The following is a 108,676-nucleotide window of genomic DNA, read 5'->3' as shown; positions in this document are numbered from 1 at the left end:
CAAGCTCACCCACGGGCTTGATGTCCCTCAGGGCTGTCGGTCTTCCGCCTGCCACCGCAACCGCTGGTATAGCAGATGAGGCAAGATGAGAGTTACAAGGGGGGACGATGACTGCTCCGCTCGCCGCGATCGTCTATGCCTCGGGCTTCCCCATCGACGAGCTGATGGCGGAGGTTGCCGACTCCCTGAAGCGTGAGGCCGTCCGGCTCGGCGGCGTCGTCCAACACAACACGGGCGACTGCCCGGACGGTTGCGCCAGCATGGCGCTCGAGGACCTCGCCTCCGGCCGCCTCTTCCCGATCAGCGAGGATCGTGGCGCGGGCTCGGCCGGCTGCCGGCTCGATCCGGCCGGACTTGCCGCAGCCGGCGCCGCCGTCGCACAGGCGCTGACCGGGTCCATCGACCTCGTGATCGTCAACAAGTTTGGCAAGCAGGAAGTGCTCGGCCACGGCCTGCGCGCCGAGATCGCCGCCAGTGTCCTCGCCGGCCTGCCGCTGCTGACCGCCGTGCGCGCCGACATGCTCGTCGCCTGGTCGCACTTCGCCGGCGAAGATTGGCAGCGCCTGCCACCCGAAGCCGTCGCCATCACCGATTGGGCGATGGCGGCGTTGCGCCTGCCGGCCTGATGCTCGAGATGTCGCTCTTCGGTGGCCGGCATCGTCGCGCGCCTGCGCGGCGGTGATGCCGGCCGCGCCCGCAACCTTCGGCCTCCTGCTCGCCGGCGGGCTGGCGCGCCGCATGGGTGGCGGCGACAAGCCGCTGCGCACCATCGCCGGACGCAGCATCCTCGCCCATGTGATCGAACGGCTGGCGCCGCAATGCGACGGGCTGCTGCTCAACGCCAATGGCGATCCGGCCCGCTTCGCCGCATACCACTTGCCGGTGGTCGCCGACGACGTGCCGGGTTTCGCCGGGCCGCTCGCCGGCATCCTCGCCGGACTCGACTGGCTCGCCGCGAACCGTCCGGGCGCGGACTGGCTCGTCAGCGTCGCCGCCGACACGCCCTTCATTCCCAGCAATCTGGTGATGCGGCTGCATGCAGCGCGCGTGGCGGGGAATGTTCCGCTCGCCTGCGCTGCCTCGGATGGCCGGACCCATCCGGTGATCGGGCTCTGGCCGACCTCGCTGCGCGATGATCTGCGCCATGCGCTCACGGTCGAGGATGAGCGCAAGGTCGGCCACTGGGCCGCTCGCCATGGCGTCGTCGCGGTCGAATGGCCGGCGGCGCCGGTCGATCCCTTCTTCAATGCCAACCAGCCGGGCGATCTCGCCGAGGCGGAGCGGCTCCACGCACTGCTCGGTCCTGATAGAGGGCGGGCGCGCGGGTGATCCTGCGCCTCAAGCCTCCAGCAGGGCTTTCAGGCGGGCGAGATCGGCCGCCACCCATTCGGCATCGCGGGCGAAATCGTCATCGCTCATCTCCGGGCGCCGGAACAGTGTGAACACCACCTCGCTGCCGCTGCCATTGGCGAGCGCGCGCATCGGATTGTGCATCGGTGTGCCGCTGTCGGGGATGACGGCGTGGTCAAGCACGCCATAGCGATTGGGCTCGCTGAACAGCACCCGCATCGGCCCCATCGGCGTCCTGGCGCGATAGGTCATACCCTCGACATGGCCGAACTCGTCGCCGAGGCCCTCCGCCCATTTCGGGAAGTTCATGGGGTCGGCGAGGAAGCCGTAGACATCCTCGATCGGCCGGTCGATCGCGATGCTGATATGGCGCGTCGGCAGGACGGGCATGATCGCCTCTCCTTGATTGCGGGAATAAGAACATAACATGAACAAATTCATCTGTCATCGCGCATCGGTGATGGGCCGTGTGCGAGCTCGCCGCGGATCGATCAAGAATCCGCCGGCTTCGCCAGCCCTCTATTCCAGCGGCGACGGATCAGGAGATTCGAGATGGAGCAGAGCATCGGCTTGGGCCTGGCGATTTTCGTGCAGCACGGGCGTGAGCAGGAGGCCGCGGATTTCTACAGCGAGGCCTTCGAGGCGCGGCAGCTGAAGACACATAGGATCGACGGTGAACTCGCCGGGGTCGAGATGCTCATCGGCGGAACCCGTGTTTCCGTCGCCGGTGCAAATCTGCTCCGGGAGGAAGAGCCGCCCTATGGCGGCCCGTTCTTCCCCAAGGCGGCCGGAGCGGTGAGCATGACGATCCTGCTGACAGTCTCCGATATCGAGGTCTGTTTCGCGCAGGCGATCGTGGCGGGCGCCGCGCTGCGCGACCGCGTCAAGACCGATACCGAAGGGCGGCGGGTCGCCTCGCTGTTCGATCCGTTCGGCCACATCTGGATGCTGACCGAGCGGGAGATGGACACGGACAAAGTGCCGCCCGACCAGCTGGCTGCGCACAGGCCCAGTGCTCCGGCGATCCGGGCCTAGCCGACTGGCCTTATTCGATCACGATCCGCGGCGCTGCGCGGGCGGGTCCGGCAAGGCCGGCCTTCACTTGCCGCGCCAGGGCAACATAGGCCTTGGCATGGGCGCTATCGGGGTCGCTCGCGACGATCGGGCGTCCGCCATCGGAGGTCTCGCGGATCGGCATGGCGAGCGGGATCTCGCCAAGGAATGGCACATGGAGACGCTCGGCCTCGTGCCTTGCGCCGCCATGGGCGAAGATGTCCGAGCGGTGACCGCATTCAGGGCAGATGAAATAGCTCATGTTCTCGACGATGCCGAGGATTGGCACCTCGACCTTCTTGAACATGGCGACGCCGCGGCGGGCATCGAGCAGAGCAAGGTCCTGTGGCGTCGAGACGATCACCGCTCCGGCGAGCGGGGTCTGCTGCGCCATGGTGAGCTGGGCGTCGCCGGTGCCGGGCGGCATGTCGACGACGAGCACGTCGAGCTCGCCCCAGGCGACCTCGCGCAGCATCTGGGTGATCGCCGAGATCACCATGGGTCCACGCCAGATCATCGGCGTCTCCTCGTCGATCAGGAAGCCGATCGACATGATCTTGAGGCCGTAGGCCTCCATCGGCGCGAGCGTGCGGCCGGAGATCAGCCGCGGTTTGCCGGTGATGCCGAAGATTTTCGGCACGGACGGGCCGTAGATGTCGGCGTCGAGCACACCGACCTTGAGGCCGAGGCTGGCCAGGCCCACGGCGAGATTGGCTGTGGTGGTCGACTTGCCGACGCCGCCCTTGCCGCTCGCCACCGCGATGATCTGCTTGACGCCGGGGATGCCGGCCGCTTTCGGCACCGGCCCACCGGGGCCGGGCTGGCCATGCGCCTGCTGGCGCGCTTCAGCCGCTTGCGAGGGCGCGCGCCCGGGCGCCTTGTCGGCGGTGAGGCCGACAAGCACCTGCGTCACGCCGGGAATGCCGCTGACCGCGCTTTCCGCCGCCTTGCGCACCGGCTCCATCGCACTGGCTTCGGTCGCGTCGATGCCGATCGCGAAGATCACCTTGCCGCCGTCGATCAGGATATTGCCGATGCGGCCGGACGCCGCCAGCGATTGCCCGCTCGCCGGCAGCTTCACCAATTCAAGGGCGCGCAGGATGTCGTTTTGCGAGAGGGGCACGATCGCGGGTTCCTGTATGAGCGCGCGGCGTTAGGCCGCGGACTTGCGGATATGGAATGTCAGAAGCCGGCCCTCAGTGCCGCTGTGCTCTAGCGAAGCGCTGCTTTCCCTGACGAGATTGGGAATGTCGATGGCGGCCATCGGATCGGTGCACGCGACGATGAGGAGCGTGCCCGGCGCCGCGCCGAGCAGCGCCTTGCGCACGCGCAGGGCCGGATGCGGGCATTTGAGGCCGCGCAGGTCGAGCGGGATCGAAGTCATGTCGCGTGTCATATGATGGCTTTTCGCCGCCCGGCAACAGCCCGCTCCCCCGCAGAGCGCGATCCCCGCCGCGCATGACGCGGCGTGCCCGGCCGGCTTGACCGCCCGAGCCGATTTGCAGGATGACAACCGGGCGCATGTCGCGCCCGGTTTGTCTTTCGCAGGATGTCATTGTCGATGCGCGTGATCGGACTGGCGGGCTGGAGCGGGGCCGGCAAGACGACTCTCCTGACCAAGCTGATCCCGGAGTTCAGCCGCCGCGGTGTCAGGGTCTCGACGATCAAGCACGCCCATCACGCCTTCGATCTCGACACGCCCGGCAAGGATTCCTGGGCGCATCGGCAGGCCGGCGCCTCCGAGGTGCTGATCTCCTCCGCCCAGCGCTGGGCGCTGCTGCACGAGCTGCGCGGCGAGGCCGAGGCGACACTGCCGGAGCTGCTGGCGCGGCTGTCGCCGGTCGATCTCGTCATCGTCGAGGGTTTCAAGCGCGATCCGCATGCCAAGCTCGAGGTCTACCGCGCCGCCAACGCCAAGCCGCCGCTGCACCCGGATGACCCCAGCATCGTCGCGATCGCCAGCGACACCGCTTTCTTGCAGGCCGGCCGGCCGGTGATCGGGCTCGATGACATCCCCACCATCGCCGATTGTCTCTTCGCCAACGCGCAGCCTCTCGATGCCGTGCTGTCGCAGGCGAAAGGGAGGCTCTGACGATGGCGCAGCTCAGCGCGGATGCCGATGGAACCGTCCTGACGATCGAGCAGGCGGCCGTGCGCGCCGCGGAGCAGGTCACGGCGGTCGCCGGCACGCAGACCGTCCCGCTCGCCGCCGCGGACGGGCGCGTGCTGGCGCAGGATGTCGTCGCGCCGGTCGCCCTGCCGCCCTTCGCCAACGCCGCTGTCGATGGCTATGCGGTCCGTTTCGCCGATCTGGCGGCTACCGGGCAGAGCCGGTTGCCGCTCTCGGGCCGGGTCGCGGCCGGTGCCGATGCGGCCGGCGTCGCGGCTGCGGGGAGGGCTGTGCGCGTCTTCACCGGCGCGCCGATGCCGGCCGGCGCCGACACCGTCTTCATGCAGGAGGACGTCGCGCTTCAGGGCGGCGCCGTCATCCTGCCGGCCGGGTTGAAGCGCGGCGCCAATGTGCGGCTGGCCGGCGAGGATCTGCCGCGCGGCGGCCTTGCGCTCACTGCCGGCCGGCGCCTGCAGCCGCAGGACCTGGCGTTGCTCGCCGCGCTCGGCCTGAGCGAGGTGACGGTGCGCCGCCGCGTCCGCGTCGCGATCTTCTCGACCGGCGATGAGCTCAGCGAGCCTGGGACCGCCCTGCCGTCGGCCGGCATCTATGACGCCAATCGCAGCCTGCTGCGGGCGCTGGCGAGTCGGGCGGGGGCGGAGGTCGTCGACCTCGGCATTCTCGCTGACGAGCCGGAGAGTCTGGCCACGCGGCTGCGCGAGGCGGCGGCGGTTTGCGACCTGATCCTGACCTCGGGCGGCGTCTCGGGCGGCGAGGAGGATCACGTCAAGGCGGCAGTCGAGCGCACCGGCGAGCTCGCCTTCTGGCGCGTCGCGATCAAGCCCGGCCGCCCGGTGGCGATGGGACGCGTCGCCGGCACGCCGTTCATCGGCCTGCCCGGCAATCCCGTCGCGGTCTTCGTCACCTTCGCCTTCGTCGCCCGCACCGTGATCGCGCTGCTGTCGGGCGCCAGGCCGGCGCGGCCACACGGGCTGCCGGTCCGGCTCGGCTTTTCCTACAAGAAGCGGGCCGGGCGGCGCGAATACGTCCGTGTCTCGCTCGAGCCCGGCCCGGACGGCATCGCTACGGCGCGAAAGCACCCGCGCGAGGGCGCAGGCGCGCTGATCTCGCTGGCCGAGACCGACGGGCTGGTCGAGCTCGCCGACGAGCTGACCAGCATCGCCGAGGGCACGATCGCGCCCTTCTTCGCCTATGAGATGCTGACGGGCTGATTCTCAGTCGCGCCGGAAGATCACCGTCGCCAGCCAGCCGAACAGCAGCGCCACGGCCGCCGTCGCCAGGCCGTAGAGGAACGGCCGGTCATGCGCGGCCGAGGCCATGCTTTGCTCGGCGCCGGTCTTGACCACCTCGAAATTGGTGGTCTGGCGCGCCAGCACCGAGCCGCCGGCATAGAGCAGCACCTCGACCTCGTAAGGGCCGGTCGGGGCTATCGCCGGAATCTTGATCTGGGAGCTGAACAGGGCCGGCGACAGGAAGGTGACGCCGCGCTCGTCGAGCGTATAGAGCTGCTTGCCTTCGAGCGTGCGGATCAGCGCATCGCGGAACCGGCCGATGTCGAGCTCGAAATCGAAACCTGCCTGCGTACGCTGCGCATTGGCGAGTCCGATGCGGTCGCGCCGCGCTGCCTCCTCCGACAAGATCTCCTTGATCGGGCGATTGGTCGCGACCGACAGATAGATCGAGCGGTCCGGGAAGCGGCGCTGGTTGCGGTTGATCCAGAGCGGGCCGACGCGCTCCTTCTCGCGCACGATCAGCATGCGCTGCGGTCCGCGCACGGTGACGACGATGTCGTAGGGGTCGGCGCGGGCGACGGAGCGGCCGTCGCGCTCGACCAGGCCGAACACCGCGAGCTGGTCGCCAGTGAAATTGGAGGCGATCGCGATCCGATGGGTCGATAGCGCCGCGATCAGCGTCTCGGCCCTGGCCGGAACGCCGGCGAGAGCCGCCAGGCAGCCCGCAGCGAGGATGAATGCCGCGCGTCTCATCGCTGCGCTCCTTCCGGCACGACCACCGAATAGGGCTCGCTCGGCGGCAGGAAGAGCTCGACCGCGAAGCGCAGGCCGACGGAGAGGATCAGCAGCGCCAGTAGCAGCCGGAACGACGAGACGTTGAGGTTGCGGGCCGCCCGCCCGCCGAATTGTGCGCCGATGACGCCGCCGACCAGCAGCAGCATGGCGAGGATGATGTCGACCGACTGGTTGGTGACGGCGTGCAGCACGGTCGCGCCGGACATCGTGACGAGGATCTGGAACAGCGAGGTGCCGACCACCACCGCCGGCGGGATCCGGAAGAAGTAGATCAGCGCCGGCACGAGCATGAAGCCGCCGCCGACGCCGAGCACGGCGCCGATGAAGCCGATGATCACGGCGAGCGTCGCGATCGGGATCACGCTGGCATAGAGCTGCGAGCGCGGGAAGCGCATGCGCAGCGGCAGGCCCATCCAGGGCGGATGCGAGCCGGCTTCGCGCAGGCGGCGAGCCGGCTTGCCCCTGCGGTCACGTAGTGCGGCCCGCACCGCGTCGAACAGCATCAATCCGCCGATGCAGGTGAAGAGCGTGACATAGGCGATGGTAATGACCAGCTCGAGCTGGCCGAGGCGGCGCATCGAGTTGAAGAACAGCACACCGAGGATGGTCCCGACGATGCCGCCCGTGACCAGTATGCCGCCGAGCTTGAAGTCGAGCGCGTTGCGTCGCCAATAGGTGAGCACGCCGGTCATCGACGAGCCGGCGACCTGCGCGGCCACGGTCGCGACCGCGACGGCGGGGGGAATGTCGAGGAAGATCAGCAACGGCGTCAGCAGGAAGCCGCCGCCGACACCGAACAGGCCAGAGATGAAGCCGACCGCGCCGCTCAGCCCGAGCACCAGGAAAATGCTGATCGGCAGTTCCGCGATCGGGAGATAGATCTGCACGCTTCCAAAACCTCGCCGGCCGTCGATGCCGTCCCATCTCGGGCATGATCCGCCAAAGTGGATATCACTTTTGCGACGAGAACATGCCCAACCTGCTGAGTTGGCACGAATTCTCTGTGTTCCGCCGGAGCTGGCCGAACGAAAAGCACGCCGTCGCGGAAAGGCTACGACGGAAACCTTTTCAATTTGTGCAGCTTTGAAGGGGTCTCGAGTGCAGGCTGTCGCCTGCGCTCGCGTCGGCCTCAGCCGCGGCCCGGCTTGGCCGGCTTCTTGGCGGCGACCGGCGCCTCGTCCCAGCCCTTGGCCGGCGGCGTGACTTCGTTGGCGCTGGCTTCGAGGGGCTTCGGCTTCCACGTCTCGGCGGCGGCCTTGGCCGCGGCGAGATCGCTCCCCGACAGCCGGCCCGCCACCTCGTCGCGCTTGCGGCCGGCATCCTCGTCGCCTTGGGCGGCGGCGATCGCGAACCAGCGATAGGACTGGCCGAGATCGGCCGGCGCGCCGAGGCCGCGGCCGAGCAAGATGGCGAGGTTGTACTGGCTGTCGCGCACGCCGTGCTCGGCGGCGCGGCGGAACCAGTCCGTCGCGGTCGCATAGTCCGGCTTGCCGCCGGCACCATCGGCGTAGAGCACTGCGAGATTGTGCATCGCCTTGGCGTTGCCGCGCTCGGCCGCGCGCCCGTACCAGACCTTGGCCAGCGCCGGGTCGCGATTGGTGCCGATGCCCTTCTCGAACATGTTGCCGAGCCGGAACTGCGCCGGCCCGAGACCGGCGACGGCGGCGCGCTCGAACAGGCGCAGCGCCAGCTTCGGATCGCGGTTGCCCGGCCCGTCGGCCGCCTGGGCGGCGAGCTGGTAGACGGCGCGGGCATCGCCCGCGAGTGCCGCCTTGCGCAGGCCGGCGGTACCAATGGTGCCCGGCAGGTCGCCGATCCCGGTGACGGTCTCGGTCGCTTCGGCCGGGCTCTGCAGCGGCAGCGCTGCCACCATGGAGGGCACTGCTGCAGGCGCTGGCGTCGGCTCGGCGTTCGCGGCCTGGGCCGGCGCGGGCACGGCCGCCTGCGCCGGCGTCGTGCCGAGCGGCAGCGGCTGCAGCGCCGAGCTCTGGTCCTTCGCTGGCGGCGACGCCGGCTCGGCAGGGCTGGCCTGCGGCGACGGCTTGGCTTCGGGAGCGGCCGTGGCAGCGGGATTGGCGGGCTCGGTCCGGCTGCTGCTCTCGTTCACCGCCGGCTTCCTGGCGCCCTGCTGGCCGCCGGAGAAGACCTGCGCCGCGCCGATCGCCAGCACCAGCGCCGCGAGGCCGAGCAGCAATGGCCGGCGACGCTTCTCCAGGATTTCCTTGAGGCGTCCGCCTGAGGCGGGCTTGGCGGCCTTGCCCGCTTTCGCCGGGTCCGCAGCGGTCGGATTGGCGGCGGCGGCCTCGCTGGCGGCCTTGGCCGAGCGGCGCGCCGCTGCGATCAGGCTCTGGCGGACAGTCTGGGGGTCGTTGCCCTGCGGGGCTGGCGCATCCGGGCGCGGTCGGCCGGAGCCCGGCTCCAGCGGCAGGTCGAGCCCGCCGGCGGGCGGCAGACGCTGCTCGGCGGCGAAGCGCCCGGCCATCGGGATGGCGGGAGCGCTCGCCTTGATCTCGTCGGCCGGCGCGCGGACGCGTGGCGTTGGCGCAGTGCCGCGCCGCTCGCCCCCGATCTCGGCTTCGAGATCGCCGAGGCGGCCAATGATGGTCTCCAGTGTCCGATGGACCGCGCCGATCGCATCCTGGGTCTCGCGCCCGGTCGAGACATGGCTCTCGCGCAGGCCGCTCATCAGGTCGCTGAGCTCGGACAGGCTCGCGCCGCGCGACACGGGCATTTCGGCCATGGCTGCGCGCGCCGCGCGTTCTGCTGCGGCGGTGGTGTCCTCGCGCATGCCCTGGAGGTGGACGACGAGATCCTCCAACGTCCGCTCGAGGCCGTTTTCGGCCGAGCGCGTCGCCGCCTGTTGGTCGAGCCGTTGCGTCAGGCCGGCGATCTGGCGTTCGAGCGCGTCGAAGGATTCGGAGCCGGCTCCAGGCCGGCCGGCCTCGTCGATCTTGGCGGCGAGACCGCGCAGCATGTCCTCGACCGGGCGCATGTCGACCCGGGCGAGCGGCGCTCCGCCCTCGTCGACCATCTGGGCGAGCCTGCTGGAGGCAGCGAGCTGCTCGACGCGATCGGTCAGCGCCTCGATCCGGTCTTCAAGCTGGCTCGGCGGCCGTTCGGCCAGGTGTTCGAGCTTGTTCACCAGCGCTTCGATGCGCTCGGCGAGCTCGTTGGAGGCCGGGCGGCCGCTGGCGTCGAGCTCGCCGAGGCGCGCAACCAGCTGCTCAACCTGCCCGTCGATGACGGACGCGTTCATCGCCGGCAGCGAGTCGATCTTGTGAGCGAGCGATTCGACCTGGCGCGACAGGGCTTGCAGCGGGCCGCTCTCGCCGTGGCGCTCGCGCGAGCGGTCGGCGAGCAGGCTCTCGCGCACGTCCTCGATCGCCAGCGCCAGGCTACGCAGGTCGCGGGTGTCGTCGCGCAGGCGTCCGACATCGGAGGTCAGGGCGCTGAGCTGCAGCGAAAGGTCGTCGAATCGCCGGCCGTCCGTGGCCGAGACAATCTCGCGCAGCTCGGCCAGCTCGTTCAGGATCGGGGCGATGGCCTGACGGTCGCCGCCGCGTGCGACGAGCGCATCAATCTTGGCGGCGAGATGAGCGACCTCCAGCTCGAAGCGGTTGTAGCTTTCCTGCGAGCGCGCCTCCGACAGACGGCCGATCTCGGCTTCGATCCGCGCCAGCGGCTTCAGGACGGGATCGAGACGTTCGCGCCCATCGAGGCGGTCGAGCCTGGCTCCAATCTCGCCGATCGCGCGTTCGAGCGGCTTGATGGCGGCGCGCGGCTCCTCGGCGCGCAGCGCCGGCTGGATCGGGGCGATACGGTCGCTCAGCTGACGCAGATCGTCGCGCAAGGCGGCGAGCGTCGGTGCGGCAGCGGGGCGCTCGAAAGCCGGGGCGCGCGTATCGCCATCGAGGGTGCGCTGGCGCGAGCGGATGTCGGACACCGCGGCAGCAAGGCCGTCGCGGCTGAGCACGACAGGGCGCGTGGTCTGCGGCTGGGGCGGCGGCGGCGCTGCCAGCCGGCGGCTCGCTTCCTCGGAGCGGCGCTCGATGTCGCTGAGTCGCGTGCCCATCGCCTTGATCGCGTCGGCGATCACGGCGGTGGCGCGCTCCTGGCGCTCAACCGTGCTGCGCTCGCCCTGCGACAGGCGGCTCTCGGTGCGCTCCATCCATTGCGCGATCGAATCGAGCGCGCTTGCGGTCCGCGCATTGCTGTCGCGCGTCAGGCGCTCGGCCATGGCGGCCTGGGTGATGAACGCGTCCATGCGTTCGCGCGTGAGCTCGGGCTTGGCCGCCGCAGCCTGCGGCGGTGGGGAGGTCTGCATTCCGCCCTGTGACAGGCGGGCGAGGCGATCCGAGAGCGCGACGATGTCCTGCTCCTCGGCGTCGCGCGCGACGGCTTCGGGTTCCCCAGCCTCTTCGCGAATCTTGCTGTCGAGCCATTCGCCGAGCGTCATCCCGGCGCGACGCGCGGCGGCCTTTGCCGCATCGCGCGTGCGCGGATCGACGCCCTTGACGCTCCAGGGCAGGCTGGTCGCCATGTCACGCTCGCCTCGAGGGGCAATCTCGATCAAGGAGCGCTCGCTGCCCCCTTACGCGGCGGCGCCCTTGCAATCTCGGCATTCATGAACATCGGGTTGATGCGAACGATGCCGGAGATCGCGGAACCGACTTTTCGCCGTCACGGTAAACAGAGCGTTAAGATCCTGCCGTCGGACGTTAATTTTCTGGAAACTCTGAGCATCGAGGCTTGCCCGAGCCGGGTATAACGGTAACTTACCCCTGTCCGGCGCTGAATGACGTGACGTAAGGGCGACGTCGCGCGTACATTGCCGGCAACGCAGGGGCGCCTGCCGATGGACTGGTCGCCCCGCTCCGCAACCGCAAGGATCAGATATGCCGCGCCAAGGCTCAGCTCTGGCGGCCACACCGAGTCACGACGGCCGCTCCGCCTCCCCGCCTACGACGAATGAAACCGAAGCCGGTGGCTTCACCATCAGCGATCTCGCCCGTGAATTCGGCGTGACCCTGCGCACGCTCCGTTTTTACGAATCGCGCGGCCTGCTCGCTCCCGCCCGCTCCGGCCTGACCCGGATCTATTCCGGCCGCGACCGCGCCCGCCTCGCTCTGATCCTTAAGGGCAAGCAACTCGGCTTCACCCTGGTCGAAATCCGCGCCATGCTCGCCAATGAGGAAGGCAAGGAGCTCAAGGGCAAAGAACCGTCCGCCTCGGTCGGCGGCCTGCAGCTCAGCCGCGGCCAGATCGCCGAGCAGCTTGAATTGCTGCGCAGCCAGCGCGCCGAGATCGAGGCCGCCATCGTCGAGCTCGAAGCGACCCTCGCGCGTCTCGACCCCTGACACCCGGCAGCATAGGCCCCCGCCCGACATGATCGTGATGCCCCGAGCCGGAACCGGTTCGGGGCATTTTTCGTTTGCAAGCGCAGCGCCGCTCGCGCCAATCTTGCGGAAAGTGCTGTCCGAACGAAAAAGTCGATGCGGCCCCTTGGCAAGCTGCGACCAGATAGTTTATATATGAACTATCTCGAAGCGCCGCTGTCATATCGAGCCGGCAAGCTTCGTCATCAAGGCTGCACGAAACGCCAGGGAGGATGCGATGCCGGTCTACAAGGCGCCTGTCGAGGACACGCTGTTCCTGCTCAACGACGTTTTCCAGTTCGAGCGCTACAACAACCTCCCGGGCTTCGCCGAGGCGACACCGGATCTGATCGAGGCTGTGCTCGGCGAGGGCGCCAAGCTCTGCGAGGAAGTTCTCCAGCCGATCAACCATTCCGGTGACCAGGAAGGCTGCAAGCGCAATGCCGATGGCTCGGTGACGACGCCGAAGGGTTTCAAGCAGGCTTATGAGGCTTATGCCGCGGGCGGCTGGATCGGTCTCGCCATGGATCCCGAATATGGCGGCCAGGGCCTGCCCTATACGCTCGGCGCCATCATGAACGAGTTCTCCTCCTCGGCGAACATGGCCTTCTCGATGTATCCCGGCCTGACCATGGGCGCGATGGCGGCGCTCTATGTCCATGGTACGGACGAACAAAAGCGCACCTATCTGCCGAAGATGGCCGAGGGCACCTGGTCGGGCACGATGAACCTGACCGAACCGCATTGCGGCACCGATCTTGGCCTGATCAAGACCAAGGCCGTGCCGAACGGCGACGGCTCCTACGCGATCACCGGCACCAAGATCTTCATCTCGGCCGGCGAGCAGGACATCACCGAGAACATCATCCACCTCGTGCTCGCCCGCATCGAGGGCGCGCCGCAGGGCGTCAAGGGCATCTCGCTCTTCGTCGTGCCGCGCAACGAGATCGGCGCCGACGGCTCGGTCGGCGCGAACAACAAGGTGTCCTGCGGCTCGATCGAGCACAAGATGGGCATTCACGGCAATTCGACCTGCGTCATGAACTATGACGGTGCGAAGGGCTGGCTGGTCGGGGCCGAGAACAAGGGCCTCAACGCCATGTTCGTGATGATGAACGAGGCGCGCCTCGGCGTCGCGATCCAGGGCCTGGCCCAGTCCGAGGTCGCCTATCAGAACGCCGTCGCCTACGCCAAGGACCGTCTGCAGGGCCGGGCCCTGACCGGCGCCAAGAACCCCGACAAGCCGGCCGATCCGCTCTTCGTCCATCCGGACGTGCGCCGCACGCTGATGTCGATCAAGGCCTTCAACGAAGCGGCCCGCGCCTTCGTCATCTGGAACGCGATCAAGTCTGACGTTGCCCATCGCTCCGGCGATGAGGCCGAGCGCAAAGCCGCCGACGACCAGCTCGGCCTGATGACGCCGGTGCTCAAGGGCGTGCTCACTGATGTCGGCTTCGACAATGCGGTGAAGGCCCAGCAGATGTATGGCGGCCATGGTTACATCGCCGAATGGGGCATGGAGCAGTTCGTTCGCGATGCCCGCATCGCCATGATCTACGAGGGCGCCAACGGCGTGCAGGCGATGGACCTGGTCGGCCGCAAGCTTGGCCGCGATGGGGGCCGCGCCATCATGGCCTTCTTCAACGAGGTCGGCGCTTTCGTGAAGGAGAACGAGGGCGACGAGGCGCTGAAGCCGCTCCTGGTCTCGCTCGCCGCTTCGCTCGGCCATCTCCAGCAGGCGACGATGTGGTTCATGCAGAACGCGCTCGCCAAGCCGGACAATGCCGGCGCCGGCGCGCATGACTACATGCACCTGCTCGGCTTGGTCTCGCTCGGTTATATGTGGGCGAAGATGGCCAAGGTCGCGCAGGAGAAGCTCAAGGCCGGCGCCAATGGCCAGGCCCAGCGCATGAACGCCAAGCTCGTCACCGCTCGCTTCTTCATGGAGCGCTCGCTGCCTGAGACCGCCGCGCATCTGGCGCGGATCACCTCGGGCTCGGACGCCATCATGGCGCTGAGCGCCGAGCAGTTCTGAACACGCATAGCACGCACGTCATGCTCAGGCTTGACCCGAGCATCTCTTGATGAGTTCGCTGGATGACGAGATGGTCGGGTCAAGCCCGACCATGACGTCCGGCAGGAAAACGAGCCGCATTCGCGGCCAGCCCGGAGGCCTTCACCCATGGCAGACGCCTTCATCTACGATCACGTCCGGACGCCGCGCGGCAAGGGCAAGGCGGACGGTTCGCTCCACGAAGTCACCGCGATCGAACTCGGCACGCAGACCCTGCGCGCCATCAAGGAGCGCAACAATCTCGATCCCAAGCTGGTCGAGGACGTCGTCTATGGCTGCGTCGACCCGGTCGGCGAGGCTGGCGCCGACATCGCCCGCACGGTCGCGCTGAAAGCCGGCTACGGCAAGGAGGTGCCGGGCGTGCAGATCAACCGCTTCTGCGCCTCGGGCTTGGACGCGGTGAACCTCGCCGCGGCGCAGGTGATGTCCGGCCAGAAGGAGATGACGATCGGCGGCGGCGTCGAGAGCATGTCCCGCATCGGCATGGGCGCCTCGGGCTTCGGCATCGCCGTCGATCCATCCGTCGCCATCGACACCTATTTCATGCCGCAGGGCGTCTCGGCCGATCTGATCGCGACGAAATATGGTTTCTCGCGCGACGATGTCGACGCCTATGCCGTGCGCTCGCACAAGCGCGCCGCCAAGGCCTGGGAAGAGGGCCGCTTCAAGAACTCGGTGATCCCGGTCACCGACGTCAACGGGCTGATCATCCTCGACCGTGACGAGACCATCCGGCCGAACACCGACATGCAGGCGCTTGCTTCGCTCAAGGCTTCCTTCGTCCAGATGGGCGAGATGGGCGGTTTCGATGCGGTCGCGACCGCGGCGCACCCGGATGTCGAGTTCGTCAACCATGTCCACCATGCCGGCAACTCCTCCGGCATCGTCGATGGCGCCGCCGCCGTGCTGGTCGGTTCGAAGAAGGCCGGCAAGGCCGCGGGCCTGAAGCCCCGCGCCCGCATCAAGGCTTTCGCCACGACCGGCTCCGACCTCGCCCTGATGCTGACCGGCCCGGTCGACGTCACCGAGCTCGTACTGAAGAAGGCCGGGATGACGCCGAAGGACATCGACCTGTTCGAGCTGAACGAGGCCTTCTCCTCGGTCGTGCTGCGCTACCAGCAGGCCTTCGACATCGACGACGCCGTGCTCAACGTCAATGGCGGCGCCATCGCCATGGGCCACCCGCTCGGCGCCACCGGCGCGATGATTTTGGGCACCGTGCTCGACGAGCTGGAGCGGACGAACAAGCAGACCGCGCTGGTCACGCTCTGCGTCGCCGTCGGCATGGGCGTCGCCACCATCATCGAACGGGTCTAGCACCGCCGTCATTCCGGGGCGGGCCGAAGGCCCGAGCCCGGAACCCATGACCACTGGCCGATGCGGAAGAGGCGCAACGGCTACCGCCGCAAATCACCATGACATGTCGTGTTCATGGGTTCCGGGCTCCTCGCTTCGCTCGGCCCCGGAATGACGAGGGAGGATTTCAGATGAACCTCACCAATTTCCGCTTCGAGACCGACGCCGACGGCATCGCCACCCTGACCTGGGACATGCCCGAGCGCTCGATGAACGTCATCACCCCGCAGGTGATGGAAGAGCTCGACAAGATCGTCGACAAGGTCGCCTCGGATGAGGCGATCAAGGGCTGCGTCATCGTCTCCGGCAAGGAAGCCTTCTCCGGCGGCGCCGACCTCACCATGCTGCAGGGCCTGCGCGACCTCTATGTCAAGCTCGCCAAGGAGCAGGGCGAGCAGATCGCGATGCAGCGCTTCTTCGACGAGAGCCGCAAGCTTTCGCTGCTCTATCGTAAGCTCGAGACCTGCGGGAAGCCGTTCGCGGCGGCGATCCATGGCGTCTGCCTCGGCGGCGCCTTCGAGCTCGCGCTCTCCTGCCAGCTCCGCGTCGTCTCCGACGATGCCTCGACCCGCGTCGGCCTGCCCGAGATCAAGGTCGGGCTGTTCCCCGGCGCCGGCGGCACCCAGCGCGTCTCGCGCCTGATGCAGACCGGCGACGCGCTGCAGATGATGTTCAAGGGCGACCAGATCAAGGCGCTGCCGGCCCGCAATATGGGCCTCGTCCATGCGGTCCTGCCGCGTGACCAGATCGTCGCCGCGGCCAAGGAATGGCTGAAGGCCAACCCGCAGGCGAAGCAGCCCTGGGAAGACCCCAAGTTCAAGCTGCCCTCGAACAAGGTGCATTCGCCGGCCGGCATGCAGATCTGGCCGCCGGCCAACGCGATCTATCGCCGCGAGACCAACGACAATTATCCGGCCGCCCGCGCCATCCTGAGCGCGGTCTATGAAGGCCTGCAGCTGCCGATGGACCTCGCCCTCAAGGTCGAGAGCCGCTATTTCGCAAAAATCCTGCGGACGAAGGAGGCGGCCTCGATGATCCGCTCGCTCTTCGTCTCGATGCAGGAGCTTAACAAGGGCGCCCGCCGCCCGGCCGATGTCCCGGCCTCGAAGCTGAAGAAGGTCGGCGTCGTCGGCGCCGGCTTCATGGGCGCCGGCATCGCCTATGTCACCGCCAATGCGGGTATCGAGGTGGTACTAGTCGACAGGGATGTTGAGGCGGCCGAGAAGGGCAAGGCCTATTCGCACAAGCTGGTCACCGACCAGATCACCAAGGGCAGAGCCAAGACCGCCGATCGCGACGCGCTGCTCGGCCGCATCAAGGCCAGCGCCGACTATGCCGACCTCAAGGGCTGCGACCTGATCGTCGAGGCGGTCTTCGAGGACCCCAAGGTCAAGGCCGAGGTCATCGCCAAGGTCGAGGCCGTGGTAGGCCCCAAGACCATCTTCGGCTCCAACACCTCGACGCTGCCGATCACCGGCCTCGCCGAGCACAGCGAGCGCCCGAAGAATTTCATCGGCATCCACTTCTTCTCGCCGGTCGAGAAGATGCTGCTGGTCGAGATCATCATGGCCAAGAAGACCGGCAAGAAGGCGCTCGCCATGGCGCTCGACTTCGTCCGCGCCATCAAGAAGACGCCGATCGTGGTCAACGATACCCGTGGCTTCTACGCCAATCGCTGCGTCGGCAACTACATCCGCGAGGGTCACCTCATGCTGATGGAAGGCGTGCCGCCGGCGATGATCGAGGCCGCCGGCAAGCAGGCCGGCATGCCGGTCGGCCCGCTCTCGCTCAATGACGAGGTCGCGGTCGATCTCGCCTACAAGGTGCTGAAGGCGACCAAGGCGCAGCTGGGCGAGGGCTCGGTCGACCCGGCGCAGGAGAAGCTGCTCAACGAGATGGTCGAGAAGCATGGCCGCCTCGGCCGCAAGAACAAGAAGGGCTTCTACGACTATCCGGAAGCCGGCCCGAAGCGGCTCTGGCCCGGTCTCGCCGATCTCGTCTCCATCCATATCCACCCCGAAAAGGTGGATATGGATGAGCTGAAGCACCGCCTGCTGGTCACGCAGGCGCTCGAAGCGGCCAAGACCTATGAGGAAGGCGTCGTCACCGATCCGCGCGAGGCCGATGTCGGCTCGATCATCGGCTTCGGCTTCGCGCCCTACTCGGGCGGAACGCTGAGCTATATCGACAATATGGGCGCGGCCGCCTTCGTGAAGCTCTGCGAGGGGCTGGCCAAGAAGCATGGCGAGCGCTTCAAGCCGAACCGGCTGCTGAAGCGCATGGCCAAGACCGGCGACACCTTCTATGGCGCTGCCGAGAAGAAGGCCGCGGCCTGATCAGGCGAAGAGCCGCTCCTCAGGAGCGGCTCCAGCCAGTCGGCGAAGACCTTGTGGCGGCGCGACAAGTGCTGCCGGGGCGGATTGCCGGGGCGGATAGAGCAGGGCGACCGGCATCGGCTCCGCCCTGTGCTCCGGCATCACTTCGACCAGCTCGCCGGTCGCCAGATGCATGGTGGCAACCTGATGGATGTGGAGCGCATCCATCAGGATCGCTACGCTGTATTGGCGATGACGCTCCAACTGGGGAGCGCATGACAAGACTGCGATGCCCGTTCGACCGATCCTGAGCTTTCCCGATCCGCGCCTGCGGCTACCTGCTCCACCGGTCACGCGGTTCGATGCCGATCTGCGCGCGCTCGCGGAAGACCTGCTCGACACGATGCGGGCAGCACCCGGTATCGGCATCACCGCGCCGCATGTCGGCGTGCTCTCGCGGCTCGTCGTGCTGGAGCTGACGCCCGGCGACGTCCGCATCTATGCCAATCCCAAGCTCGACCAGGTCTCCCGCGAGACCGTCCGCCATACCGAGGGCAGCGTCTCGATGCCGGGCGTCAACGACGAACTGGAGCGCCATGCCCATGTCCGCGTGCGCTATCAGGATCTGGAAGGCAAGGAGCAAAGCGAGGATGCCGACGGCCTGCTCGCCATCTGCCACCAGCACGAGATCGACCAGCTCGACGGCATCTTCTGGATCGACCGCCTGTCGCGGCTGAAGCGCGACAGGCTGGTGGCGCGCTACAACAAGCTGCGGCGGGGGTGAGCGACCTGTCGGCGCGTTAGGTCAACCGTAGGCTCGCTGCAGAATCGCCAAAAGCTCTCGACCTGTGGTCTTGTCCAACTGGATTGTCTGACTCAGCTTCCCGGGGATTTCTCGGTCAGCCGAGCCAAAGGTGTCGATTTGGACAATAGGGCCGTCTGGCCCACCACCAAAGACTTTGACACGAGCGTGCACCTTGCTGGGGTGCACGCTGCCATCGCTCGGCCCGATCTCAAACTTTTCGATACGTGCCATGACGAGCGCTGTCAGTTCGCCACAGCCCGGATCGTCCGGCGCAGCTTGCCGATAAGCTCCTCGACCTGGGCCTCCGTGATGATAAGCGGTGGCGAGAAGGCGATCGTGTCGGCGGCGGTGCGGATCATCAGCCCTTCCTCGTGGAAGGCGCGCTCGATCACCTCGTAGCCGCGCTTGCCGACGCCCTCGGCCCGCGGCGCGAGATCGACGGCGCCGACCAGGCCGAGCGTGCGGATGTCGACCACGTTCGGCTCGCCCTTCAGGCTCATCACCGCATCGGCCCACGCCCCCTCCATCGCCCGGGCGCGCTCGAACAGGCCCTCCTCGCGATAGATGTCGAGCGCCGCGAGGCAAGCCGCTGCCGCCAGCGGATGGCCGGAATAGGTGTAGCCGTGGAACAGCTCGATGACGTTGTCGGGGCCTTTCATGAAGGCATCGTAGATGTGCTTGCGCACGATCACGCCGCCCATCGGCACCGTGCCGGAGGTGACGCCTTTGGCGAAGGTGATCATGTCGGGGATCACGCCATAGCGCTCGGCGGCGAAGGCGAAGCCGAGACGGCCGAAGCCGGTGATGACCTCGTCGAAGATCAGAAGAATGCCGTGCTTGTCGCAGAGCTCGCGCAGCCGCTTGAGATAGCCTTTCGGCGGCGGCAGCGCGCCGGTCGAGCCCGCCATCGGCTCGACGATCACCGCAGCGATGGTCGAGGCGTCGTGCAGGGCGACGATGCGCTCGAGATCATCGGCGAAATGCGCGCCATACTCCGGCTCGCCCTTGCTGAAGGCCTGCTTCTCGCGGTCATAGGTGTGGGAGATGTGGTCGGTGCCGGTCAAAAGCCCGCCGAAGAACTTGCGGTTGTTGACCATGCCGCCCACCGAGATGCCGCCGAAGCCGACGCCGTGATAGCCGCGCTCGCGGCCGATCAGCCGGGTCTTCGAGCCCTTGCCCGAGACGTTCCAGTAGGCGAGGGCGATCTTGAGGGCCGAGTCGGCCGCTTCCGAGCCCGAGCCGGCGAAGAAGACATGGTCGAGATCGCCCGGCGCCAGCGCCGCGATGCGGGCGGCGGCGGCGAAGACCTTGGGATGGCCGTATTGGAAGGACGGGGCGTAGTCGAGCTCGCGCGCCTGCGCCTGGATCGCCTCAATGATCGGCTCGCGGGCATGGCCGGCATTGCAGCACCAGAGCCCGGCGGTGCCGTCCATCACCGGCTTGCCCTCGGGGGTGTAGTAGAACATGCCTTCTGCCCGGGCGACCATGCGCGGATTCTGCTTGAACGACCGGTTCGCCGTGAACGGCATCCAGTAGGCTTCGAGATCGTTCGGGGCGCTGATGGCGCGCGGCGCAGAGGTCATGGTCCGGTCCCATTTAGTTTTTTAAAGCTTCCTCAACCTAGCAGCGCGGTCGGGGCTGTAAATCCGCATCGGCTCGGGGCATGCCTGCGTCCGGTGAGCGGCGGCCCACCGCCTGGAGCAGGTGACGTAACGTCGTTTCTGGCGTAGTCTCAACAAGGGGGTAACACTGGACTACGCCCCAATGACTGAAGGCGTTGCCGGTCGGGACGGAAGCGGCACGATCGCGCCGGAGGAGATCCGCGCGCAGCTCGACCGCGTCCTCGCATCTGACATCTTTCGCAGCGCGCCACAGCTGACCGCCTTCCTGAGCTATGTCGTTGAGCAGGCGCTGGCCGGTCGCTCCGGCGAGCTGAAGGGCTACACCATCGCGGTCGAGGCGTTCGGCCGCCCCGCCGAGTTCGACCCGCAATCGGACCCGATCGTGCGCGTCGAGGCAGGGCGCCTGCGCAAGGCGCTCCATCTCTACTTCGCGGCCGAGGGCGTTCGCGATCCCGTGCGGATCACGATTCCTGTCGGCGCTTATGTGCCGAGCTTCACGCGGTCCGACTTTCCCGGGCCTGACGCGGCGTCGCCAGCTGCAGAGCCGGCGACACCGCTTCCACCGGCGGCAGGGCGCCCGCGGTTTTGGGCCTATACGGTCTTGCTCCTCGCGCTGCCTGCCTTGATCGCCTTCGCCGTCTGGCGCCTTGCCGGTCCCAGGCCGGAACCGGGCGTAGGGACGCCGAGCGCTGGGATGCACGCGCCGCGGCCCGCCGCGACACCCGCTGCGCCCGACCAGCTCGCTTCAGCCCAGCCCGCCGAACCGGTCGCGGCGCCTGCGAGCCTGCCCGTGATCGCCGTGGTGATCGCCGGCGACATCGTCGATCCCGCGGTCGAGGACGCGGCGCGGCTGTTCATGCGCCATCTCGTCGACACCATGGCCCGTTTTGACGACCTGCTCGTCGTCAAGACCCCCGGCATGGCGCTGAGGCCGGAGGAAGGGGCCGACTATGTCCTGACGCTCAATACCGCAAGGGCCGGCGACAAGGTCGAGGGCTTCGCCCGGCTCAGCGCCGCCAAGGAAGGGCGCGTCGTCTGGACGACATCCGGCGAGCGGAGTCTCGCGGCCGTGAGCGACGGCATCGAACTGCGCAAGCTGGCGCAGCGGGTCGCGATCCGGCTCGCCCAGCCCTACGGCATCCTGCACGCCGACTTCCGGCTGGCGACGCTGCCGCCCGGGGTCACCTGCATCTATCAAGCGCTCAATTTCCGTCGGCACATGAAGGAGGACGAGCATCTCGCCGCGCGCAATTGCCTCGACTCGCTGGTCGCGCGCGATTCCGACTTCCACCCGGCCTGGTCGCACCTGGCGCTGCTCACGGCGGATGAGTACGCCTCGGGCCTGAATCCGCGCCCGGGTTCGGCGCTCGACCGGGCCCTCGCAGCAGCGGTCAATGCCGTGAGGCTGGCGCCTGCGAGCGCGCGAGCGCACCAGGCGCTGATGGAGGCGCAATTCCTGCGTGGCATGACGGAGGAGGCGCTCAAATCCGGCCGGGAGGCGCTGACGCGCAATCCCTACGATCCCGACATCATGGCTGATCTCGGGGCGCGCTACGTCCAGCTCGGCCGGGCGTCGGAAGGGTTGCCCTTACTCGAGCGCGCCGCTGCGCTGAGCAATGGCCGCCCGTCCTGGTACGACGTCTTTCTTTACTTTGCGGCCTATCTGAGCGGCGCGACCAAGCTTGCCGACAATCAGGCTGCCTTGCTCAAGGGGGAAGAAACGCCGCTTGCCCTCGTTGCTCGCGCAGTGGCGAGCGCCGCCGCCGGAGATCGCCTCGAGCTCGAGGAAACCCAGCGGCTGCTCGGCCAGGCCGAGCCGCTCTTCGCCCTTGATGGGCGCCTTTATCTGACCCGCAAGGGCTTCTCCCCGGTGGTCGTCGACCGCATTCTGGCCGCGATCGGCGAGGCCGGGCTGCAGCCACGCTAGGCCGAAGCCGGTCGTCCTTGGGGACGCGTTCGCGCGCGGTCTTTCGATAGCGCTCGCAGTCGCTGAATCAGGCCGCTATTCTGCGGTGGTCGCAGCTGATTCGTAGCGTCGCGTTCCCTTTCACCTCTTGCGCGATTTCAGCCCTTGGCTCGCATCCGCCTCAGCGCTCTCTCTCCGGCCGCCAGCGGCGTCGCCGGCTTTTCGCTGGGCGCCGCCGCTATCTTGCTCCTGCCTGGAAACCTCGCCAATGCGCTCGGCCTGCTGAGCGCCGGGCTCGGCCTCGCCGGGGCGGCGGCTTTGGCGCGCCGGAACGGCGTGCGCGAGCGCGAGCAGCTGCTCGCCGCGATCGGCGAGGTCAAGGTCCGGCTCGCGACCAATGCCATCCGCGTCGACTCGATGGCCAAGCGCCTCGACCAAATGCCGATGGGCGAAGCCGATGCCGCCCCGGCCAAGGCGATGCTCCACGAGCTCACCGCCGAGGTTGGCCTGCTTGGCGATCTCCTGCAGCAGGTCGCGACGACCTTGGGCGAGCATGACGACCAGCTCAGCCGGATCGAGGGCCGGCTCGCCAATCCACCACCGCAGCAGCCTGCGCGGATCGCCGCACTGGTCCCCGAGCGCGTTGAGCCACGTGCTCCGGAGCCTCTGATTGCGACACGGCACGACCCGGCCGAGGCGGCGCAACGCCGCGCCGCCGAGGAGCGCGCCGCCCTGATCAGCGAAGCTTTGGCGAAGGGCCAGGTCGAGGTCCATCTTCAGCCGATCGTCAGCCTGCCGCAGCGCCGCACGCGCGGCTATGAAGCGCTCGTCAGGCTGAGGCTCGACGAGAAGACGCTGCTGCTCCCCTCCGAATTCCTGACCACGGTCGAGGAGCGGGGCTTCGGCCCGACACTCGATGCGCTCGTGCTCACACGTGCGCTCGCCATCGCCCGCCATCTCGGCAGCAAGCCGGGCGAACTCTTCGTCTCCTGCAATTTCAGCGCGGCGACCTGGGGCTCGTCGCGCGCACTGGCGGCGCTGTCGCGCATCCTGGAGAAATATCACGATCACGTCGGCAATCTCGTCATCGAGGTGCCGCAGCGCGTCTTCCGGGCGCTGGAGCCGTCGAGCCTCGGCCTGCTCGGCGCCATGTCGGCCAATGGCGTGCGCTTCGCACTCGACCATGTCGCCGACCTGCGCTTCGATCCGGTGTCGCTGCATGATCGCGGCGTGCGCTTCGTCAAGGTCTCGGCGGCGCTGCTGCTGGCCGAGGCGCGTGGCGGCAAGCTCGCCGACATCGCGGCGGGCGATATCGCCGTCCAGCTCGCCCGCGGCTCGATCCAGCTCGTCGCCGAGGAGGTCGAGGACGATCCGATGGTCGCCGACATGCTCGATCTCGGCATCGGCTTCGGCCAGGGCATCGTCTTCTCGCCGCCGCGACCTGTGAGGCCCGAAGTCTTCGCCGAGCCGCAGCCGGAGGCCGCTCCTGCTCCGAAGCCCGCTGCCGCCATGGCGCCGCCTGTCTCCGCCGAGGTGGTCGAGCACCCCGCCATGGCGTCGCCGCCTGAGGTCAAGCGCGTTCCCTTCCGCGACATCCTGCGCCGCGCCACCGCCTGATCTTTTTGTCAGGACCGAAGTGCTGGCCTGCGCCGGCGAAGCCGCGTAGACAGGCGGCGCTTGTCCGACAGGAGTTCGCCCGTGCCGTTCTCGCCCCGCCTGCTGTCCGGCGTTTCCGCCGTCATCGACCAGTACGAGCTGTGCCTCTGCGACATCTGGGGCGTAGTCCATAACGGCGTTGCGCCCTTCGCCGCGGCCTGCGATGCCCTGGCCAAGATGCGCGCCGGCGGCGTCACTGTCGTGCTGGTCTCGAATGCGCCGCGTCCACGCTCGGAGATCGCGGTTCAGCTCGGCAAGCTCGGCGTGCCCGGCGACGCCTTTGATGCCATCGTCACCTCCGGCGACGTCGCCCGCGACCTGATCGCCCACCGAGCCGGCGAGCCGCTCTATCATCTCGGCCCGCCGCGCGACCTGCCGCTGATGGCCGGGCTCGATGCGCCGCGCGTCGGCCCGGCCGAGGCTCATTACGTTCTCTGCACCGGCCTGTTCGACGACGAGACCGAGACGGCCGAGAGCTATGCCGAACAGCTTGCTGATTTTGCCCGGCGGAAGCTGACATTGATCTGTGCGAATCCAGACCTCGTCGTCGATCGCGGCGGGCGCATCGTGCCCTGCGCCGGCTCGCTCGCCGTCGCCTATGAGCAGCTCGGCGGCGAGGTGATCTATGCCGGCAAGCCGCATGCACCGATCTACGACCTCGCCATTCGTCTGGGGCAGGAGCTACGCGGCGAGACCGTCGAGAAGGCGCGCATCCTGGCGATCGGCGACGCGATCCGCACCGATATCGCCGGCGCGGCGCAATACGGCCTGGCTTCGCTGATGTGCGTCGCCGGCATCCATGCCGAGGAGATGGCGGGCTTGTCGGACGAGGCGCTGCAGGGCTGGTTCGCCCGGCAGAGTCATCGGCCGAACTATGCCATGCCGCATCTGGCCTGGTAGGGTGTGCGCCGTCTTTCCGGGCCGGCGCGAAGCGTTGAGCCCGGAATCCATGAACACAGTTGGCTTTCGCGAAGGCGCGTCGATGCGTGCGCCTCCTTGATCACGTCCCGGTGGTCATGGATTCCGGGCTCAGGCCTGCGGCCTGCCCCGGAAAGACGGTGAAGGAGAGATGGAGATCGGCGCGCGGCTGAAAGCTCACGCCGCGCAGGCGGCTTCGATCTTCGATTTCAGCGTCTGCGCGTTGAACGGCTTGACGATGTAGTTGTTCACGCCGGCCTTCTTGGCGGCGATGACGTTCTCGGTCTTCGATTCCGCCGTCACCATGATGAAGGGTGTCTCGGCGATGGCGTCCTCGTTGCGCACCTGGCGCAGCAGCTCGTAGCCGGTCATCGGCTCCATGTTCCAGTCGGAGATCACCAGCCCGTATTTCTTGTCCCGCATCTTGGCGATCGCGGCATTGCCGTCGGAGGCGTCGTCGACATTCTCGAAGCCGAGCTGCTTCAGGAGATTACGGATGATCCGGACCATCGTCTGATAGTCGTCCACCACCAGGATCGGCATTGACGGGTCGACAGCCATTGACGGCGCTCCAAGCCAGTAGTCCGCGGCGCCCAGCGACACCGACGCGCGCCGCTCTCGCAGAGCAGCGACCTTGGGTCAATTGTGATAGCGGCTCGGCGTTTCAAAGCCGTTAATCCGGTCTCGAAGTGACCCAGCGGCATACGACCTTTGGCGGACGGGGAAACACGCCAACAGGCACCAAAGTTCAATGGTGCAACGCAGCGAACTATGGGACGCTCCCGTCTCGATTCTGAGTGCGTGCGGTCCTGCGGCCGTGCTGCAATTGCGAAGAGCGACCAATGATGACCAGCACGCTCTATCATGTTCACGCTTTCGAGGATCTGGTCGTCGGCCAGTGCGAAAGCCTGATGCGCACAGTGATGGAGCGCGACATCTCGCTCTTCGCTGACCTCTCGGGCGACGCCAATCCGATCCATCTCTGCGATCGTTATGCCGCCAACACCAAGTTCGGCCAGCGCATCGCCCATGGCATGCTGACTGCGAGCCTGGTCTCGGCTCTGCTCGGCACGCGCCTGCCCGGGCCGGGCGCGGTCTATCTCTCGCAGACGCTGAACTTCCTCGCTCCGGTGAAGATCGGCGATGTCGTCACCGCCCGCGTCGAGGTGGCCGAGCTGGTGCCGGAGCGGCGCCGGGCCCGGCTGTTCTGCGAATGCCTGGTCGACGGCAAGGCGGTGCTCGAAGGCGAGGCCTGGGTCGCGCTGCCGCGCGCAGCGCAAGGCTGAACTGCCTTGACGCTCCCGGCCGCTTGGGGCCAAACACGGCGCTGGCCGGGGCTTCCCGGCGCGACCTAGCGTTCCATGACCTCATCGTCCGAGGCCGCGCGACCTGATGCGCCGCCCGCCTTCGTCCTCGAACCCGGCAAGCCGGTGCCGGCCGATCTGCGCGGCCGGGTGCTGGCGCTCGGCAATTTCGACGGCGTTCATCGCGGCCATGCCGAGCTGGCGCGCGTCGCCGGTGAAATGGCGGCGGCGCAGGGGACCGGCGCCGCGGCACTGACCTTCGAGCCGCATCCGCGAACCGTCTTCCGCCCCGAGCAGCCGGTCTTCCGGCTGACGCCGGAGCCGATCAAGGTCGCGCTTCTCGCCGGCCTCGGGCTCACGCCCAGCTTCGTCGTGCCCTTCGATCGCGCGGTCGCCGCCATTCCGGCGGAGGCTTTCGTCGACGAGCTCCTGCTCGGCCAGCTTGGCGCCGCCGGGCTCGTCTGCGGCTATGATTTCCATTTCGGCAAGGGCCGCACCGGCTCGCCCGAGATGCTGCAGGCGCGCGCCGGCCATGCCGGCATTCCGGTCGCTGTCGTGCCGCCCTTCGCCTTCCAGGGCGAGCCAGTCTCCTCGACGCTGGTGCGCACCGCGCTCGAAGCCGGCGATGTCGGCCATGCAGAGGCGCTGCTCGGCCGGGCCTGGTTCGTCCGCGGCGAAATCGCCCATGGCGACAAGCGCGGCCGCGATCTCGGCTATCCCACCGCCAACATGCATCTCGCCCGTGATTGCCGCCTGCGCTTCGGCATCTACGCGGTCCGCATGAAGATAGATGGCGTCTGGCGCGACGGCGTCGCCAGCTTCGGCAGCCGGCCGACCTTCGACGACGGCGCGCCCAGGCTCGAGACCTTCGTCTTCGATTTCTCCGGCGATCTCTATGGCAGGACCGTCGACGTCGCCTTCGTCGCCTTCCTGCGCGGCGAGGCGAAGTTCGATACGCTCGATGCGCTGATCGTCCAGATGGATGCCGACAGCGCACGGGCGCGCGGCATCCTGGCGGCGACGCCGGCCTTCCTTCTGTGACGACGCTTTGCTAGAAGCCGCTCATGTCCGCTCTGCACTTCGTTACGCCCCTGCGAATTACCGGCCCGGCTGCCGCCCTGCGCTGATAGCGCGGGCGCTTGCGCAGGCCGGGACGACGATCGCTTCCCCGTGACATCTCCAGGATGGGCGCCGCACCGCATGCCGAGGCGCCATCCGCACCGCCGAGCCGGATCATGACCGACAAGACCGCCGAGAAGCCCGAGACCACCGACTATTCGCAGACCCTGTTCCTGCCGCAGACGGAATTCCCGATGCGCGCCGGCCTGCCGCAGCGCGAGCCCGAGCTGCTCGCCCGCTGGGCGAAAATGGACCTCTACCGCAAGCTGCGCGAGGCCGGGCAGGGCCGCGACCGCTTCGTCCTGCATGACGGCCCGCCCTATGCGAACGGCAACATCCATATCGGCCATGCGCTCAACAAGGTGCTGAAGGACCTGGTGACGCGCTCGCAGCAGATGCTCGGCTACGACTCCAACTACGTGCCGGGCTGGGACTGCCACGGCCTGCCGATCGAGTGGAAGATCGAGGAGCAGTATCGCGCCAAGGGCCTGAACAAGGACGACGTCGATGTCGTCGAGTTCCGCAAGGAATGCCGCGTCTTCGCCGAGAAATGGGTCGACATCCAGCGCACCGAGTTCAAGCGTCTCGGTGTCGAGGGCGACTGGGACGATCCCTATCTGACCATGGCCTTCGGCGCCGAGGCGCAGATCGCCCGCGAGATCATGAAGTTCGCCGAGAACGGCATGCTCTATCGCGGCTCCAAGCCGGTGATGTGGTCGGTGGTCGAGAAGACCGCGCTGGCCGAGGCCGAGGTCGAATACGAGGAGCACACCAGCGATACGATCTTCGCGGCGTTCCCGGTTCTCGGCTCCGGACCGCTCGCCGGCGCATCGGTGCTGATCTGGACGACCACGCCCTGGACGATCCCGGGCAACCGCGCGATCTCGTTCCACAACAAGATCGCCTACGGCCTCTATCGGGTGACGGCCGCGCCGGAAGGCAATTGGGCCAAGGTCGGTGCGCGCTATGTGCTGGCCAAGAACCTCGCTGAAGCGCTGTTCAAGACCGCCAAGGTCGAGGTCTATGAGCTGGAGCGCGACGTCAGCGGTGCCGATCTCGCCGGTCTCGCGACCGCTCATCCCCTGCGCGGCCAGGGCTACGAGTTCGATGTGCCGCTGCTCGACGGCGACCATGTCACCGACGATGCCGGTACCGGCTTCGTCCATACCGCGCCCGGCCATGGCCGCGAGGACTTCGACGTCTGGATGGCCAATGGCCGCATGCTGGCCGAGCGCGGCATCGAGACCCGTATTCCCTATACCGTCGATGCCGATGGCCGCTTCACCAAAGAGGCTCCGGGCTTCGAAGGCGCGCAGGTCATCACCGACAAGGGCGAGAAGGGCAACGCCAACGAGGTCGTGATCAAGGCGCTCGCCGCCAGCGGCAACCTCGTCGCGCGCGGGCGCCTCAAGCATCAATATCCGCATTCCTGGCGCTCGAAGAAGCCGGTGATCTTCCGCAATACGCCGCAATGGTTCATCGCCATGGACAAGCCCTATGGCGAGGCCGGCGCGCCCGATCCGGCGGCGCCGGCACCGACCGCCGGCGGCAATGCCGACACGCTGCGCAACCGCGCGCTGAAGGCGATCAGGGAGACCCAATGGGTTCCCGCCGCCGGCGAGAACCGCATCAACGGCATGATCGCCAACCGGCCGGACTGGGTGGTGTCGCGCCAGCGCGCCTGGGGCGTGCCGATCACCGTCTTCGTCGACAAGGAGAGCAAGGAGATCCTGGTCGACGCCAAGGTCAACGCCGCGATCGCCGAGGCCTTCGAGCAGGAGGGCGCCGATGCCTGGTTCACCGACACCGACGGTGGGCGCTTCCTCAAGCCTTATGGTTACGATCCGGCCAGGTTCGAGCGAGTCACCGACGTGCTCGACGTCTGGTTCGATTCAGGCTCGACACATGCCTTCACCCTGGAGAAGCGCGCCGATCTCAAGACCCATCGCATCGTCGATGGCGGCCGCGACAAGGTGATGTATCTCGAAGGCTCGGACCAGCATCGCGGCTGGTTCCATTCGAGCTTGCTCGAAAGCTGCGGCACCCGCGGCCGGGCCCCCTACGACGTGGTCCTGACCCACGGCTTCTGTCTCGACGAGAAGGGCGAGAAGATGTCGAAGTCGAAGGGCAACGTCACCGCCCCGCAGGACGTGATCAAGGACAGCGGCGCCGACATCCTGCGTCTCTGGGTCGCGGCGGCCGACTATTCCGACGATCTGCGCATCGGCAAGGAGATCCTCAAGACCTTCGTCGAGACCTATCGCAAGCTGCGCAACACCATGCGCTGGATGCTCGGCACGCTCGCCCACTTCGACGAGGCGATCCGCGTTTCCGATCCAGCCTCGATGCCGGAGCTGGAGCGGCTGATGCTGCACCGTCTCGCCGAGCTCGGCCCGCAGGTCGAGGAGGCCTACCGCACCTATGACTACAAGAAGGTGGTGAATCTGCTCTCGCAGTTCATGAACACCGAGCTCTCGGCCTTCTATTTCGACGTGCGCAAGGACGCGCTCTATTGCGACCCGCGTTCCAGCCATGTCCGCAAGAGCGCGCTCACCGTCGTCGACCATCTCTTCCGCTGCCTGACGACCTGGCTCGCGCCGATCCTGGTCTTCACTGCCGAGGAAGCCTGGCTCGACCGCTATCCGCAGGTGAAGGCGGACGACGGCTCCGTTCATCTTGAACTCTTCGCCAAGGCCGACGCGGCCTGGCTCGATCCCGAGCTGGCCGAGCGCTGGGCCAAGGTCCGGCGCGTGCGCCGCGTCGTCACCGGCGCGCTCGAACTGGAGCGCGCCGGAAAGCGCATCGGTTCCTCGCTGGAGGCCGCGCCCATCGTCCACATCGCCGATCCGGATCTGCGCGCGGCGCTGAGCGGGCTCGACCTCGCCGAGATCTGCATCACCTCCGGCGCGACGATCGCGGAAGGGGAGGGGCCGGCCGAGGCCTTCCGCCTGCCGGACGTGCCCGGGGTCTCGGTGGTGCCGGCGCGCGCTGCCGGCATCAAATGCGCCCGCTCGTGGAAGTATTTCGACCCGGCGACGGCCGAGCCCGGCTTCCCCGAGGTGACGCCGCGCGACGCCCAGGCGCTGCGCGAGCTCGGGCGCGCAGCATGACCCCGGCGCGCCGCCTCGGCGCCCTGATCGTCGCGCTGACCTTCGTGCTCGACCAGGCGCTGAAGCTTTGGCTGCTCTTCGGCCTGAAGCTCGCCGAAGAGGGGCCGTTCCAGCTCGCCTCCTTTCTGGAGATCGTGCTCGCCTGGAATCGCGGCATCTCCTACGGCCTGTTCCAGCAATCGACCGACATCGGCCGCTGGGCACTGGTCGTGCTCTCGATCGTCGCGGCGGTCTGGCTCTGGCGCTGGATGTGGCGCAGCGACGACAGGCTGACGGTGGTGAGTCTTGCTCTCATCATCGGCGGCGCGCTCGGCAATGGGCTCGACCGCATGGTCTACGGCGCCGTCGTCGACTTCGTGCATGTCCATGTCGGCAGCTTCAGTTGGTACATCTTCAACATCGCCGATGCGGCGATCGTCTTCGGCGTGCTCGGCCTGCTCTATGAGTCGTTGCGGCCCGGCGCCAATCGTTCCAAGACGGTCTGAAACCGGCTGGCCACAGGCGATTTGTGGCAATCTGGCAAAAGGGCTCCCCGTTTTGCCGGATATGGGTTAAAAGGCCCGCCATGCTTTTGCCGCGTCGATCGGGCATGACGCCGGCAGATGTCCGTATGGAGAGGTGAAATGGCTTATCGGATCCGCGCTTCGCACATGCTGCTCGCCGGCAGCCTGCTGCTGGCGGCGAGCCCTGCTTTCGCCCAGGAAGGCATGCTCTTCCAGAATTTGGTGAAGGGCTTCGGCCTGTTCGGCACCGACAAGGCGGACATCGAGTACAAGCAGCGCGCCCCGCTGGTGGTGCCGCCGTCTTCGAGCCTGCCCAGGCCGCAAGAGGCCGGCGCCAATCGCAGCGCCGCCTGGCCCGATGATCCGGACGTCGCCCGCCGCCGGGCCGACCGCGACAGTTCCAACATCCTGTTCCAGAACAGCGAGTCCTACCGCGCCAACACCAGGCCGTTGCTGACGCAGGACGAGCTGCGCCGCGGCCGCGTCGCCGGGACTCCCAACGGTCCGGACGGCATCGTTCCCGACCACAGCAACTACAACAACCAGATCCAGCCGATCCGCGTCGGCCGCGAGATGGCGGCTCGCCAAGCCCAGACCGATACCTCCAATCTGCAATATGGCACCGAGCCGGCCCGTCGTTATCTGCACGAGCCGCCGACCGGCTACCGCCGTCCAGCGGCGACTGCGGCGCTAGGCCCAGGCCAGACCGGTCCGCGCGAGGACAAGCAGGCGGTCGGCCAGCGCGAGTTCCTTGTCGGCAAGAAGGTCTACGAGAACCAATAGGCTGCAAGCGATCGTCCGGCGCGCGTTGGTTTTCCGCCGCGGCCGGATTATCTAGAGCAGGAGCCTTTTTCCGGCTCGGGTCCAGGCGGGCCCGGGCCGGTTCGTTTCTAGACGTCGCGATCCCTGCAGGAGCTTTCCCCGACCATGACGGTTCACGCCGCTCCCGCCACCGCAGCCAATCAGGTCGAATCCTACAAGCTCGCCAACGGGCTCCAGATCGTGGTTGCGCCCGACCACCGCGCGCCCGTCGTCACCCATATGGTCTGGTATCGCAACGGCTCCGGCGATGATCCGGCCGGCAAGTCGGGCATCGCCCATTTCCTCGAGCATCTGATGTTCAAGGGCACGGCGAAATGGCCGGCCGGCGAATTCTCGAAGATCGTCGCCAGCTATGGCGGCCAGGAGAACGCCTTCACCTCCTACGACTACACTGCCTATTTCCAGCGCGTGCCGAAGGAGCATCTGCGCGCGATGATGGACTATGAGGCCGACCGGATGACCGGCCTGGCCTTCGACGAAACCGTGGTCGCGCCCGAGCGCGACGTGGTGCTGGAGGAGCGGCGCATGCGCGTCGACGCCGACCCGGCCGCCCAGCTCGGCGAGGAGTTCTCCAGCGCGCTCTACGCCCACCATCCCTATGGCACGCCGATCATCGGCTGGGAGCACGAGATCGAGGAGCTCTCGCGCGACGACGCCTTCGCCTATTACCAGCGCTTCTACACGCCGGAGAACGCCATCCTGGTCGTTGCCGGCGATGTCGAGCCGGCCGAGGTGCTGCGCCTGGCGCAAGAGACCTATGGTATCATCCCCGGCCGCGGCGAGGCCCCGGTTCGAAAGCGCCCGGCCGAGCCGGAGCCGCGCGCCGCCCGCCGCGTCGCCCTCGCCGATCCGCGCGTGCAGCAGCCCTCGCTGCGCCGGGCCTGGCTGGCGCCGACCTATGTCTCGCCGCAGCGCGACGAAGCCTTCGCGCTCGAACTCGCGGCCGAGATCCTCGGCGGCGGCACGACCTCGCGGCTCTACCGCAAGCTCTGCGTCGAAGAGGAGCTCGCTGCCGGCGCCGGCGCCTATTTCATGGGCTCGATGGTCGATCGTTCCGCCTTCCAGCTCTCGGTCAGCCCGCGCCCGGGCGTCGAGATGGCGGCGCTCGAAGCCGGGCTTGATGTGGCGCTCGCCGCCTTCATCGCGGAGGGGCCGACCGAGCTCGAACTTGCCCGCGCCCGCACCCGCCTCGTCGCCGAGACGGTGTTTGCCCGCGACAGCCAGTCCTCGCTCGCCCGCATCTTCGGCTCGGCGCTGGCTGTCGGCGAGACCGTCGAGGACGTGCTGCTCTGGCCGCAGCGCATCGAGGCGGTGACGCGTGAGCAGGTCACCGAGGTGGTCCGACGCTATCTCAGGCCCAACCGCTCGGTCACCGGGCTGCTCGTGCCGGCCGCCGCCTGACACTGCGCTGACGTCATTACGGGTGGGCTCCGGCCTGCCGTCGAGGATTGCCGATGACCCATTCTCTCGCTCCCGCCACCGCCGCCCCCGGCCCCTCGCTCGCTGTCCAGCGCGTCACAGCTGCCTGCGGCGTCGAGGCCTGGCTGGTCGAGGAGCACAGCCTGCCGCTGCTCGCGCTCGACTTCGCCTTCGACGGCGGCGCCAATCGCGACCCGGCCGATGCCGCCGGCAGTGCCAATCTCATCTCCGGCCTGCTCGACGAGGGCGCCGGGGACCTCGACGCCGAGGCCTTCCAGGGCCGGTTGGCCGATCACGCCATCAACCTCTCCTTTGACGCCCGCCGCGACGATTTCCACGGTCAGCTCCAGACCCTGTCGCAGCATCGCGAGGTCGCCTTCGAACTGCTCGGCCTCGCCCTCAACGCGCCGCGCTTCGACGCCGACGCGGTGGCGCGGGTCAAGGCGCAGGTGATCGCGGGGCTGCAGCGTCAGGCGCAGAACCCGGACGTCATCTGCCGCAACGCGCTCTTTGCCGCAGCCTTTCCCGCTCACCCCTATGGCCGTCCGGAGCGCGGCGACGTGGCCAGCGTCGGCGGGCTTCAGGCCGAGGGCCTGAAGGCGCTGACGCGCGAACTCTTCACCCGTGGCGGCCTTAAGGTCGTTGCTGTCGGCGACATCACCGCGAGCGAGCTGGCGGCGCGGCTCGATGACCTGTTCGGCGCCTTGCCGGCCGGTGCGCCGCGCGTCGAGCCGGCTGCGCCGCTGCCGATCGCGGGGCTGGGCGCGACCCATATTGTCGATCTCGACGTGCCGCAGACAGTGCTGCGCTTCATCGGTCCCGGGCTGATGTGGCACGATCCGGATTTCATCGCTGCGACCGTGCTGAACCATATCCTCGGCGGCTCGGCCTTCACCTCGCGCCTGTTCATGGAAGTCCGCGAGAAGCGCGGCCTCGCCTATGGCGTCTCCTCCAGCCTGATGCCGCTGCGCCAGACCGGTTTCCTCGTCGGCGGCACCTCGACCCGCAACGACCGCGTCGCCGAATCGATGAGCGTGATCCGCGAGGAGATCGCCAAGCTCGTGACCGAAGGGCCGAGCGAGCACGAGGTCGAGGAGGCCAAGCGCTATCTGATCGGCTCCTATTCGCTGCGCTTCGACACCTCGCCGAAGATCGCGGGCGAACTGCTCGGCCTTGCGATCCGCGGCGAGCAGCCGGACTTCGTCGAGACCCGCAACCAGCGCTTCGCCGCGGTGACGCTGGCCGATGTCCGGCGCGTCGCCCAGCGCCTGTTCGGCGAGGGCAAGCTGCTCGTCCAGGCCGTCGGCCGGCCGGTGGGGCTGGTCTGACGCTCCCGGCCGAGGAGCTCTCATGAGCATTCGCCGTCTCGATCCCGTCCTGGTCGATCGCATCGCCGCCGGCGAGGTGATCGAGCGGCCGGCCGCGGCGGTGAAGGAGCTAGTCGAGAACGCGATCGATGCCGGTGCTGCCAGCATCGCCGTCACCATCCGGGCCGGCGGGCGCGAGTTGATCCGCGTCGTCGACGACGGCATCGGCATGAGCCCGGACGACCTTACCCTCTGCGTCGAGCGCCACGCCACCTCCAAGCTCCCCGATGGCGACCTTTTCGCCATCCGCTCGCTCGGCTTTCGCGGTGAGGCGCTGCCCTCGATCGGCTCGGTGGCGCGGCTCTCGATCACCACGCGCCAGCGCGATGCGGCGCAGGGCTGCGCCCTCGTGGTCGAGGCCGGCGCCAAGGGGGCGGTCAGGCCGGCGGCGGCAGCGCCCGGCACCCGGATCGAGGTCAGCGACCTCTTCATCTTCACCCCGGCCCGCCTGAAATTCCTGAAGAGCGACCGCGCGGAGGCGCAGGCCGTCTCCGACATGCTGCGGCGGCTCGCCATCGCCCATCCCGAGGTCCGCTTCTCGCTCGAGGGCGAGCATGCCGGCGCCTTCGACTGGCCGGCCGAGCCGATCGGTAATGACGGCCATCTGCGCCGTCTCGGCCGCGCGCTCGGGCGCGATTTCCCGGAGAACGCCCTGCCGGTCGAGACCGAGCGCGAGGGTGTCAGGCTTTCCGGCTTCGCCGGCCTGCCGACCTTTCATCGCGGCACCTCGGCCGGCGTCCACATGGCGGTCAACGGCCGGCCGGTGCGCGACAAGCTGCTGCTCTCGGCGGTGCGCGGCGCCTATGCCGACGTCGTGCCCTCCGACCGGCATCCGGTGCTCTATCTCGACGTGCTCTGCGATCCCGCTGTGGTCGATGTCAACGTCCACCCGGCCAAGAGCGAGGTTCGCTTTCGCGATCCGGCGCTGGTGCGCGGCCTCGTCGTCTCGAGCCTCAAGGCGGCTTTGGCAGGCGCCGGCCACCGCGCCACCACCACCGGCGGCGCCCGCACGCTCGACGCCTTCCGCGCTGTGTTCTCGGGCGGCGGCTTCGGCAATGGCGGGCCGGCGACGATCCAGCGCCCGAACTTCGGCAGCATCGCCGACTGGTGCATGCCCGAAGCCTCAGCCCAGCCGACGCAGGCCGGCTTCGCCGATCTCGCCATGCCTTCGGCAGATGCGCGCGCCCATCTCGCCGAGCCGCCGCAGGATGCGCTCGACCGGCCTTTAGGGGCGGCCCGCGCCCAGGTCCACGGCACCTATATCGTCGCCCAGACCCGCGACGGCATGGTGATCGTCGACCAGCACGCCGCGCATGAGCGCCTGGTCTATGAGCGCTTGAAGGCCGAGCGCGCCAAGGCCGGAATCGCCCGCCAGCCCATGCTCCTGCCCGAGGTGGTCGAGCTCGATCCCGTCGATGCCGACCGGCTGAACGCCGCGGCTGCCGATCTTGCCTCGCTCGGTCTGGTCATCGAGAGCTTCGGCCTAGGGGCCGTGCTGGTCCGCGAGGCGCCGGCCGCCATCGCCGGTGGCGATCTCCAGGGCATCGTCCGCGATGTCGCCGATGCTCTCGCCGAGCATGGCGACGCCGGCTCGCTGGAGCGCCGCCTCGACCATGTGCTGGCGACGATGGCCTGCCACAATTCGGTCCGCGCCGGCCGGCGCCTGCGGCCGGAGGAGATGGACGCGCTCCTGCGCGAGATGGAGGCGACGCCGAATTCCGGCCAGTGCAATCACGGCCGGCCGACCTATGTCGAACTGAAGCTCAGCGATATCGAGAAGCTGTTCGGGCGGAGATAAGATCAGCCAAATTCACGTTGGTTTGGATTCTCCCGTGTCAAGAAAATAGAGAGTCATACCGGCGTGGCCGGCTTGCGGAAACCATTGTGAATCTTTGACCGCCTGAATCTCGCGCCGAGCAGACGCATAGTCCACGGCGAGATTGGCTTGCGCAGCAGAAAGCCGAACCTGCATATTCGGGTGACCGAACAATCTCATGAGTTCGTACCGTTGATCGCCGGGGCGCGACTTGAGCTCCATTTCAAGGTCGTGGATTCGCCAGACCAGGCGATTGACGCGCGCTTGTTCATCACCCTCCATGGCATCGTATTGCTCGATGCAGAGCTGTTCGAAGAGGTTGACGATTTCGGCGTTCGATAGCGATTTTAAGTTCTTTCGCTGTCTCATTTCAGCACCTTGAATGTGCGCATCGCTTCATGCCCAACCCGGACATGCTCGGACCAGTCCTTTCCGCGCAGATAGTTCCGAGGCGTCTGCATGCCGAAGTCCTTGTTCGGCTGGTTGTACCAGCCGGTGATCTCATGATGCTTGTATTTCGGCACGCTGACCACATTATCGGCGCCATCGATTTGTGAGCGCGAGAACCCTTCGTGTCGACCCGCTCCCTGTTCGACGATGTGATGGTCCTCATAGCCTGGGCGCCGTTGGCCGGCATTCTGCTGGAGTTCTGAAAGCGTCTTCGGCGCATCCTGATAAGACGTGATCGAGGGGATTTGAGAGTAGTTCTCTGCAAGCTCGATCGCAGTGAGTAGAGCGCCGATCGGGCCGGCGTACCTCAGGAGCTGCTGCGCGACCCGCTTCGCTATCGCCTTACCTGCCTTGGTGGGCGACGCCTGCTCTTTCGGCGGTTGCTTGGGCGGCTCTTCTGGATCGAGTTTCGGTCCGCCATTGTCGCCGATGCCCGGCTGCCGACCCTGCGCTGACCCCTCGCCGCTCGTCCATCGGCCGCCATCAGGATTTCCGGAAGGCACACGCGGTTGATCGGGATTGAAGCCGGCCTTCTCGGCGAACGCCTGCAGGCGAGCGAAAGCCGCCATCATGCGCTCGCCGGCGATGAGGCAGGCCAGTGCGCGAGCGCTCAGCAGCGTGGGGCGGCTTGATTGGGAAGGCGATTGTTTAGGAAGCATCCGTGCGCATCTCCGCGACGGATACGGAGATTAAGCGCGAAAATCGGGCCGGGGATAAGATTGCATTCCATCCCCGCTCTAGTGGTCGTCCCGGGCGACCGCAGGGAGACCCGGGACCCATTCCGGAACCTTTATCGAGGACGCCCAGGCACGGATCCCGGACCTCCGCTTCGCTCCGTCCGGGATGACCCGTCTCACACCACCTTCAAAAACCGCACCTGCGTCTCGCCATAATCGCGCCGGTCGAGCTCGTCGAATCCGTCCGGCAGCGTGATCTGCGCGTCCGCCGCTTCCTCCAGCAGCACCAGCGCATCCGGCGCCAGCCAGCCGCCGTCGCGCGCCGAGGCGAGGGCCCGCTCGCCCAGGCCCTTGCGATAGGGCGGATCGCAGAAGACGAGGTCGAAGGGCGCCATGCCGGTGATCGGGCCGAGCTTGGTCGCGTCGCGGCGGAAGATGCGGCTATAGCCGGCGAGCCCCAGCGCCATCTGGTTCTCGCGGATCAGCCCGCGCGCCTCGGCGCCGTCATCGACCAGGAGCGCGAAGGCTGCGCCGCGCGAGAGCGCCTCGAACGCCATCGCGCCGGTGCCGGCGAAGAGGTCGAGCACGCGCGCCCCGTCGGCCGCATCGCCATGGCCATGCGCCAGCACGTTGAACAGCGATTCCCGCAGGCGATCCGAGGTCGGCCGGATCGCGCCGATTCCCGGTTTCGGGCTGGCGAGAGACCGGCCGCCGAAGCGCCCTCCGACGATGCGCATGGCTCAGGCCTCAGCCGCGGCGATCACGCCCACCGCCCGAACGCGGCGGACCTGAGCGCGGCGGGCGGCCGCCACCGGGGCGCGGCCCGCGCCCGCCGGGCCGATCGCCACCTGGCCGGTCGCCGGTCGGCTTGCCGCGGAAGGGGCGGGCAGGGCGGTCGTCGGCACCAGCGCCGGCACCGCCGCTGGGTGGGCGCTTGCCGCGCGGCGGCTTGTCGGCCCAGTCGCCGCTGCCGCGCCAGGGCGCCTCGCCGCCGCGATCGCGGCCGAAGCTCTCCTCGCGTGGCGCACGGCTCGGCCGTTCGCTGCGTGGTGCGCGCGCGGGCCTGTCCTCGCGCGGCTCGTCGCTGGGCTTGGCGCTGATGCGCTCGACCTTGACGCGCCGGCCCTTGGGATCGGCGATCGCCTTGTCGCGCACGCGCGTGACGGTGCCGGTGGCCTCGCGCGCCTGACGTTCTTCCTTCGGGTCGGCGCCGCGGCGCGGTGGTGCCTTGCGCTCGCGTTGCGGCTCGGCCTCGACATCGCGCCAGACGCCGCGGGTCCAAGGCTTGTCGCCACGCAGCGGGCGGGCCTCCTCGGCCTGCTCCTCGCGCGGCCGGCGGCGCGGGCGGTCGTCGCCGGCGGGGGCGGACCTGCCGCGCGCGGGCCTTTCGTCTGATCGGCTTTCGTCGCGCCGCGGCGAGTCGAAATCGACGCCCGCCTTGGCCATCAGCTCGGTGCCGAGCTGGTCCTTGAGCACCTTGGAACGCACCTCCTCGGCCTCGCCCTCCGGCAGGTCGCCGAGCTGGAACGGGCCGAAGGAGACGCGGATCAGCCGGTTCACCTGCAGGCCAAGATGCTCCAGCACCGTCTTGACCTCGCGGTTCTTGCCTTCGCGCAGGTCGACGGTGAGCCAGGTGTTGGCGCCCTGCTCGCGCTCGAACTGGGCAATCACCGGGCCGTACTGGACGCCGTCGATGGTGACGCCGCCCCGGAGCGTATCGAGCTGGGCCTGGTTGACCTGGCCGAAGGCGCGCACGCGATAGCGCCGCAGCCAGCCGGTCTCGGGCAGCTCCAGCATGCGCGCCAGCCCGCCATCATTGGTCAGCAGCAGCAGGCCTTCCGTGTTGATGTCGAGCCGGCCGACCGAGAGCACGCGCGGCAGGTCCTCCGGCAGCGCGTCGAACACGGTCGGGCGCCCCTCCGGATCATGGTTGGTCGTCACCAGGCCGCGCGGCTTGTGGTAGAACCAGAGCCTTGTGCGCTCGCGCGCCGGCAAGGGCTCGCCATCGACCAGCACGACATCGTTCGGGCCGACATCGAGCGCCGGGCTCTCGATCACCTTGCCGTTGACGCTGACACGGCCTTCCGCGATCAGCGCCTCGCTGTCGCGGCGCGAAGCGACGCCGGCGCGGGCCATCACCTTGGCGATGCGCTCCGGCTCCTGCGGCGCAGCCGGAGCCGAGACGGCCTCGGCGATCTCGGCGGCGTTGCGATGCGCCCGGTCGGGGCGCGTGCGCGTCGGATTGCTGCCGCGTGGAGCGTCGAAGCGCTTGCCGCCGAAGCCGCGGCCCTCGCCGCGCTCCTCGCGACGTGGCGGGCGGGCGGAACGCGGGCCTTCGCTGCTGCGCTCGCGGAACGGGCGCTCGCTGCGGCCGCGTTCCTCGCCGCGCTCGCGCGGTGGCCGGCGCTCCTCGCCGTCGCGCTGGCGGAAGGGGCGTTCGCCACCTTCGCGCGCGGGACGTGCTGCACGGCGCTCGTCGTCACCGCGTCCGCGGAAGGAGCGGTCACCATCGCGGGAAGGGCGCCCGAAGCCGCCGGGCCTGCCACCGCCAGCCCTGTCGCGGCTTGGCCGGTCGTCGTCGCGCGGTGGCCGGCTGGCGCGGCGTTCGTCACTGCCACGGTCGCGGAATGGCCGCTCGCCACCCTCGCGCGGCGGCCGCTCGCCACCCTCGCGCGGCGGCCGCTCGCCAAACGGCTTCTTCTCGAAACGGCGCGCCGGGCGCTCGCCATCGCTGCGGCGCTCGGCGCCTTCAGCCGGCGCGCGCCGGGGGCGTTCCTCGCCATCGCGCGAACGGAAGGGCGGCTTGCCGCCGCGTCCGGGCGGCCGGCCGCCGGGGCCACCGCGGCCAGGGCCGCCATCGCGTCCGCCGCCGCGGCCACCGGCTCCGCCACCCTTGCGCGGACCGCGGCTTTTCTGGTTGTTGTCGTCGCTCATGGTTGCTCCTGAAGCCGGATCATCGCGGACCGGGTTGCGAAGCGATCCGGGACGGCAGCGGCTCTTGAATCTGGTATTAGCCGGCGCTTGTAGCAGGCGTTTTCGTGCGCTGCGACGGCAAAGATGAAGGTTCGATGGGATCGATCGACGCAAAGCAGGCCGAGATGTCGCCGATGGCGCTGGCGCTCGCCGAGGCGCGCGCCGCGGCGGAGCGTGGCGAGGTACCGGTCGGGGCGGTGATCGTCCGTGGCGGCGAGATTCTGGCCAGCGCCGGCAACCGCACGCTCGAGCTCAAGGACCCGACGGCGCATGCCGAGACATTGGCGATCCGGCTGGCCTGCGAGGCGATCGGGTCGGAACGGCTGATCGATTGCGATCTGTATGTCACGCTCGAGCCCTGCCCGATGTGCGCGGCGGCGATCTCCTTCGCCCGGATCAGGCGGCTCTATTTCGCTGCCTCCGACCCGAAGGGCGGGGCGGTCGAGAACGGCGTCCGGCTCTATCGCAGCCCGAGCTGCCATCACGCACCGGAGGTCTATGGTGGCCTGAGCGAGCGCGAGGCGGCAGAATTGTTGCGCGATTTCTTCCGAGGGAAGCGCTGATGGCGGCGATGATCGGTGGCGCGAAGCCGGCCGATGCGGGAGCGATTGCTGCGCTCAACCGCGCAGCCTTCGGCGGCGAGGATGAGGTCGGCATCGTCGAGCGTCTACGCGGCGATGGCCTTGTCGCCGTCGAGTTGGTTGCGGAGCAGGGTGGCGCGATCATCGGCCACATCCTGCTCAGCTGGCTGCCGACGATAATGGACGGCCGCGCCATGAAGGCTCTGGCGCTCGCTCAGATGGCGGTGCAGCCGGGCCACCAGAAGCAGGGCATCGGCGGCGGGCTGATCGCGGCGGCGCTCGATCAGGCGCGGGCTGTGGGAGCGGAGGCCGTTATCGTGCTCGGCCATCCCGATTATTATCCGCGCTTCGGCTTCTCGGCGGCGCTGGCAGGGAACCTCGCCTCGCCCTTCTCCGGTGAGGCCTTCATGGCGCTGGAGCTGGTGCCGGGAGCGCTGGCGGGACGGCAGGGCTCGGTCAGCTACCCGGCGGCGTTCGGGCTGTAGTCGATCGATCCGTCGGCCTGGCGGCCGAGCTGCCGTGCGAATGCTTGAAGAAGCGATGCTGGCACTTTAAGAAATAGTATTCGATCTGTTCTTCAGCAATTTTCACAGTTTATGTAATGTATATTTCCTAGTATTTGATTTTAATCGCCTAGTTCGATCGACCTAATTCCGATGGAGTAGAGAAGCAGAAAGTTGATCGCTCAGGGCGTTGCTGGCATCCGTTGCCATGTTTTTGCCTCGTATCGCCCGTAGGTCGCCGCTGCACTGCTCGGCCAGACCAAGGAATGGTGGCTTGAGCATTCCATTCCCCTAAATCGGTAAATCTCCATTATGCGTAAAGTTGCGTTGGCTGCGCTGTCCGCGGCCTGTTGGACTGCGTCCCCCTCCTTCGCCGCCGATACCCATCTCGCGAAGATCTCGTTCCAGCCGCAGGTGAAGGGGCTGAGCTGCCTGAAGCCGGAAACCCTCGGCATGATCAAGGAACTCACCGCGAAGATCGGCCCGATCCAGATCACCTCGACCTGCGGCGGCCGCCACGCCCGCAACTCCCAGCACTATCGCGGCAACGCCATCGATTTCCGCCCGCTCGCCACCTCGCCGCGGAACGCCGCGGCCGCCGCCAAGACGATCGAAGCTGTCGGCGGTGTCGGCTCCTATTCGAACGGCCTCGTCCATGTCGATGTCGGTGACCGCGAGATCGCCTGGTATGGCAAGAAGCGCAGCCGCCGCCTGGCCTATGCCGGGCGTGGGCGCTGACCAGCGTCCGTCAGAGCATCGTCCGTGCGACGAGGTAGCTGCCCAGCGCCAGCAGCCCGGCGAAGAAGCAGAGCTTGAAGGTTGCCGCCGTGATGCGCTGCCGGATCGCCTGGCCGAACCACATCCCGGCCAGCGCCGGCAGCAGCGCTAGCAATGAGGCTCCGGCGACCTTCAGGTCGAGCGCGCCGGCGCCGACCAGCCCGAAGGACAGGGCGATGGTCGAGACGATGAAGGAGAGGCCAAGCGCCTGCACCAGCTCGTCCTTGTCGAAGCCCAGCGCCTGCAGATAAGGCACGGCCGGCAACACGAAGACGCCGGTCGCGGCAGTGGCAACACCGGTGACGACACCCACCAGCGGGCCGAGCCAGATCTCGGCCTTCTCGGGAACGCGCAGCTTGGCGGCCTTCAGCCCGACCAGTGCATAGAGCACCAGTGCGATGCCGAGCCAGAGCGTCGCCGAGCCGTCCTTGGCCTTTTCCAGGAGCCCGGCGCCGGCCCAGGTGCCGACACAGGTTCCGGCCAGCATCGGCCAGAGACGGATGGCGATGGCCTTCAGCTTTGGCCCCGCGAGCTGCCAGCTATTGGTGACGAGGTTGGGGATGACCAGCAGCGCCGCCGCCTGCGCCGGCGCCATCACCACGCCGAGCACGCCGACCGCGATCGTCGGCAGGCCGAGCCCGATCACGCCCTTGACGAAGCCGGCGAGCACGAAGGTCGCGGCGATGAAGCTGAAGAGCGTCGTCTGGTCCATGGTCCTGCCGGGTCGGTCGATTGCGTTGGATCGCTTGTCGCAGTCCTGACCCGCGCTGTCGCTTGTCGATACTACGGTCCTCGCGGTAGCGTCCTCGCTTGCCTCAGCGAGCACCGACGTCATCATGGCAGCCACAATGGAGGCGATGAGCCACGGCCATGAACGGACCCTATCTCGCCGAGATCGCTCATCTGATGGGCGACCCCGCCCGCGCCAACATGCTGCATGCGCTGATGGACGGCCGGGCGCTGACGGCCAAGGAGCTCGCCTTCCTCGCCGGCGTCGCGCCGCAGACTGCGAGCGGTCATCTCGCCAAGCTGATGCAGGGCGGTCTGCTCGGCGTCGCCGTGCAGGGCCGCCATCGCTATTACCGTCTGGCGGGGCCCGAGGTCGCCGCTGCGCTGGAAGGGCTGATGGTGCTCTCCGGCGGCCAGGCGAACGGGCGGAGGCTGCCCTCGCGCGTCGGCGCCGATCTCGCCCGCGCCCGCACCTGCTACGATCATTTCGCCGGCCGTCTTGGCATCGCGATCCATGACGCGCTCGTCGCCGGCGGGCATCTCACCGTCGCCGATGGCGGCTATGGCCTGACCCGCTCTGGCGTCGCGCTCTTCGCCGGGCTCGGGATCGACCCCGCTATTGCGAGCAAGGGCAAGCGGGCGGCGCTGCGGCCCTGTCTCGACTGGAGCGAGCGCCGCCCGCATCTCGCCGGCTCGCTTGCGGCGGCCATGGCCTGCCGCTGCTTCGAGACGGGCTGGGTGAAGCGGGTCAAGGATAGTCGCGCGGTGATCCTGACCGATGAAGGGCGTGCGGCGCTGGAGGCTGGCCTGCCGGGCTTCCGCTGCGACGAGCCGGAGGTACCAAGCCGTCTTTCCGGGGCGTCGCGCAGCTGCGAGCCCGGAATCCATGAACACGACGCGATTGGGTAGGTCGGAGCAGCTGCCCAATCCAACGTTGTGTTCATGGGTTCCGGGCTCAGGCCTTCGGCCTGCCCCGGAAAGATGGGGTGTTCAAGCCGCCTTCTCAAACGCCTCTGACAGCCTCCGCTTGACCTCGTCCTTCGCCGGCTCTGCGGCCTCCAGGATCGCCTGCCAGCGGAAGAAGTCGAGCCCGCCAAAACCTTCGCCGCCGGCACGGATCAGGATGTCCGGCGGCTGCCGCTCGATCATGCGCTGGACCAGGGCCCGTGTCAGGATCTGCGAGACGCCGACCATGGCTTCGAGTGGCTCGGGCACGCGGCTGTCGCTGACGGTCGCCGGCGCGCTGGTATCGACCGCGAGCACGAGGCGCCCCGGACCGAGCAGGCGGTCATAGGGCAGCGGATTGATCGCGCCGCCATCGATCAGCACGCGCCCGCCGATCGTCACCGGCCTGACCAGCCCGGGGATCGCCAGCGATGCGGCAACGGCCGGCGTCAGGGGGCCGCTGCCGAGGACGACCTCGTCATGCAGATGATAGTCGGTCGCGACGCTGAGGAACGGGATCCCGAGCTCCTCGAAGCGATCCGGCACGGCCTGCGGCCAGAACAGGTCGAGCAGCCGCTCGCCGTCGATCAGCACGGGATTGCCGAGGCCGCCGCGCCAGAGATCGGCGATCTTGCCGATGCGTGCTTCGAGCAGCCTGGCGATCACCCGGGCCCGGTCGCGGAAGCTCGCCTCGACATGGGCACGCAGGTCGCGGCCGGAGAGGCCGGCCGCATAGGCCGCGCCGACGATCGCGCCCATCGACGAGCCGGCGATCAGCGCCGGCTTCAAGCCGAGCTCATCGAGCGCCTCCAGCACCGGGATATGGCTGAGCCCGCGCGCCCCGCCCGAGCCGAGTACCAGGACGAGCTCGGGCTTCAAAGAGGCTTTGTTCGTCGCTGGCAGGGCTGAGGTCATGGCGAAAGGCGATCCGCTTCTAGGCATGTCGAAAGCGCATCCCTTTCATAGTCATCCCGGGCGACCGAAGGGAGACCCGGGATCCATTCCGGAACCTATGTTGGTGAGGCTCAGGCATGGATCCCGGATCTCCGCTTCGCTCCGTCCGGGATGACCAGCGTGTTTATGAAAGCGGTTGCACCAGGAAAGGTCTAACCGCCGCCAGCGTGTCCTGCGGATTCTCCTCGGGCAGGAAATGGCCGCTGGCGATCGCCTGCCCCTCTGCCTGCGGCGCGAAGGTCTCGTGCCAGATGTCGAGCGGGCTTGCGCCCTTGGCCGGGATGCCGGCCTCGCCCCAGAGCACCAGCACCGGGCATAGGATCTTTTTCCCCGCCCCGAGATCGGCCTTGTCATGCTCGATGTCGGTGGTCGCGCCAGCGCGGTAGTCCTCGCAGGCGGCGTGGATGCGCGACGGGTCGTTGAAGGACTCCGCATAGGCGGCCAGCGCGAGCGGGTGGAAGGCCTCGATCTTCTTGGCTCGCGTCCAGCTCGCGATGGTGTGGTCGAGCCAGCCGGCGGGGTCGGCCTGGATCAGCCTTTCCGGCACCGGTTCGGGCTGGGCCAGGAAGGTCCAGTGATAGACTTGCATGGCGCGCGCCGCGTCCATGCCTTCCCACATCGAGACGGTCGGCAGGATGTCGAGCAGGACGAGCCGCTCGACCCGGCCGGGATGGTCGAGCGCGAGGCGATAGGCGACGCGGGCGCCGCGGTCATGACCGATCACGGCGAAGCGGTTGAAGCCGAGCGCGCTCATCGCGGCGATGATGTCCTCGCCCATGCCGCGCTTGCTGTAGAGCGCCTTGCCGCCATCGCCATGCGGTGCCGCCGACCAGCCATAGCCGCGCAAATCCAGGCAGACGACGGTATGGGTCTTGGCCAGTTCGCCTGCCATCTCGTGCCATTCGGCATGGGTCTGCGGGAAGCCGTGGATCAGCACCACCGGCGGTCCCTTTCCGCCGACGCGGGCGAAGATCTTGCCGATCGGCCCGTCGATCCAGCGCGCCTCGAAGCCGGGGAAGAGGCTGTCGATATTGGTCATGGCCGCAACTCCTGTGATGCTACGGCCGCGACGAGGTCGGTCCGGCCGAAATCCTCGCCCTTGTAGAGCAGAGGCGCGTTCAAGGATTTGGCAAGAGCATAAGAGAAGCAGTCGCCGAGATTGAGCTTGGCCGGATGGCGGCCCTTGCCGAAGCGGGCGAAAGCCTCGGCTGCGAGGACGGCTTGCTCGGCGTCGAGCGGCAATAGCTCGACCCTGATCGTCTGCAATGCCGCGTCGAGTTCGCTGGCAGTCAAGCCTGTGATTCGAGCCGACAAGACCATGAAGGTCTCGACGAAGCTCGCGGTCGAGCAGAACGCCGCGGGCGCGCCGTCCAGAAGGCTGCGGAAGGCCGCCTGTTCAGGTTCGCCCGTCAGGATCGCGACGATGGCGGAGCTGTCGACAGCGAGTGTTGCCGTCACTTGGGCAGCCCGTTTTCATCATACCCGATAATTTCGTCATCGGATCGTGGATCATCGACGAGCCGGTCGCGGAACGTCGCGAGCAGTTTGTCCAGCTTTTCGCGGTCGATGCGTCCGCCGGATGGTGGCGGCAGCCGATCCAGCCGCTCTTGTGCAGCGATCTTGACCGCCTGGGTGATGGTCTCGCCTGTGCGTGCCGCCAACTCGCGGATAAGGCGGTCGGCCTCGGCATCCCTGATCAGCACTGTCATGGCACTCTCGTATATATCAATTTCAAGTCAATATATACGATGAAGGTTGTTCCGTCAGCTTTCGCGCTCGCGCTTGACCGCCTGCCAGCCGATGTCGCGGCGACAGAAGCCGCCCGGCCAGTCGATCAGGTCGACCGCTGCGTAGGCCTTGGCCTGCGCCTCGCTGACGCTTCTGCCGAGCGCCACGATATTGAGCACGCGCCCGCCATTGGCGACGATCTCGCCGTCCCTCGCCTGCGTGCCGGCATGGAAGACCAGCACATCCTTTTCGGCGGCGGCCTTGTCGATGCCCTTGATGACGCTGCCCTTCTCCGGCGTGCCGGGATAGCCCTTCGCCGCCATCACCACCGTCAGCGCGACCTCGTCGGACCAGCGCAGGTCGACGGCGTTCAACACGCCGTCGCGCGCGGCGAGCAGCGCCGGCACGAGGTCGCTCTTCAGCCGCGGCATCAGCACCTCGCATTCGGGATCGCCGAAGCGGGTGTTGTATTCGATGAGCTTCGGGCCATCCGCGGTGATCATCAAACCGGCGAAGAGCACGCCCCTGAACGGCGTGCCACGCTGGTTCATGCCCGCCAGTGTCGGCCGGATGATCTCGGCCATCACCTGCTCTTCCATCGCCTTGGTCATCACCGGCGCGGGCGAATAGGCGCCCATGCCGCCGGTGTTCGGGCCGGTGTCGCCGTCGAAGGCGCGCTTGTGATCCTGGGCAGAGGCGAGGGGCAGGGCATGCGCGCCGTCGCAGAGCGCGAAGAAGCTGGCTTCCTCGCCGATCATCCACTCCTCGATCACCACCTCGGCGCCGGCGGCACCGAGCCCGCCCGAGAACATCATCGCCAGCGCGTCATTGGCCTGCTCGATGGTCTCGGCCATGATCACGCCCTTGCCGGCGGCAAGCCCGTCGGCCTTGATCACCAGCGGCGCACCGGTCCTGGCGACATATTCCCTGGCAGCGGCCTCGTCAGTGAAGCGAGCGAAGGCCGCGGTCGGGATGCCGAACTCGGCGCAGAGTTCCTTGGTGAAGGCCTTCGAGCCTTCGAGCTGCGCTGCCGCCTTCGACGGGCCGAAGGTCTTGATGCCCGCAGCTTCGAGATCGTCGACGATCCCCTCGACCAGCGGGCCTTCCGGCCCGACCACGACGAGGCCGACGCCCATCAGCTTGCAGAAGTCGGCGACGGCGCGGTGGTCGGCGATATCCAGCACGACATTCTCGCCGCATTGGCCGGTGCCGGGATTGCCGGGCGCGATGAAGAGCTTGTCGCAGAGCGGCGAGGCCGAGATCGCCCAGGCCAGGGCGTGCTCGCGCCCGCCGGACCCGATCAGAAGAATGTTCATCGCATTTCTCCGCTTGCTCGAAGGCGCAATAGCTGCCGCAGGCTGTCGGGGCAACGCTTCTGCTTGCGTCCTCGTGCCGCTAAGTTCGCGCCATGGACAGCGAATCGCCTCAGCCCGCCGGCAATGCCCCCGAATGGTCGGTCTCCGACCTCTCCGGCGCGCTCAAGCGCACGCTGGAGGACGCCTTCGGTTTCGTGCGCGTCCGCGGCGAAATCTCCGGCTACCGCGGCCCGGTCGGCTCCGGCCATGTCTATTTCTCGCTGAAGGATGCCAACGCCAAGATCGACGCGGTGATCTGGAAGGGCGTTTTCGGCCGGCTGAAGACCAAGCCCCAGGAAGGGCTGGAGGTGATCGCCACCGGCAAGATCACCACCTTCGCCGGCAAGTCGAGCTACCAGATCATCATCGATTCGTTGGAGCCGGCCGGCATCGGCGCGCTGATGGCGCTGCTGGAGGAGCGCCGCAAGAAGCTCGCCGCCGAGGGCCTGTTCGATCCCGGCCGCAAGCAGCTTATCCCCTTCCTGCCGCGTGTCGTCGGCGTCGTGACCTCGCCGACCGGCGCGGTCATCCGCGACATCCTGCACCGACTGGAGGAGCGCTTTCCGCGCCATGTCTTGGTCTGGCCGGTCCGAGTCCAGGGTGAGACCAGCGCGGCCGAGGTCGCCAACGCCATCGCCGGCTTCAACGCTTTGCCGGAGGGCGGCCGGATTCCGCGACCGGACGTGATCATCGTCGCGCGCGGCGGCGGCTCGCTCGAAGACCTGATGGGCTTCAATGAGGAGGTGGTGGTGCGCGCCGCCGCCGCCTCGCTGATCCCGCTGGTCTCGGCCGTCGGCCACGAGACCGATGTCACCCTGATCGACCATGCCGCCGATCTGCGCAGCCCCACGCCGACCGGCGCAGCCGAAAAGGTCGTGCCGGTGCGGGCCGAATTGCTGGCGCAGGTGACCGACCTGTCGCGCCGGCTGTCGGGAGCGACCCTGCGCCTGTCAGAGCGGCGCCGGAGCGATCTGCGCGCGCTCGCCCGCGCCTTGCCGACGCCCGAAGCCTTGCTGGCGGCGCCGCGCCAGCGGCTCGATCTCGCAGCGGCCAAGCTTGGCCCGGCCCTGGCCCGCAACGCCCGCGCCTATGAGCAGCGCCTCGCCCAACTCGACCGGCGCCTGCATGCGCAATCGCCGGCGGCGCGGCTCGCGACCCATGCGGCTCGGCTCGACGGACTCGGCAAGCGCCTCGCGGCGGCGCGGGGTGCACTGCTTCGCGCCGAGCGCGACCGCATCGCCCGTGCCGGCGACCGGCTTGACGCGATCACTGCGCGCGCGGTCGCGGCCTTCAGCCGTCAGATCCAGCGCCGCCGCGACCGGCTCGACAGCGTCTGGAAGCTGGCCGCCTCGCTCGGCCCGCAGGCGGTGCTGGCGCGCGGCTATGCGCTGGTGCGCGACGAGGGCGGCAATCTGCTGCGCAGCGCCACGGCAGCGCGGCCCGGATTGGCCCTGCAGGTCACGCTCGCCGATGGCAGCTTCGGCGCCGTCGTGCCCGGTGGCGCCTCTTCGCCACAGGCGCCGCGCTCGTCCGGGCGCAAGGCCGCCGGGGGAAGCGGGCAGGGCGACCTATTCTGAGATGCCGAAAACCGGTCATTCACCACCAATTTGGATGAAGCGCGTCCCGTTCAGATAGCGTTCAGCTAGCTCTGGCTAATCGGTGCCTGATAGCGGTTGGGGGAATGATCCTTGATGCTCGCCGGTTTTCGGAGACGCCTTGCTTGTGCCTTTGCCATGCTTGCGCCTCTGGGCCTGCAAGAGCAGCAGGCAAACGCAACCGAATTCGTCTGCAGGCCGTCGACGCTCTCCCGCGATGCCGCCGCTCTCACCTCGAGCTGGAGTAAGAGCGGCGCTCCCCTGCGCATTCTCGCCATCGGCTCGTCGTCGACCGAGGGCATCGGCGCCAGCGGCAAGGACAAGACCTACCCGGCGCGGCTGAGCACGCTGCTGCGCGAAGGGCTCGCAGGCCGCGCCATCGAGATGGTCAATGCCGGCATCGGTGGTGAAACCGCGCCGCAGACCTTGTCGCGCCTGAAGGCCGCGTTGAAGGAAGGCCGCTACGATCTGGTGATCTGGCAGGTCGGCACCAACGATGCTGTGGCCGGCGGCGACCTCGGCACCTTCCGCAATCTCGTGGCGGACGGCATCGACGCGGCCAAGCAGGCCCGGACCCGGCTCGTCATCCTCGATCCGCAGTTCTATCCGGGCATCAAGGAGACGGCGCGTTATCGCGCCTATGTCGACGCCATCGCCGATGTCGCCAGGACGCAGGCCGTTCCGGTACTGTCACGCTACCAGGCGATGCTGAGCTGGTATCAGCGCGACGCGGAGGGCTTCATGGCGGCGCTTGCCGGCGACCGATTCCATATGAGCGATGCCGGCTATGGCTGCCTGGCGCAGGACATTGCGCGTTCGCTGCTGGGCGACAAGCCCGCCGTGACGCTCGCGGCCTCGGCACGCTGAACTCCGACAGGCCGCTGCTCGCCGGCCCGCTTCACTTGCCCATCAGGAAAGCCTTGACCCGCTTGATCGCATCGTCGCGTGCTGCCGGGTCGGTGCCGATCGTGACCTTGCCGGTCCCGGAGGCCGAATAGGCGACGCCTTCCTTTTCGCGCTTGTCCAGGCGGGGGTGATCGAAATCATGCACTGCGCCGGGATAGAGCACGAGCTCGACCGGCTCGCCGCGAGCGCGGGCGGATTTGGCGAGGAAGTCGCAAGGGCCGGGCGGCGTCCAGTCGTCGGCATCGCCCATCAGGATCAGGGTCGGCAGGCGCGCCTCGAAGCTGCCCGACTCCGATTGGGTGCGGCAGCCCGGATAGAACGCCACGGCGCGGGTGAAATCGGGCTGGCGGTCGGCCGGCCTGCGGTCCTTCCGGATCGCGGCAAGGAGGGTCGAGCCGCCGCCGGACCAGCCCAGCAATGCGATCGCGTCGCGGCGCACATCGGGGCGCTCCTGCAGCCAGCGGCGGGCCGCCATCGCGTCGCCGACGCGCTCGCGGCTGGCGCGAATGGTGACGTCCTTGACGCCGCATTGCGAACCGAGTCCGCGCGAGCCGTAGCTGTCGGGCATCAGCACAACCAGGCCGGTCGCGGCCAGGCGCTCGCCCCAATCGCTGTGCCGCGTCGAGAGCTTGTTCGGCTCGCGCCAGAGGCCGCCGCAACCATGGAGGGCGACGACCGCGGGGAAAGGGCCCGGCCCCGCCGGGCGGAACATCACCGCATCGAGCTGGTAGTCGTCGTGTGGGATACGGACGCGTTCGTAGCCGCCCGCGATCGCGGGCGCCGCGAGCAGGGAGAGTAGACCAATCGCCAGGGTCTTGGCGCGGGTCAGGCTGGACATCATCGCAACTGACGCTATCACAGAAAGACCATGCTGGAACAATGCGTTGATTCAGAGATGGTTGCGCCGTACTGCAACCTGTACGTTAGCTTTCCGCCGCTCGATCGCCCGCTCCGTGATGAACATCAACGAACGCCTGCCTCCCTCCGGATCGGAAGCGCTGGTCGATTACGGCCATGGCGAGTTCCGGGTCGTGCGCCCCGGCGCGTTCGTCCGCTGCGCCGTCACCGGTGCGCCGATCCGGCTCGAGGATCTGCGCTACTGGTCGGTGGAGTGGCAGGAGGCCTATGTCTCGCCCGAGGCCGTGCTACTGCGCGTGCGCCGCGCCGGGCGCGGGTGAACGGGTTTTTTCGAGGCATTCGCGCAACAGCCTATCGAGGGCCGCTTCGTCCTCGAAGACTAGCGTAACCGGCACGCACAGCAGCAGCGAGCGCTCCGCCGCCGGCCAGAGCGGCGCGAGCTTGACCATGTCCTTTTCGGTGACGGCGATGCAGCAGGCGTGTCCCTTCGCCTCGGCGATCAGCGCCGCGACCTCGTCCGACGTATAGGCGTGGTGGTCGCCAAAGGCATGCTCGCCGATGAGCCGGGCGCCGGCGGCGCGCAATGTCGCCGCGAATTTCTCAGGCCGACCGATGCCCGATACAGCCAGCACCGGCAGGCCGGCGAGCTCTGCCTTGATATCGGCTGGCGGGACCAGCCTCGCTCGCAGCAGGCTTTTGCCCGCAGCGGCTGCCGCGGCAGCGACATGCTCCCCTGCCGCGCCTTCGCCGATCAGGACGATCGCATCGATCTGCCCGAGCTGGCCGGCGAGCGGCGCACGGAGCGGTCCGGCCGGCAGACACAGGCCGTTACCGACGCCGACCGCGCCGTCGACCACCGCCAGCCGCAGATCCTTGTGCAGCGAGGGATTCTGCAGCCCGTCATCCATCAGGACGAGGCTGGCACCGGCCTCGCGCGCGAGCAAAGCGCCCGCAGGCCGTTCGCGGGCCACGATCGTCGGCAGGCGGGCGGCCAGCAGCAGTGGTTCATCGCCGACATCCCCGGGACCGTGCTGGGCCGGGTCGACACGCAAAGGGCCTGGCAGCCTGCCGCCATAGCCACGGGTCAGAGCGAAGGGCATCTCGCCCAGCGCAGCGAGCCTGGAGGCGAGCGCCAGAGTGGTCGGCGTCTTGCCGGCGCCGCCCGCGACGAAATTGCCGACGCAGATCACCGGGATGCGGGCCTGGGCGCCGGGGCGACGCATTCGCTGCAGCGTGATCGCGCCGTAGAGCGCCCCGAAGGGTTGCAGCAGCCAGGCGAGGACGGATGGCGGCGAGCGCCACCAGAAGCCCGGCGCACGCATCACTCCACGCTCTCCCGTTGGCCGATCATGGCGCGCAGCAGCAGCGGCTCGATCGCCTGGACCGTGCGGTCGAGCGCGCCGCTGAGCTCGCTGCTGGTGCGGGCCGCGGCTCGTGCGGCCTGGCGGGCTGCGGCCGGATCGCTGAGCCAGCGATGCACGGACTGGGCGAGCTCCTGCCGGTCGGCGACCTGGATGGCGCCGCCGCCGGCATCGAAGGCGGCGAAGAGATCGGCAGATTTATGCACGAGCGGGCCGTGCAGCAGGGCGCAGCCGAGCTTGGCCGGCTCGATCGGGTTATGGCCGCCGATCGGCGCGAGCGAGCCGCCGATGAAGGCGACCGGCGCCAGCCGGTAGAACAGACCGAGATCGCCGAGCGTGTCGGCGATGTAGAAGTCGATGTCGCGCTCGGGCAGGTGCCCCAGCGAGCGGCGGGCGCTGGAAACGCCATTGGCCTGCGCCAGCGCCGCGACCTCGCCGCCACGATCGGGATGGCGCGGCACGACGATGGTGAGGAGCTTGGGCAGATGCGCCCTGACCCCGAGATGGGCGGCGAGCACGTCCTCCTCCTCGCCCGGATGCGTCGAGGCGGCGACCCAGACCGGCCGGCCGGCGACAAGGCCATCGAGCAAAGCGAGCGTATTGGGATCCGCCGGCAGCGCGGGAACGTCGAATTTCAGGTTGCCGGCGATGCTGACGCGTGGCGCGCCGAGCTGGGCGAGCCGCTGCCCGTCCTCCTGCGACTGCGCCAGGCAGCGGTCGAAGCCGGAGAGCAGATAGCGCGAGGTCTTGGGGAGTTTGTACCAACGCTGGAACGACCGCTCGGACATGCGCGCATTGATCAGGACGAGCGGCACGCCGCGCTTGCCGGATTCGATCATCAGGTTCGGCCAGATCTCGGATTCGCAGATCAGGCCGAGATCGGGCTGCCAATGATCGAGGAAGCGGCGCATGTAGCGCGGCACGTCGAGCGGCAGGAACTGGTGGATCGTCCCGGCCGGCAGGCGCTGGGCCAGGAGCCGCGCCGAGGTCACGGTGCCCGAGGTCACCAGCACCGCGAGCCCGCGCCGCTGCAGGCGTTCGATCAGCGGCAGCAGCGTCACCGTCTCGCCGACGCTGGCGCCGTGCAGCCAGACCAGCGTCTTCGCCGGCCGCTCGACACTCGGATGGCCGCGCCGCTCAGCGAGGCGGCCCGGATCCTCCTTGCCGCGCCGGCGTCGCCAGAGCAGCAGGCCGGCGGCGGCCGGCTCGAGCAAAGCGGTGAGCGTCCGATAGACCTGGATGATAAAGCTGCGGCCGATCATGCGGCGTCGGCCTTGGCCATCGCCTTTGCAGCCTGGATTTCACGCAGGCCGGCGCCGGGATCGCGCGCGCCGATCAGCGCATAGGCGCGCTCATGCACGGCGTCGAGCCCGGTCTGGACGGCGAGGCGCGCCGCCTCGCAGGTGGCCTCATCCGCATCGCGCGCCACCCAGACGGGATCACCGACGACGATGGCGCCGCGGCCGAAGGGCAGGCCGATCGAGGCGCGATCCCAGCTGTTGAAGTCGATCCGCCGGCTGGTCACCACGGCGATCGGGTGGATTGGCCGCCCCGAGGCGCGCGCCAATTGGACGATGCCCGGGCCGCAGATGCGGGCGCGCTTGGGGATGTCGGCGGTCAGCACCATGGTGTCGCCGGCGGCGAGCCGGCGAAGCATGGCGAGGAAGGCCGGCGCGCCGCCCTTCTCGCGAACCTTCTTGCCGGAGGCGCCCGAGCCGCGTATCGCGCCGATGCCAAGCTCGCGCAACGCCACCGCGTTGAAGCCGCCATCGCCATGGCGGGAGACCAGCGAGCAGGATGGCATCCACTCCGGCCGGGCGAACGGGATCATCACGTGCTGGCCGTGCCACATCGCGATGATCAGCGGCAGCTCGCCGCGCACGCGCTCATAGACATCGGCCGGTTCGACGGTGAAGCGGTTCGTGCGCCTGACCAGCCGCAGGTAATAGGCCAGGCTGCGGCCGAGCGCCTCCTGCGCGAACTTCGTCTTGAGCAGCGAGAATCCCATCGAACCGGACTGATTATGCCTCGGAAATCAGCTCTGCGCGGTCGAGGGATCGAGCAGGCGGTGCAGATGGACGACGAAATAACGGGTCTGGGCCTGATCGACGGTCTGTTGCGCCTTCGCCTTCCAGGCCGCATGGGCGGCGGCGTAGTTCGGGTACACGCCGACGATGTCGACCTGGGATAGGTCCTTGAACTCGACCCCGTCGAGCGAGCTCAACTCGCCGCCGATCACGAGGTGCAGCAGCTGCTTGGTGTCCTGGCTCGTGCTCATCGTTCGTCTCCGACCGGTGTCCTGAAAATCTCTGCCAGCAGCGAGCCGACGCAGGGCCGGACCTGCCCCGACCTTGCTTGCCCGCATTTTCGCCGTGCGACCAGATAAGCCATCAGTCGCGCGCGCGCGAGGGCCGATCGCCAACAAATTGCGGTTATTTCCGGCAGCTTTCGACCTGACGCTGTGGCAGCGGCGTCGTGCCGCGCGTCAGCGCCGCTGTGGCTGGCTCTCGCGCAGCCGGCGCAGCGCCTGCGCGAGCGAGGAGGCAAGACTGGTTCCAGACGCCATCAGCATGCCGTGGACCGGTATCTCGCGGTTATAGCTGAGCGCTTCGCCATCCGATGTCGTGACCTGGCCGCCGGCCTCCTTGAGCACGAGATCGGCGGCGGCGAGATCCCAGTCGCGCGCATCCGGCGAGACCAGCCCGGCATCGATCGTGCCGTCGGCGATGCGGGTCAGCCGCAGTGCCAGCGACGGAATCTTGTCTGTGGCAATGAAATCCTCCTGGCGGGCGAGGGCGTCGAGCATCGGTTTCGGCCCGGCGATGTGGGCACCGGCGAGCGTCGTGAGCTCGTTCGCGCGGATCGGCTTGCCGTTGCTGTGCGCTCCACCGCCGCTGACCGCCGTATAGGTCGTCGTCCCCGCCGGCGCATGCACCACGCCGAGGATGGGGCGCCCTTCGTCGAGCAGGGCGACGCAGACCGCCCAATCAGGCGAGCCCGACATGAAGGCGCGGGTGCCGTCGATCGGATCGACCACCCAGACGAAGCGGCGCGACAGGCGGATCGTATCGTCGGCGGTCTCCTCCGAGAGCCAGGCCGCCTCCGGCAGCAGGGCCGAGAGGCGCATGTTCAGAAATGTGTCGACGCCGATATCGGCTTCCGTCACCGGCGAGCCGCCGGCCTTGGACCAGGTTTTCGCCGCGGTCTTCGCGCCGGGGCGGAACAGGTCGAGCGCGAGCCCACCGGCTTCGCGGCAAGCGGCTTCGACGGCGGGCAGAAGTTCACGGGCGATTGGCAGTGGTGTCGATGTCATCGGGCTTCGTTACGGCTTTGCGAGGCGGATGAACAAGGAAAAAGCCACCATCGCCAGAAAGATTCCGTCAAGCATCAACCGGGAAACCGACCGGAAGAGGGCCGAAAACCGCTTCATCACCTTTGTTTAACCCTCAAGCTTAAGCGCTCGGACAACCCTTGCGGCCAATCTCGTGCCTGCAAAGTCCGAGAACCCCGCATCGACAGAGGGTTCCGGGCAGCAGGGATTTGAAGAGAGGCGTTAAAACCGATGGCCAGCGTCACGCCGGCTGCCGGGGAGGTCGGCTGCGCGCCGAGCTTCCCCGGCAGCGCACATAACCAGAGCGGACAGCCCTCGCAGCCGGCGCCTGCGCCGCAGCAGTCCGACGGACCCCGCATCGAGCGCGTCGGGCCGGTACGCATCCTGCGCGGCGGCTCTGGTTGGCGCGGCATCGCGCTGCGCCTCGCCGGCGCCGCGATCGCCGACGATGACCGTTTCCAGCTCGCTCTGACCGCTGGCGATGGCCGCTCGGTCGTCGTCGCCGTTCTCGACCAGGACGATGCCATCGCCGTCTGGCGCGATGCCGGCCGGGTCAGCGGCCTGCCGCTTCTGCTCGAAACCAGCGACGGCGCGATCACCGAGCCTTATCCGCAGGTCGGCCGGGTCGCGCTGGGTGCGATCCGCATCCGCCGTCGGCATGCCTTGCTCGCCGGCCGCCGGCCGCGCTTTCTGACCCGGCGCAAGACCGGCCGCTTGCCGGAGCGCCCGGTGGTAATCAAGGGTGAGGTTCTATCCTAGAACGCGAACTTCACCAGCGCGTCGAGCGCAAAGCCGGCTGCGAGCAGCAGGCCGGCATGCCAGTTCGACCGGAACAGCTTCAAGGCCGTGGGCCCGTCGGCCCCGGCGATGCTGTGGACCTGCCAACCCAGGTGCAGCGCGAACAGCCCGAGCCCGATGAAGGCGACGGGCCCGGCGCCCGCGAGCCAGGCAGCGACGCCGGCGAGCGCGATCGTCGCGCCATAGCAAAGCCCGACCGCCTGCTGGGTGAAGGCGCCGAAATAGCGGGCGCTCGACTTGATCCCGGCGATCACGTCGTCCTCGATGTCCTGCATTGCGTAGATCGTGTCGTAGCCGATCGTCCAGAACACCGCGGCGGCATAGATCAGATAGGCCGGCGCATCGAAGCGTCCGAACACGGCGCTCCAGCCGACGAGCCCGCCCCAGGAGAAGGCGAGGCCGAGCACGAATTGCGGCATGTTGGTGATCCGCTTCATGAACGGATAGATCGCGACGATCGCCAGCGAGGCGATGCCGGCGATAACCGTGAAGCGATTGAACTGCAGCAGGACGACGAAGCCGACCAGCGACAGGCCGACCATGAAAAGGGCGGCCTGCTTCGGGCTGACCTGACCGGAGGGCAGGGGACGGCCGCGGGTGCGCGCCACCTGCGCGTCGAGCTTGCGATCGACAATGTCGTTGAAGGTGGAGCCGGCGCCGCGCATCACGATCGCGCCGATCAGGAAAAATAGGCAGTGCCAGAGATTGGGGAAAGGCAGCCCGGCCGAGATCGCCGCGAGCCCGGCGGCCCACCAGCACGGCAGCAGCAAAAGCTGCCAGCCGATCGGGCGCTCGATCCTGGCGAGCTTGAGATAGGGACGCAGGCGTTTTGGTGCGCGCGTATCGACCCAATGGCCCTTGAGCGCGTCGGGAAGCGGCGTATCGGTGACGTTTGGGGACGACGCCATGGCGGCGCCGGCCGATTTAGAGCGCGCCCTGCGGCACGCGCATCGGGCCGCCGGTGATGGAATCGGCGCCGCCGAACGGGTTGGCGCTCTGCTGCTGCGCCTGCTGCTGGGCGCGGCGCTGCATCTGCGCCTGCTGCTTCACCGCATTGCAGGCTTGGCCGCGAACCGCGCCAGCCTTCTCGTTGTCGGCCTTCATGCCCTCGACGAAGGTCGGCGGAATCTGGCACCAGTCCTGATTGGCCGTGGCGAACTTGATCAAGGTGTTGCCGTTGCCGACCAGCCGACCCAGGATGCTGCAGGCCTGCTGCGGCGTCATCTTGCGCTTGGCCTTGGCGTTCGCATTGAGCTGCCCGACGATCGACTGGCGCTCCTGCATCAGCTTCTGGATGTTCTCGCAGCCCGAGGGCACCTGCGCCAATGCCGGCTCGGCCAGGCCCAGCCCAGCCAGCATCGCCGCCAGCTTCAGGGTCGCGTATCGCCGCATCATCCGCTCCGCTCTTGTCCCGCCACCCACGCCCGTCCCGGCGCTGCGGGCCTTTCCATAACAGCCGGAGCCGTGCGCCAACAAGCGCCGGCTCGCATTTCGCCTCGATCCGCTTGCCGATAGCGTGGGATTGTGGCGACTTTCGCGCCGTTCAGACGGGATCGGATTCGAAGCGCATGCGGAATTTCACCAAGCACCGGCTGTATTGCGAGGCGCCGCTGATGGCAGGCGCCGTGCTGGAGCTCGCGCGCGATCAGGCCAATTACCTGCTCAACGTGCTGAGATTGCGCAGCGGCGACACGATCCTCGCCTTCAACGGCCGTGACGGCGAATGGCTCTGCGCGATCAGGGCCGAGGGGCGCAAGCAGGCCAGCCTCGAGGCGCTGGAGCTGGCGCGACCGCAGCCGCCGGCGCCCGATCTCGTCTATCTCTTCGCGCCGCTGAAGCACGCCCGGCTCGACTATATGGCGCAAAAGGCGGTCGAGATGGGCGCCGGCGTGCTCCAGCCGGTGCTGACCCGCTTCACCCAGGTCTCCCGGCTCAATCTCGACCGGCTCGCCGCCAATGCGATCGAGGCGGCCGAGCAATGCGGCATTCTCGCCTTGCCGCAGATCCGACCCGAGCAGCCGCTCGCCGCGGCGCTGGCTGCGCTCGAGCCCGAACGGCTGCTGATCTTCTGCGACGAGGCACAGGATGCGCAGAGTCCCATCGCCGCCCTGCAAGCTGCGCGGCGCGGGCCGCTCGCGGTGCTGATCGGTCCGGAAGGCGGCTTCGACGAATCGGAGCGTGCCGTGATTCTCCAGCGCGAGCGGTTGCTGCGCCTCTCGCTCGGCCCTCGCATCCTGCGGGCCGACACCGCTGCGGTCGCGGCACTCGCCGTCGTCCAGGCAGCGCTGGGAGACTGGTCCGCCAATTAGTCCCCCGGTTTGCAGGGAACCGGCTTCCTCCTCGCCGGTTGGAACGTGTCGGCTGCTTCCGCGTTGAGCGTGGAAACTGCGCCGCTGGTCGCAGTTCCGACTCATTGACTGGCAGTCTGGCGCCGCTGCTTCGCTTCGGAGCGGCCCGCCACGGGGGAGAGACATCATGGTGAGCAGCGCCTACAGCTTCGGCGTCGAGGAAGAGTATTTCCTGTCCGACGCCGAAAGCCGCGGCGCCGTGCGCAGGATCGCACCGCGTTTCATCGAGGCGGCGCAGGCCGCCTTCCCGGACGAACTGCAGCGCGAGATGCTGCAATCGCAGATCGAGGTGGCGACGCCTGTCTGCGAAAGCATGACCCAGGCTCGCCATTGCCTGCACCGGCTGCGCTCGGGGCTCGCCGCGCTCGCGCGCGAGCACGGTATGCTCCTGCTTGCCAGCGGCACTCATCCGAGCGCCGTCTGGGTGCGCCAGCGCGCCACCGAAGCCAAGCGCTATGACGGCATCATGCGCGATCTGCAGATGCTCGGCAGCCGCAACCAGCTCTGCGGCCTGCATGTCCATGTCGAAGTGCCCGACGAGGACCAGCGCATCTCGATCATGGTCAGGATGCTGCCCTATCTGCCGCTGCTGCTCGCGCTCTCGACCTCCTCGCCCTTCTGGCAGGGACGGCGCACCGGGCTGATGGGCTACCGGCTCTGCGCCTATGCCGAATTGCCGCGCACCGGCCTGCCGGAACTCTTCACTGACGCCGCCGACTACCGGACCTATGTCGACACGATGGTGGCCTCGGGGGCCATGCGCGACTCCAGCTTCATCTGGTGGGCCATCCGGCCCTCGCACCGGCATCCGACACTGGAGCTGCGCGTCGCCGACAGCTGCACCCGGCTCGACGACACGCTCGCCATCACCGCGCTCTATCGCTGCCTCGTGCGCCATCTCGCCCGCAACTCCGGACTCAACGCCGATCTGACCGCCGCCTCGCGCGCCCTCGCTGGCGAGAACATTTGGCGCGCGCAGCGCTATGGCCTGCATGGCGGCTTCGTCTGCGAGAAGCGCCGCGCCATGTTGCCGATCGGCCAGGTGCTGGACGAGCTGCTGGAGGTCCTCGATGAGGATGCCGCCGTGCTTGGCTGCGGGCTCGATCTCGCCCATTGCCGCACTATCGTCGCGGGCGGCACCAGTGCCGACATGCAACTCGCGATCTTCGAGGAGGCGCGCGCCGGCTCCGGCGGGCAAAATGCCGGCCTTGTCGCCGTCACCGACTGGATCGCCGCGCAGACGCGCGTGGACGATGACGGCCTCGTGCCGAAAGGTGCAAATCTGCTGCGCGGTGCGGCCTGACAGCTTTGCGATCATGCATTGATGCAAGGTCGGTGCGCATCCGCACGCGTTTGCGGTCGTTGTCGGATGGTCGCCGCTCGCCTATTGCTGGCGCTCCTTAGTGCGTGGCGTGGCGGGGCGGTTGCTCCCGCTGCTCCTGTCGCACTCGATCAGGCGCGCTGCCGGCTGTCCCAATTGGCAGGCGGCGCGCCGGTGCACGCATGCCGGAGCGCCAATGGCCCGCGACGTATCCGATTCGACTCCGATCAGCTCGAAGGCCGAACTCGTCGGCTGGATCGCGCAGGGTGAAAAGCCGGCTTCCGAATTCAGGCTCGGCACCGAGCACGAGAAATTCCCGTTCTATCGCGACGATCTCAGCCCGGTTCCCTATGAGGGCGCTGCCGTCGGCCGCAGTGGCGGCATCAGGCAGCTGCTCGAAGGCATGCAGGCCCGTCTCGGCTGGGAGCCGATCCTCGATGCCGGCCATGTCATCGGCCTCGCGGGCCCGGACGGCGGCGGCGCAATCTCGCTGGAGCCGGGCGGCCAGTTCGAGCTCTCCGGCGCGCCGCTTGCAAATGTGCATGAGACCGCGCGCGAGCTCGACCAGCACCTCATGGATCTGAAGGCCGTCGCCGAGCCGCATGGCATCGGCTTCCTGCCGCTCGGGCATTCGCCGCTCTGGACCCGCGAGCAGACGCCGATGATGCCGAAGCGGCGCTATCAGATCATGAAGAATTACATGCCCAAGGTCGGCACGCGCGGCCTCGACATGATGTTCCGGACCTGCACGGTGCAGGTGAATCTCGACTTCGCCGGCGAGGCCGACATGGTGCGCAAATTGCGGGTCTCGCTGGCGCTGCAGCCGCTCGCCGCAGCGCTCTTCGCCGCCTCGCCTTTCAGCGAAGGCAAGCTCAACGGCTTCCAGTCGATGCGCTCCGAGATCTGGCGCGACACCGACAATGCCCGCTCCGGCATGGTGCCCTTCGCTTTCGACGAAGGCATGTCCTATGAGGCCTATGTCGACTGGGCGCTCGACGTGCCCATGTATTTCGTCAAGCGCGGCGACACCTATCACGACGTCGCCGGCGCCTCCTTCCGCGACCTGCTCGCCGGCGATCTCCCGCAATTGCCGGGCGAGCGCGCCACCATGTCGGACTGGGTCAACCACCTCGGCACCCTGTTCCCGGAGGTGCGGCTGAAGCGCTATATCGAAATGCGCGGCGCCGATGCCGGCCCGGTGGAGATGCTGAATGCGCTGCCGGCCTTCTGGGTCGGCCTGCTCTATGACGACGCGGCGCTCTCGGCCGCCTGGGACCTGGTCAAGGGTTGGAGCGGCGAGGAGCGGCAGAGCTTGCGCGACACGGTGCCGAAGGCCGGGCTGAACGCCCGGATCGGGAACCGCCCGCTGCGGGACCTCGCCCGCGAGGTAGTAGAATTGTCGCGCGCCGGCCTCGCCCGCCGGGCCCGGCTCGACGGGCAAGGGCGCGACGAGACGGTCTATCTCGAACCGATCATTGCCATCGCCCAGAGTGGCCGCACACTCGCCGAGCGCCTCGCCGTACGCGAGCAGGGCGCCTGGGGCGGCAAGGTTGAGCCGGTGTTTCCGGAACTGGCTTTGTAGTCGTCCGAACGAGTCCGGATATCTGCTGATCTCGGCGCGTTTCACGTTTCGGATTAACGAATCATCCGGAGTTTTGCGCTAGTCGAGGGTGCATGGAACGCTTTTCTGCCCTCGTTCTCGACTTCCTGCGCGATAGCCGCGGCGCCACTGCGCTCGAATACGGCTTCATCGCGTTCTTCATCTCGATCGCGGCAATCGCCACGATCCGGCAGATCGGCCCGCTGCTCGACACCAAGTACGCCAGCATCCTGCCTGGCCTGCAGTAGTCGAGCACATATCAGCGTCCTCGATACTCGAGACGCGGCCGCGTTCGCCGCGCGCGATCTGTCGTCTACCGCGTCGCGACTCTCCATTCAGTTTTAACTGCATTTTACCATACCGCCGAAGAGAGACGTCGCAGGGCCGGTTTTCCCAGCGATACCAGTGACATTCACAGGTGCTGGAAAGGTTTTCTCAATCGCCCCGCCCCTAGCGTCAGGCAATCGTCCCGTTGCTTGCCTTACTGTTTGCGAGGCCCTCCGATGCCCGGCCTGTTCCAATCGTTCCTCAAGGATGCCCGCGGGGTCACCGCCTTGACCTTCGGTCTGACGCTGCCGGCGATCGCCCTCGCGGTCGGCGGCGGGATCGATCTCAGCCGCGCCGCTGCCCGCCACCAGCGCATCGCGAGCGCGATCGAGCTTGCCTGTCAGCAGGCCGTGCAGGAGATCAGGTATCAGGCAACGCAGTCGGGAGCTGATCCGAAGAAGGATTACAGCCCGCTCGTCAAGGATCTCGCGGTCAAGAAGATCGCCGAAGACCAACTGACCGAAGTGACGGCGGCCGTGGCCATTGCCGGTGAAATCGTCACGATCACGGCGACCGGCTCCAGCCCGAACGTCTTCGCAGGCATCATCGGCTACGACCAGGTCTCGCTCCAGGTCGACCGCAACTGCACCAAGCTGGTCGCCGCCCAGTCGGAGAACAAGGTGCTGTTCACCGAATCCTTCGAGAGCTACCACAACGTCGCAACGAACAGCTGGACCGTACTGAACAACTGGAACGGCTGGACGACGCAGAGCGGCAAGGGGGGCATCGAGATCAACGGTATTCGGGAGCTCGCTGCCAACACGATTCGCTTCGGCAACTTCTTTGCCGAGCTGGATTCGCATTGCTACACTTCAGGATGTAAGACAAATTCCAACATGTGGCGCGAGTTCAAGGATCTCACGCCGGGTAACTATGAGCTGAGCTACTGGTATATTTCACGTGTCCGCAACCCTGCCTATGCGGGCCAGACGCTGTGCGCCTACAAAACCGACGCAAAATCGGTGTGGGACAAGCTGAAGGCGGCAACCTGGGAAAGCCAGACCAACCGTATCGAGGTCTTCATCCAGAGAAAGAAGTCCGGCGGGTATGACGCCGTGACGGTCGACAAGAACGACAGCGCCGACCTGGTCGACGTCTGCGTGCATACGGATCAGTGGACCGAGCGCAAGATCTCTCTGAGCGTCGCGACGAAGGGCACATACCGCATCTATTTCCAGGCCGCTGGCCGGGAGGACACTTACGGCGGCTTGCTCGACTATATCCGCTTCTGCAGCGGCAAGTGCCCGTGATCGGGAGGGTGGGGTGAAGTTGCGTCGTTCCCGTCGAGACGTGAAGCGCAAGGAGCGCCCCGTCGGCTCGGGCGGCCGGGCTTCGTGTCCCGGCGGCCTCTGGGGAAGGCTGCGCCGCAGGGCGCGTGCTTTTGGGCCGGACGCTGCCGGGGCGACTGCCGTGGAATTCGGTTTCATCGGCCTGCTGTTTCTGACCGTGTTGCTGGCGATCCTGCAGTTCGCCTTGTTGTTCCTTTCGCAGATGAATCTGGAGAACGCCCTTTCGGATGCAGCGACCGGGAATACGGCCGCGACCTACGCCAATAATCGCTCTGAGGTCGCGGAGCGCATTTGCGGGCGCCTGATCCTGATGGATAATTGTCAAACCAGGCTTCTACTCGAAATGCAGCCCCTGACGAGTTACGCAGCGTCCGGGCAGGCGATTGCCGGAACGGTCTTCGCCGTGGGCGCGGCCAAGGAAGTGACGCTGATGCGTGCGCGTGCGCCGGTTCTCACCATTGTTCCGGGCCTGCCGCAGCTATGGATCGAGAGCCAGGCCTTGTTCATGAGGCCTGCATGAGCGCTCATCGTCGCAAGCGAGCCGGAATCGGCACCATGAAACTGGGCAGGCCGGGTTGGAGCGATGCGTTGCTGGGTCGTTTCTTGGCGAGGCGCAGGGCGCCTGGCTGCGGAACGGTCTCGGCTGCTTTGCTTCGGGATCAACGCGGCGTCGCCGCGGTCGAGTTCGGTCTGATCGCCATCATCATGTTCGTCATGATGGCCGGTGCGGTCGATCTGTCGCAGCGGGTCATTTTCCAGCGCGACCTCAAGCGCTTCACCACCTCGGCCGCCCTAGCCATGGCCAATTGCCCGGACGGCGGCGGGGATTGCATCACAAAGGCGATCACCGCCATCAACACCCGCATGGCGCTGTTGCTTCCCGGGGTCGCGACGACGGAGCTGCGCCTGGGGTCGTTTTCCCTCGTGAACAACAAGATCGCCTGGGGCCCAGGCCTGACGAACGTTTTTCAGGGGACCGAGGAAGCGCAAGCCAAGGCCATGCTGGAGCGCGAGGGCGATACGGGCGTCCTCGTTTCGGTGAAGGCCACGCACGATCCGATTTTCCCCAGTTTTGCGTCGCAATGGGGTTTGGTCAGCAAGCAGTTCTCTGAATCCAAGATGCAGCTGGGTTACCGTAAGTATTGATCGCCTTTTCTACTCCGCCGCGACCTTGAAGCTCTGCAGGTTGTCCAGGCTCTGGATAATGTGCTCGGCGAGCGGGTTCGACAGGATCGACGGGTCATGCCGGGTGCGCAGCAGCCCGATCTTGCAGGATGGCAGGGTCGAGAAGCCCTCCGCCGGCCCGAGGATGCGCATGCCGGGCCGGACCGCGCTCTCCGGCAGCACCGAGACGGCGAGCCCCGCCACCACCGCCGCGCCGACCGCCGTCGAATTCCAGCTGGCATAGAGCACCCGGAAGCGCCGGCCCTTGCTCTCCAGTGCCTCGACCGCCGCCTGGCGCCAGTTGCAGGTCGGCCGGCCCAGCGCCAGCGGCAACGGGTCCTCCTCGTGGACGCAATGGCGGGCCGAGGTCACCCAGAGCAGCGGCTCGATCCGGATGATCTCGCCCTGGCCGCGCCCCTCGACATGGGTGATGATCGCAAGGTCGATGTCGCCGCTGCCGATCCGGTCCGCCAGCATCGGCGTCGGTTCGCAGACCACGGTGACCTCGGTGCGCGGGTTGGAGCGGGCGAAGCGCGCCAGGATCTCGGGCAGATAGCGGTCGGCATAGTCGTCGGGCACGCCGAGCCGGATGCGGCCTTTCAGATCCGCCTCGGTGAAGCTCGCGACGCATTCGAGGTTCAGCCGGACGATGCGGCGGGCATAGTCGAGCAGGCGCTCGCCGTCCTCGGTCAGCTTGGCATGGCGTCCGTCACGGCCGAAGAGCGGCCGCCCGACCCGCTCCTCCAGCCGCTTCATCTGCATCGAAACGGCTGATTGCGTCTTGAAGACGATCTCGGCGGCGCGGGTGAAGGAACCGGTGTCGGCAATGGCGACGAAGGTCTTGAGCTGATCGGCGTCGAGCACATGGGCCATGCCGGCCTCCTCCCAGAGGTTCATCAAGATCGGTTGTGTAAAACATCATAACCATTCGTTTGGCTGATGACCAGCGCGGAGTTATCGTTTCGTCACTGTCCCGCTCCTGCCGGCCGATGTCGCGATCCGGGTGGAGCATGAACTGTCCAACCCCGAGGAGGCTGTCATGCTGGTCATGACCTTCGTCACGAAGACCTTGTCTGCCGTTTCCGGCGGCGCGGCGCGTGCTGCCGTCCTGATGGTCACGGGCACGAAAAATCTGGTGCGCGCTTTCGTGCACCGCCGCGAGGTGATGCGCCTCAGCGAGCTCGACGAGCGTGGGCTGAAGGATATCGGCCTCGTCCGCTCAGACATCGATGGCGCGCTTGCGGTCTCATGGCTGAGCGATCCGTCGAGCGTGCTGCAGGCCCGCTCGCACCAACAGCGGTCGGCGGCTGCGCATCGGCGAGAGGCCGGGGTTCGACGTCCCGTGGTGATCCAGGCCGCAGCTTGTCTGAGCGCTAAGGAGATCAAGATCGCGTGCAACGCCTGACCCCTTGGCGTGACGCGTCCCTGCGGGCGGTGGCTTCGGCTGCCGCCCTTTTTTGTGACGTGAACGCAGCCTTGCAAGCGATCGTCGATCGCAATTTGGGCGGCGTAACGCTTCATTCAGCAAGTTCAGACACATTTGCGCCGCATTGCGCCGAGTCCGGCGCCCCGATCCCTCGCCCTGAGGTTTTCCATGCGACGCTTTCGTTTCCGCCTGCATGACCTCAGGTTCAGGACCAAGATCGCCATTCCGATGCTGCTGATGGGAGCGATCGGCATCGGCTCTGCCGTTTATGGCGCCTTCGAGTTCGGCAAGATCGAGAAGACCTATTCCGATCTGGTTTCGCAGCGTGCCGCCGCCATCCTCGATTCGGCTCGCGCTGCCAGCGGCATGACCGAGATCGTCGGCAATCTCTACCAGGCGATTGCCTATCCCGAGTTCATGAAGCAGAACACGACCAGCATCGAGAAGGTCAAGACTGCCTATGCGGCCTCGCTTCAGGCGCTGGTCGAGGCCAAGATCAGCTTCCCGCAGCGGGCCGAGAGCTTCGACGAACTCAGCCGCCGTTTGCAGGCGACCAAGTCCGACATCGACCAGATCATTGCCCAGGCCGCTCGTGACGAGGACCTGCCGGCGCTCTCGATCATGTCGCAGCTCGACAGGGCGATCAGCGAGATCGCTGGCGCCGCGGCCAAGGTCAACGACGAGATCAAGAAGGATACCGAGGCGACCTCGGACGTACTGGCCGCGGATGCGCGCCGCGTCACTATGGTCGTGATCGGCCTCAGTGTCGCCGGTACCTTGCTCGGCCTGCTTGGCGGTGCGCTTTTGACTGGCGCCGCGATTACGCGGCCGCTGGAGCGGCTCAAGCTCCGCATGGGCCAGATCGCCAGTGGCGACTATGCCGCCGAAGTCGAAGGCCAGGACCGCAAGGACGAGGTCGGCGAGATGGCTCGTGCCGTTCAGGTGTTCCGAGAGAACGGTCTCGCCGTTCAGCGCCTCGAGAGCGAAACCGACGCAGGCCGCTCCGCGGCCGAGCGCCAACGTCTCGCCGCCGAAGCCGAGCGCACCAATGCCGCAGCGGTGCAGCAGCGCCTGGCGGCGGAGCAGGCGATCGTGGTCAGGGCGCTGGCCGAAGGTCTGACCCGACTCTCGCAGGGCGATCTCAGCGCCCGCGTCGAGGAGGAGGTCGCCGCCGACTATGTCGCGCTGAAGCAGGACTTCAACGCCGCCGTCAGCCATCTGGCGCAGACAATCGCGACCATCCAGGCGACCTCGATCGACGTCGGCAACGCCGCCCGCGAGATCAATTCCGGCGCCGACGATCTCTCGAAGCGGACCGAGGAGCAGGCCTCCTCGCTCGAGCAGACCGCCGCGACCACCGAGCAGCTTGCCGCCTCGGTCAAGGCCTCGGCGCAAGCCTCGCGTCAGGCCGTCCAGCTCGCCAACGAGGCGACGGACGTCGCGGTCAACGGCGGGACTGTGGCCGGCCAAGCGGTCGAGGCGATGGCGCGGATCGAGCAGACCTCGCGCAAGATCTCCGACATCACCTCGGTGATCGACGAGATCGCCTTCCAGACCAACCTGCTGGCTTTGAACGCCGCCGTCGAGGCGGCTCGCGCCGGCGATGCCGGCAAAGGCTTCGCTGTCGTCGCGTCCGAAGTCAGGACGCTGGCGCAGCGCTCGGCTGACGCCGCCAAAGACATCAAGGGGCTGATCGGCGAGTCGGGCGCCGAGGTCGAGCAGGGCGTCGGGCTGGTCCGGGCCGCCGGCGAGGCGCTCAACCGGATCGTCGAGGCCTCGAAGAAGGTTTCGGCCACTGTCTCGGATATCTCAGCTGCCGCAGCCGAGCAGGCCAACGGCATTGACGAGATGAGCCAGACAGTCGCCCATATGGACGAGATGACGCAGCAGAATGCGGCGCTGGCAGAGGAAAGCGCGGCCTCCGCCACCTCGCTCAGCAGTCAGATCGGACGGCTCAACCAGCTGGTCGCCAGCTTCCGCACCGGCGACGATGGGCTCTTACAGGCGAGTGCCCCGGTGGCAGAAGACGTTTACAAATGGGACGAGCGCCTGCGCGCCTGAGCTGGATCACATCAGCAGGATTGATGAACGGCGGCATTGAGGCCGCCGTTCGTTTGTTCCTCAGGCCTTGCGCTGGCCGCCGCCGAGCATGGTCTCGAAGATCGAGCGCAGTGCGTCCTGCTGGCTCGCCTGGACCTGGCGGCCATGCTCGAACATCTGGTTCAGCGCATCGAGTCCGATCGAGCCCGGGCTGGCCTCGCCTGATGAGGGTGGGGCCTGTTCTGGTTCGGGTTCGGGCACCGGTCGGCGCGATTGCGGCGCCGGCTGCGGGCTGCTCTGCGGGGCCTGCCCCTGTCCACCGAACATGCCACCGAGGATCTGGCCGAAGATGGCGCCCATGTCGGGTGGCATGCCGGGCATACCGCCGCCCTGCGCCGGGCCGGCCGGCGGCTTCTGTCCGCCGAACATGCCGCCAAGAATCTGCTCCCAGGGATTGGCGGGATTGTTCGCCTGCGGGGCGGGGGGCTGCATGCCCGGCATCTGGCCGCGCATCATCTCGGCGAACTGGCCGAGAATGCCGCCCAAGCCCTGGTTGTTCACCGATTTGAACAGCCCGCCCATCAGGATCGAGGCGATCACCGGCAGCATCTGCTTGAGGACCGCCTGGCCCACGCCGCTCGTCGCAGCCGCCTGCGCCGCGACGGCGTTGGCGACCTCCTTCGAGCCGAAGAGCTGGCTCATCACGTCCTGGCCGAGCGGCATGGCCCGGTCGGGAATGCCGTCGCCATCACTGTCATACATCTGGCCGAACGGCGTCGCCGTCATCATCTGCGCCAGGTTGCCGAAGGCGTAAGGGTTCTGGGTCTGGCGCTGGAGCCCCATGGTGAAGGCCGGCAGCAGCGCGTCGAGCGCCGCCTGCGTCTGCTGCATCGAGAGCCCGTACTGCCGCGCCAGGTTCTGCATGGCCTGGCCGTTCTGGGCCGATTGCATCATCTCGAACAGGTTCATCATGGCGCGCTCCCGAGACCATCGCGCGTCCGACCGGACGCGGTCACGATGATCTATCACATTGTGATCGCGTCGGATTATTCCGAAAAGTGGATTCCACTTTTCGGTCCGACGCTATAACGGGACCAGCCCGCTCATCCGCGGGAAACGATAGCAGCCGCATGCCGTCAGGCAAGCGATGGTCTGGCGACCGCCTGTGCCGCGCCCTCGAGCCGGCTGATGCTGCGATAGGCGGTGATGAGCGCCGCAATGCCGAACAGCACTGCGCCGAGAGCCGATCCGGCGAGCGCGCCCTTGGGTCCGGCGTACTGCGCGCCGAGCCAGGCGAGCGGCACGGTGCCGAGCGTGGCGCGGCCCCAGCTGAACAGGGTCGAGTAGAACGGCATGCCGAGATTGTTGAAGGCGGCGTTGGCGACGAAGAGCGCGCCGACGAAGAGCCACATCGGCCCGGCGATCAGGCAGAAGAAGGCGACGAGCTCGGCGGTCTCGCCGCCGGTGCCGAACAGCGCGGCGATCTGGTGACGCAGCAAGGCTAGTAGCAGGCCGGCAATCGCGACGTAGGCTGCGGCGAAGCCGACGGCATCGGTCAGCGCCCGGCGCATTCGGTCATAGCGTTGCGCGCCCCAGTTCTGCGCCAGGATCGGCCCGACCGCGCCGGACAAGGCGAACAGCACGCCGAAGGCCACCGGCACCAGCCGGTCGATGATCGCGCTCGCCGCGATCGCCTGGTCGCCGAAGCGGGCGATGATGCCGAAGAAGCAGGCATTCGCGACCGGATTGGCGAGATTGGTCAGGATGGCCGGCGTCGCGATCGCGAAGGTTGGCCTGACATCGCGGCGCAAGGCCGACCAACTCGGACGGGCGATCATCCTGTGCACGCGAAGCGCGCCCTGGAAACCAACAGCGAGGAAGACGATGCGCGAGAACACGGTGGCCCAGGCGGCGCCGTCGGGGCCGAGGCCCAGGCCGAAGATCAGCAGCGGATCGAGTCCGGCCGTGACGATGCCGCCGGCCAGAGTGACATACATCGCCCGCTTGGCGTCGCCGACGGCGCGCAGGACGCCGGACAGCCCCATGCCGAGCGCCATCAGCGCATTCGAGGGCAAGGTGATCCAAAGAAAGGACGTCGCGACTGAAAGGGATTCTCCGTGCGCGCCGAGCTTCGGCAACAGCCAGGGCAGGAGCGGCAGCATGATCAGGCTCAAGACCAGGCCACAGATCGTCGTCGCCGCGAGCGTCGAACCGGCGATGCGGCGCGCGCCTTCACGGTCGCCGGCGCCGAGCGCCCGCGCCGTCAGCGCGGTCACGGCGATCATCAGCCCCACATTGAAGGAGACCATCAAATAAAGAACGATCGTCGCGTAGCCGACGCCCGCCGTCGCCTCGGGCCGGCCGAGGCGCGACACGTAGAGCAGCGACAGGAAGTCGACGACGAAGATCGCGATCAGGCCGACCGAGGCTGTCCCGGTCATCACCGCGACATGGCGCAGCGTCGAGCCGCTGACGAAGACGGCCTGCTGGGGCTTTGGCGGTGCGTTCACTCGGCCGGCTCCCCGACGCCGCCGACCGCGACCTCGGCGCCGCCATCCTCGATGACCTCCTGGGTCTCTTTGGTCAGCGCCTTCGACTTGCTCTTCGGTGCCACGATCGGCTCGGGTGTGACGCGCGGCACCTTGTCGAGGCCGGCGGCGATGCCCTCGCTGAACTGGATTTCCATGCGCTGCGCATCGCGGTCACGGACATGCTCGATCACGAAGCTCGCCTCCTCATAGCTGAGGCCGAGCGCTTCCAGCGTCACCCGGCCGAAGCCGAGCGCCGATTCGAAGGTCTCGCGCATCTGGTAGTCGACATCGGCGCGCATCAGATCCATCGCATGGACGCGGTCATAGGCGCGGGCATGGATGCGCGCCGCCGGGAACTCGGCCTTGGCCATCTCGACGATGCGCAGCGCCGCTTGCCGGTCGTCGATGCAGACGCAGATGACCTGGGCCTTGCCGGCTCCGGCGGCGCGCAGCACGTCGAGTCTGGTGCCATCGCCATAATAGATCTTGAAGCCGAACTTGTTGGCCGAGCGGATCCGCTCGATGTCGGAATCGATGATTGTGACGTCGAGATGCTGCAGCAGCAGCGCCTGGGTCACCACCTGGCCGAAGCGGCCGAAGCCGATCACCAGGACCGAAGGCGTGACGCCATCGAAGGTCTCCTCGATCTCCTCGGGCGGCGGCGCATGGGCGGCGAGCCAGAGGTCGATCAGCTTGGCGGCGATCGGGCCGATCAGCATGCTGAGCGCCGCGATCGCCGTCGCGAGCGCGCCCTGCTTCTCGTCGAGCAGGCCGAGCGAGGCGGCGAGCGGCAGCAGCACGAAGGCGAACTCGCCGGCGGGCGAGAGCAGGGCGCCGGCCCGGATCGCCTCCGTCGTCGAGGAGCATGAGGCGCGCAGGATCGCCGCCGCCGCCGCGATCTTGAACAGCACCAGGAGCGGCGCCGCCAATGCCAGCAGCAACGCGTTCTCGGCGACGAGCTTGAGGTCGATCGACATGCCGACCGCCATGAAGAACAGGCCGAGCAGCACGCCGCGGAAGGGCTCGATATCGGCCTCCAGCTCATGCCGGAAATGCGAATCCGCCAGCAGCACGCCGGCGAGAAAGGCACCCATCGCCATGGAGAGGCCGACCTGCTCCATCAGCAGCGCGGCGCCGAGTACGACCAGCAGGGCTGCCGCCGTCATCACCTCCTTGGCGCCCGTCTTGGCCAGCAGCCGGAAGAACGGGTTCAGCGCGTAGCGGCCGGCGAGCACAACGACCGCGATGGCGAGCAGCGCAAGTGCCAGGGCGGTCAGCGCCTTGGTCGAGCCGCCGCTATGGGCGGCCTCGGTCGTCGCCAGCAGTGGCAGCAGGGCCAGCATCGGCGCGATCGAGATGTCCTGGAACAGCAGGATCGAAAAGCAGCGCCTGCCATAGGGCTCGGCGCCGTCGCCGCGCTCGTCGAGCAATTGCAGCGCGATCGAGGTGGCTGAGAGGGCGAGCGCCAGCCCGACCGCCAGCGCGCCCGCGGGGCTGAGCCCGAGCTTCCAGCCGACGATGCCGATCACCGCCGCGCTTAGCAGCATCTGCGCGAAACCGGCGCCGAGAATGTCCTTGCGCATCGAATAGAGCCGCTCCGGCTGCAATTCGAGGCCGACCAGGAAAAGCAGTAGCACGACGCCGATCTCGGCCGTGCTGCGTATTGTATCCGGGTCCTTGATCACCGCCAGCGCCGACGGCCCGATCACGATGCCGGCGGCGAGATAGCCGAGCACCGCCGACAGGCCGAAGCGCCGAAACAGCGGTACCGCTATGACCGCGCCGGCGCAGAAGGTCAGGATCGGCGGCAGATAGCTGGCATGCGAGGCGGCATCAGCCATGCGGGAACTCGTGCTGGAGCGAAGATGGGCCGCGCGAAGGCGATGGCCGGTGGCGTGTAATGTAAGGCCTGCCGTCGCATCCTGCGAGTGGGCTGTCGTCTAGGTAGGGATGCGCTGCGGCGCCGGGCTTCCTTGACATCGAAGCCGCCAGACCGAAAGAAGGCGCGATCGTCTCGGAACCAACTCCAGTGACCGCCAAGCCGCCGCTCGACATCCTGCTCTGCGCCCCGCGCGGCTTCTGCGCCGGCGTGGTCAGGGCGATCGACGCCGTCGAGAAGGCGCTGGCCCTGCACGGCGCGCCGGTCTTCGTGCGCCACGAGATCGTCCACAACAAATACGTGGTCGAGTCGCTGAAGCGGAAGGGCGCGGTCTTCGTCGCCGAGCTCTCCGAGGTGCCGGATGCGAGCCGGCCGGTGATCTTCTCGGCCCATGGCGTGCCGAAATCGGTGCCGGCGCAGGCGCAGGCCCGCAACCTCTTCCATATCGACGCGACCTGCCCGCTGGTCACCAAGGTGCATCGCGAGGCCGAGGTCCATCATAAGCGCGGCCGCCACATCCTGCTGGTCGGCCATGCCGGGCACCCCGAGGTGATCGGCACGATGGGACAGTTGCCGGATGGCGCGATCACGCTGATCGAGACCCTCGACGACGTCGCCATGCTGACACCTCCGGAAGGTCGGGACCTCGCCTATGTCACGCAGACCACGCTCTCGGTCGACGACACCCGCGAGATCGTGCAGGCGCTGCAGGCGCGCTTTCCGGCGCTGATCGCCCCGCACAAGGAAGACATCTGCTACGCCACCACCAACCGCCAGGAGGCGGTCAAGCGCGTCGCGCCGCTGGTCGACGGGCTGATCGTGGTCGGCTCGCCCAACTCCTCGAACTCGCAGCGGCTGCGCGAGGTTGCCGAGCGCGCCGGCTGCCCGGTCTCCCGCCTCGTGCTGCGCACCGACGAGATCGACTGGTCGCTGTTCGGCGCTATCCGCCGGCTCGGCATCACCGCCGGCGCCAGCGCGCCCGAAGTGCTGGTCGAGGAGATCATCGACGCCTTCGCCGAGCGCTACGAGGTGACGGTCGAGACCGTCTCGACCGCCGATGAGAGCGTCTTCTTCCCGCTGCCGCGCGAGCTGCGGGAGCCGACCCCGACCGCAGCAGAGTAGTTCCCGCGTGGCCGTCTATACCGAAGTGCCCGATGACGAGATGGCTGCTTTTGTGGCGAGCTATGGCATCGGCGAACTGCTCTCCGTGAAGGGCATCGCCGAGGGCGTCTCGAACTCCAATTTCCTGCTCCACACCAGCAAGGCCTTCTACATCCTGACGCTCTACGAGGAGCGGGTCGACATCGCCGACCTGCCCTTCTTCATCGGCCTGATGGAGCATCTGGCGGCGCGCGGGCTGATCTGCCCGCAGCCGGTCAAGGCGCTGAATGGCTCGGCCGTCGGCCGCCTAGCCGGTCGTCCCGCCGCAATCGTGACTTTCCTGGACGGGCTCTCGGTGCGGCGTCCCAACGTGACGCATTGCGCCGAGCTCGGCCGCGGCCTGGCGTTGCTGCACCAGGCGGGTGCCGATTTTCCGATGGAGCGGGCCAATTCCCTGTCCGTGCCCGATTGGCGGCCGCTGGCGGAGCGGGCAGGAGCCGCCGCCGACACCGTCTCGCCCGGCCTCGCCAACCGGATCATGGCCGAGATCGAGACCCATGAACGGTCCTGGCCGCAGGATCTGCCGCGCGGCGTGATCCACGCCGATCTCTTCCCCAACAATGTCTTCTTCATCAAGGACAGGCTCTCGGGGCTGATCGATTTCTATTTCGCCTGCACCGACGCCTTCGCCTATGACCTCGCCATCTGCTTGAATTCCTGGTGCTTCGAGGCCGACGCCTCGTTCAACCTGACCAAGGGCCAGGCGATGCTGGCGGGCTATGAAAGCGTGCGCCGGCTCGAGGAGGCCGAAGTCGCGGCGCTGCCCGCGCTCTGCCGTGGCTCGGCCCTGCGCTTCCTGCTGACCCGGCTGGTCGACTGGCTCAACGTGCCGCCGGGCGCCTTCGTCAAGCCGCTCGATCCGCTCGAATACGACCGCAAGCTCGCCTTCCATCAGCGGGTGAGCGACAGCAGAGAATACGGATTGAGGCGATGAGCGAGCCGGTCGAGATCTGGACGGACGGCGCCTGCTCGGGCAATCCGGGCCCTGGCGGCTGGGGCGCAATCCTCAGCTACAAGGGCAAGGAGCGCGAGCTTTCCGGCGGCGAGGCGCTGACCACCAACAACCGAATGGAGCTGATGGGCGCGATCTCCGCGCTGGAGACGCTGACCCGGCCCTGCACCGTCGCGCTCCACACCGACAGCCAGTATCTGCGCCAGGGCATCACCAGCTGGATCCATGGCTGGAAGAAGAACGGCTGGAAGACCGCCGATCGCAAGCCGGTGAAGAACGAGGAGCTCTGGAAGCGCCTCGACGCGGCGCTCAAGCAGCACAAGATCGAGTGGAAATGGGTCAAGGGCCATGCCGGCGACGAGATGAACGAGCGCGCCGACGCGCTGGCGCGCGCCGGCATGGCGCCATTCAAGCCAGGCCCTTGAACCTAAGGGCGACATTGAAGCTGAGGACCTGCCGGCGCCGTGCCGAGGCAGTTTGCACGTTGAACCGCGATCTACGGAATGTGTTAAATGACATTGGCCGGCGCTGGCCCGGATGCTAGCGGCGGATGATGAGCACAAGATCAGAGCGAATGCTGAAAAGCCCCAGGGGAATTTTCGACGCCAGCCCGGACATGTTCGCCATCCTGACGGATGCGATGCCTCAGATGGTCTGGTCCACCCGGTCTGACGGCTTTCACGACTATTACAATGCGCGCTGGTATGAGTTCACCGGCGTTCCGCCCGGCTCGACGGATGGCGAGGGTTGGAACGGGATGTTCCATCCCGATGATCAGGAGGAGGCTTGGAGCCGGTGGCGGCACAGTCTGTCGACCGGCGAGGCTTACGAGATCGAGTACCGGCTTCGTCATCACAGCGGCGCCTATCGCTGGACCTTGGGCCGTGCCCTGCCGGTGCGGGACGCTTCCGGCGCTATCACCCGGTGGATCGGCACTTGCACCGACATCGATGACGCCAAGCGCGCCGCCGAGCAGAATGAGCTCCTGAGTCGCGAACTCAGCCATCGCATCAAGAACATCTTCGCGGTGATCGCGGGGCTGATCGGGCTTTCATTGCGCCAGGCTCCCGAGGCGCGCAGCTTTGCGACGAGCCTGCGAGACCGGATCGCCTCGCTGGGCCGCGCGCATGAGTTCGTGCGGCCTCACAGCGATGAATCTCGGCCGACATCCGGCCGAACGACGATCCATGGCATGCTCACGGAGCTGTTCAAGCCCTATCCCGCCCTGGACGAGGGCCGGATCGTGCTCTCCGGCGATGACATCGCCATCGACGACCGGGGCGCGACGCCGCTCGCGCTGCTATTTCACGAGCTCGCGACCAACGCCGTCAAATACGGCGCTTTGTCTACTGATGACGGCCGGATCGACCTCAATCTTGTCATAGCCGGTGAAAATGCCGTCATGACCTGGACAGAGCACGGCGCGCCAAAGCCACTGACACCGCCGGCCCATCCCGGGTTCGGGACCCGGTTATGTGACATCAGCGTCGAAAAGCAGCTTGGCGGCCAGTTGCTGAGGAGTTGGGAACCCGATGGGCTCAGGGTCGTCGCAACTGTCAGGCTCGACAACCTAGTTCGCAGCGACACTGCCTGAGAATGGCTTGAAGCCAGGGGGAGGGGCGATTTGCTCGCCCTTGCGGTGGCCGATCGCGAATTCGATGATCGACGCGATCGTCCGCTCGTCACATGGCTTTTCTGCAACACCCAGCGCGCCTGGCACGCCCGTGGCGACGATCCGCGGGTTGGCCGTGATGAAGACGACGCCGATACCGCGTCGCGCGAGTTCTTCGCCGACAGACGGCCCTGTCAGACCATCGCGCAGATGCAGATCGACCAATGCGAGATCTGGCGTCTCTCTTGCGAGTTCGAGTGCTTGAACCGAATCAGCAGCGATGCCGATCGGCAGGAAACCAAGATCTTCGATCACCGCCTCCATTTCCATGGCGACCATCATCTCGTCTTCAACGATCAAAATACGGGAACTCATGGCATCACACTTGCTGGAACTCATCACCTTTGGACTGATTGCCTGAGAGAAACCGCGCTGCGACCGGGTTGTTCCCCGCCGCAATGCCTGCAAGCCTCCCGCCGCACATCGCCTCCTAGACGGATCAGGTGCGGTGCCGGCCTTGCTCGACCCGCATCTTGCACCGATCTGGCCTGCCGGTCAGCCCAGCGGCTGCCGGTAGACGATGAAGCCGGATTTCTGCGCGACCTTGTCGTAGAGGTCCTGCGCCTGCAGGTTGCTCTCATGCGTCTGCCAGTAGACGCGAAAGCAGCCCTGCTTCTCCGCCATCTGCCTGACGGCCTCGATCAGCTTGCGGCCGACGCCATGGCCGCGCGCCTCCTCGCTGGTGAAGAGGTCCTGCAGGTAGCAAATCTCTTTCTGGCTCCAGGTCGTGCGGTGCAGCACATAGTTGACGATGCCGATCGCCTTGCCGTCGCGCTCGGCGATGAAGCCGCCCATCGGCTCCTGGCCGCCCGTCAGCCGCGCGAAGGTGGTGTCGGTCGTCTCCGGCGTCAGCGAGGCCTTGTAGAAGGTGAGATAACCCTGCCAGAGCGGCTCCCAGGCGGCGCGGTCATTTGCCGTGAGCGGGCGGATGCGGATCTCTGGCATGGCGTAGCGTCTCCTCGATTTTGTCGGGAAGCTAGCGGTGGTCGTCGGCACTGTCTCATGACAAGCGCAGATCGGATCGATCGGATTTCGTGCTGAACACAAAAAGGCCCGCGCCGGGGGCGCGGGCTCGAAACTGTCCGAGATTGCATCTCAGAGCTGGTTGAGCATCGCCTCGGCGCCGGAGACATCGGCCTTGCCCGGTGCGTCCTCGACGTTGAGGGCGGTGACGACGCCGTCCTCGACGACCATCGAATAGCGCTGCGAGCGGGTGCCGAGGCCAAAGCCCGAGCCGTCCATCGACAGGCCGATCTCCTTGGCGAAATCGGCATTGCCGTCGGAGAGGAAGGTGATGACGCCGGCACCGCCGGTCGCTTTCGACCAGGCGTCCATCACGAAGACGTCGTTGACGCCGGTGACGAAGATCTCGTCGACGCCCTTGGCCTTGATCTCGGCGGCCTTGTTCACATAGCCCGGCAGATGGTTCTTGTGGCAGGTCGGCGTGAAGGCGCCCGGCACGGCGAAGAGCACGATCTTGCGGCCCTTGAACAGCTCGTCCGAGGTCTTGGCCGCCGGCCCGTCGGCCGTCATCACGCGAAACGTCGCCTGCGGAAGCTTGTCACCGACCTTGATCGCCATGTCCGTATCTCCTGCATGCGGCAGCGCGCCGCCCGCGCGCAGGGTTACGGCTTCGCGCTGCCGATGTCGAGTTCGAGCCGCGTCTCCACCGCTTGTGGTTTTCCGCGCACGGTGATGATCAGCGGCGTGGGGCCGGTCGCGCCTTTCGGGCGCTCGACGATTCTGAGCTTCGCCGCCACGGTCCCGTCGGGCTGCGGCATCAGCATCGGCCGGCCGAATGACCACATACCGGCGCCCTCGACGAAGACGTCGTCGATCGAGCCGCCCTCGGGCGCCCTCAGCGAGAGCTTCACGGCGGCGTCGCTATGGATGACCTCGAGGATCGACAGGCGGTCGCTGACCGCCCCCAGCTTGACCGCATGCGGAACCCGCGCCTCGAACTCTTCCAGCAGCGGCGAACTCACCGAGGTGACGCCTGGCTCTAGCCAGAGCCGTGCCTCGCCCTTGGCCGGCACGCAGATCTTGTCGCAGACTGCATAGTCGAGCTTCAGCACCACGGTGACCGGCCGTGTCGGATCGACCGGCTGGACCGAGACCGGCACCACCACCTCGCCGACATAGCCGATGCCGGAGCCGGCGCCGTCCTCGAAGCGCTCGGGCGCCGGCCAGCGCACGTCGAGCCCGCCGACATTCTCCGAGCCGCTCCAGTCGAAGACCGGGGGCACGCCGGCGTCGCCCGGGCTGCGCCAATAAGTCTTGAAGCCTGGCGACATCGTGATCTCGACGCCGACGCGCTGCTTGCCCGACGGCGCGGTCGCCCCCGCGATCAGGCGCATCGACGAATAGGCGGCCTTCGACCATGGCGAGACCGCGGCGTCCTGGGCGGATGCCGGTGCGCCGAGCGTCAGCGCGGCGAGGAGGGAGAGGGCCATGATCGTTTTCACGTGGTCTGATTTAGGCGATCCAGCCGTGATTTGCGAGCAGGATACCGGAGCTGTGATCCGGCATCGGCACGCAATCAAGCATCGCCAGCTTTGCGCCGGCATTGCGGCGAAGATGGCCGGCCTCGCGGAGGCTCGCCAGTCTACGCCCGAATATCCTTGCTCGCGAGCGAGCCAAAATTGTTCCCACGCCAGCCGAACATGGCTTAGCATGGCAGCCATGAATCTCGGATCGAACCAGCGCATCAGCGGCCGCAGCTATCTCGACGGGCAATGCCTGATCGCCATGCCGGGCATGAGCGATCCGCGCTTTGCCCGCAGCGTGGTCTATCTCTGCGCCCATTCCGAGGACGGCGCGATGGGCATCATCGTCAACAAGCCCGCCGCCGAAACGCGCTTTACGGAGTTGCTCGTCCAGCTCGACGTGATCCCGTCCGACCAGGCGATCCGCCTGCCGAGCCAGGCCGAGAGGATGAAGGTGCTCCGCGGCGGGCCGGTTGAGACCAAGCGCGGCTTCGTCCTGCATAGCGCCGATTTCTTCCTGGAATCGGCGACGCTGCCGATCGACGACGGCATCTGCCTGACCGCGACGCTCGACATATTGCGCGCCATCGCCGTCGGGACCGGGCCGGAGAATGCGGTGCTGGCGCTTGGCTATGCCGGCTGGGGGGCAGGCCAGCTCGAATCCGAGATCCAGTCCAATGGCTGGCTGCATTGCGCCGCCGACCAGGCGCTGCTCTTCGACGACGCGCTCGACACCAAATACGCCCGTGCGCTCAGCAAGCTCGGCATCGACCCGGCTTTCCTGTCTAAGGATGCCGGCCACGCGTAACATGCGTCACGCTCGGGCCTGACCCGAGCATCTCAGGCCGGAAGAGGCTCAAACCAGCGCTGTCTCGTCACGAGATTCTCGGGTCTGCGCTTCGCTTCGCCCGAGCATGACGTCGCAGCTCACGCCGCCTCGAAGGACGAGCTCGTGGCGCCCACCAGCCGCCGCGCTTCCGCCGCCGTCATCGGCTGGCCGAAGGTGTAGCCCTGCGCGTACTGGCAGCCGAGCTGGTAGAGCTCGATCGCGTCCGATTCGGTCTCGGCGCCCTCGGCGACCACGTCCATCTGCAGGTCGGCGGCGAGCTGGACGATCGAGCGCAGGATCACCGGCGGCTTGCCGTTGCCCATCTGGCGCACGAAGCTCTGGTCGATCTTGATGGTGTCGAAGGGGAAGCGCTGCAGATAAGACAGCGAGGAATACCCCGTTCCGAAATCGTCGAGCGACAGGCCGGCGCCGAGATCGCGGATGCGGCTGAGCATCTGCGCCGCATATTCCGGGTTCTCCATCACCAGGCTCTCGGTGATCTCGAGTTTGAGCGTGCCGGGCAGCACGCGCCGGCGCGCCAGCACCGCCTTGACGTCCTTCAGCAGATCGTGGCGCAGCAATTGCCGGCTGGAGACGTTGACGCTGGCGAAGATCGGCGGCTCGACCTCGAGCGCCGCCTGCCAGGCGGCGAGCTCGCGCGCGGTCCGGTCCATCACATAGACGCCGAGATCGACGATCAGCCCGCTCTCCTCCGCGATCGCCAGGAAGTCCTGCGGCAAGAGGCGGCCCTCGCGCGGATGGTCCCAGCGCATCAGCGCCTCGAAGCCGGCGATGGTCCGGTCCTCCAGCCTCACGATCGGCTGGTACATCACCTGGATCTCGCCGCGCTCGATCGCCCGGCGCAGGTCGCTTTCAAGCGCGAGGCGGTCGTTGCGATCGCTGCGCATCGCCGGGACGAAGACCTCGACCAGGTTGCCGCCCTGGTTCTTGGCATGCGCCATGGCGAGCTCGGCGTTCTTCAGCGCATCGTCCTTGCGTGCCGTCGGGGTGCCGTCGAAGAGGGTGAGGCCGATCGAGGGCGTCAATACGATCTCGCGCTCGGCGAAGGTGATCGGCGTCGAGACGGCGCGGCGGATCAGCTCGGCCAAGGCCAGGATGCGCTCGGGATCGCTCTCCGAGACGATGATCATCGCGAAGATGTCGCCGCCGATGCGGGCCAGCGTGTCCTGCGTTCTGAGCAGCCGCCCAAGTCGGCGCGCCAGCGTCAGGAGGATCGAATCGCCGGCTGAGAAGCCGACCGATTCATTGACCTGCTTGAAGCGGTCGATGTCGATCACGATCACGGTCGGGCGGATGGCGTCGTCGGCGCGGCTGAAGCCGAACACGGCGGTGAGCCGGTCCTGGAACAGCTCGCGGTTGGGCAGGCCGGTCAGGTTGTCGTGCACGGCGTCGTGCAGCATGCGCTCCTGGGCGGTGCGCTGCTCGGTCACGTCGGCGAGCGTGCCGATGACGCGGATGACCTCGCCGTCCGAGCCGATCACCGGCCGCGCCTTCAGGCTGAACCAGTGATAGGCGCCGCTGGCGGCGCGCAGGCGGAAATCGAGCTGCAGCTTGCCGCGGCGCTGCTCGATCACCGCGTCGAGCGAGACGCGGTAGCGGTCTCGGTCGGCGACATGCATGTGCTCGAGCCAGCGGGCGGCCGAGCCTTCGAGGGCGCCCTTTGACAAGCCGAGCAACGTCTCGGCCTGCGGCGAGACGAAGATCTTGTCGGCCGAGACGTCCCAGTCGAAGACGAGGTCGCCCGAGCCGGACAAGGCGAGCGCCCGCCGCTCGGTATCCGAGACCAGTCCCTGCGCCAGCGCGCCGCCGGCGAAGGCGTGCTGCACCACGGTGAAGCCGATCAGCAGCACGATCAGGACGAGGCCGCCGATCAGGGAGGGCGGCACGAGGTCGCGCGTGACCTGCCCGACCACGGTGAAGCCCGCCGCGGTCACCCAGACCAGCAGCAGGAACCAGGTCGGGATCAGCATCACCGCCCGCTCATAGCCATGGGTGGCGAGATGCAGGATCAGCACGAAGCCAACGGTCGCGACGGCGGCGATCGAGATGCGGGCGATGCCGGCCGCCATCGGCGCGTCGAACACGGCGAGCCCGACCAGGCCGGCGAGGCCGAGGATCCAGATGAAGGTGATATGGCTGTAGCGCACATGCCAGCGCGACAGGTTGAGATAGGCGAAGAGGAAGACGAGCAGGGTCGCCGCCAGCACCACCTCGGCGCCGGCTCGGTAGATGCGCTCGATCGCCGGGGTCAGCGGGAAGATGCGCTGGAAGAAGCCGAAGTCGAGACCGGCATAGGCCAGGACCGCCCATGCCAGGGCGGCTGCGGCCGGGAAGATCACCGCGCCCTTGACCACGAAGATGATGGTCAGGAACAGCGCCAGCAGGCCGGCGATGCCGATGATGATGCCCTTGTAGAGCGTCAGCCCGTTGGTCTTCTGGCGATAGGCCTCCGGCTCGAACAGATAGAGCTGCGGCAGGTTCGGCGATTTCAGCTCGGCCACGAAGGTGACGGTGGTGCCGGGGTCGAGCGTGATCTGGAAGATGTCGGCGTCGGGCGCTTCCTCGCGCTCGGGCCGCAGGCCCTGACTCGCGGTGATCGCCTCGATGCGGCGGTCGCCGAGATCGGGCCAGATCACGCCCGAGCCGATCAGGCGATGGAAGGGCGCGACCAGCAGCCGGTCAATCTGCTCGTCGGAATCATTGGTCAGCGCGAAGACGATCCAGTCCGGCCGCGCACCCGATTCGCGCGCCCTGACGGCGATGCGCCGGACGATGCCGTCGGGGCCCGGCGCGGTCGAGATCTGGATGACGTCGCCATCGGATTTGTTGCGCTCGACCACGTCGGTCAGGTCAAGCACCGGTACGTCGAGCGGCACGCGCTGGGCCTCGACCGCCAGCGCCGGCCGCAGCAGCGAGAGCAGCGCCAGCATCAGGAGGCCGAAGACGGCGATGCCGGACCGGAGGAAGCGAAGCGTCGATGACAAGATGGACTCTGCGGGGAACTCTTCAGGCGTGATGGCCAGTGGTATCGGCGCGAGGTGGCGAGGGCAAGGCAAGCTGTTCACAGCTTGCGATCGGTATCGGTGGGGCGGCGCAGCTCCGAGGCGAGAATGCCGTAGAGGAGATGGTCGGCCCAGACGCCATTGATGCGCAGATAGCCGCGCGCCTCGCCCTCATGCTTGAAGCCGACGCGCTCCAGCAGCCGGCGCGACGGCTCGTTATGCGGCAGGCAGGCGGCCTCGACGCGGTGCAAGGCGAGTTCGGAGAAGGCGAAGTCGAGCGCGCCGCGCACCGCCTCGGTCATGTGGCCCTTGCCGGCATGGCGCTGGCCCATCCAGTAGCCGAGCGTGCAGGCTTGGGCGACGCCGCGCCGGACCAGGCCGAGGGTCAGCCCTCCCAGCAGGGCTTCCGAGCGGGAATCGAGGATGAACAGGGAATAGGCTTCGTCGGTCGCGATCTCGCGCGCGGCGCGCTTGACCCGCAGGCGGAACGAGGCGCGGGTCAGGTCGTCCTCGGTCCAGACCGGTTCCCAGGGCGTGAGGAAGTCGCGGCTCTCCATCCGCAGATTCGCCCAGGCCGAATAGTCGTCGGCGAGCGGGGCACGCAGGATCAGGTTCTGCGTCCTGATCAGGGGCCGCGCCGGCGGGTCGGTGGCGAAGCGGAAGAGGGCCATCGCCGTCAGGCGGCTCGCGCCAGCATGGCGCGCAAGGCGGTTACCGGGGCGAGGTCGTCGAGCGGGCCGACCGCGGCGACGGTGATCACGCCGTCGAGCAGGGCCTCTCCGGCCGCACGCACATCGGCGAGGCTGACCGCGTCGAGCCGTCGCGCCAGTTCCTCGCGCGGGATCGCCCGGCCGAAGACGAGCACCTGCCGCGCCATCTGCTCAAGCTTGCCGCCGGGGCTCTCCAGAGAGGCCAGGAGGCCAACCTTCATCTGCGCCCGGGCGCGGGCGACCTCGGCCTCGCTGACGTCGCGGGCCGCCTGGCTCAGGCAGTCGAGCGCGACCTCGACCAGTTCGCCGACATCGTCCGGCGCAGTGCCGGCGCTGATGCCGAAGACGCCGCAATCGGAGAAGGGCCAGTGGAAGGCGTCGACCGCATAGGCGAGGCCGCGGCGCTCGCGCACCTCCTGGAACAGCCGCGAGGACAGGCCGCCGCCGAGCACGGCCGAGAAGATCTGCAGCGGGTAGTGCATGCCGTTGGTGAACGGCTTGCCAGGGAAGCCAAGGACGATGTGGACCTGCTCCTCGTCGCCGTCGATGCGCGCTTCGCCGCCATGATAGGCTGCTGGCGTACGCGCTTCGGGAGCGATCGCGGGCTGCAAGGGCAGCGCGGCGAGGGCCTGTTCCGCCAGGGCGACGAGTTCGTCATGGTCGACGGCGCCGGCGGCGGCCAGCACCATGTTGCCGGCATGGTAGTGCCGGTCGAGATAGGCGCGGATCGCCTCGGGCGTGAAGCTCTTCACCGTCTCCGCCGTGCCGAGGATCGGTCGGCCGAGCGGCTGCTCCGGGAAGGCGGCCTGCAGGAAGCGGTCATAGACCAGATCGTCCGGCGTATCCTGGACGGCGCCGATCTCCTGCAGGATCACGCCCTTCTCGCGTGCCAGTTCTTCTTCGCTGAGGGCGGGCTGGGTCAGGATGTCGGCGAGAATGTCGACCGCCAGCGGCAGGTCCTGGCCGAGCACGCGGGCGGTATAGCAGGTGTATTCGACCGAGGTCGCGGCGTTGAGATCGCCGCCGACGCTCTCGATCTCCTCGGCGATCTCAAGCGCGGTGCGCCGGGCCGTGCCCTTGAACGCCATGTGCTCGAGCAGATGGGCGAGGCCGTGCTCATGCGGCAGTTCGTCCCGTGCCCCGGCGCCGATCCAGATGCCGAGCGACACGGTCGAGGCATGGGCCATGCGCTCGGAGACGATGCGCAGACCGGACGGAAGCGTCGTCAGGCTGACGGCGGGGTCATGCCCGGCTGCCGCGTCCTGCTTCACCATCTCGGACTTCTCGCTCTTGGCCTTGAGGGTCTTCGCTGCCGTCATGCCGCGGCACTCCTGACCGCCCGCGCTCGTTCTGCGATGAAGCGTTCGAGCTTGCTTTGGTCGTTCGGCAGCAGGCTGAAGCGCTCCTTGCGCTCCATCAGGTCGGCAAGATGCGCGGGGAGGGCCGGCGTAATGCCGCTCGCCGCCGCGACCGCGGCCGGGAACTTGGCGGGGTGGGCGGTGCCGAGGGCAACCACCGGCGTCGCCGGATCGGCCGCGAGCAGCTTGCGCGCGGCTGCGACTCCGATCGCGCTGTGCGGGTCGAGCAGATAGCCGGCCTCGCGCCAGACCGTGCCGATTTCGCTGGCGATCGAGGCCTCGTCCTGCGCCACCGCGTCGAAATCGGCGCGGATGCGGGCGAGCGGCTCGGGCGCGATCTCGAAGCGGCCGGACTGCGCCAGCGACTGCATCAGCCGGCGCACTGCAGCGCCGTCGCGGCCATGCGCTTCGAACAGCAGCCGCTCGAAATTCGAGGAGATCTGGATGTCCATCGAGGGCGAGGTCGTCGCCGCGACGCCGCGCATCTCGTAAACGCCGGTCTCCAGCGTGCGCGCCAGGATGTCGTTGCTGTTGGTGCCGACCATCAGGCGCCCGATCGGCAGCCCCATCTGCTTGGCGATCCAGCCGGCGAGGATGTCGCCGAAATTGCCGGTCGGCACCGCAAAGGAGACCGGCCGGTGCGGAGCGCCGAGCGCGACGGCAGCGGTGAAGTAGTAGACGACCTGCGCGGCGATCCGTGCCCAGTTGATCGAGTTGACGCCGGAGAGCCTGATCTCGTCGCGGAAGGCGTGGTGGTTGAACAGCGCCTTCACCAGGTTCTGGCAGTCGTCGAAGGTGCCCTCGACCGCGATGGCGTGGACATTGTCCGCCTCGACCGTGGTCATCTGCCGGCGCTGCACGTCGGAGACGCGGCCATGCGGATAGAGGATGAAGACGTCGACGCGCTCCAGCCCCTTGAAGGCGTCAATGGCGGCACCACCCGTGTCGCCCGAGGTCGCGCCGACGATGGTGGCGCGCTCGCCGCGCTGGGCCAGCACATGGTCCATCAGCCGGCCGAGGAGCTGCATGGCCACGTCCTTGAAAGCGAGCGTCGGACCATGGAAGAGCTCGAGCGAGAACAGGTTGTCGCCAAGCTGGACCAGCGGGCAGACGGCCGGATGGCGGAACGTGCCATAAGCCTCGCCGATCATCGCCTTCAGCGCGTCCGGCGCGATGTCGCCATCGGCCAATGCGCCGACGACGCGTTCCGCAACCTCGGCATAGGGTTTGCCTGCGAGGCCGGTGATCTCCTGCGCACTGAAGCGCGGCAGGGCTTGCGGCAGATAGAGGCCGCCATCACGGGCAAGTCCGGCGAGCAGCGCATCGGCGAAAGAGAGCGACGGCGCTTCGCCACGGGTCGAAATATGCAGCACGGTGATGATCTCTGATGTCGTGCTGATCCTATAGGCCCGTTGGCCGGGGAGGGCAAAGTCCCGTGGCGCAGAGCGGTCAATCACACCGAGCCCTCATTCCGAGAAGCGAGCTTTGCTTGCGTCTCGAAGGATGGTCCAGTTGTCTCCGGAACTCCCGTAGCATCCTTCGAGACGCTCTCCTGCAGAGCGCTCCTCGGGATGAGGGCTGCAGGGCGCCGCCCAGCCTCAAGGCGTCTGGGCCGGCCGTCTGAGCGCCTGCCAGGCGTATGCCGTGAACACGCCGATCAGCGTCAGCGCGAGCCCCCACCAGGTCAGCGCGTATTGCAGATGGTTGTCCGGGATGCGGGCGATCAGCTCTTTCACATCGACGCCGGCCGGCGGTGTCAGCCCGTCGCCCTGGCGTTCGGCTTCAAGATAGAAGGGCGCGGCTGGCCCGATGCCCAGTGCCGCGGCGATCCCCGCCGGATCGCGCGTGTAGAATTCGCGCTGCTGCGGCAGATCGGCCGGGGTGAAGCTGTTGCGGGCCTCCGGCGCGCGCAGGAAGCCGGTGACCGTCGCCTGGCCGCTGGCCGGGATGACCGTCGCGAACCGGCTTTCCGGCACGAAGCCGCGATTGATCAGGATCGTCGTGCCGTCCTCCAGCCGGAAGCCCTGGAAGATCCAGCGGCCGAAGCCGGAGAGCTGGCGCGAGCCGGGCGGGCCGGCGGCGATGGTGGTGCGCACGCCCGCGATGCCGTCGAGATAGGTTCCCGTGGCCGTGGAGCGGGTGAGGTCGAGCGCGGCCGGATCGAGCCGTTGCCATTCGCCGGCCGGCGGCAGAGGCGCGGGCGGGCCGCTCGCCTGCGTCTCCAGCCGCGTGATGAAGGCGCGCTTTTCGCCCATGCGCAGCCATTGCCAGGTGCCGAGGGTGACAAGCACGCCGACGCCGACGACGGTCAGCAGGGCCGGCAGCAGCAGCTTCGGCCGGGAAGCGGGGGAGGCGGTGACGCTCACTTCTTCAACCTGCCTTCCTCGGCCTTGTGGGCGTATTGCAAGGCGACCGCGAGGCCCTTCATCGGCCGCAGCAGCCCGAGGCAGGTGACGAGCGCCAGCGGCAGCCAGAGCACGAGGTGAACCCACATCGGCGGCGTGTAGGCGATCTCGACATAGAGCGCGAGGCCGAGCACGAAGAAGCCGGCGATAAGCATGATGAATACAGCCGGCCCGTCGGCCGAATCGGCGAAGGCGAAATCGAGCCCGCAGGCGGCGCAGCGCGGCTTCAGCTTGAGGTAGCCGTCGAAGAGCTTGCCCTCGCCGCAGCGCGGGCAGCGGCCGGTCAGCCCCGTCGAGAACGGTGAGGGCGGGGTGATCTGCGGCTGCACCATGACTGCCTCCTCAAATGGAAAGGGCGGCCTCGCGGCCGCCCCTTGTCAGGTTCGCGGCCGCTTCCGGCCCGACTATCAGTGCGCCGCAGGCGTGCCGGCGCCCCAGACATAGATCGAGGCGAACAGGAACAGCCAGACGACGTCGACGAAGTGCCAGTACCAGGCGGCGAACTCGAAGCCGAGATGCTGCTCGGGCTTGAAATGGCCGAGATAGACGCGCCACAGGCAGATCGCCAGGAAGATCGTGCCGATGATGACATGGAAGCCGTGGAAGCCGGTCGCCATGAAGAAGGTCGCGCCATAGATGTTGCCCTTGAAGGCGAAGGCGGCGTGCGCGTACTCGTAGGCCTGGCAGGCGGTGAACAGGATGCCGAGGATCACGGTCAGCCACAGGCCCTGCTTCAGGCCCTTCCGGTCGCCCTGGATCAGGGCGTAATGCGCCCAGGTCACGGTGGTGCCGGAGGTCAGCAGGATCAGGGTGTTGAGCAGCGGCAGATGCCAGGGATCGAAGGTCTCGATGCCCTTCGGCGGCCAGTGCCCGCCGGTGAGCTCGGCGCGGGTATACTGGATCGCTTCGCCGGTGAAAAGGCTGGCGTCGAAATAGGCCCAGAACCAGGCGACGAAGAACATCACCTCGGAGGCGATGAACATCAGCATGCCGTAGCGGTGATGCAGCTGCACAACACGGGTGTGATGCCCCTCGCGCTCGGCCTCGCGGGTCACGTCCATCCACCAGGCGAGCATGGTGTAGAGCACGCCGAGGAGACCGATGCCGAACACCAGCGGGCCGAGGTTCATGCCGAGCAGCGGCATGGCCTTCATCCACATCACCGCGCCGATCGCCATGATGGTCGCGCTGGCGGCGCCGACGATCGGCCACGGGCTCGGGTCGACGAGGTGGTAGTCGTGGTTCTTGGTATGGGCCCCGGCCATCGTGCTCAAGTCTCCGCGTCCGTAGAAGTGCAGCGCTTGTCGTGCAGCTTTATAGTTTCGATTGGTTGCCGTCACCCTTGCTTTCCGCCACCGGCTGCCCGTTCTTCGACGGGAAGTAGGTGTAGGACAGGGTGATCGATTTCAGGCTGGCGAGCTCGCGGTTCAACTCGATCTCGGGATCGATGTAGAACACCACCGGCGCTTCCAGGGTCTCGCCCGGCTGCAGCGTCGTCTCGGTGAAGCAGAAGCACTGGATCTTGACGAAATAGGCGCCCGACTGGTTGGGCTGGACATTGTAGGTCGCGATCCCTGTCATCGGCCGCGAGGACGTATTGGTGATCTTGTAGAACACCGTCTGCGTGACGCCGACCTGCGCCTGGATCTGCGTCCTCTCCGCCTCGAAGCGCCAGCCCAGCGCGGGGGCGACATTGGCGTCGAAGGCGACCTGGACGATACGGTCGCTGGTCTTGCCCGTGGCGGCGGTGCCGATCATCGGCGTGCCGGCGAAGCCCGTGACCTTGCAGAACAGGTTGTAGAGCGGCACCGCGGCGAAGGAGAGCCCGGTCATGGCGATGACGGCGGCGCTGCAGGCGAGGACGGTGCGGCGATTGCGGGAAGCGGTGCTCATCGCGTCACAGCGGCCGGTTGAGGATCGCCGGCCCGGTCTTGGCCAGCGTCACGATGAAGAAGAACAGCACGAGGCCGCCCAGGACCAACGCGAGCGCCACAGAGCGGCGATTGCGCCTGGCCATGTCCTCCGGCGAGAAAGCCGCCGGCGGCTGCTTTTTGCCCTGCGGGTCCTGGCTCATCCCAGCACCTTGGGCAGGGCCCACATCAGGCCGAGGCCGTTCTCGGCCAGCAGCACGGCGAAGAGCAGGAAGAGATAGAGGATCGAAAAGCCGAACAGGGCATAGGCCGCCTTGTTGGCCGGCTCGCCTTCGGTGACCTTCAGCACGCGCAGCGACAGGCCGATCATCGCGAGTCCGGTCACCACCGAGACGACGAGATAGATCAGTCCGCCGAAGCCCATCAGCGCCGGCAGCACCGCGACCGGGGTGAGCACCAGCGTGTAGGCGACGATCTGGCGGCGCGTCGCAGCCGGGCCGGCGACGTTCGGCAGCATCGGGATGCCGGCTCTCGCGTAGTCGCCGGACTTCACCAGAGCGAGCGCCCAGAAATGCGGCGGCGTCCACAGGAAGATGATGGCGAACAGCACGATCGAGGTCAGGCCGAAATCGCCGGTGACCACGGCCTCGCCGATCATTGGCGGGAAGGCGCCGGCGGCGCCGCCGATGACGATGTTCTGCGGCGTCGCCCGCTTCAGCCACATCGAATAGACGACCGCGTAGAAGAAGATGGTGAAGGCCAGCATCGCCGCCGAGAGCAGGTTGGCGACGAGGCCGAGCACCAGCACGGAGCCGACCGAGAGGGTCAGCCCGAAGGCGAGCGCCTCCGATGGCAGGATGCGGCCGGCGGGGATCGGGCGGCCGGCGGTGCGCGCCATCACTGCGTCGATGTCGGCATCCCACCACATGTTGAGGCAGCCGGAAGCGCCGGCGCCGACCGAAATCGCCAGCAGGGCGGCAAAGCCGATCACCGGATTGACCGTGCCGGGCGCCGCGACCATGCCGCCGAGCGCCGTCACGATCACCAGGAACATCACCCGCGGCTTGAGCAGCGCGAAGAAGTCCTGCGCCTCGCCGGTGGAACTCAGCGCGGCGCTGTCGTCAGCCTGGGTGATCTGATCGAAGGCAGCAGACATTGAAACTCGTTCACTTCAACGTTCGAAGACACCTCAATCGGGTGTCGCTTGCGGGATCCGCCCGTCTCCGGAACGCCCTGGATCAGGCGCTCGGGGGAGGGGCGGCGGCGGGCTGTCGCGCCCGCCGCCGGTGTTCTCAATGGTCCGAGCCGGTGATGCGCGGCAGCGTCTCGAACTGGTGGAAGGGCGGCGGCGAGGACAAGGTCCACTCCAGCGTGGTCGCGCCTTCGCCCCACGGATTGTTGCCGGCGAGCTCCTTCTTGGTGAAGGCGACGACGATGCCGTAGAGCCAGATCAGCAGGCCGGCCGCGAAGATATAGGAGCCGATCGACGACCAGAAATGCCAGCCGGCGAACGCGTCGGGATAGTCGACATAGTGACGCGGCATGCCGGACAGCCCGAGGAAGTGCTGCGGGAAGAACAGCAGGTTCGCGCCGATGAAGGCGACCCAGAAGTGCAGGCGGCCGATCCAGTCCGGGATGATGTAGCCGCTCATCTTCGGGAACCAGTAGTAGAAGCCCGCGAAGATGCCGAACACCGCGCCGAGCGACAGCACATAGTGGAAGTGGGCCACGACGTAGTAGGTCGCGTGCAGCGAGCGGTCGAGGCCGGCATTGGCCAGCACCACGCCGGTGACGCCGCCGACGGTGAACAGGAAGATGAAGCCGATCGCCCAGACCATCGGCGCGGTGAAGCGGAGCGAGCCGCCCCACATCGTCGCGATCCAGGAGAAGATCTTCACGCCGGTCGGCACCGCGATCACCATCGTCGCGAAGACGAAGTAGCGCTGCGTGTTGAGCGACAGGCCGACCGTGTACATGTGGTGGGCCCAGACGATGAAGCCGACCACGCCGATCGCGACCATGGCGTAGGCCATGCCGAGATAGCCGAAGATCGGCTTCCTCGAGAAGGTCGAGATGATGTGGCTGACGATGCCGAAGGCCGGCAGGATCATGATGTAGACTTCGGGGTGGCCGAAGAACCAGAACAGGTGCTGGTAGAGCACCGGATCGCCGCCGCCGGCCGGATCATAGAAGGTCGTGCCGAAGTTGCGGTCGGTCAGCAGCATGGTGATCGCGCCGGCCAGCACCGGCAGCGCCAGCAGCAGCAGGAAGGCGGTGACCAGCACGCCCCAGGCGAACAGCGGCATCTTGTGCATGGTCATGCCAGGCGCGCGCATGTTCAGGATGGTGGTGATGAAGTTGATCGCGCCCAGGATCGAGGCCGCGCCGGCAAGGTGCAGCGACAGGATGCCGAAATCGACCGACGGGCCGGGGTGGCCTGTCGAGGAGAACGGCGGATAGACCGTCCAGCCGGTGCCGACGCCCTTGGCGCCGGGGGCGCCCTCGACGAACATCGAAATCAGCAGCAGGATCAGCGCCGCGACCGTCAGCCAGAACGAGATGTTGTTCATGCGCGGGAAGGCCATGTCCGGCGCGCCGATCATCAGCGGCACGAACCAGTTGCCGAAGCCGCCGATGACGGCGGGCATGACCATGAAGAAGATCATGATCAGGCCGTGGCCGGTGACAAAGACGTTGTAGCTCTGGCCGTTGGCGAAAATCTGCAGGCCCGGCTGCTGCAGCTCGATGCGCATCATGATCGACAGGAAGCCGCCGATCAGGCCCGCGATGATCGAGAAGATCAGGTAGAGCGTGCCGATATCCTTGTGGTTCGTCGACAGCAGCCAGCGGCGCCAACCCGTCGGGGTGTGGTGCTCGTGGGCGTGGGCGTCGTCATGCCCGTGGGCGTGGGGAGCCGCGGTAGCCATGGAATTCGTCTCCTCCTGCGAATGCCGTTCGCGTGAGTTCTTTCAAGAATGTCGGGTTCAGCGGGTCGCTTCGGCGACCTTGCTGGTGGCGTCGGCCGCATTGGCGAACTTCTGCTTCGCTTCCGCGAGCCAGGCCGTGTAGCGCTCCTGGCTGACGACGCGAATGGCGATCGGCATGAAGGCGTGGTTCTGGCCGCAGATGAACGAGCACTGGCCGTAGAAGATGCCTTCGCGGTCGGCCTTGAACCAGGTTTCGTTCAGGCGGCCGGGAATGGCGTCGATCTTCAGGCCGAAAGCCGGCAGCGCGAACTTGTGGATGACGTCGGCGCCGGTGACCTGCACGCGCACGACCTTGCCGACCGGCACGACCGCCTCGTTGTCGACGGCGAGCAGGCGCGGCGCCTCGGATTCGGCGATCTTCTTGGACTGGATCGCCTCGGCGCGCTGCTTCTCGTCGAGCATCAGCGAATCGAAGCCGAAGGCGCCGCCATCCTGCGGGTATTCATAGGACCAGTACCACTGCTTGCCGGTGACCTTCACGGTCATGTCGGCCTGCGGGATCTCGAGCTGCAGCTTGAGCAGGCGGAAGGAGGGGATCGCGATCACGACGAGGATAAGGACGGGGATGATCGTCCAGGCCACCTCGAGCAGAGCGTGGTGGGTCGTCTTCGAGGGGACCGGGTTGGCCTTCTCGTTGAAGCGCCAGGCGACATAGACCAGCAGCGCCAGCACGAAGATCGTGATGATGAAGATCAGCACGTTCACCCAGTCGTGGAACCAGTGGATGAAGGTCATCACTTCGGAATTGGCCGGCTGGAGATTGATCTCCCAGGGCTGCGGCATGCCGTTCTGGGCCGATGCGACGGCCGGCGAAAACGCTACGAGCGCCGCCGCGAGGGCCGCCAGCGCGTTCCTGAGAGGAGTGGTCACAAATCGCATCGGTCCGACATAGCTCCTTTGATGCCGCGCGATCCGCCTTCGTCAGCTTAAGACAGGCGCGCGCCGGAACGGCCACGTCTGGCCACCCCGGTTCTTCGGCATTGCGATAAATCAAAGATCACGCTTGCGCCAGTGGGGCAATGACAGGCTGTGGCGCAGCCCGTGCGGCATAAGTACGCGACAAGTGCATGGGTGCCGGGCAGCCGGTCGTCGCCGCTCTCCGCGAGTCCAGGGCGAGTTCGTTGCGCAAGCGCACGCGATCCTTCGCCTTGACAGGAATCAGGACGCATGGTCGGAACGCACTCTCGTATGGCGGGGGCGCCGTTCGGCATGGGCATGCGCGCATTCCCATGCCTGGAAGAGGAGGACAGGGATGCGCTCAATCATCGGTCCCGTGGCCGCGGCGCTCGCCGTCCTCGGCTGCGGCTGGCTCTCGGTCGCGCCGGCCCTTGCGCAAGGCGCGGTGCGCTCGACCCATGGCGACTGGCAGATGCGCTGCGAGACGCCGCCCGGCGCCAAGGCCGAGCAATGCGCGCTCGTGCAGAATGTCGCCGCCGAGGATCGCCCGAATCTGACGCTGCTCGTCATCGTGCTGAAGACGGCCGACCAGAAAAGCCGTCTGCTGCGCGTCGTCGCCCCGCTCGGCGTACTGCTGCCGTCCGGCCTCGGCCTCAAGATCGACGACAAGGATATTGGCCGCGCTGGCTTCGTGCGCTGCCTGACCACCGGCTGCGTCGCCGAGGTGGTGATGGACGATACCCTGCTCGGCCAGCTCAAGAGCGGTAAGAGCGCCACATTCATCGTGTTTCAGACGCCGGAGGAAGGGGTCGGAATTCCGGTTTCGCTCAACGGATTCGGTCCCGGTGTGGAGGCTTTGCCGTGATTGATCGCCTGTCTGGCCGCGTTGGCCGGTTTGCCTTGCCTGCCGCCCTGGCGCTGACGCTCGCCGGTTGTGGTTCCTCGGGTTCGTCCAGCACCGGCGAGCCCAGCTCCGCGCAGAAGCTCGGCAATATCCTGATGTTCCAGTCGACGACGCCGCCGCCGGTGAACCAGCTGCCGACCGATGACGACGTCAACTTCATCTGTCCGCAAGTGATCATCGCCGACGGCGGCGCCGCGATCCGCGCCCAATCGGGGCCGGACAGCGGCAGCCTGCGCAGCCAGGTCTCGATCACCACGGTCGCGCGCGAGTGCACGCCGGTCGGAAAGGACGGCGCTTTCACGCTAAAGGTTGGTGCCGAGGGACGCATCCTGGTCGGCCCGGCCGGCGGCCCCGGAAGCTACGGCGCGACGCTGATCACCCAGGTCATGCGCAACAACCAGGTAATCGCGCGCCGCAGCGCCCGCGTGGGAGGCACGATCCCGAGTGGCCAGACCGGAGCTGACTTCTCGCATGTCGAGAGCAACATCTCGGTTCCGGCCGGCTCCGGGGAGGTCGAGATCATTGTCGGCCTGAGCCATGGCGGCGGCGAGCCGGCGCGGCGCCGGCGGCGGTAAGCGGCACGCTGCCGTAAACTGAGGCAGGAGGCCGATTGACTCGGCCTCCCGCTCGTCTATTGCTGGCTCAGCCGCATCATCCCCGCGGGAGAGACCGGGGCCGGACTTGTCCGGACCCGGCGCCGAAGGCGCAACCGCCCCGGAAACGCTCAGGCAAACGGACCGCGTGGGAATTGGCGCTCTGGAAAGCGGCGGGCTTTTGAAGCCCGCCCACCGACGGGGGTAACCCGCTGAGGCTTCGGCCCAGTGGGGAAATCTCTCAGGTCCCGAGACAGAGGGGGCGCGCTCCGGACGATTCTGTCCGGGGTTCGCGCTCGATTCTGTTGAGGGGATGCCATGGCTGCCGAAGCCGAGACTGCAAGCACCGAGCCGCTGCTGAAGACGCCGCTGCACGCCCGCCATGTCACGCTCGGCGCGCGCATGGTGCCGTTCGCCGGCTACGACATGCCGGTGCAGTACCCGGCCGGCATCATGGCCGAACACAACTGGACGCGCGAAAGCGCCGGCCTGTTCGATGTCTCGCATATGGGCCAAGCCTTCCTCGTCGGGCCCGACCACGAGACCACGGCCCGGGCGCTCGAGGCGCTGATCCCGGCTGACATCGTCAACCTGCCGCCCGGCAAGCAGCGCTATTCGCAGCTGCTGAACGAGGAGGGCGGCATCCTCGACGACCTGATGGTGACGCGCTCGGCCGATCCGGACGAGGACGGCGCGCTGCTGCTCGTCGTCAACGCCGCCTGCAAGACCGAAGACTACGCCCATATCGAGGCGCGGCTGCCGGCCGATGTGAAGCTGGTGAAGGCCGAGCATCGCGGCCTGATCGCGCTGCAGGGGCCGAAGGCTGAGGAGGCGCTTGCGGCGCTCAATCCCGAGGCCGCCGAGATGGGCTTCATGACCTTGCGCACGCTGAAGCTCGGTGGCGTCAAGGCCAATGTCAGCCGCTCCGGCTATACTGGTGAGGACGGCTACGAGATCTCCGCCGCGGCTGACCGCATCGGCGAGATCTGGGACGCGCTCCTGCTCGATCCCAGGGTCAAGCCGATCGGCCTCGGCGCCCGCGATTCGCTGCGTCTTGAGGCCGGGCTTTGCCTTTACGGCCACGACATCGACACCACGACCTCGCCGGTCGAGGCGGCGCTCAACTGGTCGATCCAGAAGCGCCGGCGCGAGGAAGGCGGCTTCCCGGGTGCGGCCCGCATTCAGAGCGAATTCGCCGAGGGCGTCTCGCGCGTCCGCGTCGGCCTCTTGCCGGAAGGCCGGGCCCCGGCCCGCGAGGGCGCCGAGATCGCCACCGCCGACGGCACCGTCGTCGGCAAGGTCACCTCGGGCGGCTTCGGCCCGACCCTGAACGGCCCCTGCGCCATGGGCTATGTCGCCAGGGAGCACTCCGCTCCCGGCACGAAGCTCGACCTGATCGTGCGCGGCAAGCCGCTGCCGGCGACCATCGCCGCGATGCCTTTCGTCCCCAATCGCTACAAGCGCTGAACCCACCTGTTTCGTCGGAGGAAACCATGGCCGAGACCCGTTACACCAAGGACCACGAATACATCCGCATCGAGGGCGACACCGGCACCGTCGGCATCACCGACTACGCCCAGGGCCAGCTCGGCGACGTCGTCTTCGTCGAGTTGCCGACCGTCGGCAAGGCGCTGAGCAAGGGCGGCGAAGCCGCCGTCGTCGAGAGCGTCAAGGCGGCGTCCGAGGTCTATGCGCCGGTCTCCGGCGAGGTCGTCGCCGTCAACAGCGAGCTGGAAGCTGCGCCCGGCACGGTCAACGAGGATCCGGCCGGCAAGGGCTGGTTCGTCAAGATCAAGCTGGCGAACACCGGCGAGCTCGACGGCCTGCTGAGCGAAGCCGAGTACCAGGACTACGTCAAGACGCTCTGAGCCGTCGCGAGCGCGTCTTTCTCGGACGGAGCGCAGCGGAGATCCGAGAATCTCCGGACGAGAAGGCACTGGTCGAAGAGATGCTCGGGTCAAGCCCGAGCATGACGCCATTCAAGGAACCTCCATGCGCTATCTCCCCCTGACCGAGACCGACCGCGAGGACATGCTCGCGCGCATCGGCGTATCCGACGTCGAGGCGCTGTTTTCCGACGTGCCGAACGGCAAGCTGCTGAAGCAGCCGCTCGATCTGCCGCGCGCCAAGGGCGAGCTCGAGGTCGAGCGCATCCTCGGCAGGATGTCTGCGAAGAACACCGCGGCCGGTTCGGTGCCGTTCTTCGTCGGGGCAGGGGCCTACAAGCACCATGTCCCGGCGACGGTCGATCACCTGATCCAGCGCTCGGAATTCCTGACCAGCTACACGCCCTACCAGCCCGAGATCGCGCAGGGCACGCTGCAATACCTGTTCGAATTCCAGACCCAGGTCGCGGCACTGACCGGCATGGAGGTCGCCAACGCCTCGATGTATGACGGCTCGACCGGCACGGCCGAGGCGGTGCTGATGGCGCATCGCGTCACCCGCCGCCGCAAGGCGGTGCTCTCCGGCGGCCTGCATCCGCACTACACCCAGGTCGTCGAGACCCTGTCCGAGATGGCGAATGACGAGGTCGTGGCGCTGAAGCCCGACGTTCGCGCCAGCGAGGACATCCTCGCTGCCATCGACGACAGCGTCTCCTGCGTCGTCGTGCAGTCGCCCGACGTCTTCGGCAATCTGCGCGATCTCAAGCCGATCGCCGAGAAGGCCCATGCCTATGGCGCGCTGCTGATCGCGGTCTTCACCGAGGTCGTCTCGCTCGGCGCCGTGACGCCGCCGGGCGCGCAGGACGCCGACATCGTCGTGGGTGAGGGCCAGTCGATCGGCAACGCCCTGAACTTCGGCGGCCCCTATGTCGGCCTCTTCGCCGCCAAGTCGAAATATGTCCGCCAGATGCCGGGCCGGCTCTGCGGCGAGACCGTCGATGCCGATGGCCGCCGTGGCTTCGTGCTGACGCTCTCGACCCGCGAGCAGCACATCCGCCGCGACAAGGCGACCTCGAACATCTGCACCAATTCCGGGCTTTGTGTATTGGCCTTCACCATCCACATGACCCTGCTCGGCCAGGCCGGGCTGACCCGGCTCGCCGAGGTCAACCACGCCAATGCGGTCAGGCTCGCCGACGCGCTCGCCGGCGTGAAGGGCGCGGAGGTCCTGAACGAGAGCTTCTTCAACGAGTTCACCGTGAAGCTTTCCAAGCCCGCTGCCGAGGTGGTCGAGGCGCTCGCCGCCAAGGGCATTCTGGCCGGCGTGCCGGCCTCGCGCCTGCTGCCGGGCGCCGGGCTCGACGATCTGCTGATCGTCGCCAATACCGAAGTGAACACGGATGACGATCGGGCGGCCTTCGTGGCGGCGCTCGCGGAGGTGCTGTGATGCTGAACCGTCAGGGACGTCCCACCCAGGCCGGCGAGGCTGCCGCCGAGGTCCACGAGACCTTCACCGGTAACCGCGCCCTCCAGCAGATCGAGCCGCTGATCTTCGAGATCGGCCATCACGAGACGACCGGCGTCGACATCGACGAGCCGGCGCCGTTCAAGAGCCGCCTCGGCAAGCATGCCCGCAAGGGTGAGATCGGCCTGCCTGGCCTCTCCGAGCCGGAGACGATGCGCCATTATGTGCGCCTCAGCCAGAAGAACTACGGCATCGATACCGGGCTCTTCCCGCTCGGCTCCTGCACGATGAAGCACAATGCCCGCCTCAACGAGAAGGTGGCGCGGCTGCCGGGCTTCTCCGACGTGCATCCGCTGCAGCCCACATCGACCGTGCCGGGCGCGCTCGACGTCATGCTCGAGCTCGCCCGCTACCTGATGACGCTGACCGGCATGCCGGCGGTGGCGCTGTCGCCCAAGGCCGGCGCCCATGGCGAAGCCTGCGGCATGATGGCGATCAAGGCCGCGATCGCCGCCAAGGGCGAGGGCGCGACCCGCACTGTCGTGCTCGTGCCTGAATCGGCTCACGGCACCAATCCGGCGACCGCGGCGCTGATCGGCTTCTCGGTGAAGGCCGTTCCGGCCCGTCCGGACGGCACCGTCGCGGTCGAGGACGTCAAGGCGCTGCTCGGCCCCGACGTCGCCGCGATCATGCTGACCAACCCGAACACCTGCGGCATCTTCGAGCCGCAGATCGTCGAGATCGCCGCGGCGATGCATGAGGCAGGTGCCTATTTCTACTGCGACGGCGCCAACTTCAACGCGATCGTCGGCAAGGCGCGCCCGGGCGATCTCGGCGTCGACGCCATGCATATCAACCTGCACAAGACCTTCTCGACCCCGCATGGCGGCGGCGGCCCAGGCGCAGGCCCGGTCGTGCTGTCGGAGCGGCTGGCGCCGTACGCGCCGGTGCCGTTCATCCATGTCGAGGGCGGCAAGTCGCGTCTCGTCGAGCACAAGGCCGATGCGCCCGAGGGCAGCGACCCGTTCGGTCGCATGACCGCGTTCCACGGCCAGATGGGCATGTATGTCCGGGCACTGGCCTACATGCTCAGCCATGGCGCCGACGGCATGAAGCAGGCTTCGGAAGACGCGGTGCTCAATGCCAACTACATCCGCGCCGGCCTCGCCGACCTGATGTCGCTGCCCTTCCCGGATCACCCCTCGATGCACGAGGCGTTGTTCGACGACGAGTGGCTGAAGGGCACCGGCGTCACCACGCTCGACTTCGCCAAGGCGATGATCGACGAGGGCTACCATCCGATGACGGTGTATTTCCCGCTCGTCGTCCACGGCGCCATGCTGATCGAGCCGACCGAGTCCGAATCGAAGGCCTCGCTCGACCTGTTCATCGCGACGCTGCGCGACCTCGCCATCGCCGCCAAGGGCAACGACAAGACCCGCTTCACCGCAGCTCCCCATCACGCCCCGATGCGCCGCCTCGACGAGACCAGGGCCGCACGCCAGCCGGTGCTGAAATGGGAAAAGCCTGCGCCCGTGAAGGAAGCGGCGGAGTAACACCTGGCGAGAGGGCAGGGCCGGTTGTTCCTGCCCCTTCGTCACTTGAGCCGGCTGCCTTAAGGCTTCCTTGACCATATGCGAGGGAAGCTTCCGACGGCGTGTATCCTCGCGCCTTGGAAGCTCGCCGATGTATCGCGTTCGCCTTCGCCATGTGCTCACCGCCGCGATCTCCTTCGCGGCGATGCTCTCGGCCTCCCGCGCCGAGGAGCCGGGCTATGGCCCCAAGACCTATGACCGCACGCTCGAGGCCCTGATCACGCATGAGGACATCGCCGGCCGCGGCGGCTGGCCGAAGATCCCTAATTCGGCGACGGCTCTGAAACCCGATTCGCAAGGGCCGGATGTGGCGCTGCTGAAGCAGCGGCTGATGCTCAGCGGCGACCTGCCGCCCGATGCGCTGCCGGGTGATCTCTACGATGAGGCTGTCGTCGCCGCGGTGAAGCGTTTCCAGCGCCGTCATGGCCTGTCCGAGCTCGGCACGGTCGGTCGCCTCACCCTGAAGGCGCTGAACGTGCCGGTCGAAGTACGCCTCAACCAGCTCACCGCGACGCTGGAGCGGCTCAAGGGCAACGGCTTCAGCTTCACCGACCGCTATGTGGTCGTGAACATCCCCGGCGCCAGTGCCGAGGCGGTGGAGAAGGGTGTGGTCCAGCGCCGCCATCTCGCCGTGGTCGGCCGGCCCGACCGGCCCTCGCCAGTGCTCCAGGCCAACATCACCTCGGTCAACCTCAATCCATATTGGACGGTGCCGATGTCGATCGTGAAGGCCGACATCATCCCGAAGATGCGGAAGGAGCCGGACTTCATCGCCAAGTCCAACATGAAGCTGCTCGGCGCCGAGAACCGCGAGATCGATCCGGCCAGCGTCGACTGGGCCAACCTGACCAACCCCTATTTCTACGTGCGGCAGGAGCCGGGCCCGACCAATTCGCTCGGACAGCTCAAGATCGACATGCCGAATGGCGAGGCGGTCTACATGCACGACACGCCGAAGAAGTCGCTGTTCCGCAATGATGTCCGTTTCAACTCCTCCGGCTGCGCCCGCATCGAGGGCGTGCGCGACCTCGCGGCCTGGTTGTTGGAAGGGACGGAGTGGACCCAGCCGGCGATCGAGGCCGAGATCGCCAAGGGCGAGCGCAAGAACATCACGCTCAAGAAGTCCGTGCCGGTCGCCTGGGTCTACATGACCGGCTGGCAGGACGCCGAAGGGCTGGTGCAGTTCCGCGACGACATCTACGGGCTCGACACACCGCAGGGCATCATGACCTCGACGATCCAGCCGCGCCGGCCGAAGCCGAAACTCGCCGTTACGCCGGCGCCCGCCCCGGCCGCCGCGAAGCTGCCTCAGCCTGTCGTCCGCCCCGTTGCTCCGAAGGCCGCGACGGCGCCCGCGACGACGCCGCTCCCCCCTCCAGGAACGGCGGTCGCCATCCAGTAGGGCAGGGCTCCCGGCTCGCTCCGGCCACAAGCCAAAAAACGCCGCGGTCCGAAGACCGCGGCGTTCTTGTTTCTGCGTGATGGCGCCGAATGCTCAGTTGAGCTTGGCGCGGACATCCTTGAGGCCGGCCGCGATCAGGTCGGCGCCGGCCTTGCCGGCGACCTGGCCGCGCAGGATGACCTCGGCAGCGCGCGTCGCAGCCTCGGCGGCGGCGGCGCGGACCTCGGCGGTCGCCTGCGTTTCGGCCTGGGCGATCTTGTCCTCGGCCGACTTGGTCCGCCGAGTGACGAACTCCGCGAGCTTCTCCTCGGCGTCCTTGGCGAGGCGCTGGGCCTCGTCCTTGGCGTTGGCGACGATCGCCTCGGCCTCGGCCTCGGCCGCCTTGCGCTTGCCCTCGTACTCGGCGAGCAGCAGCTCGGCCTCGTGACGCAGGCGGCGGGCTTCGGCGAGTTCACGGGCGACGAGCTCGCCGCGCGCGTCGAGCGCGCCGGTAAGGCCCTTGAGAGCGCCCATCTTGACCGCCATGGCGAGGAAGATCACGGTCGCGACGAGAACCCAGAAGGTTGGATTGGCCAACATGATGCTCAGCCTCCCAGCGCGGTCTTGACCGCCTTGGCGGCGTCGGCCGGAGCCGGAGCGGTGCCGGTCAGATGGCTGACGATGGCGCCGGCCGCGTCGGCGGCGATCGCCTCGACATGACTCATCGCCTCGGTCTTGGTCGCGACGATCTTGGTCTCGGCCTCGGCGAGCTTGGCGGCAAGATCGGCCTCGACCGTCTTGCGCCGCGCGGCGCTGTCGGCATTGACCTTCTCGCGCGTCTCTTGCGCGATCGCCTGCGACTTGGCGCGGGCCTCGGCAAGGGACTTCTCATAGGCCTGGCCGGCCTCTTCGGCCTTGGCCTTCATCGCGGCCGCCTCGTCGAGATCGTTGCCGATCTTGTTGGCGCGGTCCTCGAGGATGCCGCCGAGGCGCGGCACGATGACCTTGGCGGCGAGCCAGTAGAGGAAGCCGAAGGTGATCGCGAGCCAAAGCAGCTGCGAGGCGAAGGTTTCACCCTGGAACGGCGGGAAGCCGCCGCCATGGGCGGGAGCCGCGCCGCCCTGGGCGGTCGTTCCGGTGGTCGTGGCTGGCGCTGCCATCACTGAACCTCATCCGGCCGCGCGAGCCCGGATGGTTCGCACGGCGATAGGGAAGGGAGGCGGGAGCCCGCCGCGCGACGTCCGCAAGGACCTCGCCGCCCGGCAGGCTCGGGTAGCGTTCGCGATCAGACCGCGAAGAGCAGCAGCAGCGCGATCAGCAGCGAGAAGATGCCGAGCGCCTCGGTCAGCGCGAAGCCCAGCAGCAGGGTGCCGCGCTGGCCATCGGCCGCCGACGGGTTGCGCAGGGCGCCCGAGAGGAACTGGCCGAAGAGGTTGCCGAGGCCGATGCCCGCGCCGGCCATGCCGAGGCAAGCGAGACCAGCGCCGATGTACTTGGCTGCGACGGGATCCATGGAAATGCTCCTTAGGGGGACAGTTGTGACAGTCGAGGGGTGAACTTCAAGACCAGGGCCGCTCAGTGGCCCGGGTGCAGTGCGTCGTGCAGGTAGATGCAGGTCAGCACGGCGAAGACATAGGCCTGGAGGCCGGCGACCAGGAACTCCAGCGCGATCAGCGCGATGGTCAGCACGAGCGGCAGCGGCGAGAGGATGGCCCAGCCGCCGGCGAAGAGCAGCGTCGCCACGAAGCCAGCGAAGATCTTCAGCGCGATGTGGCCGGCCAGCATGTTGGCGAAGAGACGGACCGACAGGCTGATCGGGCGCGAGACGAAGGAGATCACCTCGATCGGCACCAGGATGATCAGCATCAGCGGATGCACGCCCTTGGGCACGAACAGGCCGAAGAAATGGGCGCCGTGCTTGGCGATGCCATAGATGATGACGGTGAGGATAACGAGCGCGGCGAGCGCGGCGGTGACGATCAGATGGCTGGTGACGGTGAAGGCGCCCGGGATCATGCCGAGCATGTTGCAGACCAGCACGAACATGAAGAGCGAGAACACCAGCGGCATGAACTTCATGCCGTCATGGCCGGCCGAGTCCTTCACCGTGTTTGCGACGAACTCGTAGCCCATCTCCGCCAGCGATTGCAGCCGGCCCGGGACCAGCGAGCGATTGCGCGTGCCGTAGACGAACAGCAGCACGATGATGGCGACGGCGGCGACCATGAACAGCGCGGAATTGGTGAAAGCGATCTCGCTTCCGCCGATCTTGCCGAGCGACACGATCGGTTTGATCTCGAATTGTTCGATCGGACCAGCCATCTCTCGCCCTTGTTCCTGCCATAAGACGGCCCCTTTCGGGACCGAGCCTCAGTTCTGCGCGCCCGACTTATCGTCAGTGCGCGATTTCATCAAGCCCGCTGCGCGCACGACGTTCATCACGCCAGCGCCGAAGCCGAGCATCAGCAGGACGATCATCCCGAAGGGCGCCGTCCCGAGCCACTTGTCGACGGCCCAGCCGAGCCCGCCGCCGACGATGATACCGGCAACGAATTCCGTGGAGAGCCGCATCGCCTGGCCAATTCCGCTGGAATCGGAGGGGGTGGCTTCGCGCCGGATCTCGGCTTCCGTCTGGTTGGTCGCACGCTTCAGCCCCGCGTCGAGGGATTTGAGCCGGCTTTCCAGGCTCGCATCCTTGTCCGCGGGCCGCTCCGGGCCCGAACTCTTTCCGTCCTGGCCCGTCATTGTCGCTCGACCGTCGTCATGACACGACCCTTCCGTGCTCGGTTCCCTCTGGAGAGCCGGACAATACCGGAATTGTCGCTGATTTGCGCTGCCGGGCCGATCGATCCGTAGCTGGATCACGGTGGCGGGCGCTCATCGGAGTGCCGATTGCTCCGTGCGGTGAAGAAGCCCCGCCGCCCGGAAAAATCGCGCGCACCATATTGACGGGGTCATATGGTGTCAAGCCGGGTGATCTGTGATTAATCCCTTGAAAAATAAAATGATTTTAGAGTGGAGCAGAGCGCTCGGAATGATTCTTGTGCGCCGCGGCAATGATGTCAGACCGCCTCGCGGATGCGTTCTGCCGTCGCGAGGTCGACCGAGACCATCTGGCTGACGCCGCGCTCGGCCATGGTGACGCCGAAGAGGCGATCCATGCGCGCCATGGTGATCGGGTTGTGGGTAATCAGGATAAAGCGCGTCGAGGTGTTGCGCGCCATCTCCTCGAGCAGGTCGCAATAGCGTTCGACATTGGCGTCGTCGAGCGGCGCGTCGACCTCGTCGAGAACGCAGATCGGCGAGGGGTTGGTGAGGAACACCGCGAAGATCAGCGCCGTCGCGGTCAGTGCCTGCTCGCCGCCGGAAAGCAGCGTCATCACCTGCGGCTTTTTGCCCGGGGGGCGCGCGATGATCTCGAGGCCGGCTTCAAGCGGGTCCTCCGAATCGACCAGCGTGAGATCGGCCGTGCCGCCGCCGAACAGCACCCCGAACAGATGCTGGAAATGACCGTTGACGATCTCGAATGCGGCAAGAAGCCGCTCCCTTCCTTCGCGATTGAGCGCGCCGATCGCCTGGCGCAGGCGCCGGATCGCCTCGGTCAGGTCGTCGCGCTCGGTCGCGAGGCCGCTGCGCTTGCCCTGCACCTCGGTCAGTTCGTCATCGGCGCGCAGGTTGACCGCACCGAGCCGCTCGCGCTCGGCCTTGAGCCCGCCGAGCCGGCGCTCGACATCCTCGGCATCCGGCAGCGCATCGCCGACCTTCAGCCCGGCAAGCTGATGCAGGCCGGCGATTTCGGTTTCCAGCCCGTCGACGACCTGTCGCACGACATCGGCGAGGCGCTGGCGCGCCGCCTCCAGCCTGGCTTCTGCGCTTGCACGGGCCTCGCGAGTCGCCGACAGCGCTTCCAGTGCCGCGCGCGCCTGCCGATCGGCCTCCGCCTGCGCGACTTCGCCGGCGGCGAGCTTGTCGGCGGCGGTGCGGCGGGCGCCCTCGGCGGTCTCGATCTCGGCCAGGAGCCGGCGACGCTCGACCAGGAAGGTGTCCGGCGCCTCCAGCAGCGCCTTGTGCTCGGCCGCCGTCGTCTCGATTCGCTTGCGCGTATCCGCAGCGCTCTGCTCGCTCGCCGTCGACCGCTCGCGCCAAGCGCGCAGCTCCTGGGCGATCGCCTCGCGCCTGCGGCTGCGCAACTCGGCCTCGCGCCCTTGCGTCTGCACCCGCGCCCGCGCTTCGGAGGCCGCCGCACGCTGCTCGCCCAGTTCGGCCCGGGCGGCGAGCAGGGCGCTCTCCAGCTCGGGCGCCGGCGCGAGCCCGGCGACATCCCGATTCGCGGTCTCGGCCTGGGCCTGCGCATCGGCGATGTTCTGGCCGAGCCGGCCGATCGCCTCGGTCAGGGCCGAGCGGCGGGCGGCCGTCTCACCGGCCTTGCGCTCGGCCTGGGCCAGCCGCTCGCGGGCCTGGTCGAGATTTCGGCGCGCCTCGCGGGCCGCCTCCAGCGCCTTGGTCTCGGCCTGGGCGGCCGCCTTGGTGCGCTCGCTCGCTTGGTCGAGCCCGTCGCGCGCCGCCTCGGAGGCTTCGCGCGCCGCCTGGGCTTCGCGTTCGAGATCACCGAGTCGATTCTTCTCGGCGAGCCGGCGGGCGGCGGGCGAGGGCGCCTCGGCCGCGCTGGTGAAGCCGTCCCAGCGCCAGATGTCGCCTTCGCGCGAGACCAGACGCTGGCCCGGCAGCAGCTTCGGCCGCAAAGCCGGGCCATCCGCTCGCGCGACGACGCCGATCTGGCGCAGCCGCCGACCGAGCGCGGCCGGTCCGCGCACATGGCTGGCGAGCGGCTCGACACCGTCCGGAAGGGCAGGGTCGCTCTCGCCGCTGCCGCTCTCTGACCAATGCGCCGGTGCGCCCGTATCGGCGGAGGCGTCGAGATCGTCACCGAGCGCCGCGCCGAGCGCGGTCTCGTAGCCCTTGGCGGCAGCGATCGAGTCGAGGATCGCCGGCCAGCGCCCACCCGATGCCGGAGCGAGCAGCTTCTGCAAGGTGCGGACTTCGGTTTCGAGGCGCTGCGCCTTGCGGTCGGCTTCCGCGACCGGCCCACGCAAGCGCGCTTCGTCCTCGCGGGCTGCGGCGAGGGCGCTGCGCGCTGTGCCGGTGGCGGCATCCGCGCTCTGCATCGCCGCTTCCGCGGTCGCGACCGTGCTGCGCAGTCCGTCGAGCGAGGCGGCGGTGCCGTCGGCATCAAGCGTTGCCTGGTCGCGCTGCAGCCGCTCGCGCTCCGCCGCGTGGCGAGCCTCGCGCTCCCTGGCCTCGCGCAGCGCCCGTTCGAGTGCGCCGCGCCGGGCGGCCAGTTCCGATAGCCTTGCCTGCACCGCGGCATGCTCGGCTTCCGCCGCCGCAAGCGCCTTCTCAGCCTCTGCGAGCTCGGTTGCCGCGGCCTGGCTGCCGCCTGCTGCGGCCTCGGCTTCCAGCCGCAGGCTCTCATCCTCGGCTGTCAATCGCGACAGGTTCTCGTTCGCATCCTTGCCGAGGCTGTCCTGCCGGGCGAGGTCGCCCTGCAATTCGGCGAGCCGCTTGGCCAATTCCTCGGTGCGCTGCTTGGTGCGCCGGTTCTCGGCCTCGATCTCGTCGAGGCCGCGCTTCAGCCTGACGAGGGCAGCGGCTGCGGCCGCCTCGCTCTCGCGCAGCTCCGGCAAAGCATGTGCCGCGATCGCCTGCAGCCGTGCCGCCTCGGCCTGCACGCCGGTGCTGTCGGCGACCTCGCGAACCGCCGCTTCGAGGGCGCGCTCGGCCACTGCTTCCTGCGTGCGCGCCTCGTGATGGGCGATCAGCGCCAGCACGGCCTCGGCCTTGCGGATGTCCGATGCGAGATTGCGATAGCGCGTCGCCTGGCGCGCCTGGCGTTGCAGGGCTTCGACCTGCCCGTCGATCTCGGCGAGCACGTCTTCCAGCCGGTTGAGATTGTCCTCGGCGGCCTTGAGGCGCAGCTCCGCCTCGTGCCGGCGGCTGTGCAGCCCGGCGATGCCGGCGGCGTCCTCGAGGATGCGGCGGCGCGATTGCGGCTTGGCAGAGATGATCTCGCTGATCTGGCCCTGGCGCACCAGCGCCGGCGAGCGCGCGCCGGTCGCGGCGTCGGCGAAGAGGAGCTGCACGTCGCGGGCGCGCACCTCCTTGCCGTTGATCCGGTAGGTCGAGCCTTCCTCGCGCTCGATCCGGCGCGTGACCTCCAGCACCTCGGCGTCGTTGAAGGCGGCAGGCGCCTTGCGGTCGCTGTTGTCGAGGGTGAGGGCGACCTCGGCCATGTTGCGGGCCGGGCGCTCGGACGAGCCGCCGAAGATGACGTCGTCCATGCCCGAGCCGCGCATGTTCTTGAACGAGCTTTCGCCCATCACCCAGCGCAGGGCTTCGACGAGGTTGGACTTGCCGCAGCCATTGGGACCGACGACGCCGGTTAGCCCCGGCTCGATCTGGAACTCGGTCGGTTCGACGAAGGTCTTGAAGCCGGTGAGTTTGAGGCGCGTCAGCTGCATCGACGCGCCTCCGCCGCCGTCTTTCCGGGGCACGCCGTAGGCGTGAGCCCGGAATCCATGAACACCGCCGTCTCCGTCATGGCCGGACCTGTTCCGGCCATCCACGCCTGCGTTCTTCGAGGGAGGTGTTCAAGACGCGGATGCTCGCCACACCGGCGAGCATGACGAGACTGGAATGGCGTCGTGTTCATGGGTTCCGGGCTCTTCGCTATGCGAAGCCCCGGAATGACGGCGATGGTGGGAACGCGCGCGTCAGCTGCCGAGCAGCGGCTCGAGGATCTTGTCGAATTCGGCGAGGCTGAGTGCACCGGAGCGCTTCTGCCCGTTGATGAAGAAGGTTGGGGTGGAGTCCACGCCAGCCTTGGCCCCACCGTCCTTAACCTGCGTGACAGCGTCGTAAATGTCCTGACGTTTCAGGCAGGCCTCGAAAGATTCCTGTGTGAAACCGGCCTGCTTGACCATACTGGAGAGCGCATCGACCGGCTTTTCGGTGAAGGCCCAGTTGCGCTGCTGCGCGAACAGCAGGTCGGTCAGAGGGTAGTATTTGTCGTTGCCGTTGCAGCGGGCCAGCATGAAGCCGGCCGTGGCGAGCGGATCGAGCGGGAACTCGCGCAGCACGAAGCGCACCTTGCCGGTGTCGATGTACTTCGCCTTCAGTGCCGGCCACGTGTCCTTGTGGAACGTGGCGCAGTGGCTGCAGGTCAGCGAGGCGTATTCGATGATCGAGACCTTCGCATCGGGGCTGCCGAGCCAGACATCGCCGAGCGGATTGGCGACGCCGGGAGCTGTCTGGGCGAATGCCCCCTGGCTGGCGAGAAGCGGCGAGAGGGCCAAGGCGGCGGAGCCGATCAACACCTGGCGGCGGCTGGTCATGAGACGATCCCTGATGGCGAAGTAGTTGCGCGGACCATAGTCGCCATCAGGATTGTGGCAAGATCGGTTCGCCGCTTCCCGCTCACGAAGCCGTGTCGTCGCCTGCGGCCTGGCGCCGCTGTGCGATGCCACGTCCGAGCCGAGCCAGCGCCTCGCGCAGTTCGGTGCTCTCGACGCCTGCGACCTGCGCATCGATCCGCGCCAGAGCCGCCGGATCGGGCGGTGGGGCGGGTTTCGGCGCGAGCGGGGGCGCGACCGGCCCCTGCTTCAGCACCAGCTTGCCGACGGCGCGCCAGCCGAGATGGCTGTTGACCCGCTCCAGCACCAGCGGGCCGAGCTGCTGCATCTCCAGGGCGAAGGCGCCTTCGACGCGCACCACCAGCGTTGCCGGTTCCGACAGTTCACCCGGCGCGCCGCGCCGTCGCGGCCAGTCGATCTTGAGCGGCCGCGTGCGCTGCGCCAGCCGCTCGCCGACGATCTCCGGCCAGAAGGCAACGACCGAGCGCCCGGCGAAGCCCTGCGCGGCGAGCGCAGGCGCAAGGCAGTCGTCGATCAACTCGGCGAGGGGTTTTGCGACCATGGCCCAGTGTGCGCCGGGGAGCGACGGGCACGCAAG

General features: G+C 67.7%; 105 protein-coding genes, 1 pseudogene and 2 riboswitches. Of the genes and pseudogenes, 50 read left to right on the top strand and 56 right to left on the bottom strand.

The features are described 5' to 3' along the window. Window positions 1-107: 107 nt before the first annotated feature. Window positions 108-626, top strand: a complete 519-nt coding sequence (locus ACFPOB_RS06325; protein ID WP_377796799.1) for a DUF2478 domain-containing protein — start codon at window positions 108-110, stop codon at window positions 624-626. A 55-nt stretch (window positions 627-681) separates the two neighbouring features. Then, window positions 682-1,329, top strand: coding sequence for a molybdenum cofactor guanylyltransferase MobA (mobA, locus tag ACFPOB_RS06320; RefSeq protein WP_377796797.1), 648 nt, complete (start codon window positions 682-684; stop codon window positions 1,327-1,329). Window positions 1,330-1,338: 9 nt separating this feature from the next. Here the strand turns inward: mobA and ACFPOB_RS06315 are convergent, their stop codons facing one another. Next, window positions 1,339-1,740 (bottom strand): SRPBCC family protein, encoded by a 402-nt coding sequence (locus tag ACFPOB_RS06315; RefSeq protein WP_377796796.1) that lies wholly within the window; start codon window positions 1,738-1,740, stop codon window positions 1,339-1,341. A gap of 162 nt (window positions 1,741-1,902) precedes the next feature. Here ACFPOB_RS06315 and ACFPOB_RS06310 point away from each other — a divergent pair, with 162 nt between their 5' ends. Next, window positions 1,903-2,385, top strand: coding sequence for a VOC family protein (locus ACFPOB_RS06310; protein ID WP_377796794.1), 483 nt, complete (start codon window positions 1,903-1,905; stop codon window positions 2,383-2,385). 10 nt (window positions 2,386-2,395) lie between these two features. On the opposite strand, the gene ACFPOB_RS06305 is transcribed toward ACFPOB_RS06310, so the two are convergent. After that, window positions 2,396-3,526 (bottom strand): Mrp/NBP35 family ATP-binding protein, encoded by a 1,131-nt coding sequence (locus ACFPOB_RS06305; protein ID WP_377796792.1) that lies wholly within the window; start codon window positions 3,524-3,526, stop codon window positions 2,396-2,398. A 30-nt stretch (window positions 3,527-3,556) separates the two neighbouring features. Continuing rightward, entirely contained in the window at window positions 3,557-3,787 is a 231-nt protein-coding gene (locus ACFPOB_RS06300) for a sulfurtransferase TusA family protein (RefSeq protein WP_377796790.1), read from the bottom strand. Between the two features lie 177 nt (window positions 3,788-3,964). On the opposite strand from ACFPOB_RS06300, the gene mobB reads away from it, so the two are divergent. Together mobB and ACFPOB_RS06290 are read left to right on the top strand one after the other, a co-directional pair. After that, window positions 3,965-4,495 (top strand): molybdopterin-guanine dinucleotide biosynthesis protein B, encoded by a 531-nt coding sequence (mobB, locus tag ACFPOB_RS06295; RefSeq protein WP_377796788.1) that lies wholly within the window; start codon window positions 3,965-3,967, stop codon window positions 4,493-4,495. 2 nt (window positions 4,496-4,497) lie between these two features. Then, window positions 4,498-5,745, top strand: a complete 1,248-nt coding sequence (locus ACFPOB_RS06290) for a molybdopterin molybdotransferase MoeA (protein ID WP_377796787.1) — start codon at window positions 4,498-4,500, stop codon at window positions 5,743-5,745. Between the two features lie 3 nt (window positions 5,746-5,748). Here the strand turns inward: ACFPOB_RS06290 and ACFPOB_RS06285 are convergent, their stop codons facing one another. The 3 genes from ACFPOB_RS06285 to ACFPOB_RS06275 form a co-directional block, all read right to left on the bottom strand. Beyond that, window positions 5,749-6,519 (bottom strand): TIGR02186 family protein, encoded by a 771-nt coding sequence (locus ACFPOB_RS06285; RefSeq protein ID WP_092155685.1) that lies wholly within the window; start codon window positions 6,517-6,519, stop codon window positions 5,749-5,751. Further along, window positions 6,516-7,448, bottom strand: a complete 933-nt coding sequence (locus ACFPOB_RS06280; protein WP_092155684.1) for a sulfite exporter TauE/SafE family protein — start codon at window positions 7,446-7,448, stop codon at window positions 6,516-6,518. Before ACFPOB_RS06280 ends, ACFPOB_RS06285 begins: the two co-directional genes overlap by 4 nt. 242 nt (window positions 7,449-7,690) lie before the next feature. After that, entirely contained in the window at window positions 7,691-11,101 is a 3,411-nt protein-coding gene (locus tag ACFPOB_RS06275) for an SEL1-like repeat protein (protein WP_377796785.1), read from the bottom strand. 355 nt (window positions 11,102-11,456) lie between these two features. Between ACFPOB_RS06275 and ACFPOB_RS06270 the strand changes: the two genes are divergently transcribed. The 4 genes from ACFPOB_RS06270 (at window position 11,457) to ACFPOB_RS06255 (ending at window position 17,702) form a co-directional block, all read left to right on the top strand. Further along, entirely contained in the window at window positions 11,457-11,918 is a 462-nt protein-coding gene (locus ACFPOB_RS06270; protein ID WP_377796784.1) for a MerR family transcriptional regulator, read from the top strand. 256 nt (window positions 11,919-12,174) lie between these two features. Then, window positions 12,175-13,971, top strand: coding sequence for an acyl-CoA dehydrogenase C-terminal domain-containing protein (locus ACFPOB_RS06265; protein WP_377796782.1), 1,797 nt, complete (start codon window positions 12,175-12,177; stop codon window positions 13,969-13,971). Window positions 13,972-14,118: 147 nt separating this feature from the next. Beyond that, a complete protein-coding gene (locus ACFPOB_RS06260) occupies window positions 14,119-15,327 on the top strand; it encodes an acetyl-CoA C-acetyltransferase (protein WP_377796781.1) in 1,209 nt (402 codons plus the stop codon). A 170-nt stretch (window positions 15,328-15,497) separates the two neighbouring features. Continuing rightward, window positions 15,498-17,702, top strand: coding sequence for a 3-hydroxyacyl-CoA dehydrogenase NAD-binding domain-containing protein (locus ACFPOB_RS06255; protein WP_377796779.1), 2,205 nt, complete (start codon window positions 15,498-15,500; stop codon window positions 17,700-17,702). Here ACFPOB_RS06255 and ACFPOB_RS06250 read toward each other — a convergent pair. After that, window positions 17,669-17,873: pseudogene (locus tag ACFPOB_RS06250) on the bottom strand (hypothetical protein); the annotation flags it as partial. The gene ACFPOB_RS06255 and the pseudogene ACFPOB_RS06250 sit on opposite strands and share 34 nt — an antisense overlap. A 97-nt stretch (window positions 17,874-17,970) precedes the next feature. Here ACFPOB_RS06250 and ACFPOB_RS06245 point away from each other — a divergent pair. Further along, entirely contained in the window at window positions 17,971-18,465 is a 495-nt protein-coding gene (locus ACFPOB_RS06245; protein ID WP_377796778.1) for a peptide deformylase, read from the top strand. 21 nt (window positions 18,466-18,486) lie between these two features. On the opposite strand, the gene ACFPOB_RS06240 is transcribed toward ACFPOB_RS06245, so the two are convergent. Both ACFPOB_RS06240 and aptA read right to left on the bottom strand, forming a co-directional pair. Next, window positions 18,487-18,717 (bottom strand): methionyl-tRNA formyltransferase, encoded by a 231-nt coding sequence (locus ACFPOB_RS06240; RefSeq protein WP_377796777.1) that lies wholly within the window; start codon window positions 18,715-18,717, stop codon window positions 18,487-18,489. A gap of 11 nt (window positions 18,718-18,728) precedes the next feature. Then, window positions 18,729-20,069 (bottom strand): omega-aminotransferase AptA, encoded by a 1,341-nt coding sequence (gene aptA / locus ACFPOB_RS06235; RefSeq protein WP_377796775.1) that lies wholly within the window; start codon window positions 20,067-20,069, stop codon window positions 18,729-18,731. Window positions 20,070-20,250: 181 nt separating this feature from the next. Between aptA and ACFPOB_RS06230 the strand changes: the two genes are divergently transcribed. The 3 genes from ACFPOB_RS06230 to ACFPOB_RS06220 all read left to right on the top strand — a co-directional run bounded on the left by ACFPOB_RS06230 (window position 20,251) and on the right by ACFPOB_RS06220 (window position 24,570). Continuing rightward, entirely contained in the window at window positions 20,251-22,035 is a 1,785-nt protein-coding gene (locus ACFPOB_RS06230; RefSeq protein WP_377796773.1) for a hypothetical protein, read from the top strand. 144 nt (window positions 22,036-22,179) lie between these two features. Continuing rightward, window positions 22,180-23,631, top strand: a complete 1,452-nt coding sequence (locus ACFPOB_RS06225) for an EAL domain-containing protein (RefSeq protein ID WP_377796771.1) — start codon at window positions 22,180-22,182, stop codon at window positions 23,629-23,631. 81 nt (window positions 23,632-23,712) lie between these two features. Continuing rightward, the gene (locus ACFPOB_RS06220) at window positions 23,713-24,570 is read left to right on the top strand and encodes a TIGR01459 family HAD-type hydrolase (RefSeq protein ID WP_377796770.1); all 858 of its coding nucleotides are present in this window, start codon (window positions 23,713-23,715) and stop codon (window positions 24,568-24,570) included. Window positions 24,571-24,765: 195 nt separating this feature from the next. Here the strand turns inward: ACFPOB_RS06220 and ACFPOB_RS06215 are convergent, their stop codons facing one another. After that, window positions 24,766-25,149 carry a response regulator gene (locus ACFPOB_RS06215; RefSeq protein ID WP_326873165.1) on the bottom strand — a complete coding sequence of 128 codons (384 nt, stop codon included), beginning with the start codon at window positions 25,147-25,149 and terminating at the stop codon, window positions 24,766-24,768. 281 nt (window positions 25,150-25,430) lie between these two features. Between ACFPOB_RS06215 and ACFPOB_RS06210 the strand changes: the two genes are divergently transcribed. From ACFPOB_RS06210 to mutL, 8 genes are all read left to right on the top strand, one after another. Beyond that, complete coding sequence (locus ACFPOB_RS06210) at window positions 25,431-25,874, top strand: MaoC family dehydratase (RefSeq protein ID WP_377796768.1); 444 nt, start codon at window positions 25,431-25,433, stop codon at window positions 25,872-25,874. Window positions 25,875-25,949: 75 nt separating this feature from the next. Further along, on the top strand, window positions 25,950-26,933 hold the full coding sequence (locus tag ACFPOB_RS06205) for a bifunctional riboflavin kinase/FAD synthetase (RefSeq protein ID WP_377796766.1): 984 nt from the start codon (window positions 25,950-25,952) through the stop codon (window positions 26,931-26,933). Window positions 26,934-27,127: 194 nt separating this feature from the next. Further along, entirely contained in the window at window positions 27,128-30,121 is a 2,994-nt protein-coding gene (gene ileS, locus ACFPOB_RS06200) for an isoleucine--tRNA ligase (RefSeq protein WP_377796764.1), read from the top strand. Continuing rightward, window positions 30,118-30,606 (top strand): signal peptidase II, encoded by a 489-nt coding sequence (gene lspA / locus ACFPOB_RS06195; protein WP_377796762.1) that lies wholly within the window; start codon window positions 30,118-30,120, stop codon window positions 30,604-30,606. Before ileS ends, lspA begins: the two co-directional genes overlap by 4 nt. Window positions 30,607-30,744: 138 nt before the next feature. Next, window positions 30,745-31,407 (top strand): hypothetical protein, encoded by a 663-nt coding sequence (locus ACFPOB_RS06190; RefSeq protein WP_377796760.1) that lies wholly within the window; start codon window positions 30,745-30,747, stop codon window positions 31,405-31,407. 144 nt (window positions 31,408-31,551) lie between these two features. After that, on the top strand, window positions 31,552-32,847 hold the full coding sequence (locus tag ACFPOB_RS06185; RefSeq protein ID WP_377796758.1) for a M16 family metallopeptidase: 1,296 nt from the start codon (window positions 31,552-31,554) through the stop codon (window positions 32,845-32,847). A gap of 53 nt (window positions 32,848-32,900) precedes the next feature. After that, complete coding sequence (locus ACFPOB_RS06180) at window positions 32,901-34,193, top strand: M16 family metallopeptidase (RefSeq protein ID WP_377796756.1); 1,293 nt, start codon at window positions 32,901-32,903, stop codon at window positions 34,191-34,193. A 22-nt stretch (window positions 34,194-34,215) separates the two neighbouring features. Continuing rightward, a complete protein-coding gene (gene mutL / locus ACFPOB_RS06175; protein ID WP_377796754.1) occupies window positions 34,216-36,030 on the top strand; it encodes a DNA mismatch repair endonuclease MutL in 1,815 nt (604 codons plus the stop codon). 12 nt (window positions 36,031-36,042) lie between these two features. On the opposite strand, the gene ACFPOB_RS06170 is transcribed toward mutL, so the two are convergent. The 4 genes from ACFPOB_RS06170 to ACFPOB_RS06155 all read right to left on the bottom strand — a co-directional run bounded on the left by ACFPOB_RS06170 (window position 36,043) and on the right by ACFPOB_RS06155 (window position 40,109). Continuing rightward, window positions 36,043-36,417, bottom strand: a complete 375-nt coding sequence (locus tag ACFPOB_RS06170; protein ID WP_377796752.1) for a DUF2019 domain-containing protein — start codon at window positions 36,415-36,417, stop codon at window positions 36,043-36,045. After that, on the bottom strand, window positions 36,414-37,157 hold the full coding sequence (locus ACFPOB_RS06165; RefSeq protein ID WP_377796750.1) for a hypothetical protein: 744 nt from the start codon (window positions 37,155-37,157) through the stop codon (window positions 36,414-36,416). Before ACFPOB_RS06165 ends, ACFPOB_RS06170 begins: the two co-directional genes overlap by 4 nt. Window positions 37,158-37,351: 194 nt before the next feature. After that, window positions 37,352-37,912: a 16S rRNA (guanine(966)-N(2))-methyltransferase RsmD gene (gene rsmD / locus ACFPOB_RS06160; RefSeq protein ID WP_377796748.1), complete on the bottom strand. Its 561-nt coding sequence runs from the start codon at window positions 37,910-37,912 to the stop codon at window positions 37,352-37,354. 10 nt (window positions 37,913-37,922) lie between these two features. Beyond that, on the bottom strand, window positions 37,923-40,109 hold the full coding sequence (locus tag ACFPOB_RS06155) for a pseudouridine synthase (protein WP_377796746.1): 2,187 nt from the start codon (window positions 40,107-40,109) through the stop codon (window positions 37,923-37,925). Window positions 40,110-40,243: 134 nt separating this feature from the next. On the opposite strand from ACFPOB_RS06155, the gene ACFPOB_RS06150 reads away from it, so the two are divergent. From ACFPOB_RS06150 to ACFPOB_RS06140, 3 genes are all read left to right on the top strand, one after another. After that, window positions 40,244-40,711, top strand: a complete 468-nt coding sequence (locus ACFPOB_RS06150) for a nucleoside deaminase (protein WP_377796744.1) — start codon at window positions 40,244-40,246, stop codon at window positions 40,709-40,711. Next, window positions 40,711-41,214: a GNAT family N-acetyltransferase gene (locus tag ACFPOB_RS06145; RefSeq protein WP_377796743.1), complete on the top strand. Its 504-nt coding sequence runs from the start codon at window positions 40,711-40,713 to the stop codon at window positions 41,212-41,214. Before ACFPOB_RS06150 ends, ACFPOB_RS06145 begins: the two co-directional genes overlap by 1 nt. A 345-nt stretch (window positions 41,215-41,559) precedes the next feature. Continuing rightward, complete coding sequence (locus ACFPOB_RS06140) at window positions 41,560-41,970, top strand: hypothetical protein (RefSeq protein WP_377796741.1); 411 nt, start codon at window positions 41,560-41,562, stop codon at window positions 41,968-41,970. A gap of 10 nt (window positions 41,971-41,980) precedes the next feature. Here ACFPOB_RS06140 and ACFPOB_RS06135 read toward each other — a convergent pair whose 3' ends face one another. Continuing rightward, a complete protein-coding gene (locus ACFPOB_RS06135; protein WP_377796739.1) occupies window positions 41,981-42,721 on the bottom strand; it encodes a sulfite exporter TauE/SafE family protein in 741 nt (246 codons plus the stop codon). 158 nt (window positions 42,722-42,879) lie between these two features. On the opposite strand from ACFPOB_RS06135, the gene ACFPOB_RS06130 reads away from it, so the two are divergent. After that, window positions 42,880-43,647, top strand: a complete 768-nt coding sequence (locus tag ACFPOB_RS06130) for an ArsR/SmtB family transcription factor (protein ID WP_377796738.1) — start codon at window positions 42,880-42,882, stop codon at window positions 43,645-43,647. 81 nt (window positions 43,648-43,728) lie between these two features. On the opposite strand, the gene ACFPOB_RS06125 is transcribed toward ACFPOB_RS06130, so the two are convergent. From ACFPOB_RS06125 to purD, 5 genes are all read right to left on the bottom strand, one after another. Further along, the gene (locus tag ACFPOB_RS06125; protein WP_377796736.1) at window positions 43,729-44,598 is read right to left on the bottom strand and encodes a patatin-like phospholipase family protein; all 870 of its coding nucleotides are present in this window, start codon (window positions 44,596-44,598) and stop codon (window positions 43,729-43,731) included. Window positions 44,599-44,761: 163 nt separating this feature from the next. Beyond that, the gene (locus ACFPOB_RS06120; protein ID WP_377796734.1) at window positions 44,762-45,676 is read right to left on the bottom strand and encodes an alpha/beta fold hydrolase; all 915 of its coding nucleotides are present in this window, start codon (window positions 45,674-45,676) and stop codon (window positions 44,762-44,764) included. Continuing rightward, entirely contained in the window at window positions 45,673-46,095 is a 423-nt protein-coding gene (locus ACFPOB_RS06115; protein ID WP_377796733.1) for a type II toxin-antitoxin system VapC family toxin, read from the bottom strand. Before ACFPOB_RS06115 ends, ACFPOB_RS06120 begins: the two co-directional genes overlap by 4 nt. Beyond that, window positions 46,092-46,346: a type II toxin-antitoxin system VapB family antitoxin gene (locus ACFPOB_RS06110; RefSeq protein WP_377796731.1), complete on the bottom strand. Its 255-nt coding sequence runs from the start codon at window positions 46,344-46,346 to the stop codon at window positions 46,092-46,094. Before ACFPOB_RS06110 ends, ACFPOB_RS06115 begins: the two co-directional genes overlap by 4 nt. 54 nt (window positions 46,347-46,400) lie before the next feature. Then, entirely contained in the window at window positions 46,401-47,681 is a 1,281-nt protein-coding gene (purD, locus tag ACFPOB_RS06105; protein WP_377796729.1) for a phosphoribosylamine--glycine ligase, read from the bottom strand. A gap of 92 nt (window positions 47,682-47,773) precedes the next feature. On the opposite strand from purD, the gene xseA reads away from it, so the two are divergent. Together xseA and ACFPOB_RS06095 are read left to right on the top strand one after the other, a co-directional pair. Further along, window positions 47,774-49,297 carry an exodeoxyribonuclease VII large subunit gene (gene xseA / locus ACFPOB_RS06100; RefSeq protein ID WP_377796727.1) on the top strand — a complete coding sequence of 508 codons (1,524 nt, stop codon included), beginning with the start codon at window positions 47,774-47,776 and terminating at the stop codon, window positions 49,295-49,297. Between the two features lie 156 nt (window positions 49,298-49,453). Next, a complete protein-coding gene (locus ACFPOB_RS06095) occupies window positions 49,454-50,182 on the top strand; it encodes an SGNH/GDSL hydrolase family protein (RefSeq protein WP_377796726.1) in 729 nt (242 codons plus the stop codon). Between the two features lie 31 nt (window positions 50,183-50,213). Here the strand turns inward: ACFPOB_RS06095 and ACFPOB_RS06090 are convergent, their stop codons facing one another. Then, a complete protein-coding gene (locus tag ACFPOB_RS06090) occupies window positions 50,214-51,059 on the bottom strand; it encodes a dienelactone hydrolase family protein (RefSeq protein ID WP_377796725.1) in 846 nt (281 codons plus the stop codon). Between the two features lie 118 nt (window positions 51,060-51,177). Here ACFPOB_RS06090 and ACFPOB_RS06085 point away from each other — a divergent pair, with 118 nt between their 5' ends. After that, window positions 51,178-51,399 carry a DUF2093 domain-containing protein gene (locus ACFPOB_RS06085; protein WP_377796815.1) on the top strand — a complete coding sequence of 74 codons (222 nt, stop codon included), beginning with the start codon at window positions 51,178-51,180 and terminating at the stop codon, window positions 51,397-51,399. Here ACFPOB_RS06085 and lpxK read toward each other — a convergent pair. The 5 genes from lpxK to ACFPOB_RS06060 all read right to left on the bottom strand — a co-directional run bounded on the left by lpxK (window position 51,367) and on the right by ACFPOB_RS06060 (window position 55,753). Further along, window positions 51,367-52,401: a tetraacyldisaccharide 4'-kinase gene (lpxK, locus tag ACFPOB_RS06080; RefSeq protein ID WP_377796723.1), complete on the bottom strand. Its 1,035-nt coding sequence runs from the start codon at window positions 52,399-52,401 to the stop codon at window positions 51,367-51,369. The two genes, ACFPOB_RS06085 and lpxK, sit on opposite strands and share 33 nt — an antisense overlap. Next, entirely contained in the window at window positions 52,401-53,702 is a 1,302-nt protein-coding gene (locus tag ACFPOB_RS06075; protein WP_377796721.1) for a 3-deoxy-D-manno-octulosonic acid transferase, read from the bottom strand. The genes lpxK and ACFPOB_RS06075 overlap by 1 nt, the downstream gene beginning before the upstream one ends. Beyond that, complete coding sequence (locus tag ACFPOB_RS06070; protein WP_377796719.1) at window positions 53,699-54,448, bottom strand: lysophospholipid acyltransferase family protein; 750 nt, start codon at window positions 54,446-54,448, stop codon at window positions 53,699-53,701. Before ACFPOB_RS06070 ends, ACFPOB_RS06075 begins: the two co-directional genes overlap by 4 nt. 27 nt (window positions 54,449-54,475) lie before the next feature. Continuing rightward, the gene (locus tag ACFPOB_RS06065) at window positions 54,476-54,718 is read right to left on the bottom strand and encodes a DUF4170 domain-containing protein (protein ID WP_377796717.1); all 243 of its coding nucleotides are present in this window, start codon (window positions 54,716-54,718) and stop codon (window positions 54,476-54,478) included. 207 nt (window positions 54,719-54,925) lie between these two features. Then, on the bottom strand, window positions 54,926-55,753 hold the full coding sequence (locus ACFPOB_RS06060) for a 3'(2'),5'-bisphosphate nucleotidase CysQ (protein WP_377796715.1): 828 nt from the start codon (window positions 55,751-55,753) through the stop codon (window positions 54,926-54,928). A 249-nt stretch (window positions 55,754-56,002) separates the two neighbouring features. On the opposite strand from ACFPOB_RS06060, the gene ACFPOB_RS06055 reads away from it, so the two are divergent. Next, window positions 56,003-56,530 carry a DUF6101 family protein gene (locus ACFPOB_RS06055; protein ID WP_377796713.1) on the top strand — a complete coding sequence of 176 codons (528 nt, stop codon included), beginning with the start codon at window positions 56,003-56,005 and terminating at the stop codon, window positions 56,528-56,530. Here ACFPOB_RS06055 and ubiA read toward each other — a convergent pair. Both ubiA and ACFPOB_RS06045 read right to left on the bottom strand, forming a co-directional pair. Continuing rightward, complete coding sequence (gene ubiA / locus ACFPOB_RS06050) at window positions 56,527-57,477, bottom strand: 4-hydroxybenzoate octaprenyltransferase (protein ID WP_377796711.1); 951 nt, start codon at window positions 57,475-57,477, stop codon at window positions 56,527-56,529. The two genes, ACFPOB_RS06055 and ubiA, sit on opposite strands and share 4 nt — an antisense overlap. Window positions 57,478-57,493: 16 nt before the next feature. Then, on the bottom strand, window positions 57,494-57,961 hold the full coding sequence (locus tag ACFPOB_RS06045; protein WP_139218982.1) for a hypothetical protein: 468 nt from the start codon (window positions 57,959-57,961) through the stop codon (window positions 57,494-57,496). Between the two features lie 176 nt (window positions 57,962-58,137). Here ACFPOB_RS06045 and ACFPOB_RS06040 point away from each other — a divergent pair, with 176 nt between their 5' ends. The 7 genes from ACFPOB_RS06040 to ACFPOB_RS06010 all read left to right on the top strand — a co-directional run bounded on the left by ACFPOB_RS06040 (window position 58,138) and on the right by ACFPOB_RS06010 (window position 64,600). After that, window positions 58,138-58,878 (top strand): 16S rRNA (uracil(1498)-N(3))-methyltransferase, encoded by a 741-nt coding sequence (locus ACFPOB_RS06040; RefSeq protein WP_377796709.1) that lies wholly within the window; start codon window positions 58,138-58,140, stop codon window positions 58,876-58,878. A gap of 166 nt (window positions 58,879-59,044) precedes the next feature. After that, complete coding sequence (locus ACFPOB_RS06035; protein ID WP_377796707.1) at window positions 59,045-60,220, top strand: carboxylate-amine ligase; 1,176 nt, start codon at window positions 59,045-59,047, stop codon at window positions 60,218-60,220. 214 nt (window positions 60,221-60,434) lie between these two features. Next, window positions 60,435-61,820: a glutamate--cysteine ligase gene (locus ACFPOB_RS06030; RefSeq protein WP_377796705.1), complete on the top strand. Its 1,386-nt coding sequence runs from the start codon at window positions 60,435-60,437 to the stop codon at window positions 61,818-61,820. 92 nt (window positions 61,821-61,912) lie between these two features. After that, window positions 61,913-62,086, top strand: a complete 174-nt coding sequence (locus ACFPOB_RS06025; protein ID WP_377796703.1) for a Flp family type IVb pilin — start codon at window positions 61,913-61,915, stop codon at window positions 62,084-62,086. Window positions 62,087-62,341: 255 nt separating this feature from the next. Continuing rightward, on the top strand, window positions 62,342-63,415 hold the full coding sequence (locus tag ACFPOB_RS06020; protein WP_377796702.1) for a TadE/TadG family type IV pilus assembly protein: 1,074 nt from the start codon (window positions 62,342-62,344) through the stop codon (window positions 63,413-63,415). 160 nt (window positions 63,416-63,575) lie between these two features. Beyond that, on the top strand, window positions 63,576-63,974 hold the full coding sequence (locus ACFPOB_RS06015) for a TadE/TadG family type IV pilus assembly protein (protein WP_377796701.1): 399 nt from the start codon (window positions 63,576-63,578) through the stop codon (window positions 63,972-63,974). Continuing rightward, window positions 63,971-64,600 carry a TadE/TadG family type IV pilus assembly protein gene (locus ACFPOB_RS06010; protein WP_377796699.1) on the top strand — a complete coding sequence of 210 codons (630 nt, stop codon included), beginning with the start codon at window positions 63,971-63,973 and terminating at the stop codon, window positions 64,598-64,600. Before ACFPOB_RS06015 ends, ACFPOB_RS06010 begins: the two co-directional genes overlap by 4 nt. Window positions 64,601-64,609: 9 nt before the next feature. Here ACFPOB_RS06010 and ACFPOB_RS06005 read toward each other — a convergent pair whose 3' ends face one another. Further along, window positions 64,610-65,491 carry a LysR substrate-binding domain-containing protein gene (locus ACFPOB_RS06005; RefSeq protein WP_377796813.1) on the bottom strand — a complete coding sequence of 294 codons (882 nt, stop codon included), beginning with the start codon at window positions 65,489-65,491 and terminating at the stop codon, window positions 64,610-64,612. A gap of 166 nt (window positions 65,492-65,657) precedes the next feature. On the opposite strand from ACFPOB_RS06005, the gene ACFPOB_RS06000 reads away from it, so the two are divergent. Together ACFPOB_RS06000 and ACFPOB_RS05995 are read left to right on the top strand one after the other, a co-directional pair. Then, on the top strand, window positions 65,658-66,023 hold the full coding sequence (locus ACFPOB_RS06000; RefSeq protein ID WP_377796697.1) for a DUF1127 domain-containing protein: 366 nt from the start codon (window positions 65,658-65,660) through the stop codon (window positions 66,021-66,023). Window positions 66,024-66,212: 189 nt separating this feature from the next. Continuing rightward, window positions 66,213-68,105 (top strand): methyl-accepting chemotaxis protein, encoded by a 1,893-nt coding sequence (locus tag ACFPOB_RS05995; protein WP_377796695.1) that lies wholly within the window; start codon window positions 66,213-66,215, stop codon window positions 68,103-68,105. A 60-nt stretch (window positions 68,106-68,165) separates the two neighbouring features. Here ACFPOB_RS05995 and ACFPOB_RS05990 read toward each other — a convergent pair whose 3' ends face one another. The 3 genes from ACFPOB_RS05990 to ACFPOB_RS05980 form a co-directional block, all read right to left on the bottom strand. Continuing rightward, window positions 68,166-69,056, bottom strand: a complete 891-nt coding sequence (locus ACFPOB_RS05990) for a DUF937 domain-containing protein (RefSeq protein WP_377796694.1) — start codon at window positions 69,054-69,056, stop codon at window positions 68,166-68,168. Window positions 69,057-69,220: 164 nt separating this feature from the next. Next, entirely contained in the window at window positions 69,221-70,594 is a 1,374-nt protein-coding gene (locus ACFPOB_RS05985; protein ID WP_377796692.1) for an MATE family efflux transporter, read from the bottom strand. Beyond that, window positions 70,591-72,456, bottom strand: a complete 1,866-nt coding sequence (locus ACFPOB_RS05980; RefSeq protein ID WP_092155630.1) for a monovalent cation:proton antiporter-2 (CPA2) family protein — start codon at window positions 72,454-72,456, stop codon at window positions 70,591-70,593. The genes ACFPOB_RS05985 and ACFPOB_RS05980 overlap by 4 nt, the downstream gene beginning before the upstream one ends. Before the next feature lie 188 nt (window positions 72,457-72,644). On the opposite strand from ACFPOB_RS05980, the gene ispH reads away from it, so the two are divergent. The 4 genes from ispH to ACFPOB_RS05960 all read left to right on the top strand — a co-directional run bounded on the left by ispH (window position 72,645) and on the right by ACFPOB_RS05960 (window position 76,201). Beyond that, complete coding sequence (gene ispH / locus ACFPOB_RS05975) at window positions 72,645-73,616, top strand: 4-hydroxy-3-methylbut-2-enyl diphosphate reductase (protein ID WP_175506676.1); 972 nt, start codon at window positions 72,645-72,647, stop codon at window positions 73,614-73,616. A 7-nt stretch (window positions 73,617-73,623) separates the two neighbouring features. Further along, a complete protein-coding gene (locus ACFPOB_RS05970) occupies window positions 73,624-74,589 on the top strand; it encodes a homoserine kinase (RefSeq protein WP_377796690.1) in 966 nt (321 codons plus the stop codon). Continuing rightward, window positions 74,586-75,032, top strand: coding sequence for a ribonuclease HI (gene rnhA / locus ACFPOB_RS05965; protein ID WP_377796689.1), 447 nt, complete (start codon window positions 74,586-74,588; stop codon window positions 75,030-75,032). Before ACFPOB_RS05970 ends, rnhA begins: the two co-directional genes overlap by 4 nt. Window positions 75,033-75,181: 149 nt before the next feature. Then, window positions 75,182-76,201 (top strand): sensor histidine kinase, encoded by a 1,020-nt coding sequence (locus ACFPOB_RS05960; RefSeq protein WP_377796687.1) that lies wholly within the window; start codon window positions 75,182-75,184, stop codon window positions 76,199-76,201. Here ACFPOB_RS05960 and ACFPOB_RS05955 read toward each other — a convergent pair. The 4 genes from ACFPOB_RS05955 to ACFPOB_RS05940 form a co-directional block, all read right to left on the bottom strand. Continuing rightward, window positions 76,178-76,618, bottom strand: coding sequence for a response regulator (locus ACFPOB_RS05955; protein ID WP_377796686.1), 441 nt, complete (start codon window positions 76,616-76,618; stop codon window positions 76,178-76,180). The two genes, ACFPOB_RS05960 and ACFPOB_RS05955, sit on opposite strands and share 24 nt — an antisense overlap. Before the next feature lie 156 nt (window positions 76,619-76,774). Next, entirely contained in the window at window positions 76,775-77,224 is a 450-nt protein-coding gene (locus ACFPOB_RS05950; RefSeq protein WP_377796685.1) for a GNAT family N-acetyltransferase, read from the bottom strand. Between the two features lie 150 nt (window positions 77,225-77,374). Continuing rightward, a complete protein-coding gene (locus ACFPOB_RS05945; RefSeq protein WP_377796683.1) occupies window positions 77,375-77,860 on the bottom strand; it encodes a peroxiredoxin in 486 nt (161 codons plus the stop codon). Between the two features lie 44 nt (window positions 77,861-77,904). Next, the gene (locus tag ACFPOB_RS05940; RefSeq protein WP_377796681.1) at window positions 77,905-78,732 is read right to left on the bottom strand and encodes a protein-disulfide reductase DsbD domain-containing protein; all 828 of its coding nucleotides are present in this window, start codon (window positions 78,730-78,732) and stop codon (window positions 77,905-77,907) included. Window positions 78,733-78,952: 220 nt separating this feature from the next. Here ACFPOB_RS05940 and ACFPOB_RS05935 point away from each other — a divergent pair, with 220 nt between their 5' ends. Further along, on the top strand, window positions 78,953-79,573 hold the full coding sequence (locus ACFPOB_RS05935) for a YqgE/AlgH family protein (protein WP_377796679.1): 621 nt from the start codon (window positions 78,953-78,955) through the stop codon (window positions 79,571-79,573). 119 nt (window positions 79,574-79,692) lie between these two features. On the opposite strand, the gene ACFPOB_RS05930 is transcribed toward ACFPOB_RS05935, so the two are convergent. The 12 genes from ACFPOB_RS05930 to coxB form a co-directional block, all read right to left on the bottom strand. Continuing rightward, entirely contained in the window at window positions 79,693-82,545 is a 2,853-nt protein-coding gene (locus ACFPOB_RS05930) for an EAL domain-containing protein (RefSeq protein ID WP_377796811.1), read from the bottom strand. Window positions 82,546-82,676: 131 nt separating this feature from the next. Then, window positions 82,677-83,288 carry a GNAT family N-acetyltransferase gene (locus ACFPOB_RS05925; protein ID WP_377796678.1) on the bottom strand — a complete coding sequence of 204 codons (612 nt, stop codon included), beginning with the start codon at window positions 83,286-83,288 and terminating at the stop codon, window positions 82,677-82,679. A 5-nt stretch (window positions 83,289-83,293) separates the two neighbouring features. Continuing rightward, window positions 83,294-84,601, bottom strand: a complete 1,308-nt coding sequence (locus ACFPOB_RS05920) for a M16 family metallopeptidase (protein ID WP_377796810.1) — start codon at window positions 84,599-84,601, stop codon at window positions 83,294-83,296. Window positions 84,602-84,642: 41 nt separating this feature from the next. After that, window positions 84,643-86,058: a threonine synthase gene (gene thrC / locus ACFPOB_RS05915; protein ID WP_377796676.1), complete on the bottom strand. Its 1,416-nt coding sequence runs from the start codon at window positions 86,056-86,058 to the stop codon at window positions 84,643-84,645. 225 nt (window positions 86,059-86,283) lie between these two features. Further along, complete coding sequence (locus ACFPOB_RS05910; RefSeq protein ID WP_377796674.1) at window positions 86,284-87,051, bottom strand: SURF1 family protein; 768 nt, start codon at window positions 87,049-87,051, stop codon at window positions 86,284-86,286. Continuing rightward, the gene (locus ACFPOB_RS05905; RefSeq protein ID WP_377796672.1) at window positions 87,048-87,422 is read right to left on the bottom strand and encodes a DUF983 domain-containing protein; all 375 of its coding nucleotides are present in this window, start codon (window positions 87,420-87,422) and stop codon (window positions 87,048-87,050) included. The genes ACFPOB_RS05910 and ACFPOB_RS05905 overlap by 4 nt, the downstream gene beginning before the upstream one ends. A gap of 75 nt (window positions 87,423-87,497) precedes the next feature. Then, the gene (locus ACFPOB_RS05900; protein WP_377796808.1) at window positions 87,498-88,355 is read right to left on the bottom strand and encodes a cytochrome c oxidase subunit 3; all 858 of its coding nucleotides are present in this window, start codon (window positions 88,353-88,355) and stop codon (window positions 87,498-87,500) included. Window positions 88,356-88,404: 49 nt separating this feature from the next. After that, window positions 88,405-88,983 carry a cytochrome c oxidase assembly protein gene (locus ACFPOB_RS05895; RefSeq protein WP_377796670.1) on the bottom strand — a complete coding sequence of 193 codons (579 nt, stop codon included), beginning with the start codon at window positions 88,981-88,983 and terminating at the stop codon, window positions 88,405-88,407. 4 nt (window positions 88,984-88,987) lie between these two features. Next, the gene (locus ACFPOB_RS05890; protein ID WP_377012036.1) at window positions 88,988-89,164 is read right to left on the bottom strand and encodes a hypothetical protein; all 177 of its coding nucleotides are present in this window, start codon (window positions 89,162-89,164) and stop codon (window positions 88,988-88,990) included. Then, window positions 89,161-90,117: a heme o synthase gene (locus ACFPOB_RS05885; protein ID WP_377796668.1), complete on the bottom strand. Its 957-nt coding sequence runs from the start codon at window positions 90,115-90,117 to the stop codon at window positions 89,161-89,163. The genes ACFPOB_RS05890 and ACFPOB_RS05885 overlap by 4 nt, the downstream gene beginning before the upstream one ends. 136 nt (window positions 90,118-90,253) lie before the next feature. Then, window positions 90,254-91,888 carry a cytochrome c oxidase subunit I gene (ctaD, locus tag ACFPOB_RS05880; protein ID WP_377796666.1) on the bottom strand — a complete coding sequence of 545 codons (1,635 nt, stop codon included), beginning with the start codon at window positions 91,886-91,888 and terminating at the stop codon, window positions 90,254-90,256. 57 nt (window positions 91,889-91,945) lie between these two features. Continuing rightward, window positions 91,946-92,827: a cytochrome c oxidase subunit II gene (gene coxB / locus ACFPOB_RS05875; protein ID WP_377796664.1), complete on the bottom strand. Its 882-nt coding sequence runs from the start codon at window positions 92,825-92,827 to the stop codon at window positions 91,946-91,948. 373 nt (window positions 92,828-93,200) lie between these two features. Between coxB and ACFPOB_RS05870 the strand changes: the two genes are divergently transcribed. The 7 genes from ACFPOB_RS05870 to ACFPOB_RS05840 all read left to right on the top strand — a co-directional run bounded on the left by ACFPOB_RS05870 (window position 93,201) and on the right by ACFPOB_RS05840 (window position 100,690). Beyond that, entirely contained in the window at window positions 93,201-93,710 is a 510-nt protein-coding gene (locus tag ACFPOB_RS05870; RefSeq protein WP_377796662.1) for an invasion associated locus B family protein, read from the top strand. Continuing rightward, window positions 93,707-94,324: a hypothetical protein gene (locus ACFPOB_RS05865; protein WP_377796660.1), complete on the top strand. Its 618-nt coding sequence runs from the start codon at window positions 93,707-93,709 to the stop codon at window positions 94,322-94,324. The genes ACFPOB_RS05870 and ACFPOB_RS05865 overlap by 4 nt, the downstream gene beginning before the upstream one ends. 75 nt (window positions 94,325-94,399) lie before the next feature. Then, window positions 94,400-94,499, top strand: a riboswitch (glycine riboswitch). Window positions 94,500-94,503: 4 nt separating this feature from the next. Beyond that, window positions 94,504-94,601, top strand: a riboswitch (glycine riboswitch). A gap of 59 nt (window positions 94,602-94,660) precedes the next feature. Continuing rightward, window positions 94,661-95,809, top strand: a complete 1,149-nt coding sequence (gene gcvT, locus ACFPOB_RS05860; RefSeq protein WP_377796659.1) for a glycine cleavage system aminomethyltransferase GcvT — start codon at window positions 94,661-94,663, stop codon at window positions 95,807-95,809. Between the two features lie 26 nt (window positions 95,810-95,835). Continuing rightward, window positions 95,836-96,210 (top strand): glycine cleavage system protein GcvH, encoded by a 375-nt coding sequence (gcvH, locus tag ACFPOB_RS05855; RefSeq protein WP_377796657.1) that lies wholly within the window; start codon window positions 95,836-95,838, stop codon window positions 96,208-96,210. Between the two features lie 124 nt (window positions 96,211-96,334). Beyond that, on the top strand, window positions 96,335-97,675 hold the full coding sequence (gene gcvPA, locus ACFPOB_RS05850; RefSeq protein ID WP_377796655.1) for an aminomethyl-transferring glycine dehydrogenase subunit GcvPA: 1,341 nt from the start codon (window positions 96,335-96,337) through the stop codon (window positions 97,673-97,675). Beyond that, entirely contained in the window at window positions 97,675-99,249 is a 1,575-nt protein-coding gene (gene gcvPB, locus ACFPOB_RS05845) for an aminomethyl-transferring glycine dehydrogenase subunit GcvPB (RefSeq protein WP_377796653.1), read from the top strand. The genes gcvPA and gcvPB overlap by 1 nt, the downstream gene beginning before the upstream one ends. A gap of 130 nt (window positions 99,250-99,379) precedes the next feature. Next, on the top strand, window positions 99,380-100,690 hold the full coding sequence (locus ACFPOB_RS05840) for a L,D-transpeptidase family protein (RefSeq protein ID WP_377796651.1): 1,311 nt from the start codon (window positions 99,380-99,382) through the stop codon (window positions 100,688-100,690). A 93-nt stretch (window positions 100,691-100,783) separates the two neighbouring features. On the opposite strand, the gene ACFPOB_RS05835 is transcribed toward ACFPOB_RS05840, so the two are convergent. From ACFPOB_RS05835 to ACFPOB_RS05800, 8 genes are all read right to left on the bottom strand, one after another. Continuing rightward, complete coding sequence (locus ACFPOB_RS05835) at window positions 100,784-101,266, bottom strand: F0F1 ATP synthase subunit B family protein (RefSeq protein WP_377796807.1); 483 nt, start codon at window positions 101,264-101,266, stop codon at window positions 100,784-100,786. An 8-nt stretch (window positions 101,267-101,274) separates the two neighbouring features. Further along, window positions 101,275-101,829, bottom strand: a complete 555-nt coding sequence (locus ACFPOB_RS05830; protein ID WP_377796649.1) for a F0F1 ATP synthase subunit B — start codon at window positions 101,827-101,829, stop codon at window positions 101,275-101,277. 125 nt (window positions 101,830-101,954) lie between these two features. Then, window positions 101,955-102,182 (bottom strand): F0F1 ATP synthase subunit C, encoded by a 228-nt coding sequence (locus ACFPOB_RS05825; protein WP_091831801.1) that lies wholly within the window; start codon window positions 102,180-102,182, stop codon window positions 101,955-101,957. 62 nt (window positions 102,183-102,244) lie between these two features. Then, window positions 102,245-102,991 (bottom strand): F0F1 ATP synthase subunit A, encoded by a 747-nt coding sequence (locus ACFPOB_RS05820; protein WP_092155598.1) that lies wholly within the window; start codon window positions 102,989-102,991, stop codon window positions 102,245-102,247. Window positions 102,992-103,039: 48 nt separating this feature from the next. Beyond that, window positions 103,040-103,414 carry an AtpZ/AtpI family protein gene (locus tag ACFPOB_RS05815; protein WP_377796647.1) on the bottom strand — a complete coding sequence of 125 codons (375 nt, stop codon included), beginning with the start codon at window positions 103,412-103,414 and terminating at the stop codon, window positions 103,040-103,042. A gap of 317 nt (window positions 103,415-103,731) precedes the next feature. Continuing rightward, the gene (gene smc / locus ACFPOB_RS05810; protein WP_377796645.1) at window positions 103,732-107,187 is read right to left on the bottom strand and encodes a chromosome segregation protein SMC; all 3,456 of its coding nucleotides are present in this window, start codon (window positions 107,185-107,187) and stop codon (window positions 103,732-103,734) included. 252 nt (window positions 107,188-107,439) lie between these two features. After that, window positions 107,440-108,060, bottom strand: a complete 621-nt coding sequence (locus ACFPOB_RS05805) for a DsbA family protein (RefSeq protein ID WP_377796643.1) — start codon at window positions 108,058-108,060, stop codon at window positions 107,440-107,442. A gap of 82 nt (window positions 108,061-108,142) precedes the next feature. Then, window positions 108,143-108,640 carry a DUF721 domain-containing protein gene (locus ACFPOB_RS05800; protein ID WP_377796641.1) on the bottom strand — a complete coding sequence of 166 codons (498 nt, stop codon included), beginning with the start codon at window positions 108,638-108,640 and terminating at the stop codon, window positions 108,143-108,145. Between the last annotated feature and the right edge of the window lie 36 nt (window positions 108,641-108,676).

Source organism: Allobosea eneae (genome assembly GCF_042657265.1).
In the GTDB taxonomy this organism is placed as follows: domain Bacteria; phylum Pseudomonadota; class Alphaproteobacteria; order Rhizobiales; family Beijerinckiaceae; genus Allobosea; species Allobosea eneae.
This window is presented reverse-complemented; position numbering and strand designations above follow the sequence as displayed.

Excerpts from the sequence above, each read along its gene's own strand:
- ACFPOB_RS06275 (WP_377796785.1), bottom strand. The coding sequence starts at position 11,101 with ATGGCGACCAGCCTGCCCTGGAGCGTCAAGGGCGTCGATCCGCGCACG.
- ACFPOB_RS05800 (WP_377796641.1), bottom strand. The coding sequence starts at position 108,640 with ATGGTCGCAAAACCCCTCGCCGAGTTGATCGACGACTGCCTTGCGCCT.
- ACFPOB_RS06150 (WP_377796744.1), top strand. The coding sequence starts at position 40,244 with ATGGGATCGATCGACGCAAAGCAGGCCGAGATGTCGCCGATGGCGCTG.
- ACFPOB_RS06180 (WP_377796756.1), top strand. The coding sequence starts at position 32,901 with ATGACCCATTCTCTCGCTCCCGCCACCGCCGCCCCCGGCCCCTCGCTC.
- ACFPOB_RS05905 (WP_377796672.1), bottom strand. The coding sequence starts at position 87,422 with ATGGTGCAGCCGCAGATCACCCCGCCCTCACCGTTCTCGACGGGGCTG.
- ACFPOB_RS06005 (WP_377796813.1), bottom strand. The coding sequence starts at position 65,491 with ATGGCCCATGTGCTCGACGCCGATCAGCTCAAGACCTTCGTCGCCATT.
- ACFPOB_RS06070 (WP_377796719.1), bottom strand. The coding sequence starts at position 54,448 with ATGGGATTCTCGCTGCTCAAGACGAAGTTCGCGCAGGAGGCGCTCGGC.
- ACFPOB_RS05935 (WP_377796679.1), top strand. The coding sequence starts at position 78,953 with ATGGCAGCCATGAATCTCGGATCGAACCAGCGCATCAGCGGCCGCAGC.
- purD (WP_377796729.1), bottom strand. The coding sequence starts at position 47,681 with ATGAACATTCTTCTGATCGGGTCCGGCGGGCGCGAGCACGCCCTGGCC.
- ACFPOB_RS05820 (WP_092155598.1), bottom strand. The coding sequence starts at position 102,991 with ATGGCTGGTCCGATCGAACAATTCGAGATCAAACCGATCGTGTCGCTC.
- xseA (WP_377796727.1), top strand. The coding sequence starts at position 47,774 with ATGGACAGCGAATCGCCTCAGCCCGCCGGCAATGCCCCCGAATGGTCG.
- ACFPOB_RS05940 (WP_377796681.1), bottom strand. The coding sequence starts at position 78,732 with ATGGCCCTCTCCCTCCTCGCCGCGCTGACGCTCGGCGCACCGGCATCC.
- ACFPOB_RS06125 (WP_377796736.1), bottom strand. The coding sequence starts at position 44,598 with ATGACCTCAGCCCTGCCAGCGACGAACAAAGCCTCTTTGAAGCCCGAG.
- coxB (WP_377796664.1), bottom strand. The coding sequence starts at position 92,827 with ATGCGATTTGTGACCACTCCTCTCAGGAACGCGCTGGCGGCCCTCGCG.
- rsmD (WP_377796748.1), bottom strand. The coding sequence starts at position 37,912 with ATGCGCATCGTCGGAGGGCGCTTCGGCGGCCGGTCTCTCGCCAGCCCG.
- ctaD (WP_377796666.1), bottom strand. The coding sequence starts at position 91,888 with ATGGCTACCGCGGCTCCCCACGCCCACGGGCATGACGACGCCCACGCC.
- lpxK (WP_377796723.1), bottom strand. The coding sequence starts at position 52,401 with ATGCGTGCGCCGGGCTTCTGGTGGCGCTCGCCGCCATCCGTCCTCGCC.
- ACFPOB_RS06270 (WP_377796784.1), top strand. The coding sequence starts at position 11,457 with ATGCCGCGCCAAGGCTCAGCTCTGGCGGCCACACCGAGTCACGACGGC.
- ubiA (WP_377796711.1), bottom strand. The coding sequence starts at position 57,477 with ATGGCGTCGTCCCCAAACGTCACCGATACGCCGCTTCCCGACGCGCTC.
- ACFPOB_RS06045 (WP_139218982.1), bottom strand. The coding sequence starts at position 57,961 with ATGCGGCGATACGCGACCCTGAAGCTGGCGGCGATGCTGGCTGGGCTG.
- ACFPOB_RS06315 (WP_377796796.1), bottom strand. The coding sequence starts at position 1,740 with ATGCCCGTCCTGCCGACGCGCCATATCAGCATCGCGATCGACCGGCCG.
- ACFPOB_RS06000 (WP_377796697.1), top strand. The coding sequence starts at position 65,658 with ATGCTGGTCATGACCTTCGTCACGAAGACCTTGTCTGCCGTTTCCGGC.
- ACFPOB_RS06040 (WP_377796709.1), top strand. The coding sequence starts at position 58,138 with ATGCGGAATTTCACCAAGCACCGGCTGTATTGCGAGGCGCCGCTGATG.
- ACFPOB_RS06135 (WP_377796739.1), bottom strand. The coding sequence starts at position 42,721 with ATGGACCAGACGACGCTCTTCAGCTTCATCGCCGCGACCTTCGTGCTC.
- ACFPOB_RS06030 (WP_377796705.1), top strand. The coding sequence starts at position 60,435 with ATGGCCCGCGACGTATCCGATTCGACTCCGATCAGCTCGAAGGCCGAA.
- ACFPOB_RS05890 (WP_377012036.1), bottom strand. The coding sequence starts at position 89,164 with ATGAGCCAGGACCCGCAGGGCAAAAAGCAGCCGCCGGCGGCTTTCTCG.
- ACFPOB_RS06065 (WP_377796717.1), bottom strand. The coding sequence starts at position 54,718 with ATGAGCACGAGCCAGGACACCAAGCAGCTGCTGCACCTCGTGATCGGC.
- mutL (WP_377796754.1), top strand. The coding sequence starts at position 34,216 with ATGAGCATTCGCCGTCTCGATCCCGTCCTGGTCGATCGCATCGCCGCC.
- ileS (WP_377796764.1), top strand. The coding sequence starts at position 27,128 with ATGACCGACAAGACCGCCGAGAAGCCCGAGACCACCGACTATTCGCAG.
- ACFPOB_RS05980 (WP_092155630.1), bottom strand. The coding sequence starts at position 72,456 with ATGGCTGATGCCGCCTCGCATGCCAGCTATCTGCCGCCGATCCTGACC.
- ACFPOB_RS06090 (WP_377796725.1), bottom strand. The coding sequence starts at position 51,059 with ATGTCCAGCCTGACCCGCGCCAAGACCCTGGCGATTGGTCTACTCTCC.
- ACFPOB_RS06210 (WP_377796768.1), top strand. The coding sequence starts at position 25,431 with ATGATGACCAGCACGCTCTATCATGTTCACGCTTTCGAGGATCTGGTC.
- ACFPOB_RS06060 (WP_377796715.1), bottom strand. The coding sequence starts at position 55,753 with ATGACATCGACACCACTGCCAATCGCCCGTGAACTTCTGCCCGCCGTC.
- ACFPOB_RS06035 (WP_377796707.1), top strand. The coding sequence starts at position 59,045 with ATGGTGAGCAGCGCCTACAGCTTCGGCGTCGAGGAAGAGTATTTCCTG.
- ACFPOB_RS06265 (WP_377796782.1), top strand. The coding sequence starts at position 12,175 with ATGCCGGTCTACAAGGCGCCTGTCGAGGACACGCTGTTCCTGCTCAAC.
- ACFPOB_RS06285 (WP_092155685.1), bottom strand. The coding sequence starts at position 6,519 with ATGAGACGCGCGGCATTCATCCTCGCTGCGGGCTGCCTGGCGGCTCTC.
- ACFPOB_RS06230 (WP_377796773.1), top strand. The coding sequence starts at position 20,251 with ATGACTGAAGGCGTTGCCGGTCGGGACGGAAGCGGCACGATCGCGCCG.
- ACFPOB_RS06260 (WP_377796781.1), top strand. The coding sequence starts at position 14,119 with ATGGCAGACGCCTTCATCTACGATCACGTCCGGACGCCGCGCGGCAAG.
- ACFPOB_RS06190 (WP_377796760.1), top strand. The coding sequence starts at position 30,745 with ATGGCTTATCGGATCCGCGCTTCGCACATGCTGCTCGCCGGCAGCCTG.
- mobB (WP_377796788.1), top strand. The coding sequence starts at position 3,965 with ATGCGCGTGATCGGACTGGCGGGCTGGAGCGGGGCCGGCAAGACGACT.
- ACFPOB_RS06255 (WP_377796779.1), top strand. The coding sequence starts at position 15,498 with ATGAACCTCACCAATTTCCGCTTCGAGACCGACGCCGACGGCATCGCC.
- ACFPOB_RS06110 (WP_377796731.1), bottom strand. The coding sequence starts at position 46,346 with ATGACAGTGCTGATCAGGGATGCCGAGGCCGACCGCCTTATCCGCGAG.
- ACFPOB_RS05895 (WP_377796670.1), bottom strand. The coding sequence starts at position 88,983 with ATGAGCACCGCTTCCCGCAATCGCCGCACCGTCCTCGCCTGCAGCGCC.
- ACFPOB_RS05955 (WP_377796686.1), bottom strand. The coding sequence starts at position 76,618 with ATGAGTTCCAGCAAGTGTGATGCCATGAGTTCCCGTATTTTGATCGTT.
- ACFPOB_RS06310 (WP_377796794.1), top strand. The coding sequence starts at position 1,903 with ATGGAGCAGAGCATCGGCTTGGGCCTGGCGATTTTCGTGCAGCACGGG.
- ACFPOB_RS05870 (WP_377796662.1), top strand. The coding sequence starts at position 93,201 with ATGCGCTCAATCATCGGTCCCGTGGCCGCGGCGCTCGCCGTCCTCGGC.
- mobA (WP_377796797.1), top strand. The coding sequence starts at position 682 with ATGCCGGCCGCGCCCGCAACCTTCGGCCTCCTGCTCGCCGGCGGGCTG.
- ACFPOB_RS06130 (WP_377796738.1), top strand. The coding sequence starts at position 42,880 with ATGAACGGACCCTATCTCGCCGAGATCGCTCATCTGATGGGCGACCCC.
- ACFPOB_RS05990 (WP_377796694.1), bottom strand. The coding sequence starts at position 69,056 with ATGATGAACCTGTTCGAGATGATGCAATCGGCCCAGAACGGCCAGGCC.
- smc (WP_377796645.1), bottom strand. The coding sequence starts at position 107,187 with ATGCAGCTGACGCGCCTCAAACTCACCGGCTTCAAGACCTTCGTCGAA.
- aptA (WP_377796775.1), bottom strand. The coding sequence starts at position 20,069 with ATGACCTCTGCGCCGCGCGCCATCAGCGCCCCGAACGATCTCGAAGCC.
- ACFPOB_RS06155 (WP_377796746.1), bottom strand. The coding sequence starts at position 40,109 with ATGAGCGACGACAACAACCAGAAAAGCCGCGGTCCGCGCAAGGGTGGC.
- ACFPOB_RS05930 (WP_377796811.1), bottom strand. The coding sequence starts at position 82,545 with ATGCTGGCGCTGCTCTCGCTGCTGCGGCCGGCGCTGGCGGTCGAGGCC.
- ACFPOB_RS05900 (WP_377796808.1), bottom strand. The coding sequence starts at position 88,355 with ATGGCCGGGGCCCATACCAAGAACCACGACTACCACCTCGTCGACCCG.
- ACFPOB_RS05995 (WP_377796695.1), top strand. The coding sequence starts at position 66,213 with ATGCGACGCTTTCGTTTCCGCCTGCATGACCTCAGGTTCAGGACCAAG.
- ACFPOB_RS06325 (WP_377796799.1), top strand. The coding sequence starts at position 108 with ATGACTGCTCCGCTCGCCGCGATCGTCTATGCCTCGGGCTTCCCCATC.
- ACFPOB_RS06010 (WP_377796699.1), top strand. The coding sequence starts at position 63,971 with ATGAGCGCTCATCGTCGCAAGCGAGCCGGAATCGGCACCATGAAACTG.
- ACFPOB_RS05945 (WP_377796683.1), bottom strand. The coding sequence starts at position 77,860 with ATGGCGATCAAGGTCGGTGACAAGCTTCCGCAGGCGACGTTTCGCGTG.
- ACFPOB_RS05805 (WP_377796643.1), bottom strand. The coding sequence starts at position 108,060 with ATGACCAGCCGCCGCCAGGTGTTGATCGGCTCCGCCGCCTTGGCCCTC.
- ACFPOB_RS06185 (WP_377796758.1), top strand. The coding sequence starts at position 31,552 with ATGACGGTTCACGCCGCTCCCGCCACCGCAGCCAATCAGGTCGAATCC.
- ACFPOB_RS05950 (WP_377796685.1), bottom strand. The coding sequence starts at position 77,224 with ATGCCAGAGATCCGCATCCGCCCGCTCACGGCAAATGACCGCGCCGCC.
- lspA (WP_377796762.1), top strand. The coding sequence starts at position 30,118 with ATGACCCCGGCGCGCCGCCTCGGCGCCCTGATCGTCGCGCTGACCTTC.
- ACFPOB_RS06095 (WP_377796726.1), top strand. The coding sequence starts at position 49,454 with ATGCTTGCGCCTCTGGGCCTGCAAGAGCAGCAGGCAAACGCAACCGAA.
- gcvT (WP_377796659.1), top strand. The coding sequence starts at position 94,661 with ATGGCTGCCGAAGCCGAGACTGCAAGCACCGAGCCGCTGCTGAAGACG.
- ACFPOB_RS05960 (WP_377796687.1), top strand. The coding sequence starts at position 75,182 with ATGCTGAAAAGCCCCAGGGGAATTTTCGACGCCAGCCCGGACATGTTC.
- ACFPOB_RS06120 (WP_377796734.1), bottom strand. The coding sequence starts at position 45,676 with ATGACCAATATCGACAGCCTCTTCCCCGGCTTCGAGGCGCGCTGGATC.
- ACFPOB_RS06085 (WP_377796815.1), top strand. The coding sequence starts at position 51,178 with ATGAACATCAACGAACGCCTGCCTCCCTCCGGATCGGAAGCGCTGGTC.
- ACFPOB_RS06170 (WP_377796752.1), bottom strand. The coding sequence starts at position 36,417 with ATGAGACAGCGAAAGAACTTAAAATCGCTATCGAACGCCGAAATCGTC.
- rnhA (WP_377796689.1), top strand. The coding sequence starts at position 74,586 with ATGAGCGAGCCGGTCGAGATCTGGACGGACGGCGCCTGCTCGGGCAAT.
- ACFPOB_RS06290 (WP_377796787.1), top strand. The coding sequence starts at position 4,498 with ATGGCGCAGCTCAGCGCGGATGCCGATGGAACCGTCCTGACGATCGAG.
- ACFPOB_RS06145 (WP_377796743.1), top strand. The coding sequence starts at position 40,711 with ATGGCGGCGATGATCGGTGGCGCGAAGCCGGCCGATGCGGGAGCGATT.
- ACFPOB_RS06240 (WP_377796777.1), bottom strand. The coding sequence starts at position 18,717 with ATGGCACGTATCGAAAAGTTTGAGATCGGGCCGAGCGATGGCAGCGTG.
- ACFPOB_RS05830 (WP_377796649.1), bottom strand. The coding sequence starts at position 101,829 with ATGGCAGCGCCAGCCACGACCACCGGAACGACCGCCCAGGGCGGCGCG.
- ACFPOB_RS05825 (WP_091831801.1), bottom strand. The coding sequence starts at position 102,182 with ATGGATCCCGTCGCAGCCAAGTACATCGGCGCTGGTCTCGCTTGCCTC.
- ACFPOB_RS05840 (WP_377796651.1), top strand. The coding sequence starts at position 99,380 with ATGTATCGCGTTCGCCTTCGCCATGTGCTCACCGCCGCGATCTCCTTC.
- ACFPOB_RS05925 (WP_377796678.1), bottom strand. The coding sequence starts at position 83,288 with ATGGCCCTCTTCCGCTTCGCCACCGACCCGCCGGCGCGGCCCCTGATC.
- ACFPOB_RS06205 (WP_377796766.1), top strand. The coding sequence starts at position 25,950 with ATGACCTCATCGTCCGAGGCCGCGCGACCTGATGCGCCGCCCGCCTTC.
- ACFPOB_RS06300 (WP_377796790.1), bottom strand. The coding sequence starts at position 3,787 with ATGACTTCGATCCCGCTCGACCTGCGCGGCCTCAAATGCCCGCATCCG.
- ACFPOB_RS06055 (WP_377796713.1), top strand. The coding sequence starts at position 56,003 with ATGGCCAGCGTCACGCCGGCTGCCGGGGAGGTCGGCTGCGCGCCGAGC.
- ACFPOB_RS06025 (WP_377796703.1), top strand. The coding sequence starts at position 61,913 with ATGGAACGCTTTTCTGCCCTCGTTCTCGACTTCCTGCGCGATAGCCGC.
- ACFPOB_RS06245 (WP_377796778.1), top strand. The coding sequence starts at position 17,971 with ATGCCCGTTCGACCGATCCTGAGCTTTCCCGATCCGCGCCTGCGGCTA.
- ACFPOB_RS06165 (WP_377796750.1), bottom strand. The coding sequence starts at position 37,157 with ATGCTTCCTAAACAATCGCCTTCCCAATCAAGCCGCCCCACGCTGCTG.
- gcvH (WP_377796657.1), top strand. The coding sequence starts at position 95,836 with ATGGCCGAGACCCGTTACACCAAGGACCACGAATACATCCGCATCGAG.
- ACFPOB_RS05885 (WP_377796668.1), bottom strand. The coding sequence starts at position 90,117 with ATGTCTGCTGCCTTCGATCAGATCACCCAGGCTGACGACAGCGCCGCG.
- ACFPOB_RS05815 (WP_377796647.1), bottom strand. The coding sequence starts at position 103,414 with ATGACGGGCCAGGACGGAAAGAGTTCGGGCCCGGAGCGGCCCGCGGAC.
- ACFPOB_RS06075 (WP_377796721.1), bottom strand. The coding sequence starts at position 53,702 with ATGATCGGCCGCAGCTTTATCATCCAGGTCTATCGGACGCTCACCGCT.
- gcvPB (WP_377796653.1), top strand. The coding sequence starts at position 97,675 with ATGCTGAACCGTCAGGGACGTCCCACCCAGGCCGGCGAGGCTGCCGCC.
- ACFPOB_RS06020 (WP_377796702.1), top strand. The coding sequence starts at position 62,342 with ATGCCCGGCCTGTTCCAATCGTTCCTCAAGGATGCCCGCGGGGTCACC.
- ACFPOB_RS06215 (WP_326873165.1), bottom strand. The coding sequence starts at position 25,149 with ATGGCTGTCGACCCGTCAATGCCGATCCTGGTGGTGGACGACTATCAG.
- gcvPA (WP_377796655.1), top strand. The coding sequence starts at position 96,335 with ATGCGCTATCTCCCCCTGACCGAGACCGACCGCGAGGACATGCTCGCG.
- ACFPOB_RS05920 (WP_377796810.1), bottom strand. The coding sequence starts at position 84,601 with ATGGTGAAGCAGGACGCGGCAGCCGGGCATGACCCCGCCGTCAGCCTG.